This is a genomic window from Psychrobacillus sp. NEAU-3TGS (assembly GCF_029955155.1).
Lineage (GTDB): Bacteria > Bacillota > Bacilli > Bacillales_A > Planococcaceae > Psychrobacillus.
Genome location: NZ_JAPNOZ010000006.1, coordinates 173015 through 288357, shown reverse-complemented (window position 1 = coordinate 288357; position 115343 = coordinate 173015). Strand labels below are relative to the sequence as shown.

Genomic DNA, 115343 nt, shown 5'->3' with positions numbered 1-115343 from the left:
TTAATAGGATTAAATGGAGCAGGGAAGAGTACTACGATTAAACACATAATAGGAACGATGAACGCTGCAAAGGGAGAAATTCTACTTAACGGAAAATCGCTAAAAGAGGATCCAGCAACGTATCGAACTTCTTTTTCGTATATACCGGAAACGCCAGTATTGTACGATGAGTTAACATTAAAAGAACATTTAGAGCTAACTGCAATGGCCTATAATTTAGAACAAACCATATTCGAAGCAAGAAAAGAGTCTCTATTGAAAGAGTTTCGAATGGAAAAACGATTGAATTGGTTTCCAGCGCACTTTTCAAAAGGAATGCGTCAAAAAGTAATGATCATGTGTGCTTTTTTAGTGAATCCCGATTTATATATCATTGATGAACCTTTTGTAGGTTTAGATCCATTAGGTATTCAATCGCTGCTTGATCAAATGAAGGCACGAAAAGACGAAGGGGCCTCAGTTCTTATGTCGACACATATTTTATCGACAGCAGAGAAATATTGCGATCGCATTCTTCTTTTGCATAATGGGAAAATACGTGCACAAGGAACAATGGATGATTTACGAGTTGCTTTTAACAAACCATATGCGACATTAGACGATCTATATATCGAAATGACGAAGGAACAACAAGATGAACAATTTGCGTGAAATATGGGGTAAACGTTTTGTCTATTATATAAATGAATTACAAAAATACTTAAAGTATATTTTCACTGGGCATATAGCGATTGTAATTGTTTTCGTCCTAGGTGCAGGTGGATATACGTACAGTGAGTGGCTTAATACAGCTCCGAAAGATTTTCCCGCTTTTTTAGTTGTAGCATTCATTTTAAGTATTTTGTTGGCGATAAGTTCTCCGGCTACACTTATGAAGCACGCAGATAGTGTTTACTTTTTACCTTTAGAAACGAAACTGAAGGAATATTTCAAGCTTGCACTGAGATGGACTTACTTTTCTTCTATTTTTCTATCGCTTGCGACTTTTATTGTTACTATACCGTTACTTACAAAAGTTGCCGGTGCTACAAAAGAAGAAATTTTATCTTTGTTCGTCTTTATCCTTGTGATGAAGTATTGGAGTATTCATACAGAATTTAATTATCGGTTTGCTTCAAATGGGAAACAAGTTTGGGTTGACCGTTTCATACGTTTTCTTTTGTTATTTGCGGCGCTCTATTTCTTATTGAGTGGAAACTATTTATTTTTAATCGTGGTTGTTATGATTCAACTGATTTATACATTAGTTTGGCAGAAGAAAAAGCAAGAAGTACCATTTCCGTTCGATCATTTTATCGGAGTGGAACAATCCAGAATGATGCGTTTTTACAGATTTGCGAATTATTTTACCGATGTTCCTCATATAAGAGGCATGACAAAAAGAAGAAAATGGCTGGATATTGTTTATAGTTTTGTCCCATATGCGCAAAAAAATAGTCAGCTATATTTAGTATTGCGGACCTTTATCCGCACAAATGATTATTTCTACTTGTGGGTAAGACTTACAGCTATATCGGTTATTGGTGTGTTTTTTATTCCGTTTCCAATCGTTGCGATTATCTTCTCAAGTGCGCTTGCATTTGCAACAGTTGTACAGCTACGACATGCTTTGTTATCAGGACATGAGTTTCGAATGGATCAGTTGTTTCCGGTAGATTCGAATGCTAGGAAATGGGCAGTCAATAAGTTAATGCGTATGATTCAATTCGTACAAGCAATTTTGGTACTTATCGTAGTATTAGTGCAAGGTGAGTTCACGTTACAATTGTTCTTAATACCACTTGCTGTCTACATTGTTTCAGAGCTTACTATTCGAATGAGTAAGAAATAACAAAAAGGCTGTCGAACGACAGCCTTTTTGTTATTTCGTTTGATATTGGATAGCAGCTGTTCCTAATGTTTTAGCTGCAGTGAGCATTGCACGTTCGTCGAAGTCAAACTTTGGACTATGGTGTGGATAAGCTTGTCCTTCTGGCATTGCACCAGTAAAGAAAAATGTCCCAGGAATCTCTTCCATATAGTAACCAAAATCCTCGCCAATCATTAGAAGCTCTGACTCTTTTACTAGTTCTACACCTGGTATATCCTTTGCAACTGCTGCTAAAAACTCAGTTTCTTCTTTATGATTAATAACTGGTGGATATCCACGAGTATACTTGAACGTATATGTACAATCAGCAGCAAGGCAAGTACCTTCGATTACACGTTCTAATTCACGCTCCATTAAATCTCTTACATCTGCATCAAAAGTTCGTACTGTGCCAGCTAGTTTTACATTGTCTGCAATAATATTAAAAGCATTTTCTGCAACAAAAGAACCAACAGAAAGAACAGCAGATTGTGTAGGATCGACTCTTCTAGCTACTAATTGCTGCAAATTCACGACAAGTTGGGAGGCAACAACAATTGCATCTTTTGACTGATGAGGATTCGCTCCATGTCCACCTTGCCCTTGAATCGTAATTTCAAAACGGTCCGCTGCCGCCATAATTGGACCAGTTTTATATTCGATAGATCCAAGAGGGAATAAAGACCATAGGTGCGTGCCAAAAATAGCGTCGACACCTTCTAGACATCCCGCTTCAATCATAGGTTTTGCTCCACCTGGTGCATATTCTTCTGCATGCTGATGAATAAATACATACTCTCCAGCTAATTCTTCTTTTAATTCATTGATTGTACGTGCAAGTATCATGAGGGTTGCGGTATGACCATCATGCCCACATGCATGCATAACACCGTCTACGGTAGATTTATAAGGAACATCTTTTTCATCTTGAATAGGTAGTGCATCGAAATCAGCTCGAAGTGCAACTGTTTTACCAGGTAAAGCGCCTTTTACTCTTGCGACAACACCATTTCCTCCAACATTTGCTTCAAATGGTATACCTAAATTCGTATAAAAATCTTGAATATATTGAGCCGTTTTTGTTTCTTTAAATGATACTTCGGGATGCATATGTAAATAACGACGGATTTCGACCATCTCTTCAAATGCACTATCTAATTTTTCTGTTAATTCTTTTGTCATTAATCTAAGCCTCCATTTATCTTTTTCTCATTATAACAAAAAAGAAGACTATTAGTTGGGTAGATTGATATTTTCCATTTTATTACCAAATGAAAGAATTCGCGTAGTGAATGCTGTGATTCGCTTTGCAGAATTAGGAGCTTTCATTAATCTAAGAGAAGACACTTTTTAGAAAAAGTGCGACGTAGTGTGTTGACTAGTGACCGCTGTGCTTTTCGTTACAGGATGGACGCTTTCCGCCGGGTGAGCGATGAGCCAGCACCGACGCTTCGCTTACGTTGTGCAGTCTCATCTGCACACTCATCCGACAGGAGTCGCCATCCTTTCACGAAAATCAATGTAGCGGCATGTTTGAAACAATCATTATTTTCATAAAATATAACCTTTCCATTAGCTAGGAAGAGAACCTCCAATCATTTGATCTAAAGCACTAATGGTAGGTGGCATTTTGCTAACTAGTTATCATTTAGAAATACAAATCAAACTAAACTTTATATCCGCTCTCTTACTAGTCGACAAGTTCTAGTGGATTGTAGCGAAAGAGTGGCGACTCCAGCGGGAAAAGAACGTGCTGAAAGCCCCGCAGGAGCGTGAGCGACGAGGAGATTGAAGCCGTCCCGCGGAAAGCATCCACCCTGTAGCGGAAATCCCAACAGACAATTAATAGCTCTATCTTATGACGTATTATTCCTATAATAGGCAATAGCAGAGCATATGATTTTAAACTAAACGGGAGTTTACATGAAGATTTTATAGTTCTAATGAGGTACTTCTATCTTGTTAATAGAAAAAAGTAAACCGTCCCTGAACCTTAGCTAGCTTGGGGGGTTTACTTATCATTGCGGATCAACTTTAAAGTAAAGTTAGTACCATCTTTAAATTAGTCTTCTTCATTTGTGGATGAATAAGTAGACACATAAGGAGCACTTGTGAAGAATTGCTGTTTATCGGTAATGTCATCAAAATTCATTGGGTGAGATTTTGCCCAAACTTCATAGCTGTTTGGACCAGACCATTCTGTTAAAATAATATAAGTGTCTGATTTGATTGGTTTTAATACACGTAATGCGATAAAACCTGGCTCAGATTCAAGGGTTGGCGATAAATTTGTATATTTATATTCGAAAATGGGTTTGCCTTCGTCTGAAAGGGGAATGTTTTGTATAGCGAAATAGCCCTTTTTGGAGAATTGTCCAGAAGCCTCAATAATTTCATATTTTCTAGGAGCTTGAAAAACAGATTTTTTGTCAGTTTCATGGATGAGTACAGAATTACCTATTCCATGCAATGCGTATATTTGCTCATTGGGATGTTTCTTTTTTATGGATTCCATAAATTCAGGTGTTCCTGAAGTAATATATAAATTCATGTAAATACCTCCTAAATTTGTTTATTTTTATTACTTTTCCCCTAATTGCAAATTTAAAAACCTTTGAATCCAATTTTAAAGAGGAATCAGGACAAATTTATGACAATTACACTATATACCTATACAATAGGAAATAGAACGACTATAGTGAAGACGTATATTGGAAAAATGATCGTAAGTAGAAGAAAGGCAGGAATTTTGAATGACTACTTTTAATGATACACTTCTTCGTGCAGCCCGCGGAGAAGAGGTTGAGCACACTCCAGTTTGGTATATGAGGCAAGCAGGAAGATCCCAACCTGAGTATAGAAAAATAAAAGAAAAGTATTCTTTAGAACAAATTACGCACGAACCAGAATTATGTGCATATGTTACACGTTTGCCAGTAGAAAATTACAATGTGGATGCAGCAATTCTGTATAAAGATATTGTTACTCCACTGCCTGGAATCGGTGTAGATGTGAAGATAAAAGCAGGTGTAGGTCCAGTAATTTCAAATCCAATAAGCTCAGTGCAAGATGTAAATAATCTTGGAGATTTATCTCCAGAAGATGATGTGCCTTTTGTATTAGAAACGATAAAATTGTTAACAACTGAACAGTTGAATGTTCCACTAATCGGATTTGCTGGAGCACCATTCACACTTGCGAGTTATATGATTGAAGGTGGACCATCTAAAAGCTATAACAAAACAAAAGCGTTCATGATTTCTGAATCAGAAGCTTGGTTTGCATTAATGGATAAACTTGCAGATATGATTATCGTTTATATTAAAGCACAAGTAAAAGCCGGAGCGAAAGCGATTCAGATTTTCGACTCATGGGTAGGTGCTTTGAATGTAGCAGATTATCGTATTTTCATTAAACCCGTGATGACAAGAATCTTTACGGAACTTCGTGAGCTAGGTGTACCTTTAATAACCTTTGGTGTAGGTGCAAGTCATTTAGCAAATGAATGGCATGATCTTCCGGTAGATGTAGTTGGACTGGATTGGCGTTTATCGATCGAGGAAGCACGTGCAAAAGGATTGACAAAACCACTTCAAGGAAACTTGGATCCATCTTACTTAATCGGAGACTGGGCGGAAATTGAAAAACGTGCGAAGCTTATTATTGAGCAAGGGGTAGCACAGCCAGGTCATATATTTAATATTGGTCACGGTGTGTTCCCTGAAGTGAATCCCGATACATTAAAACGTTTAACAACATTTGTACATGAATATAGCCGCGAACTCATCGCAGCAAAGTCTAACTAAACTTTTTGAGGTGACAATGATGAAAAAACAATGGGATTATTAGTAATGGCATATGGCACTCCGTACGAAGAAGCAGATATTGAACGTTACTATACGCATATTCGCCATGGCAGAAAGCCAAGTGAGGAACAACTAGCAGACTTAACCGGTCGTTACAAGGCAATCGGAGGTATTTCCCCACTTGCGAAAATAACGCAAAATCAAGCAGAAGATCTTTGCAAGCGTTTAAATGAAATGCAAGATGAAATCGAATTCAAGCTATATATTGGATTAAAACATATTGAGCCTTATTTAGAAGATGCAGTAGCGCAAATGCATAAAGACGGCATTTCAGAAGCGGTTTCTATCGTATTGGCGCCACATTTCTCTACATTCTCGATTAAATCTTATAATGGTCGAATCAAGGAAGAAGCAGAGAAATTAGGCAATTTAACGATTACTTCTGTGGAAAGCTGGTATGATGAGCCAAAATTCATCCAATATTGGAATGAAAAAGTAAGCGAAGCATTTGCAGCAATGTCAGAAGAACAAAGAGAAAAAGCTTGTTTGATCGTTTCTGCCCACTCCCTTCCTGAAAAAATTCTTGCTATGGGAGATCCATATGCAGATCAGTTAAATGAGACGGCAGATTTAATCGCAAAAGCAGCAGGTGTGAAAAACTATGCCGTTGGTTGGCAAAGTGCTGGACAAACTCCAGAGCCATGGATTGGACCAGATGTACAAGATTTAACTCGGGAATTACACGAAGAAAAAGGCTATACAACTTTTGTGTACACCCCGGTTGGTTTCGTAGCAGAGCATTTAGAAGTACTATACGATAACGATTATGAGTGTAAAGTTGTGTGTGATGAAATTGGAGCTACATATGTACGCCCAGCGATGCCAAATGATCAGCCATTATTCATCGATGCGATGGCCGATGTTGTGTTAAAACAGCTTCGTGCGTAATTAATAGAAAAATGTAATCTCCAAAAGCTACTTCTACTTGGCTTTTGGAGATTTTTTTGTGGAAGCTTAGTTTAGTTGGAAAAACAGCGGTTTTAGTTGGAATTTGGAAGAGTTTAGTTGTAAAATTTGAGCATTTAGTTGCAAAAGGATATTTTATCCATTTTCAGCATGCATTTTCTTCTCCCAAAAGCTATTTTTCGGTATTACTTCTTGGAGATTTCATTTAATTGGAAAAATACCGGTTTTAGTTGGAATTTCGAGGAGTTTAGTTGTAAAATCTGAGTGTTTAGTTGTAAAAGGATATTTTACCCAGAGTTTGCTCTTATCTTTAATCGAATTTCAAACTTTCTTCACACGTATTCGGTAAAATAGTTTTAGGGGGTGGGGAGTTGAAAAAGCTAAGTATATTGTTCGTCTTGTTTTTGCTGGGTGCGTGTGGAAAGCCCTCGTTGCCATCTATTGATCCATCCGAAAAATTTGTTGCAAGCTTAAATGTGGTAGAGGGAACGATAGATTTCATCTCCGAGGAGCAAGAAGTGATGGAAAGTTGGCAACTGGATGCAGCATATACAGGATTTACATTAGTGTCAGATGACCTATTATTACTATATGGATTTACGTTGGAGGAAGCGGTACTTATTCAATTGTCTACGGGGAAACAGTTGGCAACGCTGGATGTACGAGAAGGAACAACCTTTGCTTACGCTTATGAAGAAAATATTTACATAGCAAATGGAAAAGAAAATACTGTTTCTCTTTTCGATCAGAAAGGAGAACTTCTAGCAGAAGCAGCTACCGGTAATTATCCGATGTCGATGATTGCGCATGACGGTGATTTGTATGTAGTGAACTTCAAAGATGAAATTCTTTCGATCTTTTCATTAAATTTAAAGGAAAAAACGAAATGGGAGATTCCTAATTCCTCGCATGGGATTTTAGTGAGTGGAAACGAACTATGGCTCGGTGGACATGGGGCTGGTAGTAGTCCTAATCGAGTTATTAAAAGATATAATATTAAAACTGGAGAGTTGCTCGGTGAGATAGAAGCGCCGATGATGCCGATTCATATGACGAAAGCGGGAAATGGACATATTTTTGCGGTGAGTCATGGAAGCAGCACAGTTTATGAGATTTCAAAAACGGGAGAGGTGCTAGCTTCAATGAAAGCAGGTGCAAACCCATTTTCAATCGCAACATTTGGAGACAACATTGTACTAGCAGGATATGATGATCATCAACTATACTTTATAAAATCGGGCAAAGTAACCAATAAGCTTCAAGTAGGTAAAGGACCATTTCAGTTAGTCGTAAGGGAGGTTAGCAAATGACAACGATATTAGTAGTAGATGATGAACTGGAGATGCGCAAACTAATTGAATTGCATTTGCAAAAAAGTGGTTTTGATGTGTTGCATGCTGAAAATGGAGAAGATGCCATCCAAATGGTTCATTCAATTTCAATTGATTTAATATTACTTGATGTCATGATGCCTGGGAAAAGCGGTTTTGAAGTGTGCCAGGAATTAAGAGAGTTTTCATCAATACCAATCATTTTTCTCACCGCATTAGATGCAAAAACAGACTTAGTAAAAGGGCTTAAGCTAGGTGGGGATGATTATGTCATTAAACCATTTACGGCGATTGAACTAATAGCGAGAATAGATGCTCTTTTAAGAAGAATGGGGAAAGAAACCAAAGATGTAAAGATCACAAAAGGAATCTTAGTAAATGATCCTGCAGGCAGACAAATATTAAGTGGTGGTAAAAAAATCAATCTTACACTTAAGGAATATGAACTGCTTCATTTATTTATGGACAATGAAGGGGTGGCGTTCTCAAGGGAGCAACTCTTAGAAAGACTTTGGGGGCTAGATTATGAAGGCGGGACTCGGACAGTAGATACACATATTAAAACGCTTCGATTAAAGCTTGGTACTGTTGCAGGAAGATACATTGAAACAGTTTGGGGAATTGGTTATCGTTTTGAGGTAAGAAAATGAAAAAACTATCGGTTAAAATTTGGATGTTGTTACTTGTCTTTATCACAACGACGATTGTTTTTTTAGTCATCTTTACGAATTTTTTATATGAGGAGCTTTATGTGCAGCATACAGAAGCTACTATGAAAGAAGTTGCAGAGAATTTGCAGCGTACCTACGATGGCGGAGTCGTAACGGATGATTTTATTAAACAAACCGAAGATTATAATCGTTTTTCAGATATGGAAGTATTTACGGTGCGTAATCCGAGAGAGCTTAGCGCGTGTCTACCGTTCGATATTGATTATGATACATTAATCGGAGCAGAAGAACGAGTCGAACTAATAAATGGAAATGCACTAACAAAACGTGGGTATGAAAAGCGATTTGACCGGGAGGTAGTGTCGGTTATTTATCCACTTGTTGATGAGAATAGATTAGAAGGAATTATTTATATATATGTGCCTTTAACGAAAATTGCTGAGATGGCATCCAGTGATGTACTTTTTTTAATTGCAATTGTTTCTCTTCTATTAATTTGCTTGGCATATATTAGCCTGAAGAGTTTGCAAAGAGTGCTAAAACCTTTAGCCATATTAAACGAAGCAGCATTAGATATGGCTGCCGGAAAGTATGATACACGTGTAAAAGTAGAGTCTCAAGATGAAGTAGGGGATCTAGCACAAAGTTTTAACCAAATGGCCACATCCATTCAACAGGAAGACGATAAGAAGCGCAACTTTCTCTCTGTCGTTTCCCATGAACTTCGCACACCGATTAGTTATATTAAAGGGTATGGAGAGGCATTTGAACAAAATCTAATACCCGAAGAGAAAAAAGCAGAAATATACAATCTTATCGTACGAGAAGCAAATCGTATGCAGAAGCTGACCAATGATTTGTTAACTGTAGCAAGATCAGAAACGTTAGAAGAGGTAGAAACTGGTCCACTCGTTTTAGCAGAAACAATTCGGGAGGTCATACAGCTAGTAAAACCGATCGCTAACGAAAAGGAAATAACGTTTGCTATTTCAATAGACGAAGAAACGATTTTATGTGTAGACGAACAAAAAACAAAGCAAGTGCTTATTAACATTTTAGAAAATGCCATTAGATATTCATCAAACATGTCCAAAATCGTTATTTCGAATAAAACAATGAAAAAAGAAACGATTATTCAAATTACAGATGAAGGATGTGGTATCGAAAAGGAGCACTTGCCTCATATAACGGAACGTTTTTACCGTGTAAATAAGGCGAGAAGCCGATCAGATGGTGGAACAGGATTAGGGTTGTCCATTGCTGCGCAACTAGTAGATGTGCAAATGGTAAACTTGCTTTTGAAAGTGAAGTAGGAAAAGGAACTACTGTATATATTACATTACCAATTTGGGAGGATTTATTCGAATGATAAAATGGATAGGGACTTTTACATTAGCAGCAATGGTGTTAACAGGTTGTGGAGCAGAAGAGGCGAGTCATACAAATCATGAAGAAACGACTTTTCAAGAGATTGTTGTACAAATACAAACTCCTGAACAATTAGCAGTAGGTGAAAAAGTTGTTTTATCTGCCAAGGTAACTCAAGGGGAAGAAGCAGTTGACGATGCAGATAAGGTAGAATTCGAAGTGTGGGAATCCGGTTTACGTGATGAAGGGAAAATGATTGAAGGGACGTTAACAAAAGATGGTGTATATGAAGCAAATCATACATTTGATCATGACGGGGTCTATTATATGTTTGCTCACACTACTGCAAGGGGTCTCCATACAATGCCAAAACAAAAGCTGACAGTTGGAAGTCCAGACTTGAGTAAAGTATTACCAGACGAAAGTGATGAAACAATGCACAACGGTCATTAAAAAATGCTTGCAAAAAGAATATGTTAGGAGTATTATAATGACTAGATGACCGAAATGGTTTTCTGGTCATTTTTATAGTGGAATATGGAGGGGTGCCAAATGGATCGCAAAAAAGAAATCTTAGAAGCTGCTACTAGATCTTTTTCGCTGTTCGGTTACAAAGCTACCACGATGGAGCAAATAGCAAAAATCGCAAATGTGGGTAAAGGAACGATCTATACTTTTTTTGCAAATAAAGAAGTGCTCTTTCAAGAAATTGTACGGAAAATGATTTGTGAGATGAAGCAGGAGGCAACAGATGCTATTAAAGAAGGTGCTTCTTTTCAAGAAAATGCTCATGATGCTTTGATGAAAATGTTGGAATTCCGAGAAACTCATCAACTATATGCCAAAATTGTGGATGAGGAAAAAGATTGGAGAACACCAGCTGCCAAACAAATGCTACATGAAACGGAGCAAGCGATTGTTACATTCATTAAAGAGAAAATTGATAAGTATGTAGCAAAGGGTGAATTGAGACAAATAAATAGCGAACTTGTGGCATACTTATTGTTTAAGGCGTATCTTGCTTTTATTAATGATTGGAATGTTACGCATGACGAATCATTACCCGAAGTAGAAATCGCAAACTTTTTTCAAGAAACAATTTTTCGTAGTCTCTTAGTTTGAGACTTATTTTTTTGATAACAAATGACCAAATGAGTGATTCAGTCAAATAGTTTTAGGAGGAAGATAGAATGATAAAAGCGGAATGGAAAGCGATATTGACGAATCGAAAATTATTGATTCCTATTATTGCTGTATTATTTATTCCTGTTTTGTATGCAGGAATGTTCTTATGGGCTTTTTGGGATCCATATGCAAGCTTAAGCGATTTACCTGTAGCAATCGTCAATTCAGATGAGGGTGCACAAATGGATGGACTAGAGCTTAAGCTTGGAGAAACTTTACAGGATAAACTGATGGATAGTGAGCAGTTCAATTTCATATCTGTGTCGGAAAAAGATGCACAGCAAGGCTTAGAAGATCAGGATTATTACTTGCTCATCGAAATTCCAGAAAACTTTTCACAACATGCGACAACATTACTAGATGAACAGCCAGAAAAAATGGTAATCACGTATAAAGCAAACGAAGGATATAATTTCCTAGCGTCTCAAATTGGTGGCACTGCAATGGATCGTATTCGAGCAGAGGTGAACAAGGAGGTTACTTCGACATACGCAGAACAGCTTTTTGATTCGATTACTAAAATTGGTGATGGATTTGCCGAAGCGTCAGATGGTGCTGGTCAATTAAAAGATGGTGCTTCAGAAATAGATAACGGTGCTAGCGATTTAAAAGGCTATTTAGAGCAACTGGCAAGCAGCACAATTGAACTGCAAGATGGTACAGATACAGTAGTAAATGGTATTCAATCAGCAGCGAAAGGCTCTACTCAGCTAAATGATGGAATAGCTAAACTTGCTGACGGGTCCACTCAGTTAGCGGATGGTGCAAGCCAAACAGCAACAGGTGCAGGCTCATTAAAAGAGGGTATTAGCGACTATACTGCAGGCGTTGCAAAATTAAATGAAAGCTATCAATTACTTAGTGAGAAAGAAAAAGCTTTAGTCGAATCATTAGCGAAGTTACAAAGTAGTTCTGCAACATTAAATGATAGCGCCAACCAATTATCACAAGGGGCTTCTCAAGTAACTACTGGTATTAAAGCGCTAGCAAGTCAAATGGAACAAATAAGTGCTACACTTCCAGCAGAACAAGCAGCAGCATTAACGGAAACACTGAAACAATTAGAAAATGGAAGCTCGTCAGTCTCAGCAGGATTAGATAAGCTTGCTGGTGGAACAAATGCATTAGCTGATGGAACAGCTCAAGTGCATAATGGGGCTGCGCAATTAAGTGCAGGATATACACAAGCAGGGCAAGGTGTTGCAAAACTAAATGAGTCATCTGCGGCATTAGTAGAAGGTTCTTCTAGTTTAGCAACAGGAACAAATACACTAGCAGCAAAAATGAAAGAATTTAATACTGGTATAGGGCAGGCATACACAGGTTCAACAAACTTGGTTAGTGGTCTTAATCAGTTAGCAAATGGTTCTACACAATTACAAAAAGGAACAGGAACGCTAGCAGAAAAATCAGGAGAACTTGCAGTTGGATCGACTAAACTAGCGGACGGTACAAAAGCATTGGTCGATGGTACAGATACATTGAAAACTCGCTTACAAGATGCAAGTAAAGAAGTTGGAGACGTAAGTGCAAATGATGATACATTTGATATGATTTCCTCTCCAGTAGATGTAGATACAGAAGCTGTCAATGCAGTACCTAACTATGGTACAGGATTCACTCCTTACTTCTTATCACTTGGTCTATTCGTTGGGGCATTACTGATTTCGATTGTATTCCCACTTGTGCAACCAGCTATCAAGCCTACAAATGGAGCAGCATGGTTTACAAGTAAAGTAACTGTACTTGGGGTTGTAGGTATTATTCAATCCTTAATCGTCGTAGCGATCGCATTATTTGCGCTTAAGCTAGAAACACAAAATGTAGGTATGTTCATCTTAACAGCGATTATTACAAGCTTTACATTTTTAGCGTTGATTCAATTATTTGTATCTGTTCTAAGCGATTCTGGACGATTCTTGGCTATTCTTGTGTTGATCCTTCAATTAACGACAAGTGCTGGAACATTCCCACTGGAACTGATTCCTCAGCCATTACAAATATTTAATAAACTATTGCCGATGACTTATTCTGTTCAAGCTTTTAAAGCAGCTATTTCTACAGGAAATATGAGTAACCTATGGGCAAGCAACGGTGTACTAATCGGATTTATGGTAGTATGTCTAGTCTTAACATTCGGCTATTTCATGCTTATATTCAAAAAACGTCATTCAAAACAAACAGCAGAAGCATAATAAAAAGCGCTTATCCCTAATGAAAGGAGATAAGCGCTTTTGCTATTCCAAAATAAGAAGTGAAAAAAACTATAAGTGGTATAGCGAACGTTATAGGGATAATGCGTCATAAAGATACCAAGATGTCCGCTATGATTTCCGCTCCAGTCGGACGCTTACCGTGGGGCGGGCGGTGAGCCTCCTCGTCGCTAGCGCTTCCTGCGGGGTCACACCTGTCCCGCTGATCCCACAGGTGTCGCCACCTTGCGCTTCAATCAATGGAACTTGCTGACTACTTTGTATATAAATAAATAGCGCACTAAGTTTATGAGCATCCACCTAGCAGTGTCTTAGTTTAAACAATATAAATTAAGCATATTGTTATTATTAGCCATTTAACGGAAAATAGCTTCCAATAACTTGATATTAATTGTTTGATAGTCTGTCCCATTCAACTTTGCATTTAATTTTATAGCAAATGAGACATGCGTTTGGATTTAGTGCATTATTTCTGAATAAGTAGCAAACTCTACTGGATTGAAGCGAAAGGGTGGTGACTCCAGCGGGAAAAGCACGAGCTGAAAGCACCGCAGGAGCGGTGCGACGAGGAGATTGAAGCCGTGCCCGCAGAAAGCATCCACCCTGTAGCGGAAATCCCAGCGGACATTCATTCAACCCTCTAAGACACACTATCTCTATATAGCGCACTATATAATGAATGCCATACTGTATTTTACTTTTAAAAATTATTAACATCATCCTAAAAAAATGCCAACTAGAAAGGGGAGTATCTAGTTGGCTTTTTTGATGAAATTAAAGATTACTGCATTTATCGCAGTGATTTCCATAGCACTCATGTTGTTCTTCGATGGTTTCGCCACATGTAGCGCAATTCTTTTTAGGCAGGTTACGGAAAAATTCAAGTACGTTTTCTAACATAGTTGTTCCACCTCCATCTGTTATATAACTGGTTAAGTTAAATACATTGTAATATAACACAGAATCTTTTGTCAACACATTAATTCGTTTTTTGTTAAAATAGGAGTAAAGGAGAGATCAGCATGTATTTTATTGATAATAAAGGAATAACCGACCCACGTATTAATCTAGCAATTGAAGAATATGCACTAAATACAATGGATGTGGAAAAAGATTCATTTCTTTTGTTTTACATAAATCAGCCTTCTATCATCATTGGCAGAAACCAAAACACAATCGAGGAAATTAATACAGATTTTGTAGAAAAAAATGGGATTATCCCTGTCCGCAGGTTATCAGGTGGAGGTGCTGTGTACCATGATTTGGGGAATTTGAATTTCAGCTTTTTAACGAAAGACGATGGAGACAGCTTCCGAAATTTTAAAAAGTTTACACAGCCAGTGGTTGATGCATTGCATAAAATGGGTGTTAATGCGGAACTATCAGGACGCAATGACATATTAGCAGAAGGTAAAAAAATCTCCGGTAATGCGCAGTTTTCTACTCGTGGAAGAATGTTTAGCCATGGGACATTAATGTTTGATACAGAAATTGATGCAGTTGTGTCCGCATTAAAAGTAAGTAAAGAAAAAATTGAGTCAAAAGGTATCAAATCAATTCGAAGTCGTGTAACAAATATTGCTGATTTACTTGCAGAACCGATGACAATTGAACAATTCCGTTCTGAAATTCTTTCCTCTATTTTCGGTGGAACAGAAAATATTCAATATTGGGAGCTGACTGAAGAAGATTGGAGTAATATTCATAAGCTTTCGGAAGAACGTTATCAACAATGGGATTGGAACTACGGTAAATCCCCTAAATTTAATATGAAGCATTCACACCGATTCCCAGCAGGCGGTGTCGATGTTCGCTTAGAAGTAAATAAAGGCATTATAGAAGAAGTAAATATTTATGGTGACTTCTTTGGTGTTGGAGATATTAAAGAAGTGGAACAATTATTGACAGGTAAAGTGTATAGTAAGCAAGCGATTGAAGAAGCACTGGAGCAGGTGGATGTCCCTAAATACTTCGGAGGGATTTCAAAGGAAGAACTAGTACAGCTTATTTACTAAAATGGTAGGTATGGCAAACAGAGAATTGCTAACTCCCAGCCTTGTGTGAGTAATGATGGAAGAGTCTAACATACTAACGTATGGAAGACTCTTTTTTGATATAATAAGGTAAGAATAATATTTCGGAGGAGGATTTTTGTGACGATACACCGTGTGTTAGTAGTAGAAGATGATCGGAAAATCGCATCGCTACTTGCAGATACTTTGAGGAAATACCATTATGAAGTACATACAATTGAAAATTTTGATCATATAATCGAGGAGTTTACAGCATTCGATCCTCATATTGTGTTACTAGATGTGAATTTACCATCTTATGATGGCTACTATTGGTGTCGTCAACTCCGTCAGCTAACTACTTGCCCAATTATTTTTGTTTCGGCAAGATCGGGGGAGATGGACCAAGTTTTCGCACTCGAAAATGGTGGAGATGATTTTATTACAAAGCCTTTTCACTATGAAATCGTCCTAGCTAAGATAAAAAGCCATTTAAGAAGAACATATGGTGAGTATGCAGCGAAACAGGAAGAGCGTGTAGTGAAGGTAGGGAAATTACAACTTTATATGGAACGTATGGAATTACATACATCCAAAGAAGAAATTCCACTTCAAAAGAAAGAATGTACCATTCTTGAATTATTACTAAAGAATTATCCAAAGCTAGTCACTAGAGAGCAATTACTAGAAGAACTATGGGATGACCAATCATTTGTTGATGAAAATACGCTTAATGTTAATATGACAAGGGTGCGAAAGAAAATGGCGGATTACGGTATGATATCTACAATTGAAACAGTTCGAGGAGCAGGATATCGTTTGAACCTAAGTCCGGAGGAAGCTTAATATGTTTCGTTTATTTTTAAAGGAGCATTTTCTGTTTATCATTTTTCAATTTTCGTTAGTATTATTTGTGATGTTATTGTACTGGTTGGATGGATTTCGAAATTTAGACACCGCGGTTTATTCCATTGTTATTAGTATTATATTAACGCTTACTTTTTTAGGGACGTTATTTGTGAAAAAATATACGTTCTATAAAAAAATTCTCTCTATCCCAACTCAATTAGAAGTTGTTTTACAACGATCAGCGCAATCTCCCGAAATTAAACAAGTAGAGAATTACTTACAACATATCTATCGTTTATATCAAAAGGAAGTACAACTTTTATACGCAAGACAAAATAGGCATTTACAGTTTATGAATAGCTGGGTACATCAAATGAAAACCCCGATTTCTATTCTTGAACTGATGGCGCAAAATAATGAACAAATAGATTCGATAAGTGTAATGGAAGAAATGGATCGGCTAAAAAGAGGGCTAGAAGCAGTTCTAATGAACGCGAGATTGGACACTTTTGAAGAAGATATGCAAATCGAGCGAATAGATTTAAAGCAATTAGTAAAGGAAGTTGTGACGGAGAACAAGCGATTATTTATCGGCAAGCATCTATTTCCAGTGATTTCAATGGAGGATGATTGCATGATTACATCGGATAGAAAATGGATTCGTTATGTGATTGCACAATTTGTAACGAATGCAGTTAAATATACATTTGAAAAAAATAAAAAAGTGTATTTTGAAACGAAGATCGAGGAGAAGCAAATCATTTTCTCTGTTAGAGATGAGGGAATCGGTATCCCGGCATCGGATATTAAAAGGGTGACAAAAGCATTTTTCACAGGTGAAAACGGTCGGAAAACTGGCGAATCTACTGGTATGGGATTATATTTGGCACAGGAAATTTGTAGCCGTTTAGGGCATGAAATAGACGTTAAATCTAGTGTAGGACAAGGGACAACTGTATCGATTAAGTTTGATAGACAAGAAATTATGAAGCGAGGTGGGCAAGATGTCCATATTAATACTGGAGGAAGTAACGAAAGTATATGAAGGCAAAGTAGCACATCTAGCCATTAATCAATTAAGCTTTGAAGTAGAAAAAGGAGAGTTCATCGCAGTAATGGGACCTTCTGGAAGCGGGAAAACGACATTATTGAATATTATTTCGACTATCGATCGACCAACATCCGGAGAAATTACGATTAGCGGTTTAAAACCAGCAGAGCTCCCTAAAAACGATTTATCTCTCTTTCGAAGAAGGGAGCTTGGTTTTGTGTTTCAAGATTTCAATTTGCTCCCTGCGCTAACGGTGGAAGAAAACATGGTATTACCATTAACGCTCGATGGCCAATCGGTGGAAGTAATGAAAGCGAAAGTACAACGTATTGCAGAACATCTTAACCTAACTTCTATTTTAGAAAAAAGACCATCGGAGATTTCAGGAGGCCAGGCGCAAAGAACAGCTATTGGACGTGCGTTAATACATGAACCGAGTATCATTCTAGCGGATGAGCCTACCGGAAATTTAGATTCGAAAGCAGCAAAAGATGTATTAGAAATTCTTTCACAAGTGAACAAAGTAAGTGAAACGACCATTATGATGGTTACACACGATCCAATAGCGGCTAGTTACTGTGATCGAGTGTTATTTATAAAAGATGGAGAATACTTCAATGAGATTTATAAAGATGACAGAAGACAAACTTTTTTCCAAAGAATACTTAATGTGTTGTCTTTATTGGGTGGAAATGTAAATGACCTTTCAACAATTCGCTTATCATAACGTAATTCGTAATAGTAGAATATACGCCGCATTTTTTATGGCAAGTATATTTTCAGTCATGGTGTTCTTCGTGTACTCAATGCTTATGTTTCATCCCAATATTGAAGATAAGTTTTTAAGAGATATTGCTTTTGGTGGAATGCTAGTTGCACAAGTAATTCTGATCATCTTTACAATGTTCTTTTTGTTTTATTCAATGAGTGCGTTTTTACAAGCTAGATTACACGAGTTCGGGGTTTTGCTAAATCTAGGAATGGAAAGGCAGCAGTTAAATCGTTTAATTTTTTTAGAAACGATGATTTTAGGGTTTATATCTATTACAATTGGGATTTTCTTTGGATTTTCTTTCTCTAAATTTTTCTTCATGATTATCCGAGAATTGTTTTTACTGGATAGTCTACCTCTTTACTTATCATGGAAGCCTTTTGCTTTAACGATTATAGTGTTTTTATCTCAATTTATTATCATCTCCATCAGTAGCGTTGTATTCATCCGAAAAAAAGAGGTTATCCAGCTTATAAAAGGGGACGGCAAATACAACGAAGTCGCTACGTTTAAAAAAGGGAACGCTTTTTTAGGGTTAGGGTTGTTAGCAGTAGCGTATGGTCTCGTAATTTTTTCTATTTTCCATATGAATATATTTATGAGCTTGCTGATTATATTAATGGCTTTTATAGGGACATATTTCTTTTACACAGATAGTATGTTATATATACTCGACATCATCCGGAGAAGGGAAAGTCTCTATTGGCATTCATTTCGTCTAATCGCGTTTGCGGAAGCATCGATCAAAATTAGGGAAAATGCCCGGATGTTTTTTGTTGTGACGATAGTATCGACTATTGCATTTTTATCTGTTGGAGTAGTAACTTCCTTCACTTCCTTTACAGCCCAGTATCGGGATCTGAACCCCGTCAGTATTTTCTATGCTAGTGATTGGGACAATCCATTTGAACAAGCACATATTATGAACTTGTCGCAGGAGCTTCAAAGGGAAGGCTTGTCTTACGAACTCGTAAAATTTAATGTGAAAAAGCAAACTTCCTCTAACTCCCATGAGCCAGTTAATGTGATAAAGGAATCAGAAGTCAATAGCTTGGCGGTTGCCTTGAAACTGCCGTTAATCGACTTGAGGCAAGGGGAAGCGTTATTAGTTTGGAATAACCAAGTGGACTTTGAAAATATTCGAAGTGGAGAGGAACAAACAGTACTCGAAGAAAGTAGCATCCCAATCCAAATAAAAGGAATGTATAAACACTCAATTTTTCCTTCTTTTGCTATAAAAAATAGAGCTTTCATTATTAGTGACGAGGATTTTTCTCTTATAACGGAACCACTATTTGGGTTTAGTATAGAAGAGTCTAAAACTACTTTTTATGCATTTCATGTATCGGAGTGGTTGCGAACTAAAGATGTGGGAACTAATTTAGATAGAATTATGACCGAAACGATGGGTGTTTCAGAAGTGAATCCTAATCCGTTTTATTTTGTGAATCCAGGATTGAATTTTTCTGTTATTCGAGCAACATTTGCATTATTGTTATTTACTGGCTTACTTGTAGCAGCAGTCCTTTTGCTTGCGGCTGGAAGTTTTGTCTATTTTAAACTTTATACAGATTTAGATAGAGATAAAAAGCAATATGATGTCCTTCGAAGAATGGGAGTAACCGATCGAGAACTAGTGAAAATTGTAAATCGACAATTAGTTCCACAATTCTTTTTACCGTGGGGACTTGCAATGGTGCATAGTACATTTTCATTTATCTTTTTACAAGCCTTTTGGGTAGATCTAGCAGCGGTTTCGATTGCAATGGAAATGTTAATTGTGCTAATTGTATTTACTGTTATTCAAGTCTCTTATTTTTTCTTAATTCGATGGAGATATATTGCCCATATACAAGAGTAAAAAGAAGATTGTCAGATGCAATCTTCTTTTGAGATTGAATTGTCAAAACTTTTTTTATATAATGAATTTGGGGATATGAATGAATACTCATTCAAATAAAAAATGGGAGATGGGAAAATGGGTTTAGCTTCGCAAGTTCAACAAATTGCCTCAATGCATCCAGAAAAAATAGCGTATCATTTATGGAGAAAGATACGACTTATGCAGAATTTGACCAAACAGTAGAACGATTTGCACATGGCCTACGAACATTGGGAATTGAAAAAGGTGACCATGTTGGATTTTTACTCGGCAATACACCACATTTTTTAATAGCTTTATATGCAACGATGCGTTTAGGGGCAACTGCGGTACCGATAAATCCTATATATACACCAGATGAAATTAGTTATATTGTGAAAAATAGTGATGCAAAGGTGATTATTGCGATTGATGCATTATTACCTTTAGTAGAAAGAGCGGCTAATGTAATTACGACTGTGGAAAACTATGTTATTTGTGAAACGCAAGCAGAGACGAAAGAGAAGATAGCTAGTCTTTCAGATTCTTTAAAAGAAAGAGTGAAAACGTTTTCATCTTTACTTGCTATTTCTGGAGCACACGTAAAGGCTGTGGAAGTGTCAGATGATGATACAGCGATTATTTTGTATACATCTGGTACTACAGGATATCCAAAAGGTGCGATGCTTACATATAATAATATTTACTCGAATGCACGTGATGTAGCAGAGTATTTGAGTATTAATACAGATGATCGCGTCATTGCAACGCTTCCTGTTTTTCACGTATTTGCTCTAACTGTTGTAGTGAATGCACCATTACTTATGGGAGCTACGATATTGCTAGTTCCTAGATTTAACCCTCAGGATGTATTCACGATTGCAAAAGAACAAAAAGCAACTGTTTTTGCAGGAGTTCCAACAATGTATAATTTCTTGTATCAATACCCAGAAGATAGAGTGGAAGATTTCTCAAGCGTACGTTTGGCGATTTCCGGTGGGTCTTCCCTGCCAGTTGCGTTACTGCATAATTTTGAGAACAAATTCCATGTACGCGTATCAGAGGGGTACGGTTTATCTGAAGCATCTCCAGTAACTTGTTTCAATCCAATTGATCGTGAACGGAAGCCCGGCTCTATCGGGACTAATATTTTGAATGTGGAAAACAAGGTAGTAAACGAATTGGGAGAAGAGGTTCCTATTGGAGAAGTTGGGGAACTGATTGTCCGAGGACCTAATGTGATGAAAGGTTATTATAAAATGCCAGAAGAAACCGAAAACGCGCTTCGCAATGGTTGGCTTTATACAGGAGACCTTGCGAGACAAGACGAGGAAGGTTACTTCTATATTGTAGATCGAAAGAAAGATATGATTATTGTTGGAGGGTATAATGTATACCCTAGAGAAGTAGAGGAAGTTCTATTTGAGCACCCAAGTATTATAGAAGCAGCGGTTGTCGGAGTACCGGATTCTACTTTTGGGGAAGAAGTTCTTGCATTCGTAGTGAAGAAAGATCCTTCGTTAACGGAACAGCAATTGCTGGAGTATTGTTCGGAAAAACTAGCAAAATATAAGATTCCTAAACGAATTGAGTTTTTAGAAGAATTGCCGAAAAACACGACTGGAAAAATTTTGCGTCGTTCATTAAAAGGACAAACGGTTCAATAAAGACAGTAGCCGCTTCTAATAGAGGCGGCTTTTTGTTACTCTGATAATAATAAATTCTATGTTATGCAAATAATTACCTTCTAATAGATATAAGCTATACCAGATCTTATATTAGGAACCGTATACGGAAACTGCGACGTAAAGAGTTGAATTAAGTATCCGTTGGGATTTCCGCTACAGGGTGGACGCTTTCCGCGGGCACGGCTTCTATCTCCTCGGAGCTCTCGCTCCTGCGGGGCTTTCAGCTCGTACTGTTCCCGCCGGAGTCGCCACCCTTTCGCTACAATCCAGTAGAGTTTGCTATTTACTCTGTATAGATGCACTAAATCTAGTACTATGTTGCAAATTCTATGGGTGAAAACCTTTGATTAGTCAGCAAGTTCAATTGATTGAAGCGCAGGGCGGCGACACCTGCGGGATCAGCGGGACAGGTGAGACCCCGCAGGAGCATTAGCGGCGAGGAGGCTCACCGCCCGCCCCGCGGTAAGCGTCCGCCCAGAGCGGAAATCTTAGCGGACGTATTATAGGATTTTTACGACGCAGTTTCCCTATACTATGCGAACAATCCTTTCTAAAGGTGGCTTGTTATTTTGTCATGTTCAATTATTTACCATTAATCTTTTCAATTGTTACTATAAAGAAGGAAAAAGGTTTCGAGTGTCGAAGTAATATGAAAGGATCATTTTGAAAGGTAGGAATGGACAAATGACGAAAAGAAAATTAGAGGCAAAAGATTTATTTAACTTGCATTCAGTTACAAACCCGGTTATCGCACCAAATGGGAAAGAAGCAGTCTTTATTCGCACGGAAATGGACGAAAAAGATAATACATATTATGCGTATCTATATCATGTGAATGTTGAAACATCAGAGGTAACACAATGGTCGCATAAGAAAGAACGTGTATCTGCACCTCAATGGTCTGCGGACGGAAAATACATTGCATTCCTATCGAACCGTGAAGAGAACAATCAAGTTTATATTCTCTCTGCAAATGGTGGGGAAGCAAAGAAGTTAACAGAAGTAGAAAAAGGAATTTCTAGTTTTCTTTGGTCGCCATGCGATCAAAAAATATGGTTTGCTGCCTCATTAAAAGAAGGAAAAGCATGGACAGATGAGTCGGAAAAAGAAGAAACAAAATTGCCGGAAGCATATATTGTAGAAAAAATGAAGTATCATGCAGATGGTATTGGCCTTTTACCCAAAGAGACATATAAACAAATTGGATACATAGATATCGCCACACAGGAGATAACTCAGTTTACAAAAGGAAACTACAATTATAATTTACAAGCTATATCCCATGATGGAAAGAAATTAGTAATGGGTGTTAACCGGGAAGAAAATCAAGACTTTACATTCCGCCAACCGTTATTATTAGTAGATATTGAGACTAAAGAAGAAGCAACCCTAACGGCTGACGAAGGCTATTATGGAGGAGCAGCCTTCTCAAAAGATGACAAGTACATTGCTTTCACAGGCAGTAATCGACAATATGAAAACGCTACTCATACAGAAGTGTATGTGTACGAATTAAGTACAGGATTTCTTCAAATATTAACAGAAGGAATTGATGCACCGGTGGGAGATTATGCTGGTGGGGATGTTCAACAAGGTGTAAGTACACCAGATGTTGTGTGGACAGATGGCAATCATTTATATTTTCAATTGTCTACGATGGGAGACGTTCGACTTTATTTTGCATCGTTAGATGGTGCAGTGTATCCTGCGACAGCGGAAAATGAGCATGTTTATAGCTATGATATAGATGCGACAGGCACATTCTCTCTTGCGACAATAAGTAACGCAATATTTCCCGGGGAATTATTTAAGCAAAATTTAGCGACTGGTGAAAGAGTTCAACTAACGCACTTTAACGAAGAATTATTAAAAGAGATAGAGCTTTCTGAACCGGAGGCAATTGTATTTAAAGGTGCTAAAGATTGGGAAGTTCACGGCTGGCTAATGAAACCAATAGGTTATGAAAAGGATAAAAAGTATCCACTTATCGTAGAAATTCATGGTGGACCGCATACTATGTACGCAAATACATTTTTTCATGAATTACAATTGCTTGCAGCAAAAGGATATGGAGTGTTATATGTAAACCCGCGGGGTAGTCATTCCTATAGTCAACAATTTGTCGACGCAGTACGCGGTGACTACGGTGGAGGAGATTACGAGGACATTATGGCAGGCCTCGATTATGTGCTCGCAGATAACGACTGGATTGATGAAACGAGACTTGGTGTAACTGGCGGTAGTTATGGAGGTTTTATGACGAACTGGATTGTTGGTCATACAAATCGATTTAAAGCAGCAGTTACGCAACGATCGATCTCAAACTGGATTAGTTTTTATGGGGTATCTGATATTGGGTATTACTTCACGCCATGGCAAATTGGTACCGATATGATGGATATAGAGAAACTTTGGAATGCATCTCCGTTGAAATACGCATCGAATGTAAAAACACCGCTCTTGATATTGCATAGTGAAAATGATTACCGGTGTCCGATTGAGCAAGGACAACAATTGTATATTACGTTGAAAGCGATGGGGAAAGAAACAAGCTTTGTACGTTTCCCGCAAGCGGATCATAATTTATCTCGAGTTGGTTTGCCTAATCTACGTCAAACTCGATTAGAACAAATTACTAGTTGGTTTGAAAAATACTTGTAATAATACAAAGCCCCTTCATCAGTAAGAGATGAAGGGGCTTTTGACGATTCAATCGATCAAATTATCTTTTATGAAATCCTTTATTATAATATACAAAAATGAGCAAGAAAATCCAGATAGGACCAACGATTAAAGCAATCCGTGTTTCTGGAAAATATGCCATAAGCACAAGTACAAGAACTAAGAATGCTAAAGCTAAATACGAGCCAAGTGGATAAAACAATGCCTTATATGTTAGTTTGGAAACCTCCCCTTTAGAAAGCGTCTTGCGGAATTTTAATTGGGACAATAGAATAATTCCCCAAGTCCAAACTGCTCCGAAAGTTGAAATGCTCGTTACCCATATAAATACTTTTTCAGGCACCAGATAATTCAATAGAACACCGAATAATAGTAATAAAGCAGAAAATAATACCGCCCTAGCCGGTACTCCAGCTCCATTTATCTTTTTGAAAGAAGGAGAGGCCTGGCTTTGTTCCGCCAAGTTAAATAACATCCGTCCCGTACTGAAAATTCCACTATTACAGCTAGAAAGTGCTGCTGTTAAAACAACAAAATTGATAATTCCTGCAGCTGGTCCTATACCGATTGCTTCGAACATTAAAACAAATGGACTTCCATTTTCACCAATTTCGTTCCAAGGATAGATAGACATAATAACGAAAAGAGCCCCAACATAAAAAATAAGAATACGCCAAAAAACTGTATCGATTGCACGCGGAATCACCGTTTTCGGATTTTTAGCTTCTCCTGCCGTAACTCCGATCATCTCTACACCTAAATAAGCGAACATGACCATTTGCAATGACATTAAAATTCCTGTAATACCATTAGGTGCGAACCCGCCATTAGACCATAAGTTGCTAATGCCTACACCTATACCACCATTACCTAATCCAAATATAATGACACCAAGCCCAACGAAAATCATTGCTAAAATTGCGATAATTTTTATAAGGGCAAACCAAAATTCAAACTCGCCATAAGCTTTCACAGCGATTAAGTTTACTAAAGTCATAATAACAAGTGCAGCTAATGCCCATATCCAACTTGGAGAGTCGGGATACCACATTTGCATATACACTCCGACTGCTGTAATTTCGGCCATACAGGTAACAACCCATAAAAACCAGTAATTCCAACCTGTGATATATCCTGCAAGCGGTCCTAAATAGTTTTTTGCATATCTACTAAATGATCCAGATACAGGATTATATACGGCCATTTCTCCAAGGGCACGCATAATGATAAAGATAAATAAACCACCAATTATGTATGAAACAAGTATTGCCGGTCCAGCTAATCGAATAGCCGTTGCAGAGCCTAAAAATAATCCGACGCCAATTGCTGCGCCTAATGACATGAGGGTGATATGCCGTTGTTCAAGTCCACGTTGTAGTTGCTGATTTCCACCCAAAGTTGTGTCACTCCTTTATTAAAATAATACTTTTGTTGTATAACACTTTAACATAAGAAAGTATGTTTGTGATACGGTTCATATGAACGAAATTGTGATAATATTATGTATATGCATGTAGGACGGGGGTCATGAAAATGCAAGCTATTACAATAAGACCCATTGCAGAAAAAGAGATTATTCGGCTTTGGGAGTTAAGTGCAAAAGAAATATCACCTGAATGGAAAAAATGGGATGCCCCATATTTTCCTTATGAACCGAAAACGTTAGAGCAATTTCTAGAGAAAAAGGATCAACTAATTCATCAAGATGATATGTGGGGCATTTATGTAGAAGATGAACTAGTAGGCTCGCTTTGCTATTACTGGGAGCATGAAGAATCGCTTTGGTTAGAGATGGGCATTGTTATTTATGATCCACAGTATTGGAGTGGTGGTATTGGAACGGAAGCCCTGCGTATGTGGATTACCCATTTGTTTAAAGAATTACCACTTGTACGTGTAGGCTATACAACTTGGTCTGGTAATGAACGCATGATTAAAGTCGGTGAAAAGTTAGGTATGACGATGGAAGCCCGCCTTCGCAAATGTCGTTATTATGATGGGGTTTACTATGATTCTATTCGAATGGGTTTACTCCGGGAAGAATGGGAAGGGCATGTATGACAGCTTTATTTGAAATGAAAAGCTTAACGAAAAACTATTGGCAAACAGAAACACAAATGGAATGTACTTATTTATTTTCCGATTTAACCGCTACTATAGATAGTTCGGAGCGTATAGCTTTACTAGGTAAATCTGGACAAGGGAAAAGTACGCTTTTACGCATGCTCGCACTATTGGATAATGCCGATAGTGGCGAAATCCGTTTTAATGGGGTTCAGGCCAAAGATATGGATACACGAGTCTGGCGTATGAAGATAACTTATGTAGCGCAACAAGCAGTTATGCTTCCTGGTACGATTGAAGAAAATTTAAAGACAGTTAGTAAATTACATAATGAAACATTTAACGACAAGCATGCACAAAAGCTAATGAAAGATGTTGGACTCGAATCGATTGATTGGGCAAAGAAAGCGGCCGACTTATCAGGGGGAGAGAAGCAGCGAATCGCTTTAGTACGTTCTTTACTACTTGCTCCTTCTATTTTATTGCTTGATGAAGTGACAGCATCTCTTGATCAGCAAAGTAAAGCTTATGTAGAAAATTTGTTGATCAAATGGAGTGAGGTTGAAAAAACTGCTTTTATTTGGGTAACGCATGATTTGGAACAAGCAAAAAAGGTGAGCGAACGAATTTGGTATATGGAAAACGGCACACTAGCAGTTGATTGCAAGACGGAATCATTTTTTGAACATCAACACTCATTTTCCGACTCGGTGATATTATGAGTTTATTAGCATTAACTTTTACATTATTATTTGTCGTTATTACGATGCTTTTGTCTGTTTGGCAAAAGCTTGACCTGGAAAAGGATATTGCGATTGGTACGGTGCGAGCGGCGATTCAGCTACTCGCTGTTGGATATGTGTTGCAATTTGTATTTCAATCGAAGAATCTGCTATTTATTGTATTAATTATTTGTATCATGATTGTCGTTGCCGCTCATAATGCAGCAAAGCGGGCAAAAGGTATGAGCGGAGTTGTTTGGAGAATTATTCTTTCGATTGCAACGATGGAAATATTAATGATGGGGCTTTTACTGAGCTTGCAAATTATTGAAGCAACCCCTCAATACATTATTCCGCTTAGTGGGATGACGATAGGGAATGCGATGGTTGCCTGTGGACTGTTTTTAACTCAATTAAAACGAGAAACAGAAAGTTCTAAAGGAGAAATCGAAACATTATTAGCCCTAGGTGCAACGAGTCGGCAGGCAGTTCAGGATGTGCTGAAACGATCCGTGAAGTTTTGTATGATTCCGACCATCGATGCGATGAAAACAGTCGGACTAGTTCAATTACCTGGGATGATGACCGGAATGATTATAGCCGGAGCAGATCCAGTAGAAGCCGTTCGCTATCAAATACTAATCATTTTTGTGTTTACTAGTTCTTCCGCAATTACGAGCATGATGCTAAGTGTGCTTTGTTATAAAAACTTATTCACAAAGGATTTGCAGCTGAAGAAGTGGAGTGAATAAAATGGAACCAATATTAATTGAGGAAACACCTGCTAAAGTTACGGTTAAGTACGATTCGGTAGCACTCGATTTGCCAGAGAGCATAAAGGAACAGCATGATAAGTTTTGGAACGACCAAATAAAAATCAATTCGCATTTACGCAATGGGGAAGTATTTACAATCACTAAAATTAAAAATACGGCAAAAGAACTGCAAGTGACGGTTGCGAAAACAGATTATAAACACTATTTATACACAATCCGTCACAAAGATTGCCCATTTCCTTGTAAAGTCATATTCACTTGTGTAGCCGTTATTACGACTGACAATTATATTGCTTTTGGTCGGATGAATGAATATACTTCGACACCTGGAAGACTGCAATTTACTGGTGGGGGATTAGACGAGACCGATTTAAATGGTTCTGTATTTGATTTGAAGAAAAGTATTGGGAAAGAATTAGAGGAGGAAATGGGTTTACATATTGAATCTTCTTATGTGAAATCATTTGCCCCTAGGTTTTTGAAAAGTAAAGGAGCCTATGATTTTTGGGCCGTAATGTTTGAGCTAAAAGTAGACTACACTTCGAATGAGTTACGAGTAATGTTCGACAAACATAATCGACGTTTAATAGTAAAGGGTGAGCACCCCGAATTTGAAGAGTTTGTGTTCGTATTATTAGAGAAGGCGGATGTATTAGACTTTATTGAAAACGATCATTCCTTAAAAGAAGACTATTTAAATCCTATTTTAATGAAATATGTGAGAAATTGATCTAATTTGAATATAAAAATGCAGGGAGGATAGTATTCCTCTCTGCATTTTTTATGGAAAATAATTTTAGTTGGAAAAAGGGAAGTTTAGTTGGTAAATTTAATGGTTTAGTTGTAATTTCAGCGCATTTAGTTGTAAAAATCGGAGTGATAGTTGTAAAAGGGAAAATTAGTAAAAAAACATAATCATTTTTTGAAAAATAATCATGTTTTTGGTCATATGAAACTACTTATCTTTTATTCACTTTATCCACTGCTCCATAATCATTACTTCTTTATTCGTTGCATCCATCTTGACGGTTCTGCCTATAGGCATTGTAAGCATTGGATGTGTATGGCAACAATCGAATTCTGCAAGTATCGGAATAGATGGTTTTCCAATCGTTTCTAGTAAAATATCATGCGGTTTTCGTCCAGTACCTTGATTGTCGAAAAGTTCATGCTTACCTAAAATAATTCCGGAAACCCGATCGAATACCCCGTTCAATTTTAAAAGGTTAAAATTCTTTTCTACAATGGAGGCGGTTTTCATCGTATCTTCGATTAATAGAATATCCCCTTCTTGTATGGTAGGCATATAAGGACTTCCCCAAATACCATACATAGCATTTAGATTGCCACCAATTAATCTACCTTGAGCAGTCCCTCCATTAACAGAAATTAAATTATTTGGTCTCAGTTGCTTGTTTTCTGTTTTGAGTTCCCAATTAATTGGCTCGTCTGTCCAGTAAGGAGGAGTAGGAACCGTAAAAGGAACTTGTTGTTCTTCTATTAATACTTCCTTGAAATACTCATATGTATAATCAACAAATGGCTCGAATTCGCCAAATGAAGGAACTAAAGCAGGACCATAGAACGTCGGTATTCCTGTTTGGGCGTATATTCCTAACAAAATAGCGGTAGCATCCGAATAACCAATCATAATTTTAGGATGTTTTTTAAAAGCTTCATAGTCAATATAAGTTAAAAGCGCATTAGAATTTGTTCCGCCGATTGTCGACATAATGCAACGAATATCTGGATTTCTTATAAGTTCGTTTAACTCATTTGCACGTTCGTGAATAGTTCCAGCTCGATAATAGTCATGCTTGCCGGTAAGATTACCTTCCACAATTTCAAAGCCTTGCGATTGTAAAAATGATTTGGCTCTTTGAAATCGTATTGGTGAAGAATGAGTGATTGGGGATGAAGGGGAGTAAATCCCGATTTTATCTCCCTTTTTTAAACGTTTTAACAAAGTCATATTTTGGTTCCTCCTTTTAAGTATTTCTATATTAATCATCCTTTTTCTCTAAGTAATTGCAAATCCATTTTTTTCGAGGTAAATATTTTTATGTAAAAGGAAATATTAATGAGGAATATGTGGCACTTTGTGAAATATTTAACTAATGGGATAGTTGGGATGGAGTACTTGCTTTTCGTTTCTTATATAATAGAAGTAATATCTGACGGAAAGGGCGCAGGTTAATATGCAGCTTATTATTACGTTTAGCATTTTAGCGATTAGTATCGTGTTATTTATAAGTAATCGAGTCCGAGCAGATTTGGTTGCTGTTTTGGCTTTATTGGCATTTGTTATTACTGGAATATTAGAACCCGCAGAGGCGCTTGCAGGGTTTTCCAATTCTGTTGTTATAATGATTGCAGGACTGTTTGTTGTAGGGGCAGGCATCGTGCGGACGGGTCTTGCACAGACCGCAGGGAATTTACTACTTAAGTGGTCGGGGAAAAGCGAAAAACGCTTATTTGTTTTATTGCTTATAATTACAGGTACGGTTGGGGCATTTATGAGTAATACAGGGACGGTTGCACTAATGCTTCCGATTGTTATTAGTATTGCAATCAGCATTAATAGCAGTCCATCTAAGTATTTAATACCGCTTTCGTATATCAGTAGTTTGTCGGGGCTTTTGACGTTAATTGCAACGCCAGCTAACTTAATCGTTAGCCAAGTACTTGTAGATAATGGCTACAAAAAGCTTGGATTTTTTGAGATTACACCTGTTGGAGTAATTGCTATTATTGTTGGTATTCTTTATTTTGTTGTTGCTCGAAATGTTGTCTTACCTAATGCAAAAAATAAAAATGCATTAAAGGATGGACATAAGCTCTCGCCGAAACAATTGGCAATCGACTATGAGCTTGGCGGAAACTTACATAAGCTTATAGTTCCGGAGCATTCACCGATGATTGGAAAGCAATTGGCGGAATTAAAGTTGCCAGCTAAGTATCATTTAGCCATTTTAAAAATTGACCGGAAATCGGTAGAAGGTATGAATCTGTTACCGATCACATATCAAGAAATGGCTGGGCCGACTAGTATCATTCATGCGAAGGATATTTTATTTGTCCAAGGTGCCTTTAGCAGCATGGAACAGCTAGCGAGTGATTTTTTATTAGATATAGATGCAGAAGATTCGGAAGCAGACGTGCTTGTTTCGAAACAGTTAGGGATCGCCGAAGTGCTTTTAACTCCCCATTCTAGCTTGATCAATGAAACAGTTGGTAGCATCGGCTTTCGGGAAAAGTATAATTTGAATATACTAGGTGTTAATCGTAAAGGAGATTATGTACTTAGTGAGATGGCAGATGTAAGGCTACGTTTTGGAGATGCGCTGTTAGTACAAGGAGCATGGGATGAAATAGAATTGCTATCAAAAGCGATGCAAGATGTCGTTGTAGTAGGACAACCGAAAGAACACGCAAGTATTGCTGCAGCAAGCGGGAAAGCCCCAATTGCAGGTGCTATTATGTTATTCATGATTATTCTAATGATTTCAGAAGTTTTCCCAGCTGTCATTTCTGTTTTAATTGGGGCAGTTTTAATGATTATTACTGGGTGCTTACGTAATATGGAAGATGCGTATGGAAAGATGAACTGGGAAAGTATTGTATTAATAGCGGCAATGCTCCCAATGGCTACTGCTCTTGAGAAAACGGGCGGAATGGTTATTCTTTCAGAAGGGATTATCGATCTGCTTGGTGGTTTTGGGGCAATGGGCGTACTTATCGGCATTTATTTTATAACGATGGTGTTTGGACAGTTCATAAGTAATACAGCTACGGCTGTTTTGTTTGCACCGATTGCCATGAGTGCAGCAATTAGTATGGGGGCAAATCCGTATACGTTTTTAATAGCGATCGCTGTTTCGTCTAGCATGGCGTTTGCCACACCAGTTGCGTCCCCAACAAATGCATTAGTGATGACAGCAGGGGGATACAAGTTTTTTGACTTTGTGAAAGCAGGAATTCCACTGCAAGCCGTCATGTTTATCGTCATGATGATAGTTATTCCGCTATTTTTCCCATTGTAATTATAGAAGAGGGTTTCTCTAATTGTAGAGAGACTCTTTTTTTGTTTGACAATTTGCTTAATTGTGATATAACTATTAATATTAAGCCCAATTCAAAGTAATTAAATAGGAATAATCTAATTTAAAAAGGGGTTAACAAATGGGTAGGGAGTTTGTTGATATTTTCGACGAGTGGGCGGATTCATACGAGGCTTCAGTTTCTGGAGAAGATCCGGAGTACCGGGATGTGTTTGAGGGGTATGAGAGCATATTAGAAGCAGTTACCAAACGGGTTTCAGGTACTATTATCGAATTTGGAACAGGGACCGGAAATTTAACTGCAAAGTTAATAGAAGCAGGTATTTCGGTTATCGGTATAGAACCTAATACTAAGATGCGTCAAGCGACAGCTATGCGCTTTCCTTTTATGAAAGTATTGGATGGTGACTTGTTGCAATTTGAAGCAGAAACAGAAAGTATCGATGCATTTGTTAGCACATATGTGTTTCACCATTTAACTGATTCGGAAAAAGGGGAAGCATTAAAAAAATATGCAGTGCTTTTACCGACAAATGGGAAAGTGGTATTTGCAGATACTGCTTTTATATCAGAGGATGCAAAACAAGCGCAAATCGTAAAAGAAAGAGCACGCGGGTTTCATCATGTAGCAGACGATCTAGAAAGAGAATATTATACGACGATCCCAATCTTAACAAAATTGTTTAACGAGGCAGGCTTTCAAGTGCAATTCACGCAAATGAATGATTTTGTTTGGTTAATGGATGCGAATAAATTTTAGGAGCGATAAATATGCAAAAAATGAATGTAGAAAGTTTTAACTTAGATCACACAAAGGTAGTAGCACCATTTGTCCGTTTAGCAGGTACAAAAGAAGGAATCCGCGGGGATGAAATTTATAAATACGATATTCGTTTTAAGCAGCCAAATAAAGAGCATATGAAAATGCCAGCTTTGCATTCATTAGAGCATTTGATGGCAGAGAATATTCGAAATCATACGAACCAAGTAGTAGACCTTAGTCCGATGGGATGCCAAACTGGTTTTTATTTATCGGTTATTAATCATGAAAACTATGAGGAAATTTTAGAGATTCTCGAAAAAACATTACAGGATGTGCTCCAAGCAACAGAGGTTCCTGCTTGCAATGAAGTGCAATGTGGATGGGCGGCGAGTCACAGCTTAGAAGGTGCGAAAGGAATTGCGACGGAAATGCTCGCTAAAAAAGATGAGTGGCGCCAAATCTATGAAGAGGAAGTATAATGAACTATTTTCGTAGTGTCCAGGAATTAATAGGAAGAACGCCTATCGTGGAAATTACGCATATTACTATTCCAAATAATTGTAGAATCTTTGCAAAGCTGGAATATTTAAATCCAGGTGGCAGTGTAAAGGACCGGCTCGGCCTATCTTTGATACAGGATGCTGAAAAATCCGGAAAGCTAGTGCCTGGTGGAACGATTATTGAACCTACTGCTGGAAATACAGGCATAGGTATTGCACTTGCCGCAATAGGAAAAGGGTACAAAGTAATCTTTGTCGTTCCTCAAAAGTTTAGTATGGAAAAACAAACATTGATGCGCGCGTTAGGAGCAGAAATAGTCAATACAGAGACGTCTCTTGGGATGCAAGGGGCAATCGATAAAGCACGAGAACTAGTTGGCACTATCCCAAATGCATTTTCACCTTCCCAATTTTCCAATTCCGCTAATCCAGCTACTTATGAAAAAACAATAGGGCCGGAAATTTGGAGAGACTTAGATGGGCAGATTGATGTGTTTGTTGCTGGTGCTGGTTCAGGGGGGACCTTTATGGGTACCTCTACATTTTTGAAAGAGCGCAATGCGAATATAAAAACAGTCATAGTAGAACCTGTTGGATCTATTTTAAATGGTGGGACAGCGGGTTCACACGTGACAGAAGGCATTGGAATGGAGTTTCTCCCTACCTTTATGGATCCATCTTATTTTGATGCGATTCATACTGTACGCGATGAAGATGCATTTGCACAACTTCGAGCACTATCCCAAAAAGAAGGATTGCTTGTTGGGAGTTCATCTGGAGCAGCTTTTTTTGCTGCCTTAAAAGAAGCTGAAATTGCAAAAGAAGGAAGCCACATTGTTACTATTTTCCCAGACTCAAGTGAGCGTTATTTAAGTCAAAATGTTTATCATGTGTTTAAGGAGGAAAAGTAAATGCGTGCGAAAACAAAACTGATTCATGCAGGTATTGTTGGCGATGAAGCAACTGGCGCTGTATCTACACCAATTTATCAAGTGAGTACGTACAAACAAGAAGCTGTCGGAAAGTTCAAAGGCTATGAATATTCCCGAACTGGAAATCCTACTCGTCATGCATTGGAAGTATTAATAAGCGAGTTAGAGGGCGGGGTTGCCGGATTTGCTTTTGCTTCGGGGATGGCTGCAACAAGTTCAGTCATGATGCTTTTTCAAAAAGGCGATCATGTCATTTTGACTGATGACGTATACGGCGGGACATTTCGTGTCATGTCGAAAGTATTAAATCGTTTCGGAATAGAGTCTACTTTTGTAGATACAAGTGATTTAGCCAACATGGAAGCAGCTATTCTAGAAAATACAAAAGCAATTTTTTTAGAAACTCCGACCAACCCTTTATTAAAAGTTACCGATATGGAAGCTGTGGCTAAGCTTGCAAAAGAAAAAAGTCTACTTACCATCGTGGATAATACGTTTATGACCCCTTATTTTCAACAACCAATAGCACTTGGAGCGGACATTGTTTTGCATAGCGCAACGAAGTATCTCGGTGGACATAGTGATGTAGTAGCTGGTTTAGCTGTTGTAAATTCAGAAAAGCTTGCGACTGATTTACATTTTGTACAAAACTCAGTTGGAGCAGTTCTTGGACCTCAAGATTCTTGGTTATTAATGCGTGGCATTAAAACATTAGGGCTTCGTATGGAAGAGCATCAGTCCAATGCACAGCGAATTGCTGAGTTCTTACAGGAACATAAAGCTGTTGAAAAAGTATATTATCCAGGTTTAGAGCAGCATCCAGGTCACGAGCTGATGAAAAAACAAACGACCGGCTTTGGTGGAATGATTTCCTTTGATGTTGGTAGTGGAGAAAAAGCTGATGCATTACTTGCTAAGCTTCGATACTTTACATTAGCAGAAAGTTTAGGGGCAGTGGAAAGTTTAATCTCTGTTCCATCAAGAATGACCCATGCTTCGATCCCACTTGAACGTAGGCTAGAACTAGGAATCACAGATGGACTTGTACGAATTTCCGTTGGGATTGAAGACGCGGAAGATTTGGTGGAGGATCTGGAGCAGGGTTTAGTCTAAATTGTATTCTGTAGTATTATAACAAATAATGAAAAAGGGAATGGGTAATCAATGATCACCTATTCCCTTTCTTTCTCCTTACAGATAAGCATTATGAAATGTATTTGAATAGGATAGGATATGTTTTACCAAAAAAATGCGGAAGCTAAAACGATTCCAGTAATAGCACCGAGCGCAATACCAAAGCCAACACCAAATCCTTCACCAAACCATCCTAGGCCATATCCACCAAATTCTGCGTCTGGTCGAATCCAAACTGTATTTCTGCTGACTCTCGTAACTTCCCCCACGTGAACACTACCATCGCGACATGTTATTCTCACTCTTTGCCCATGATATCTACAACATTGATTGTATAAATCAGATCGATTCATATTCGTCCTCCTCTCAATACAAATTACATACATGTATGTCCTACTAACATATGCGGTTAATGGTATGACACGAAAGACAATCGTCTATTGAAAATAGGAAGTCTCTAATAATATGAAAGGCAATCTTAAGATAAGAAAAAACAAAAAGGAAGAGATGCATGCCCGTAATTCAAACACAAAACCTTCTTTATAAATTTGTGGAATTATGTGAAGAAAAATCAGGAAGAGGGGCAGCTACTATACATGCGGAAATAATAGGAGCCCCTCTCAAAAAACTATTTCCCACTATAAACCCTGACCTTGTACAGTATGAACTATTAAGAAATGGTTTATTTCAGCCGGCAGAATGGAAAAATATCAAAGAGACTGTTCAACAAATGGAAGCGGAAAATGTATGGCAAACCGTAAAACAGGAATATAAATTATTAAAAAAACGGTGGGATGGTCCAAAAGTATCTATTTACATTTTCCCGGTAAAAAATGCAATTGCCAAACCAAATAAGAAAATACCTAAAAAAATAGTGTAGCTTATAGAGGGGCATTATTTTTGTTTTTATCTCCTAATCTACCCAAGGAAGAGATAAAGGCTCTCTTTGCACACGAGTACAATCATGTGTGCCGATTAGATTATTTGAATCTAGCTCCCGACAAGATTTCATTAATGGAGTCACTTATCATTGAAGGGCTTGGAGAATATGCGGTTAAGGATTTGTATGGTGAAGAGTGGCTAGCACCATGGATAAATTTTTATTCACATGAAGAAGCTGTTGCCATATGGAAAAAGTCTTTTTTACCTTCTTTACATGTGACTGGAGTTAAAAATCATCAAGATTTTTTATTCGGCAAAGTGGGAAGGCGTTTACCGAAATGGATTGGTTATCATATAGGATTTCATATAGTAGATAGTTTTCAAAAGAAACATGGTCCTTTTCCGAATAACTTATTATATAAGAAAACTTCGGAAGAATTAATCACTGGTTCAGATTTTCCTATGAAGATAAATGACATTTAAAAACGCGGAAGCCAATGAAATGATTGTATTGATATAAAAATTGATGGTGTTTATCCCATAGATCATAAAATTTAGATTGGATGCTATTGGATTGATTGATGTCATGAAGTTCACTTGGTGATAGTGTGGAAGGCACATCTAACATTTCAATTTTAGCAAATCCTGCTTGCTGTAGTTTGGATATCCACTGATCCTCCGTTAAAATATAGTGTATTCCGTATAAATTTCGCACTTCTTTTTGTAATGCTTCTGGTAAGTTTTGTTTAGCCGTCATCTCAATAATTATCAGCCTACCAGTATGTTTTAAGACTCGAGAAAGTTCATTTAATGTTTTCGATATATTAGTAAAGACGATTACTGATTCAGCAATGGCCACATCAAAAGAATCATCCGCAAACTTTAAATTTTCAGCGTCTCCCTCTATCAACTGGATAGGGGGATTATTATTTTTCAGTCGTTCTTCCGCTTTTTCAATCATAATGGGATGGTTATCAATCGCTGTAACTTGGCAGTGAAACCTTTCCGCTAAAAATGCTACAGTTTGCCCCGTTCCACATCCTACATCTAGTACAGCATCAGTTGGTTGGATATTTTCGGCTTCCAATATAGATTTGGTTAAGGCAAATCCTCCAGGATGTGCACCTCCTATACCAAAATAAGCTAACAAATCTAAATAGTCGTTAGTAATTGGATTTCCCTCCTTTCATTGGTACACATATAGTATGCTTGTCATTCCTATTGGAACTGTATGATTAAAAAAGACGGAATTTTGTAACTATATTACTGGAAAGAACGTACTAATAATAGAATGTATCGATACGGGGGAGATTAACATGAAAAAAATGGGCTTATTCCTTCTTTGTATTATGTTATTAGTATCTTGTGGTTCACAGACAATTATTGAGTGGGTTGACTTTATAAAAATAAATGGGAAGCAATATGATGCAGTCTATACTGCTGTGATTTCCGATTCGGTAAACATAGGAGAAAAAATGGGAGAAGTTAAGTTTAGAGTGGCGGGTAATGTTTCTAATCCAGGTTATCGGATTAAAGAGGGGGATGCAGCATTTTGGGAGAAAGGAACTGAAATATACAGTGTGAAAGATAGAGAGGGCTTAATTGCCATTCCAGATGAGTCTGAAATAAATGGCTATCGTATATACAAAACGGATGAGAACAATCTTAGCTATCATTACAAAGATATTAATCTGGAAGCAATCAATAAAGTCGAAATATACGGAGGGGACTATGAAACTCAACTCAATCATACGATTGTAAATGAACAAGAAATAGCAGAAATAGTAGCTATTCTTAATGAGGGAAAAACAAACGCTTCTTTTAATCCAAACACGACTAATGGTGATCCTACCAGATTCCAAATAGTTCTTTATAGCGAAGAACCGCTTGCAAATAAGTTCTCTTTATATAATGATGGCAATGTTTGGTTTTGGTATCCATGGGACACTTCCATTATCTCAAATGAAATAGAAAGTTATATTAGAAAAAAAGAATGACACAGTAAACATCCTCGTTAAAACAAATGCAGGGTCTCTTTTTATGTATAGCGAAATAAAGGATTTTACGAAGTTATTAGAGAATGTCATATAAATATATAGAGGAGGGAAATTAGTTTGAGCAAGCATTTTTTAAGCATATCTATTGTTTTGTTGAGCATTGCTATCTTTTTCTTAGCTTTTCAGCTAGGAAACAGTGTTTCAATGGAGGAAAAGGAACCGGTACAAATTGTGGATAGTTCAGCTAAAGGATTACTAACATTAGAGGAAGCTGCATCTTACTTGAATATAAATAAAGAAAAGTTAACGTCTATTATTCAGAAACAAGACAGTAGTAGAGAAGTACTCTCCAGCTTTGATACGTACGAGTATATTCCTTATATTCAAATTGGTGAGGAAAAATATTTTAATCAAGAACAAATCGACGAATGGATTCGATACAACACAGTGATATGGAAGGAAGTTGAATAGTAAGATGAGTAGCGTTTTAGTAAGTAGTCATGTGTTTTTACGTGAAATGGAAGAAAAGGATTGGATGGATGTTCATAAATACGCCTCCATGGAAGCGGTCTGCAAATATCAACCTTGGGGACCAAACAGTGAAGAAGAATCAAAGGATTTTGTAAATCAAGTGCTCACGGATGCAAAAAGAGTAGAACGAACACGATTTGTTTTTTCAATCGTTGAAAAGGAAACAGGAAGCATGGTTGGAGCAGGAGAGTTTAATATCCGAGATAGCCAAAATAAGACTGGCGAGATTGGATATATTGTAAATCCAGATTATTGGGGAAAAGGGTTAGCTACAGAGACAGCAAAGGTTTTAGTTGATTTTGGTTTTGAACAATTAAATCTTCATCGCATTTTTGCAACCTGTGACCCTAGGAATATAGCTTCAGCCAAGGTGCTCGAAAAAACAGGGATGGTTCAAGAAGGTAGAATGCGTGAAGACCTACTTTTAAAAGATGGATGGAGGGATTCATTTTTATATAGTATTTTATATCACGAATGGAAAAGTAATTTTTTCAAGGCAGGAGGTAATATATAATGGATTATGTTTACCATATGGTTCCCAGCAAAATGATTGACGATAAGCTGTTATCGTTGAATAGTTTTTTGTGGAACCTCTAAGGCAATTTGTTCTGGGCTACGCGTAGCCTATATGGTGTATAGCGATGCCTTTCATCAGAAGGTTTTGCAATCTATCTATACAATAAATGTAAAAACTTCTTCGTTCGATGCAGATGTAATTACCGAATTGATTCTCTCAGGGGTAGCATCTTAAACGGGAATACGTGTTTTTCACTCCGATCGATTTATGAGTGGACGTTCGTCAAAGTATTATTATTTACGTATAGCGCTCTCCTCTACGAACTCATTAGAGGAGTTACAAATAGGATTAGAAACACTCAAACAGTATTTCGACTCGGACAAGTAGACAAGCTTAAAAATTTTATACCAGTTTACCTATTATAAGCTGGTTCATAAAGTAGACTGATAAGCTAATTTAAACACCATTTTATTTAGAGCTAGAAGGTTGAAAATATATTTGTATAAGGAGAAAAGCAATGTTACAATCACTGATTTTTGATATGGATGGAACATTATTTCAAACAGATAAAATTCTAGAATTGTCGTTGGATGATACTTTTAATTATTTACGTTCATTAAATAAGTGGGATTCAGTAACTCCTATTGATAAATACCGCGAAATTATGGGTGTACCTTTACCAAAAGTTTGGGAGGCTTTGTTACCTAATCATTCGATTGAAGTAAGAGAGCAAGTGGATGCTTATTTTTTAGAAAGATTAATAGAAAACATAAAAAGCGGAAAAGGAGCTTTATATCCTAACGTACAGGAAGTTTTCCGTTATCTAAAAGAAAATAATTATTCCATCTACATAGCAAGTAATGGTTTAACAGAATACTTAAAAGCAATTGTGCATTATTATAATTTGGATAATTGGGTTACGGAGACATTTAGTATTCAACAAATAAAGACGCTTGATAAAGGTGATTTAGTTAAAACAATTATCGAAAAATATGATATTAAAAAAGCTGCGGTAGTTGGAGATCGTCTATCTGATATCAATGCTGCTATGGATAATGGTCTAATATCTATTGGCTGTAATTTTGATTTTGCACAAGAGGATGAACTTGCACAAGCAGATTTAGTAATAGATGATTTGATAGAATTAAAAACAATTGTACATAAATTATAAAAAGTTTTAAGAACTAATGTGGGGAGCCGTAGGATTTATGGCTCCCCATGATTTTTTACGAATCGAAAAAAGCTGTAAATAGTTTCTTCGAGAACCTATAAATGCCGATATCTTCACTAAAATAATTGCAACATTTTATTCTTCATTCATTAATAGAAATTTTAAGGGGATAATACTGAAGATTTGACTAATTTAAACTTTTCCATCCACAAAAAAACTTGTTGAATAATTATGCGTAAGGGTCTATATTGTATACATGCTAAAAAAACAGTCAAAGACGGACGGAGATATTTCTACTACTAGTACGAGTAGATATCGTTCAGCTCTTTGTTAACTAATAGAATAACTTATGGAAAAGTGAAGGTGAACAGTTTGAGTAGCTGGTTAGAATTATATGATCAAATGGGAGATTATCTAGCACCAAGTATGGCAAAGGATCATCCAAATATACCGATCGTGAAAGAAGAAGGCTGTTATTACTATGGTGCAGACGGTAAAACGTATTTAGATTTTACCTCTGGGATTGCGGTAGCTAATACCGGGCATCGTCATCCAAAAGTGGTACAAAGTATTAAGGATGCGGCGGATCAGCTTGTACACGGTCCATCTGGAGTTATTATGTACGAATCTATTTTACAGCTATCCAAAAATCTAGGCGATGTTCTGCCAGGTAACTTAGATTGCTTTTTCTTTGCAAATAGTGGAACCGAAGCAATTGAAGGAGCATTAAAACTTGCGAAATTCGTAACAGAACGTCCGTATGTTGTATCCTTTACCGGTTGTTTTCACGGTCGTTCTCTAGGGGCTTTAGGTGTGACAACATCTAAAAGTAAATATCGTAAATTTTTACAGCCATCGCATCTGTCTTATCAAATTCCGTATGCAGACGTAAAAGGCTGTCCAGCTGGAGTGGATCCTGAGATTTACTGTGTAGAACAGTTAGAAAAAGATTTTACACGTTTATTCAAACACCAAGTGACACCAGAAGAAGTGGCTTGTGTTATTTTAGAGCCAGTGCTTGGAGAAGGTGGGTATATCATCCCTCCGAAGGCATGGGTAAAGAAAATTCGAGAAATTTGTGATGAGCATGGCATTTTATTAATTTTTGATGAGGTGCAAACAGGTTTCGGTCGTACAGGCGAATGGTTTGCAGCACAATACTTTGGTGTAACACCAGACATTATGGCAATCGCAAAAGGTATCGCATCTGGTCTACCATTAAGTGCGACAGTCGCTTCCAAAGAATTAATGAAAAAATGGCCACTCGGCATGCATGGTACTACATTTGGAGGTAATCCGATTGCATGTTCAGTTGCTTTAACAACTTTAGAAATACTTCACGAGGAAAATCTTGTGGATAACTCAAAAGTGGTTGGAGCATATGCAGCAGAACAGTTAAAGAAAATGCAAGCAAAATATCCTATTATAAGCGATATCCGTTCTGTCGGTTTAATGATCGGAATTGAAATTTCCAATCCGGAAACTGGCAAGGTTGATGGACAAGCTGTTATGGAAATTCTAGATTATGCATTAGAAGAAGGCGTGTTGTTCTACTTATGCGGGAACGAAGGGGAAGTTATTCGAATGATTCCTCCTTTAACCATAACAAAAGAACAAATAGATGATGGTTTAGGAATGCTTGAAAAGGCTATTAACCGTTATATGGAGGAGAAATAATAATGAAAAACAAATTATTTATGCTTATGCTAGTATTAGTAATCGCTGTATTAGCAGCTTGTGGCACAAAGTCACAAAACGAAAAATCATCTGGTAGTGAAGGAACAACAACAGAGGGCAAAGAAGTATTAGTAATGGGCACATCGGCAGACTATCCGCCATTCGAATTTGTTGACACAGCAAAAGGGGAAGAAATTATTGGATTTGATATTGACCTTGCAAATTTAATAGGAGAAAAATTAGGGTTTGAAGTGAAAATTGAAAACATTGATTTCAATGGTTTAATACCAGCAATACAAGCAGGAAAAGTAGACTTCGTTTTAGCAGGTATGAGTCCAAACCCAGAGCGTGACAAAGTAGTAGACTTCTCAGAACCTTACAATGAAACACAACAAATGGTTGTTACGAAAAAAGATAGTGGCATTAAAACAGTAGAGGATTTAGCAGGTAAAACAGTTGGTGCCCAAGTTTCTTCTATTCAAGAAGATCTTGCAAAAGAAGTGGCAAAAACGGTTGATTTAAAAGTGGAAAGCCGTAATTTAATCCCAGAAGTAGTACAAGAATTAATGACAAAACGTTTTGATGCAGCAATTATTGAAGATATCGTAGCTGAAAACTATGTAAAGCGAAATCCAGATTTAACTTATTTCCCAGTTGCAGTGGATGATATTGACTATAAAGCAGCCGTATTCCCAGAAGGAAGCGAATTAAAAGCGCAATTTGACCAAGCAATTAAAGAATTGATCGATAGCGGGAAAATTGAAGAATTAAGACAGAAATGGTTTGTGGTTGAAGCTGAATAAGTTCAATTTCATTCAGCAAAAATAACTCCTGAATGAAATTTAGGCCTCCGGCGGATGCCACAGATTTATAGAGGAATTTATCGAGAAAGCTCTGGCCTGCGTGATGCAGGTCAGTTAGTCGTTGTCGCATGGATGCGATGTTCTTAGACTAACTTCCTTACTTGATCTGGGCGCAATGTTTTCTGCGACGAGCTTGCGCAGGAGCAAATACGCCAAGGCAAATTTGATTCAATTTATTTAAATAGTTCGAATAGAAAGGAGGGCAACGATATGTTAGATTTTAATGCAGTCGTTCCCTCTATTCCTTATATATTAAAGGGAATAGGTGTCACGCTTCAGATTGTGTTGGGAGCAACTATAATGGGTATGGTGCTAGGTATTTTACTGGCACTTTGTAAAATCGGAAAAGTTACAGTACTACGGATCATTGCAGATTTTTATACATCCATTTTCCGTGGAACTCCACTCGTTTTACAATTAATGATTATTTACTATGCTATTCCTCAGCTTTTTGATATTAATATTGATCCGATGCCAGCAGCTATTCTTGCATTTGGTTTAAACTCTGGAGCGTATATTTCAGAAATCATTCGTGGCGGTATTAATGCGGTCGATAAAGGGCAGCAAGAAGCATCACTTGCATTAGGTATTCCTTATGCAAAAATGATGAAGGATATCATCTTACCGCAGGCGATGAAAAATATTATGCCAGCATTAATGAATGAATTTATCACATTAAATAAAGAATCAGCTATTGTAACGGTAATCGGTGCTTTAGATATTATGCGTCGAGCTTATGTAGTAGGTGGTTCGAATTATCATTATTTAGAGGCTTTAATGATTGCTGGTGTGATTTATTACATTATGACGCTCATTTTAACATTCCTTGGTAAAAAGCTAGAAAAGAGGATGAGTAGAAGTGATTAAAGTAGAGAACTTGCACAAATCATTCGGTAAAAATGAAGTGCTAAAAGGCATTTCAACAGTAATCAAAGAAAAAGAAGTAATTGCAATCATTGGTCCCTCTGGCTCCGGTAAGTCTACATTTTTACGCTGTATAAACTTATTAGAAGAGCCGACGAATGGTGTCATTACAATCGGCAAAGATATTGTAACAGACAAACGCACAAACATTATGAAAGTACGTGAAAATGTAGGAATGGTATTTCAACATTTCTACTTATTCCCGCATAAGACAGTGCTTGAGAATATTACGTATGCTCCAAGAAATGTACAAGGTATTTCGAAAACAGAAGCGAATGCAAAAGCAGATGAGTTACTACGTCAGGTTGGTCTTTATGAGAAACGTGATGCTTATCCGAATCGTTTATCAGGTGGACAAAAACAACGTGTCGCGATTGCCCGTGCACTGGCGATGAATCCTTCTGTCATGTTATTTGACGAGCCAACGTCAGCACTTGACCCAGAGATGGTAAAAGAAGTTCTTGCGGTAATGAAGTCGCTTGCTGATTCGGGAATGACAATGATCATTGTCACGCATGAAATGAACTTTGCACGTGAAGTAGCAGATCGTATATTATTTTTAGATGGCGGCCAGCTTGTAGAAGATACGCCACCGGCACAGTTTTTCACAGAGCCAAAATCGGCTCGCGCGAAAGAGTTTTTAGAGAAAGTTTTATAAGTAGATATTGAGCAATCCCTTTTGATGAAGGGGTTGCTTTTTGTTGTTTAGAAATTAGTTGGGAGCTACCGCTTGGATTTCCGCTATAATTTAATTGCGCGCGCATGAAGTAAATGGTTTAGAGCAACTAAACTATCATTGAAAGCAACCAAATAACAAGTTTACTTGGTGTGAGACGAATATGACATTGACTGGTTTTTGTGAACGTTGTGCAAATGCTCTATAATGTTGCGCATTTGCCTTTCAATGTTGCGAGTATCGCTTGATATGTTGCGCATTAATAAATGGACCTTTAACGGTATGAAAAGCAGATGCTTGTTTTGATTTAAACATTCCATGCCAAATAAAATATTTTACACAAATTTCTAAAAAATGAAACTGATTGATGTATTTAGACGTAGAATAGAAAGTAAGATCCTAATGAAGGTTTCTTTATTTCAATTTATGTTGTATTCATTCCTTTCATCAAAGGAGAAAACCCGTTTAAGTTGGAAAGGCCTGTGGAATATGCAGTGGGTAGCAATTATTTTTAATTTATATTCTTTTAATTATAAGTAGTCTAATGATAGAACGATTTATTAAAAAGAAATTTCATCTTCCAAAAAAGTATAAAGCTAATAAAAGGTAAACTAACAATCAAACTTATTTAGAGGTTATTCTGGTCATTATCGCTGTAATTGGTTGTGTAAAAATGAATAAAGAGAAAGGAGATTATTAATGGCTCGCAGTAAAAGAGTTAAAGCCATTCTACTTCTACTAATCATGATTTTTATGATAATAGGCTGCGCTAAAAAAGAGGATGAAGCTTTTTTAGAAAAGGTGAAAGGGACTGGTTTTGCGTATAGTGAATATTTTAAGTCAGTAGATGAACTAGATAAAAGAAAAAAGGTCACATATTATATACCTTTACCAATCGACGAACTGGTGAGTATTGCACCTAATTCCATTAAAAATGCTGTTCATCCTATTGACCCTCGAAAATTGCCTTTCGAAGTAAATGAGCAAACAGCATATGTAGTAACATCAGAAGATGAAAGTGGAAATACACAAAATCAAGTCCAGCTTACGTATAACCATAAAGATGACTACAATCAAACAGAAGAATTTTATATCATCACGGTTACAGAGCTCAATGAAAATCCACTGGATAAATATGATTTTTCTAAACAACAAACCGACACAGCGGGTAACGAGTTAAGAAAAGAAATATTGATAGACGATATCCCGATTTTTCACCAAGTAATTACAACAGATAGTGCCCTAGCTTATAGATATTATTCGTATGATGAGAAGCAAAATCAAGTATCAACCGTAGTTACCTCAGCAAATGAATTATATACATATTATAAGGGCCATCTATATCATGTAGGGTATTTAACTGAGAACAAAAATTCAAAGGAAATTCAAGAGGAAATACTTCAACTAACTAGAGACTTTATTTTAGGAATATAGTTAACGGTAGTGCTAAAATTTAATGGAACGTATGTATGGTATTATTAAAAGATAATAGGCAGGTAGCTCAAGGGTGGTCGGCGCACTCCCGTTAGGAAGGGGGTGTGCCCGTGTCAGTATTCGAAGCATTGATGTTTGATGTTTGCGGTAGCTTTTGCAACATTAATCGTAGTAATTCTGTCATTTAACCATAAAAAATAACCCATCCTTGAGTTGAGCGCTCGGTTGGGTTATTACCTATTCAATAGCCAATCCCCTTGAAGGGAACCTACTATTATATTTGGTCGTATGATGTTAGCGCATCATACGACCTTTTTTATTTTACTCTCTTGTTACCTTAAGTATACGTGTGAGTTATTTGTTTTTCAAGTAATCAGATAACATGATGGAAATGGATTTTATTTTTAACAGCGTGAAATTATTATGAAAGTATACTCGTTAGTATAGATGAGTGTTCAAAACGAGACATGCGCATGGTCGTTTTAGCAAGGAGGTAAATATGGAAGAAGAGCTGCAGTGGATCCAGGAAGTGCTGTCTGGAAACAAACAAGCATACGCACATATTATTAATAAATATAAAAATAGAATATATGCAACGATATTACGAATGACAAGAAATCCTCAGAATGCACAGGATTTAGTACAGGAAGCTTTTATCAAAGTGTATCATCAGCTAGATAAATATGATCAAAAAGGTTCTTTTTCTAGTTGGATCTATAGAGTGGCAATCAATCATTGTATGGATGAATTTCGTAAAAAAAGCTACAAGATGAAGCAAGTTGAAATAAATGAAGAGAAGATTGTGAATACCAACCATCCAGAAGTTGTATTTTTGAATAAAGAGAAAAGCAGACAGCTAGAAAGACTTATTGCAACTCTACCGGAGGATGAGCGGATGATTATTCTTCTAAGATATGTAAATGAACTGAGCTATAAAGAAATAAGCGAGCTAATTGAAATTCCTCTCTCCGATGTTCGAAATAAACTGCATCGAGCGAAGAAAAAAATGAGAGACACTGTAAAACGCGAAGGAGGCTATTTTTATGAACTGTCCAAAGGCAGATAAACTTTCGCAGTACGTTGATAACTTGCTAACAGAACAAGAACATATCCAAATAAAACAACATTTAGAAACTTGTGATTCGTGTACAAGTATCGTTCAATTATTTAAAGTGGAAGATCAATTTTTAAAAGATAGCTTACAATCACCAACATTATCAGATGATTTTGCATCTATTGTCTTGGATCAACTGGAGCCATACAGGGAGAAAAAAGCAAGAAGAAATAGCCAATTGGTCAAACGGATATTAATATTAGCAGCGGGAATTTTATTGGCACTTAGTTTAACGGCTACAATTAGCCCTAGCTTTGCTCAATTTATAGGTGGTTTGTTTAGTACAAAACAGGTAGATGAAGGATTGCAGATGGCATCAGATGAAGGGTTAGAAAAAAGGCTTGATCTAGAAGTATCTGATCAGGGTCTTACATTCAAAGTTGAAGATATAATTATAGATTCATCACGAGTAGCATTGTCTATTCAAGTTATTAATGAAAATGGTATAGCGGAGCGACCAAATATATCAGACAATGGAAATATCATTTCTGTTACTGGTTATAATGGTTCTTACAATTATAGTATGGGTTATAGAATGGATAATGGCTTGGATTATAATTCTTTGCAAGTGTTTATTAATGATGAACCTGGATTAGAAAAGGTAACGATCAAATTTCATCTAGTTGAGTTGAATGGCAAGCAGGGGAATTGGGAGCTAGAAATACCAGTAGAAGTAGCAGACAAAGAGAAAGAGACAAGAAAGGTTCTTCTAAATAATGCTGCCCAAAATATTGATGGGGTAGAAGTTATTTTAAAAGAAATACAATATGCTCCTACTTCTAATACATTATTATATGAGACAGCTTATCAAACTTCTGAATTAGTTGAAGCAGAAGAAAAGCTAAAATATTTAAAAGAAGAATTTGGATATAACGTAAGCGAGCTACTCAATTTTGGAACATCTATTAAATATTATATAGAAAATGAAGAGAAGAAAGTTATTCTAAAGTTTTCACCCTTTACCAATAAGGAACCAAATGACGATAAACTAATTATAAGTTCTGCTAAGGGCAAAGGAAAATTAGGTCATGCAGCATGGAAGGAATCATTTGTACCAGAAAAAGTGGATAGCAAACTTACCTTTGTCTTGGAGGGTGTATATAAAGTCGTTCCTACTGATTTCTCGGTTAAGTTTAATCCCGCCAAAATAGAGGACAATCCAGTGTCATTTGAATATATGGGTAATACAGTAACAATTAAGAAAGCGAAACTACAGAATGCTGTAAGCGCAGATGACTCAGCTTTTTTTGAAATAGAAATGGAAGTGAGTCAAGAAAGCAATGCAGCAGTATTAGGTAATTGGGTGTTGAAGGGCGATACTGAAAGGGCTTATAGAATAGATAATGAAACTACTGAAAAAGGAAATGGAAATTTTAGGCGAACTATCTATTTCAAAACTAATGGTTTAGCTAAGGTATCAGATGAAATGTCTTTACATCTGCTAACTGCAACTAGTTTTTTTGAACTAGAGGAAAAGTGGAGAATTCCATTATATGAATAGAACAGTAATTAAAGGTAGACAGAAATAAAAAATTCCTCATCTATTAATTTTGTAGACAGAAGGCATCGTTTCAAAACAAAATAAGAGGCATCATAAGTAACATGCGATTTTCGAGTGCTATTTGCGATTCTTAAAAGGTATCTTGCGAGTTCCGAAACCTACTCCAAATAATCTTTAAAAATTCTATTCCTAAACATTTTTTATCTTAAAATACTTTAATTTTATACCTACTACTAACACTAGATGCTATAATATAGGCAATAAACAAGGAAGGAAGATTTCATGTTGATTGATACACAAGAACTGCAAACTATTATAAAACATCGTTATCCATTTCTTTTAGTAGACAGAATTTTGGAAGTAGAAGAGGGAAGAAGAGCAGTTGGTATAAAAAATGTAACTATAAATGAAGATTTTTTTAAGGGGCACTTTCCTAATTATCCTGTAATGCCTGGTGTATTAATAGTGGAAGCATTAGCGCAAGTCAGTGCAGTTGCGATGCTAACGAAAGAAGGGAACAAAGGTCGGTTAGGTTTGCTAGCGGGAATAGATAAATGTCGATTTAAACGACAAGTAAAACCGGGCGATCAGCTTCGTTTAGAAGTGGAAATTACTCGTATAAAAGGCCTTATTGGAAAGGGAAAAGGTATTGCTACCGTTGATGGAGAATCGGTTTGTGAGTTAGAACTAGTATTTGCATTTGGTGATTAATATTAATTACATTACTATTATTCAATGCTACAAAATAAAAAAGCATCTTCGTCTACAAATAGCCCGTAGAAGAAGATGTTTTTTATGCCATATTCACCCGTTATTAAAGTGTGAATTAAAATTATCAACATTTTATATTATTTTTATTTATTTATTTAATTTACATATTGAATTTGTGTTATTAATGCTATATGATGAATACAAATGAAAGGAGGGAGTGAACAGCTCTTATGGCTTATCAAGTTATTAGTCAGTGTCCTGTTTGTAGTGAAACATTAAAAATTACAAAGCTGCACTGCTCGCATTGTCACACAACAATTGAAAACGAATTTGAATTATCAAAAATGGCATCCTTATCCAGTGAACAGCTACGATTTGTAGAAGTATTTCTTACATGTAGAGGAAATATTAAGGAAGTGGAAAAGGAGCTTGGAATTTCCTATCCAACAGTCCGTGGGAAACTAAATGAGGTTGTTAGCTCTCTCGGATACGAAGCGAAGAAGAAAAATGAAGTAGATGAAAAAAAGGTAATTGCAATGCTAGAAAATGGAGAAATAACATCAGAAGAAGCGTTAAAACTTTTAAAAGATGAATAGGGGGAATGAAAGATGAAAACTGAAATTGAAAAAGTATTAACAATGGTACAGGAAGGGAAAGTAGATGCGGGGAAAGCCTCTGAACTTATCCAAGTTTTAAAGGAAAGAGACTCTGATAGCACCCCTTCGCCAAAATCATATACCGATAAAACATTGAAAGTACGAGTAGTTTCAGCAGAAAATGATAATGTTACAGTCAATTTGCCGATTAAGCTAGTGAAGGTTGTTCTTAAGGCTGGACACAGTATTGCCTCTAGCATTCCGCAGTCGGAGAAATATGTAAAGGATATTGATATCAGCTTGATCTTGGAAGCGATTGAAAATGAACTAGACGGACAAATCGTGGATGTTAAATCAGCAAATGGCGATACAGTTTCCGTTACGATTGAGTAGAGCGATAATATGATTAGCGTAAAAGTAAAAACAGAAGGGATACGGTTTTCTCTTCCTGTTCCGTATTTATTCATAAATCTAGGTATTCTCCTACTTTCTTCAGAGTTTTTGCATAAGCAAATGAATAAATGGATAAAGGAATCTATGAAGGAAAAAGAAATGACATTTACGATTCCGCAATTAGACAAAAAGGAACTAGGGAAAATTGTGAAAGAATTAAAAAGTCATAGAGGACTTGAGATTGTTGACGTTCAGGCGAAAGATGGTACAGAGGTTTTTATTAGACTATAACATACAAAAAGAAGGTAACAAATGAGCAGGGGGAATAGCTTATTTGTTACCTTTTTTTATGCGTTTTTTGAACTATTTAATATATGCAGACAAAAATCTAAATCCTCTTTCAGATGGTCTTCCATTAGTTTCTTCGCATTCTCGCCATCTCTTGCTTTAATCGATTCATAAATTTCCTCATGCTCATCTATTAATCGAGGGCGATTATAAAGCACCACGGTCTTACGAAAAAGATAGATAATGGATTTCATACGATGAATAGTGTCTATCATAAGTGCGTTACCGCTGGCTTGAACAATAATTTCATGAAAACGTTCATTTGCATCCATGATTTCTTCCATAGTTCCTTCTCTTCCTACTTTTATGCAATTAGAAAGAGCGTTTAAATCTTCTTCTGGTAAATAGGTTGCTGCTGCTTTTGCTGAGAATCCTTCTAGTAGACTTCTTACTTGAAACAAGTTTCGTAAATCTTTTTCTGTAGGCTGTACGACCTTTTTATTGACGATAAGCCCTTCATAATTTAATTGTCGCAATGATTCTCTAATAGGGGTCCGGCTAAATCCTAATTCAGCGGCTAATTTTTCTTCGACAATTTTTGTGCCACCTGGCATATCTCCATTCAATATCCGATCACGAATTACCTCATATGCTTGTTTGGAAGCAAAGCGAGAATTTTTATCGTACTGAGTCATTGCTTTCACTCCAATTATCTATTTCATTACTATCAAATTTATCAAAATAAATTAAGGAAAGAAAGTACTAATCTATAAAGTGTCCATTTAGTGTACGAAATAAACAAAAATGTATACAAAATAATGAAAAGAGTATACAATATAAAATGTTAAAGTTATTGTAAACGGTTTCAGATAGAGATTATTAAAACGTATGGTACACATTCAAATTAGGAACACTAACATATATAGGAGGAATAATTATGTCTAAAAAAATTGGTTTTATCGGTTTGGGAATCATGGGGAAACCTATGGCATTGAACTTGTTGGCTAAAGGGTACGAAGTTATCGTGAACGACTTAAACAAAGAGGCAGTTCAAACTTTAATAGATGCAGGTGCAACCGCTGGAGATTCAGCCAAAATAATCGGAGAAAACAGTGACGTAATTATTACAATGCTTCCTGCTTCTCATCACGTACAACAAGTTGTACTTGGGGACAACGGCGTTCTAAGTGGAGCAAAAAAAGGTGCAGTAATTATTGATATGAGTTCTATAACACCAGTTGTTTCTAAAGAAATTGCTGCGATTGCTGAAAAACAAGGTGTTGAAATGTTAGATGCTCCTGTTAGTGGAGGAGAACCAAAAGCAAAAGATGGTACGCTTGCTATTATGGTCGGTGGTAAAGAAGAAGTATTTGAGCAAGTTAAAGACGTTCTTTATGCGATGGGTGCAGAAGTGACTTTAGTTGGTGGCAATGGAAGCGGAACTACTGCGAAATTAGCAAACCAAGTAATTGTAAACCTAAACATCGCTGCGATGTCTGAAGCACTCGTATTAGCTGCAAAAGCAGGTATTGATGTAGAGAAAATGTATCAAGCGATTCGTGGTGGACTTGCAGGAAGTGCAGTACTTGATGCGAAAGCTCCACTTATCTTAGATCGTAATTTCGTAGCTGGCGGAAGAATTGATATTAACATGAAAGACATAACAAACGTGATGGATACAGCTCATAGTCTGGGCGTACCGATGCCTTTGTCTAGCCAACTGTTAGAAATTTTCCACGCATTAAAAGTAGACGGGAAAGCAGCAGACGATCACGGTGGTATTGTGCAATACTTTGAAAAACTTGCAAATGTTGAAGTTGGGAGAGTTTAAACCATGACAACAATAGATAGTACAGAAAAGAGATTAGCTGAGGAAGTCTTAGGAAATATCCAAGCAGTAGATACACAAACCGTAAAAGACATGGTTGTGAATGAACTAGCCGATTTAAATAAAAAAATTATTGTACTAGATGACGACCCAACAGGTGTACAAACGGTTCATGGAATCTCTGTTTACACAGACTGGTCAGTAGAAAGTATGGAAAAAGGTTTCCAAGAAGAGAATTCTATGTTTTTTATATTAACTAATTCTCGCGGGTTTACTGCTGCAGAAACAAAAAAAGCGCATACGGATATTGCTAAGAATATTGCAGAAGTAGCCAAAAAACAAAATAAAGAATTTATCGTTATTAGTCGCGGAGATTCTACTTTGAGAGGTCATTATCCACTGGAAACAGAAGTGTTAAGAGAGACAATTGAAGCAACTTCGGACATTCAATATGACGGCGAGGTAATTATCCCGTTTTTCAAAGAAGGCGGCCGATTCACAGTAGATAATATCCACTACGTACAATATGGGGAGTTTTTAGTGCCTGCTGGAGAGACTGAATTTGCGAAAGACAGAACATTCGGCTATACAAAATCACATTTAGGTGAATATGTAGAAGAAAAATCAGCTGGCAAATTCACAGCGGAAAATGCTACATATATTTCACTTGAAAGCTTACGTTCACTTGATATTGAAGGAATTACAAATCAATTAATGCAAGTAAAGGATTTCAATAAAGTTGTAGTCAATGCAGTAGACTACGTTGATGTAGAAATCTTTGTAATAGCACTAGTTAAAGCGATCAAATTAGGGAAACAATTTATGTTCCGAAGTGCAGCTGCGCTAACAAAAATAATTGGCGGAGTAAGCGATAAAGCACAGTTAACAAGGGAAGAATTAATCCAAGAAGAAACGAATCATGGTGGATTAATCCTAGTTGGATCGCATGTGAAAAAAACGACGGAACAGCTTGAAGTATTGAAAACAAGTAATTTCATTGAGTTCATTGAATTTAATACGCATCTTGTATTGCAGCCTGAAAAATTCCAAGAAGAAATAGATCGAGTGATTTCAACTACTGAAAACTTCATTCGTGAAGGTAAAACAGTTACTGTTTACACGAATCGTGAAAGACTAGATCTAGGTGAAGGTAAAAAAGAAGAAGAATTAAAACTATCCGTTAAAATTTCCGATGCGGTTACAAGCATTGTTCAACGACTGACTGTGCGTCCAAATTATATTGTCGCAAAAGGCGGTATCACATCTAGTGATATCGGTACAAAAGGATTAGAAGTAAAACGTGCAACGGTAGCGGGTCAAATTCAACCAGGTATTCCTGTATGGTTTACCGGAGAAGAAAGTAAGTTTCCTGGCATTGCATACATTATTTTCCCAGGTAATGTTGGTGCAGTTACAACTTTAAAAGATACAGTAGAAATCTTAAATAAGTAATGATCAGGGGGAAACTTACATGCTAGTTAATACAAAAGAAATGTTAAAAAATGCACAAGCCGGTAAATATGCAGTCGCTGCATTTAATGTATACAGTCTAGAAACAGTTCAGGCAGCTATTCGTGTGGCAGAACGGGAAAACCAACCAGTAATTATTGCATTAGGTGAGCGTTACTTTCCAAGCGTTGATGTAGAAGGTTTTGCCGGACTGGTGAAAGCCGTCGCAGAAAAGTCTCCAGTTCCTATTGCACTGCACCTAGACCATGCGTATGAAAAAGAGTCAATCATTCGTGCCATTCGTGCTGGGTTTACATCGGTTATGTTTGACGGGTCAGCTTATGAAATAGAAGAAAATATTCGTCGTACAAAAGAAATTGTGGAAATCGCTCATATGGCTGGCGTATCGGTAGAAGCTGAAATTGGATCTTTAGCAAAAGGCGATTTTTCTGATGAGGAAGAAGGAGATGGCACATTAACGGATCCACAGTCTGCAAAAGATTTTGTTGCAGAAACAGGAGTGGACTTTTTAGCTGCTGCTATCGGAACGGTTCATGGTATGTATAAAGGGGAGCCGAAAATTGATTTGCCGCTATTAGGAAGAATAGCGCAAGCTGTTGATGTACCACTTGTGCTTCATGGTGGATCAGGGACTCCGGATGAAATTGTGAAACAAGCTGTTCAACTTGGAATATGCAAAGTCAATGTGAATACGGAAGTATCAATGGCTGCTGTTACTTATCTGCAAAATGCTTTTGAGCAGAAACAAATGCCACATCTTTCAACAGTTATGGAAGAAATGCAACAAACAATGGAATCTGTCATGACCAAATTTGTACGCTTATTTGCAAATAAATAAGAATTGTCCCTGTGTCTTACATGGGGACAAGCTTCTAAATCGAAATGGGGAATTCGAATGCCAATAGTATCTGTTTGTATAGGGGTTGCACTTCTACTTCTATTAATGATTGTATTTAAGTTAAACGCTTTCATCTCGCTTATTTTAGTTTCGCTTGTTGTAGGTATATTAGAAGGTATGACACCACTGGAAGCAATGACATCTGTCCAGGGCGGTTTAGGTGGAACACTTGGAAGCCTGACGATGATTATTATCTTTGGGGCAATTCTTGGTAAGTTAATGACTGACTCAGGTGGGGCTCAGCGTATTGCTACGACACTTATTCATGCGTTTGGGAAAAAGAGAGTGCAATTAGCAGCTGTTTTGACCGCATCTGTCGTAGGGATTGCATTGTTTTTTGAAACAGGAGTTGTTGTATTAATTCCTTTAGTATTTACGATTGCTACTGCCGCTGGAGTGCCAGTTTTATATATTGGTATGCCGGTAATCGCAGCACTTATAACGATGCATGGTTTTGTTCCTCCGCATCCAGGACCAACTGCTATTGCTAGTGTGTTCGATGCAGACATTGGAAGAACATTAGTATATGGAGTCATTATTGCGATTCCAGCGATTATTATTGGTGGACCATTATTTACGAAGTTTTTCAAGAAGGAATCTTTAGAAGTTGAAATTCCAAAAGGACTTTTTAATCCGAAAGAATTTACGGAAGATGAAATGCCTGGATTTGCTACAAGTCTTATTACAGCATTGATGCCTGTTATTTTAATAGCATCTCATGTAATTGTTGTCATCGCAGCACCAGATTCAGCTGTTATGCCGTTCTTTGATTTTATTGGTAATGCCAATGTTGCCCTATTATTATCCGTAATTTTTGCATTCTTTACATTTGGTCTGAATCGCGGTAAAAAAATGAAAGAAGTTATGCAATCGGTTACAGATGCGGTTAGTGGCATTGCAATGATTCTCTTAATCATCGCTGCCGGTGGTGCATTTAAACAAGTATTAATCGATAGTCATATTGATCAATATATTGCAGACATTATGGCTAGCTCAACACTTTCTCCATTACTGCTAACTTGGTTGATTGCCGCTATCTTACGAGTAGCTGTTGGATCTGCTACGGTAGCAGGAATGACGGCTGCGGGTATTGCAGCTCCTTTAGTAGGAATTACTGGCATAAGCCCAGAACTAATGGTGTTAGCAGCTGGTGCCGGAAGTATTACATTCTCCCATGTGAATGACGCAGGATTCTGGATTTACAAGGAATACTTCAATCTTTCTATCGGGAAAACGATTAAAACATGGTCTGTTATGGTAACGATTCTTTCGTTAGTAGGACTAGCTGGTGTGTTAATCCTTAATATGATTATTTCTTAACTAAAAAGCGTATTTTTCTACTATTGGATTTTAGAAAAATGCGCTTTTTTGCTGTTGGAAAACAACCTGTTTGACGCGTTGGACAATCATATCTAATAGTTGGACGATAATGCACGAAAACTGGACAAGCTTTAAAGATAGTTGGACAATCTCTATCAAAAGTTGGAAAATAAATCTCAAAACCTGGACAATCTCTTAATTTTCGATTGCAACAGCTTTGTTTTACGTAGGAATGCTGCCCGTGTTAAAAGCTGTGTCTTACACTGGAACTATTGAAGTTTTATTATATGTGTAATAAAATACTTACATATGATATATTTTAATAATGGTGATGAATTACTTCTTGTTTTAGAGGCTTTGTCCAATCCACAGCGTTTAAAAATTATTGCGGTTTTATCTGAGGGGCGACAATACGTTAGCCATCTTGCTCGTGAGCTTGGCATTAGCAGGCCTTTATTGTATCTGCACCTACAAAAATTAGAGGAGGCGAATCTTGTTTCAAGTGATATGGAAATTTTAGAAACTGGCCAAGCAGCGAAATTCTATCAGCTAAATGACATTCATTTTGTCTTAAATGAACAACTAATACATGATTTATCTAAGTCTTTATCGATAAAAAGAAAAAAATAAGCAATCTTGAGGTGGAAAATATGGATGGATTCACTATATTCGGCTTATTTCTCTCGTTACTTCCTTTAATAATTTTTATAGGAATTTTTGTAGCTATTATAGTATTCATAGTGAGCGTTGTTAAACGTTTTGAAAGACGAGCGGACGAAAGACTTGCCTTAGAAAAAGAGAATACCAATCTGCTACAGTCCAAATTAAATGGTATTGAAGAAAGATTAAGTACGATTGAGAAAATGCTTAAAGATGTTGAGTAACTAAATCTGCTCCTTTTATTTTAAAAGTTATGTCTAATACTGGGAAGCTTAAAAAGCGTTATCTTTACAGATGAAATTTTGTAAAAGATAACGCTTTTTTTAGCAGCTTTTATTGCACTTAAAAGACCGTTATCGCAAAGCTACTGGTATAAGAGAACTAATTGCTCGCCATTAATTTAGTTAACAATGAAAGATAATGGCTCTGTCGTCTCATGCTTGGTATGTTCGATCGTTTCGATAAACTTTTCAATTGTGGATGTTAGATAGGCATTGGAACGTCTGATGAAGATTGTTTTGATCTTACTATATTTATCAGGAAGGATATGACATTGGATAAGTCCTCGTTTTTCTAAATGAGCCACAACGGATCTAGGGACGTACGTGACTCCAAGGCCTACTGCAACACTACTTAAAATGGTTTCTAACGTCCCAAATTCCATTACCTTTTGAGGGGGAATATTTTGATCTTTGTACCATGCTTCTAGTCTTGCACGATATCCACACCCTTTGCTAAAACAAAGGAAAGGCTCCTCGATTAATTGTTCTAACGAAGTTGCTTTCATATCTGAAATTAACACAAGCTCTTCTTGAAAAACATCATGAGATACAAGATCTGGGTGCACATCTGTTTCTGTTACAAAGGCTCCGTCCAAACGATGATTCAACACATCCTGTTGCAATTGTTCTGTTACACCTGTTAGAAGGGAAAGATCCACGTTTTTATACTTCCTCGTGTAAGCAGATAATATAGTTGGTAAGTTAATAACTGTTTCTACTGATCCAATTTCTAACTTACCAGAAGGATCTTCTCCGCTTTGTACTACTTTTCTCATTTCAGTCGTTAGGGTTAATATTTTCTCGCAATATACTAATAGTTTTTTACCTTCTGGGGTTAAGCTCATTCCTCTGTTATGACGATTGAAAAGTGGCGTATTTAGTTCTGTTTCCAGCTTATGTATTCTGGATGTAATATTCGATTGCACATAGCTTAATGCTTTTGCTGCTTCCGTTATTGTTCCTTTTTGTGCAACCATTTGAAAAATTTCTAAGTCTTTAAACTCCATTTAGCTTCCTTCCTTTCTCACTTTTATGCTACTTATTATGATATCACTAAAAATGATATCAAACATCATTAATATTCGTTTTACATGATGTCTAATATTGTTGTTTAATAGATTAGGCAAGCAAATAAAGGAGAGTGATGTGTTGTGAAAGGGAATGTCCTTTTAGGTGCAATATTATGTCTTGTTGCAAGCGTGTCGTGGGGAGCAATGTTTCCCGTTGCACATGCTGCTTTTCAATATATAGATCCATTTTATTTTACTATTATCCGTTATGGCTCGGTAACGGTCATTTTAGTGCTATTACTATTTTGGAAAGAGGGTAAACAGGCGTTTCAATTAGAGGGAAAGGGACTATCTCTATGGTTTTTTGGAACGATGGCTTTCACCGTTTATAACTTACTTATTTTCTGGGGAGAGGATTTATTAGGAGAGCCAGGAGTTATGGTTGCATCGATTATGGAATCATTAATGCCTATGATATCTATAGTTATTTTCTGGATGCTTTATAGACGCAGACCTTATACATTCACATTAGTATGTGTATTAATCGCATTTATCGGTGCCTCTCTAGTTATTACAAAAGGTAACTTTGGAGCGTTTTTAACCGCTACAGACAATTTTATTCCTTCCATCCTTATACTAATTGCGGTTATTGGATGGGTAGTTTATACAATGGGTGGTAGTGAGTTCCGGGGATGGTCTGCGTTACGATATTCAACTTTAAGCTGTTTGCTTGGAACAATTACAGCAGGCTTTATAGTGCTAATCCTTACCTTCACAGGTTATGTAAGTGTACCTAATATGGAAACAATTACGATTGTGAGTCCGCATTTATTATTTATGATTATTTTTCCGGGTCTCATTGCATTGCTTGGTTGGAATGTCGGTGTTAGCATTCTTACTCCATTAAATGGGCTGTTATTTATCAACTTTGTTCCCGTTACAACGCTTGTGATTTCACTTATTCAAGGAAATCAAGTAAATTATGTGGAATTGATCGGAATTACGTTTATAATATTCTCTTTAATCGCGAATAATATGTTTCTTCGAAAGAAACAGCAGAACAGTACACCTGCTTCCACAACCAAAGTTAAAGCGTCTGCTTCTATGAAAGAAATTTTATAGAAGCTAGGCGCTTTTATGCGATATACTAGGACTATTGATAAAAGGTTGGTGGTTTATGTGCAAAGGTATATCGGTGAAATATTACTAGTAGCAACAGCCGTTATATGGGGAAGTGGGTTCGTAGCTAGTGCCGTTTCGCTTGAATATTATTCACCCTATCAGATATTGGCTGGAAGATTTTTAATCGGAGCTATTATTTTAAGCATTGTCTTTTATAAAAAGTTGGCGAAAATGAAGAAAAGTACGCTTATTAGTGGAACTATTTTAGGCATTTTCTTATACTTAGCTTTCGCTCTTCAAACTGTCGGCTTACAATATACAACGCCTTCTAAAAATGCATTTTTAACGGCAGTAAATGTGGTCATCGTCCCTTTTATAGGATTTTTCCTCTATAAAAGAAAAATGGATATGTATGAAATGGGGGGAGCAGTATTAGCAGTAATTGGAGTGGCAGTACTATCGCTCAAACTTTCTTCAGAGATTAATGTTGGAGATTTGCTTACCCTTGGCTGTGCAGTAGGTTTTGCCTTCCATATATTTTATACAGCAAAGTTTGTGAAAAAAGAGGACCCCGTTGTTATAACGATTATTCAAATGGTGGTGGCGGCTGCTATTGGTTGGATAGTTGTTGCTTTTAGAGGAGAAAGTGCATTTTCTATGGAGACGGAAGGATTGTTGAACCTTCTTTATCTTGGTGTGTTTTCCACAACAATTGCTTATTTAATGCAGACTGTTGCGCAAAAGTACATAACCGAAACAAAAGCGGCTATTATACTTTCGACAGAATCTTTTTGGGGAATGGCATTTTCGGTTATCATTTTAAGTGAAGTAATGACATTTAAAATGATTGTCGGAGCTGTTCTAATTCTTTTTGCGATTATTTTATCTGAAACTAAGTTTGGTTTTTTGAAAAAGGATAAAATGAAATCACTTGTATAGTTTTTGGATAAAAAAGCGTTTCTACAAATTGTGGAAACGCTTATTATAGTTCAATTCATTCAAAGCAATTAATCATTATATTGAAATGCTAATGACTCTTACTTCACCTTTTAAAGCATACTCTTGTTCTAGAAGGATAAATTAATGAATAGATGAGTGAAGCTTATTTGATTGCCACCCAAATTTCATTATAGGCATTTAAATTTTTCGGATCCGTTTCTATGTATACTTCAAACGGTTTTACTTCGTTTGGCACATATCCTGTGGAAGGAAACCATTCCGAATAGATTCGTTCCCATGTACTGGCTAATGAGGAAGGAAAAGGACCTTGTACTTCAAAAACAACCCATTTAGAAGCAGGAAAGTCTATACTTTTTAATCCTACTGGCACGCCACCGCTATATTCCACTGCAACATAATAATCCATTTTATTTTCATCTTTATTTACTTCTGCCCAAATACCTAAAAGCCCTTTTGTTTCCCCACTTCTCAACTGCTCTAGTTGATGGAAGGTACCATTTTCATGAATGGTATTCCAAAAGTTCTGAAATGCTGTTATGCCACCGTCTTCTACTTCGTATGGAAATTCTCGATTTACTCCTATTACTTGAAAAGCTTGTCGTTCGACAATACGATGTTTCATTTATTTTGCTCCTTTCCTATAGCATGTTTCTCTAATGAAATTATATGCGAATATGAAGACATACTCCAGTTATTATAGTCGGAATGCTTGGATGTATGAAAGTTTGTTTTTAGCGAAAGCTAAGAAAGTGTTTCAATGAAGTTGAAGGAGGTGTAAAACACAATGAGAGCGATACATCGAATTGCTTTATTACTCGTTATAATTGGTGCAATTAACTGGGGATTAATCGGGTTTTTTAGGTATGACTTAGTAGCGTCTATATTTGGTGGACAAACGTCAGGTATCTCGAGATTTATTTATGCGCTTGTCGGATTAAGTGGACTTATCTGCTTACCACTTTTATTTGAACCATCTAGAGATGTAGAAGTGGAAAGAGATACTCGCGGCATAAGAAATGTAAATTATGGAACGGAATTTGGAGAGGAAACAGACTTAACGGATATTAGAGATTATTCGGAGAGAAAAAAGTCTGAGGAAAAGAAATAATTCCGCATTCATGAACGAAGAACTGGCGACCTATTATAGGGTCGTCAGTTTTTTGTTCAAGTGGATAACTTGAATAGAAAATAAAAGGAGATATCCTTATGCATCACGAAGATTACATAGATGGGATGCTGAAAGGGGATTGCTAATGTTCTTAATAAATGTGGAGGCTGCTGTATTTAAAGAGGATAAGTGGCTTTTAATAAGAAGGAGTACAAAGGAAGCACATGCTGGAGGGGAATTGTCATTAGTAGGCGGAACGGTAGAACGGGAAGGCGATTCTACGGCTATTTTAGAAAGAACTTTACGTAGAGAATTGTTTGAAGAAGTGGGAGTTGAAGTGAAAGACCCCATTCAATATGTCCGTAATACTTCCTTTGTTTTGGAAAATGGAAAAGAAGTAGTAGATATCGTGTTTTTATGTGAATTTGAAAAAGGGGAACCATATGCAAAAAGTCCAAATGAAGTGGAATCAGTTCATTGGATGACGACGGATGAAATTATAAAAAATGTAGAGATCCAGCATTATTTAAAAGACAGTATTTTAGCGGCAGATGCTATTAAGGCTAGAGGAGAGTTTTAATGGAAATTAGGTTTAATGAATTTTTCAAAGATGAATTAACCATTCAAGACATACAAAAAGGTATGGAAAGCGGAGAAATTACATCAAAAGAATTAGTTATGTACTATTTATTTAGGATTGCAAAATATGACCAAGACGGATTAAAAATTAATTCCATTTTAGAAATTAATCCAGATGCTATTTTTATCGCGGAAGCTTTGGATTATGAAAGAACAATAAAAGGAGCAAGAGGACCTTTACATGGTATTCCGGTTTTACTGAAAGATAATATTGAAACAAACGATTCTATGCATACAAGTGCCGGAACATTAGCTTTAGAAAATAATATTAGCGATAAAGATGCATTCCTTGTGGAAAAGCTACGAAAAGCTGGCGCAGTGATTCTAGGTAAGGCGAATATGACAGAGTTATCTAACGCAATGTCATCAGAAATGTGGGCAGGTTATAGTGCAAGAGGAGGCCAAGTAAGAAACCCTTATGGGGATGAAAATCTTTTTGTTGGAGGATCAAGTTCAGGCTCTGCGGTAGCGGTTGCTGCAAATTTTTCTGTTTTATCTATAGGCACAGAGACAGACGCATCTATTCTTAGTCCGGCCATTCAAAATTCTGTAGTTGGTATTAAACCTACTGTCGGCTTAGTAAGTCGTACTGGTATTATCCCTTTTACATATTCTCAAGATACGGCAGGCCCGATTGCAAGGACAGTCACAGATGCAGCTATATTATTAGGAGCGTTAACCGGTGTAGACGAACTAGATCCTGCTACTTTTAAAAGCGAAGGAAGGGATGAGCAGGATTATTCCATTTATTTAGACCCCAATGGTTTAAATGGTGCGAGAATTGGTGTATTCCATGCTATTTCAGGAGAATCTGATGAGTATGATGAAGCGTTATTTAAAAATACTGTTCAAATTCTCAGCGACAAAGGAGCAACGGTTATTAATGATATCGATATCCCTTCTTTCCACAGAGACTGGAGTTGGGGAGTCTCGTTATATGAATTGAAGCATAGCTTAGATAATTATCTTTCTAAATTGCCTCCTCAACTACCTGTTCATTCTATTAGTGAATTAATTCAATATAATAAAACAATAGGAGAAAAGGCGTTAAAGTATGGACAAGATAAGTTGGAAAATAGAGAACGGTTTTCCAATACTTTAAGAAATCCGGAGTATTTGAAAGCAAAATTAGAGGATTTGTATTTTTCTCAAGAACAAGGTATTGACTATGCATTAAAAAAATATGATTTAGATGCCATTCTTTTTCCAGCTTACATTGGTTCAACTATTTCCGCGAAAGCGGGATATCCTTCCATCGCGATACCAGCAGGATATATGAAAGGTGGAAGACCATTTGGTGTTACTTTCGCAGGTACAGCTTTTAGCGAAGGAGTACTAATCAAACTTGCTTATGCTTTTGAGCAAGCCACTAAGCATCGTAAAAGTCCCATTCTAGTTTAAAGGAGAATAATAAAGTGAAAATCATTGATACAGTTCCACATTTTCTTCGTAATTATAAACCATCTATGGACTTTCTAAGAGATTACTATGCGAAATATCCGATTATTTTTGCGCACTATTTTCCATTGCATTGCAAAGACACCGAGGAAAGACATACTGAATCGATAAGGACATACCCACAGTATTTTGCTGCGATTAAACAAGTGCATGAAAATATAGTGCCTGTGATTGATGAGATAGCAAAGGAATATGAAAAGTTGTACCAAATTACTTTTCCTGTCGATATAAACTTAATCGTTGGTGGGTTTGGATCAAATGCTTATACCAATCACCAGATTATTCCGGACATTACGTTTGCTTTAGAAAAGTTATCGCCGGAGCCTGATCATTTACGCGTAATGGTTGCGCACGAATTTGGTCATGCAGCGCAAAATATTATTTCAGATCGCGCTGGAATGGATTGGCCAGCCGTCCATTGGACAAGTTTACTAATTGGGCTTTACCGAGAAGGAGTAGCGACACATTTCTCACGACAAACAGCTCCAAATGTACATCCTTCCATCTACTTTTCTTATAACGGTGATGGGGATGAATGGTTAAATTTTGCAAAAGATAATGCAGAAACCATAAAAAAAGCATTTGCTAAGGACTACGAAGTCTTAACTCGTGAAGCATTATTTTATGAATGGTTTTCCATCAATGGTGGAAAAAAGTTTGGATACAGTAGATTGGCCTATTTTTTAGGGGATTTGTTTTTTCAATCTCAATTGAAGGAAATTGGAGAAAAGGAAGCTATTGTGGCATGGAAGGATAAAAGATTTGAAGAACAAGTCAAGCAATGGCTGTTTCAATTATTATGAATAAAGCATTTTAGACAAGGAGAATATAATGTTTATAGACAATCTAGAAGAATACGATGATCCAGTTTCATATGACATCGAAAATAATGCATATCTAGGGGAATTACCATTCTTAATGGAGTGGGCTTCTAAGAAAGCTGGACCTATTATTGACTTAGCTTGTGGCACAGGAAGAATTACTATTCCTTTAGCTAGTAAGGGCTTCGATTTAATAGGTGTCGATTTACATGCAGGTATGCTTGAACTAGCGAAAAAAAAGGCAAAAGAACAAAATGTTCATATTAAATGGGTAGAACAAGACTGTACGCAATTAGATTTAAATTGTAAAAGTCCTTTAATCTATATGGTCGGAAACTCTCTTCAGCATTTCCATACAAATGAATTGCAGGATAAACTTTTGTCCTCTACCCATCAACATTTAGAAGAAGATGGATTGTTTATTTTCGGAACGAGATTTCCAAGTGCAGAAGAGTTGCTGCAGCCAAGTACGGAAGAGTATTGGAAAACGTATAACGATCCAAGTTGTCATAAAGAAGTCGACGTTTATACCATTAGCAATTATGATGCATTAAATCAAATGCAACACTATACGACGATTAGAAAATATAAAAACGACGATGGAAAAATGGTGGATGAAAAAAGAACGAATATAAGCTTGCGATATACATATCCACTGGAAATGGAAAGGCTATTAGCTGATAATGGATTTGCTATTATACAGGTACTAAAAGATTGGAATGGGAATCCTATTAGTAACGGCAGCTATGAAATGATCTATGTATGTAAAAAAGTTGGAGAAAAGAGGACCGATTAGTCTAATGACTATTCGGTCCAAATTCGTCTATACATTATGATTTTGTTTCAATTTCCTCCACTTTTATAAACCTCAATACGATGAATAAAAGAATAACTCCTAGCACACCAGCAGTAATATAACTTACATTAAGATAGTTATTCATCACAAGTGACATCACAGGAGGACCGGCGGCAACCCCGATAAACCTAGCAGAACTATAAAAAGAGGAAACTGTACCTCTTTGTTCTTTTTCTATATTTTCGGTTATTATGGCATCTAGCGCAGGTAGTAGTGCACCAATCGAAATTCCTAGTATGCTCGTTACAACTAACAAAAGGATTAGTTTTTTACTTGTATAACCGACAAATAGGACACTTGCCGATGTACCGATTAAACAAGCAATCATCATTTTTTTGATCGTCTTTAATTTTCCTTTAAGATTTCGACCCGTGAGATATGAAGCTATGCACAGCAATAAAAGAGGAATGGCTAAAACAAAACCCTTTTTTATTCCTTTAATATCATGCGTTTTCTCTAGATTTTCAGACAGAAAAAATAGCACGCCAAATAATATTAGCATAGCAAACAGCCCATTCAGAAATACGGTGAACAACCATTTACCTTCCTGTTTGAACGTTTTCTTTAAGTTAGATAAAAAATCATTTAATTTAACTGGATCATCTTTTTCTTTTGGTACCTTTACAAAGAAGAATATTAATATGATGGAGATTAGGCTAAAGAAGGATATAGAAAAGAACGGTAAAAACCATAAAAAAGCGGCAAATAAAGATCCGAGAATTGGACTCAACACTTTACCAAACGTATTGGAGGTTTCAATAATTCCTAAACAAGAACTTGTTTTTTCCTCATCATCCTTATATAGATCCCCAACAAGCGGCAATACAATAGGCATAGCACCGGATGCCCCTACACCTTGCAAGATTCGACCGATTATAATCCATGTAAAAGGGCTATCCAGTTTCCATGAAGCAAAACCGGCGATGAGACCTCCGATTAGTGCAAGAATTAGACTCGGTAAAATAACCATCTTTCTACCAAAACGATCTGAAAGATAACCAGCTACTGGTATGAGAAATATGGCAGCAACAGAATAGCTGGTAATAATCATACTCGACTGAAAAGAAGTAATCCCAACTTTATTTTCCAATATCGGTAGAACTGGAATAAGCATAGAATTTCCAAGTGTCATAACGAGAGGGATTGAGGCCATACTTACTATACACCAAATACTAACTTTATTCCCTTGATTGTTTCCTGTTTCCATTTGCACACCTCAATGATCTTTTGATTGTGTTCAATCATTAAAGGTATGGTGTCCTGGCGTCTTGTTATTATACTTAAGGTGAAGATGGTTAAAACAGGGAGTGATAAGCTTGGATGCCAAAGTATATACCGAAACCAATCATAGACAGAGAAGAAATTAATGAAACTGTTTTTAAAAAGGAAGTTGACAATACCTTTCGTGAACCACTCGATATAGTAGACATGATTAAATCTACGAGCGTAATTCCGAGCAATATGGTGACACTAAAAAAAATAATTTCGATTCCTGTTAATTTTCCGCCGCCACTTACTAATATGGATCCATATATGCCTAGCCAAAAAGGATAGTTAATGGATTCAAGAATGCCATTAAAAGCCCAGATAGAAAAGATTGTCTTAGACGCACTGTTTTACGGTATTTAGCATCCATTGAAATAGTGTGTAAAGTGAGTAAGTTTTCAATTCCTGTATACATTAGAACGAAAAAACCAAATGACCAAAGGAAGGTCTTCATAAAAGGAGAATCAATAAACTGAGCTACTCCAAAATATACCATGAGCATGTACAAAATATCGGTTGCTATTGCTCCAAGACCAAAAAACCATGCATGAAAAAAACCATCCTTAATCCCTTTGTTTAATAAGGTTGCTTTCACAGGGCCAATCGGTGCTGCTAACGAAACACCTAAAAAGAAGTATGTAAATAATGAACTCATAAAAGTAGCCCTCCGTTAAAATGATGTCTTTGCATCATATTCACAGCGGACTAATTGTACAACTTCCTGGAAAATAAAATTTTCCTACACTAATCTTCTTGGTAGCTTCTTTAGCCTTACTTTAAGTAAATAGTATAATTGATTGTTAAAAAACGTAAGGAAAATATCCGCATTTGATGTTTGGCAAGTAGCTGACCTTCCTTAATTTCTTCTATTAGAAACTGCTCCTGTAGTGGTAATTTAAATATAGATTTACCAAATGCCAAATAAATCCCGGCGTCCGATTCATTTCTTCCTCTACTTGTTAAAAGGAGCCTTTCCCCATAACGTTGAAGTTCTAGAATGCCGATCATTGATGACCAGGGTAGTGGCAACGCAATATTCATATAAGATTTATTGTTAGTTTGATGTGATGAGTAGAGGGCGACAAAAATCACATCTTTTTCTATTTTACGTACCCATGCTCTTGTTTTTACACGTCCGTCTTTTATTGCAATTATATCTCCTATCATTTCCATTTGTTTATTGGAAAATGGCAGATTAAGTTGTTGTACTTTTTTACTAACCATTCGATAGACCGCGGCAAATTGCTTAAACCAACTATGCCAGTGGACTTCCGAAAACAGTTTGTAATCGGATGTATTTTCATAAAAGTCTATAATGGTAGAGGGTAGATTATTTTTTTCTACATATATATTCATATCGTCAACAAGACCTTTGTATTGCTGTTTTCCCTTATGTTTGATTAAAATTTGTTCGCCGATTTTCTGTGCTCCTTTTATGTTACTTATAGGAAAGTGCCAGCCTTGTTCCTTAGAAGTAGGTGTTACTTTAGCCCAACTGATAATCCCACATAGCGCAAATAAAACACAGTTCACTAAACCATGGAAACGCAACATAAAATCGATGTTTACAGTAGTAACTCTCGCCGCGTACAACAAAGAAAAAATAATCGTAACTGCTAATGATCCAAATGATACGAGCACACCTATTTTCTGAAGAGAACTTGGAAAAGTCGCTTTCAAAGTTAATACAATCAAACCGTAAATCCCGATAATATAAAGAAGTACTGAAACAACTTCCAGCCAAGGTGCAAATGTAATACCAAGTGCAACAATAATTGGAGAGACTAATATAATAGTACAAACTATTTTGTAACCAATTGTCTTATATAAACGACCGAGAAAACCAATAAAAACGGGTAATAAAAAGGAAGAATAATGAAAATGAATGCCTGTTAACCAAGTAAGTAAAGGCGAAAATCCAGTATCAATTTTTGCTATATAGGCAAAGAACCACATACCCCCGATGAATAAATACATCATCCCAGCGTCAATTGCAAATTCCTCTAAGTATATAAAGCCTCTTCTTATGAAACGTCTAAATCCATATAAAGCAATTACAAATGTAAAAAGTAGATAAATAGCTGCAAATATAACATCCAGTTTAGTCTGTGGTGTGACTTGTAAAATAAATATCGACAGAAAAGCAGGTACGGCAAAATAATAATATTGCTTTTCTTTTTTTAAGATCAATTGTAAAGTGACAGGCACAAATACAAGCTGGGCGACGGTCAACATTAAAAAATACCATGGTCCTACTGAAAAAAGTAACGCTACTACAAATAAAATAATAGGTAAAAATGCAATTTGCTTAAAAGTCATCGGCTTGAAATTCTCCTTCATATTCAAATAAGGCACCGATTAATGGGTTTGTTATGAAGACATGTATAGAAAAAATATCTCTTTCTTCTATATAGTATTCCGTTACCTGGACGTTACCTTGAAACACTTTAGGTAAAGGAATCTCAATAGGTCCCACAACGAATCGTTGCTTTCGTGACTCAATTCGCATATGTCCTTTTTCGGAAACAAAGAAAACTAACTCGGAATAAAATAAACTTGGTTCGCCTAAATAATCCTTTACGACGCTTTTATCCGAATCTAGACTCATCAGCGCATTAAAATATCTTTTCTTTTTTGGGAACTGAAAAGTTCTTTCCCAGTGGACTTGTTGCTCTCCGTTTGGACCGGTTCTTGTTGTATTAACAATCTTAAAAGGAATGTTCTCTCCTTGCTCTGGAAATAGAAACTTCCAGCAAGTAGCTAGTAAAAAGAAGGGGGACAGCCATTTAGGACCACCGCTTATTTTTTTCATGATACCTGTCGCTTTAAAAGGTTTTCCTTTGGGAAGCGCGTATCTTTTTTGAGCATTGGATGAAGTTTTTCAAACTGTTCTCCTAATATTTCTTGATAGATAGTCATTCATTTAACTCCTTTTCTCGTTCGTTTGCAGCTTGTAGCAGTCGGAATATCATGGCTGGTAAAAAATCCAATAATAGAAAGAACGAATAAAGTGATGTTAAAAGTTATAGGATTAAATGGATGACTCATACTAGCTGGCTCTGCGATAATGGCGGATAAAGTAAGCAACGGAAAAAGGTATAACTGTATTTTTAGTAATCTTTTTTTATGATGATAAAGTAACCAAATAAATCCAAAGATTATTTCTGCCATGCCAATTGTCGCTACAAGGCTATATGCCTCGCTTCCACTTGTGGACAACAAACTGCTCGTCATGCTAATCTCTTCGGGATGCATCATTATTAGTTTTGGGACTAACCCTTGATATATCCATATAAAGGCGAACAGGATAGTAATCATCCAATAACTAAAAAATCGCCGATACTGTGAAATTGGGGCTTCCCCTTTTTCAAGCCATCTCTTTAATACATCAAAGCTTAATGCAGTCGCCCAACCAATGAGAGGACGGAAAATAAGATGGTCGAAAAATCTACCTATTGCACCAAAATTCGTTTCATAATCATATTGCGTCAGAAATTGGATCGAGTTTTGTTTAGGCTTATACTTCCAGTACCCTTTTCCTTCACGAATAATGGAAATTGCTTGGTCTGTCCCAAAGTGCAAGGAAGATGTTCGGGAATCGTCTTTTGCATGAAAAGTACCAACACTTTTTCCCCATCCCGCAATATTTAATCCAAATCCAATATTCGTTTTATATTCAAAATGCTGCGGCTCATCCTCTTGTTTTGGTAAATAGGTAATAGAAGAAAAGCGAAGATCCCATTGTTCATGTTGCTCTGGTGTCTGTGTTGCTTCCCATAATTTATCCATTTCTGCCTCAATAGCGCTATTTCTACATAGATTGGTTTTCGTTTCATACGATTCACCTCAAACTAAGCTTATCATAAGATAAAGGAGTTTTGAGCAGGAGTGAAGAATTGAAATAGAGATAAAAAGATAAAGTATTTTTAAGAAGGGGGATCACTATGTCGGAACATCGTTTTCAACAGACCATCAAAGAATTAGATGAGATGAAATTAGTAGGACTTCGAGTGCAATGCCTAGGAGATCAATATATTAATGAAATTCCTAAAGCGTCCATGGAATTACAACAACGAATTGATGAAATTAAACAAGTAATTAATCCGTCTTTTCAAATAGGGGCGTTCGTTGTTGATAATACTACTGATGAAGAGGACGGTTACTGGGTTTGTGTGGAAGTAAAAGAATATGAAAATATCCCAGAAGGTATGGTCGTTTTAACTGTTCCTTCCCAAAAATATGGAGCTATTAGGCATACAGGTTCGAACAATATGATTAGAAATTCTTATGAAACTTTACATAAGTGGATAGAAGAAAAGGGGTTAAAAAGGCTGAAGGATAAATGGCATTTAGAAATATATTATAGTTGGCAAGATCCCAAAAATGTAGATGTATTACTATTAGATACGGTTATCTAAAATGTTTCTATTGAAAATGGTTATGAAATGCTGATAAAGAACAAAATAATAGTGAAATAAGGAGTTTATCATATATGAACATTCATCAAGCAACGAGTAATGATCTTGATTCCCTAGTGGAACTTTTCGACTTATACAGACAATTTTACAAACAAGCATCGGATCTTAAAGGCGCAAGAGAGTTTTTAGAAGAAAGATTAATAAAAAACGAATCCGTTATTTTCCTAGCCTTCGATGAAGGGAATCCTGTTGGCTTTACACAATTATTTCCTTCCTTTTCATCTGTAAGCATGAAAAGATCCTGGGTGTTAAATGATTTATATGTGAAAGAAACGGCACGAAGAAAAGGCGTAGCAGAAAAGCTAATAAGAAGGGCAATTGCGTTTGCTGAGGAATCAGAAGCAAAAGGTATTTTACTAGAGACGGCTGCAGATAATGTGAATGCGCAAAAGCTATATGAAAAAATTGGATTTATTAAAGAGTCCACTTACTTTTATTATTTTTCGATTGGAAGAATGCAAGTCAACATTTAAATGAATGTTGGCTTTTCTATTGCTTTAGGAACATGAGATAAAGCTAGAAATATTATTGTAGGAGTGGTTTTTTATGAAAAAGATTTTATTCTTTGCTTATCCTCAATATGCCGATTTTGAAATTGCACATGCTTTATTTTTGCTGAGAAAAATCGGTAAATATACGGTGACTACAGTATCCGTTGATGGAGAAGATGTTGAAAGTATAGCCGGGTTATGGACTAAAGTAGAAGGGGCTTTATCGGATATAAATGTGTCGGAGTTTTCATTAATTCTCATTTCAGGAGGAGATGGTGTCTCTGCTATTGTAAATGAAGAGAGTATTACTGCTAAGCTAGTAGAAGCATTTAATTTGGGTATTCCTATTGCCTCTATATGCGCTTCTGCAGTATTGCTTGGAAAAGCCGGAATCTTAGAGAATCGGGAGTTTACATGTAATCAGAGTACCTTTGAAAATAATGAAAACATTTTTTCACAGTCTATTTATACTGGAAAAGATTTAGAAGTAAGTCCTCGGTTGATCACCGCTAAAGGCACAGCATTTGCTGAGTTTGCAGTATCGGTAGGCCAAATGCTTGAGCTATTTCAAGACAAAGATCAATATGATTCGCTTTTAAAGTTTTGTAAAGGTATATAAGAAGGGGATTTAAATATGAGTTATAATTGGGAAACTTGTTCAAAAGAAGTTAGGGAACTAGTTTATCATTTACTTGATAAAACAAAGGAAATTGTAGCAGAAAAATTAATAGGATTTTATGTGCATGGCTCTCTTGCGATGGGAGGATTTAATCCTAAAAAAAGTGATATTGATATCTTAGTAGTAACTTCAGACTCTTTATCCATAGACACCACAAGAAGACTGGCAAAATTGTTTTTAAAATGCTCCAACAATCCATTTCCTGTCGAAGTCAGCTTTTTAAATGAATCACAATTGAAGGAATGGGAATATCCTACGACATTTGATTTTCATTATAGTGAACAGTGGAGAAATAGTTTTGAAGAAGAAATGGAATATTTGAAAGACATGCCAAAGACAGATGCCGATCTAGCAGCCCATATTACAATTACAAATTATTGCGGAATTTGTGTATGGGGAAGACCAATTGACAAAGTATTTCCGGCTGTTCCAAAAGCCGATTATCTTTCATCCATCCTCACTGACTATGAAGATTGTTTAAAAAATATAGAACTAGATCCTATTTACTGTACGTTAAATTTAATTAGAGTCTATTGGTATGTAAAAGAAAATAGAATTTCCTCTAAAGAAGAGGCGGGGATGTGGGGGCTTAGTCATCTTCCGAAAGAATTCCATTCGACAATCCAACAAGTTGTAGCAGCATATGCTAGTGAGGAACAAAATCTTCCTATTGAGTCCGCACACTTAATACAACTAAGAGATTATTGAAAAGAGAAGTGAAAGAGGTGTTGAGGAGGAAAGTTTGAGCGAATGGGAGGTTAACTAAGGATCTAGTACTTTTAGGTCAAAGCGAGCAAGGAAGAATGCTTTTAACAGATTCCATATACGGTAACTTAGAAAATTCGTCGGATAGAAGACTTTACATTGCCATAGTAGTAAAGTTGAAATCATAGTGTTCTATTGGTATAATTAGGTCATTATGACATACATTAAAAAAGACTGTTCGGTGTCTCACCACTGAACAGCCTAGTAATAAAATAGCATCGCTTCAAAGGCGATCAGCAGTTAAGCATGGTAAACCATCCCGTCACTGACTAGGTTTTGGGTGGTTTACTTTTTTTGTGAAAAAGTATATGACAGCGCAATGATAGATACGATTAATGTAGAAAAGCTAATCATTACTACAAGCGCTTCGAAAACATTCATAGCAACATCTCCTTCCTCTTCCCATGAAAAATATATACAGAAAGTATTTCGGAATGAAATGCTGACCACCCATGAAACCCTATTTTATTATTTTTTATTATACCACACATACGTTCTTGTTTTTATCCGTACATATGACTAATACATATGATGTAGATGCGAAGTTTAGCGAGGTCATTTTCTTTTTGGAGGTAGTACTATGAAACAAGAAATAGTTAGCCGTACAAACCAAATAGGATGGAATCAATCTGCCTATCAAGCATGGACAAATCGTCACGGTTCGCCAAAAGAATATGCTCAAAAGTTAATAGCAAACCCTACAAGTTCTGTAGAACACTATTTGAAGTTCATAGGTGAAGTAAAAGATAAAAAAATTGCTAATCTTTTAGGATCTAAAGGAAATAAGGCGGTATCTTTTGCTTTGTTGGGAGCAGAAGTGACGGTGGTAGACATTTCGCAAGATAATAAAAAATATGCGATGGAATTGGCTGACGAAGCGAAAGTGAATATTAAATACATAGTTTCAGATATATTAGAAGTTCCGGATGATGAGGTGCTTATCGATTTTGATGTTACCCTTTTAGAATTAGGAGTATTACATTATTTTGTGGATCTACGTCCTTTATTTAAAGTGGTTTATGATTCACTAAAGTATGGTGGACAATTCATTCTCAGAGATTATCATCCTTTTGTTTCAAAGTTACTGAATGTTGAAGATCGTCGAATGATTGCGAGTGGCGATTATTTTAATGAAGAAGCAATCGAAGAGGATGTAGCATACAGCATTCTATTATCTGAGGAAGATAGAGCTTCTCTACAAAAAGTAACTATTCGAAGATGGACTTTAGGAGAAATAGTTACGGCCATTTCAAATGCTGGATTCCGTATTAATTATCTGGAGGAAGAAGCAAGAGTTAGATGGGCGTTACCAGCAGGATCGCCTGAAGGAATAGAGGATAAAGTACCAGCGTTATATACGTTAATTGCAACGAAAGAGGAATGAAAGCAATGTTTCATTCATCTCGTTTCATGATATAAAACCCACTCCACGCGAACACAACGGAAGCCAGGTAAAAAATACTGCCTATTGTTAAAAAATCTACTAAATACCCCGTTCCTATAATAGCGATTGCAGCACTAACAGACGTCCAAATATGATAATGCCCGATCTCCCTTCCGGCCGTTTCCTTTTGAACGGTTCGGGCTAGGACTGTTTTTTCCGAGTTTTTTTGAACGGCACCGAGCAATCCCATCACCACTTGAAGGATATAAACATGCCAAATCTCAAAAGCGAGCGGAAAAATGAGTAAAATCAGCGCCATTCCCCAAGAATAAATAATCAATAGAATTTTATCACCTGTTTTATCTGCGAGCTTACCAATTATTGGATAGCTCACAGCCGCTGTAAGGGCAAATAGTCCATATGCCCAACCAAACTGTGAATAACTGTGACCGACATTTTTTAGAAGCAGCACATAAAATGGAAATATCATGCTGGATGCCATTCCGATGCTGCCTTGATAGATAATAAATCTTCTGTAATTCATTTATGATACTCCTCATAGAAAAGATTCATGAACCGACCATCAGAATCATATTCTTTCTTCATGATAAAGAACTCCTCTGTTCTAGGGTACGCTTCTTCCAATTGTTCTTGAGTAGGAAAGTGATAGTAGGGAAGATAATAACTCCCATCGTGATCTAAAGTGATATCAATCATTTTGCGAATAATTCTACCAGATTCTTCGATGCTTTCTTCACTTGATCCTTGATTGATAAGCATTACAAGTCCAAACATATCCTCTTTTGCGTAAGACATGACTGCTTCTTCATTTTTCTTTACATAGCGCACGGTAATATTCAATAAATTAAAATCTTCTTCCTGTTCAAGGGTTTTTCTTAAATCGTCAATATAGGAAGTAAATTGATCAACGGGCACAAAATATTCTTGTAATACTTCCGTTTTGTTTACATTTTCATATTCCATAAAGGTAGACTCTGAGCGCATAACATTATTCCTCGATATATAGGAATCATCTATTCGGTGATTGTATGCTTCTTGCGTCCCCCAAAGTAGATTTTTCCCCCAGCCATTTAATCTGGATAAACCAAGAAAGAATTTTGGGATGGCAATTAGACTTTCCCGTTTTAATGTGCTATTAAATTCCAGCTGCCCTTGATCATCGGCCATGTAGTAATCGGTTGTATACATTTCGGTTAGAAAGCCTTCTGGTGCAACAGAGATTCTTGCTAAATGCATTTTACAGCCTCATCTTGAAGAACATTGGTTTTAAAATAAGCACTGTATTCATCATAAGCTAGGGATGTTGTCCGAATTTGATAAAGTTCATCGTCCGTTAATTGCAAAGTGACATCAAGAATGATTCCGAACAATCCATAACCTCCAATGACGAGCTTGAATAGCTCTGGATTTTCTTGTCGACTGACATGCAAAATATTGCCTTCCGCATTCAATAATCTAAAAGATTCTACAGACTCAATCAAAGAGGTATATGCAATATCCCGACCATGTACATTCACACTTAAGGAACCGCCAACAGTGAAAATATTTTGAGACTGACTTACCTTTAATGCAAGGCCATATGGATTGATATAAGACTGAATATCGGCCCAAGTTGTCCCACTTTGTACAGTGATAAGCTTTTTCTCTTGATCAAGCTCTAAAATTTTATTATAGCTTTTCATATCGAGGAGAATTCCATTTGGGTAGAGTGTTTGCCCGCCTTGGCTATGCTGCATTCCGCCAATAGAAATCGGATCATTATTTTTATTAGCATCTAGTATAACTTTTCGTAACTTCTCTTCATCATTACTTGATTTTATTGCTTTCATTTTGACAGGCAAAAGACGTCCGTGATCTTCTATAATTGGATTGGACAGTTGGATTTGAAATAAGTGATAAGAGCCAATAAATATCGTGACATATAAAATAACTGTAAAATAGCGATATTTATACATTTGCCTCGCCTCCTTTTCAAATAAAACTTTACTTTACTATTTTAATAAATCTACTAAATTAGTAAAAGCTACCAATTAACTATTTGGTAGCTTTTACTAGTAATTAAACCAAGAACACCCGTGACTTAATTCCATAGGATACAAGCGGTTTCCCAACACAACATATCGTTTTAGTAATAGTCTGTCATATTCCATTAATCCTTCTAACTGTTGATCGATTTTCATATTCTGATTTGTTACAATTATATTAATGAAATTTAAAGGATTAGAGGTATTCACTTGGACATTTTCGTTGCAAGACAGCCGATTTTTACTCAAGATGAACATATATTTGCATATGAACTATTGTATAGAAATGGACAGGACAATTCTTTTCCTACGATAGCAGGGGATGAAGCAACTTTAGATGTTCTAACACATTCCTTTTTAACAATAGGTATTAATGAACTAGCAGGGGAAAAATTATGTTTTATTAACTTTACGGAGAATTTATTAAAAAAAGAAGTGTTTTCTAAATTTCCGGCGAATCGAATTGTGGTTGAAATTTTGGAGGATATTCCGATTACGACAGCTTTAATTGAAAATCTGCGAGAGATTAAATCTCTTGGCTTTTTGATCGCCTTGGATGATTTTGTCCTACAAAAGAACGTGAATTTATACGGAGAATTATTTTCTCTTGTAGACTATATTAAAGTAGATTTTCTATTAAGTACTCGAACGGAACGATATGCCATTGAACGAATCGTCAAAGCCAATTATCCGAACATTGTGTTGCTAGCTGAAAAAGTGGAAACAAGAGAACAGTTTCATGAAGCGAGGGCTGCTGGTTATAAACTTTTTCAAGGTTACTTCTTTGCAAAGCCTGAAGTGATAAAAGGATCAGAGATTCCAGCAAATTTAGCGCAATATTTTCGGATTATCAATTTGTTGCGGAATAACTCTGTTTCCGTAGAGGAAATTTCTAATGAAATCGAACGAGATGTATCACTTTCTTTCAAAGTATTAAAAATGATTAATTCCCCTGCAGTCCGTTCCAAATCTAAAGTCCGTTCCATCAAACAAGGTGTGCTCATCCTTGGACTGGAGGAATTGAACCATTGGTTATATGTTTTATTACTACGTGAATCTAAAAAGAATCATTCAGGTGATGGTATGGCCCTTATTGAAGCATCATTGTTTCGAGCAAAACTCTGTGAATTATTAGCAAGGCGTAAATCTTTACAAAATGCTTCTGAGTATTTCCTAGTAGGTATGTTTTCTTTAATAGACACATTATTACATCGGCCATGATGCATTTACTGCAAGATCTACCACTTTCGGATGAAGTGGCAGAAACACTTTCTGGAACTAAAACGGAAATGACTCCTTTTCTGGAACTGGCGATTGCATGTGATGAGGTCCGCTGGAATGATATGATCGTTGGAGCAGCCTTGCTTAGCATCGATCATTCCACATTAAATGCCCTCTATGTAGAAGCAAGACGCTTTGCAACTGAAATCACAAACTAACTCCCAGTCATATTGGCTGGGAGTTTTTTTGGCGTACTCAAATAAATATGTTAAGACATATTAACAAGGTCCGTACAATATAGAAATAACATGCCTTATTAAATTTAACATCAAGATTTAGGGCGGCGGCTTGCGAATACTCTACTAGTAATTGTTATTCATTTTTTCCAAAAAGTAACGTTTTTAAATTGTTGCATTTTCTTCTAAAAGTAGTACAATATAATGAGAACAAATGTTCTTTAAAAGGAGAATGCGATATGCCATTGATACCGGAAGAGGCCATCCCTTATTTAGAAAACATGATTTATCTCCCAATGGTATTAACTATTTTAGAAAAGGATCGAATGATTTTTGAAAGAGGTCCCTTTAAGTTAAAACGTCCATATGTAGCTATGGTAGAAGGAGCCACAAAGCATGTTCAAAGTGAATTAAAAAAGACGCATATTTATATGAAAAGGCACAGTATGAAAGTTCTTCGCGGAGAAGGTGATGATATGTTCACCGAATATGTATTTTTTCATGGAGGCTATGAAGAACATCGTCGTTACTTAAATGTCCGACTCCGCAATCGGGTGGAAGAACTACTCACCGTGTATTTGGCGATTGTAGAGAATGCACATTAATTAAAAAAGTTTTTTTGAAATAAAGGTCCGCGAGAAGGAACAAGTCCATTATTCACCAGATGACTCATTCTTCTTAACAAGTGCATATTTAATAGGTTAGCAAATCCAACTTGTCGGCTAATCGTATGTGGAGAAGAAGGTACTTGAATTGTTTGTCCATTTGTTAAAACGATTGTAGAGCCTCCTTCAGAAGGATAAAATGATTCGATGGCTCCAAGAGAAAACCATACGTTTAAATCAGATTTTGGAGAAAGAATGGGAAGTAAAATGCAGGGATTTCCATAGTCATATGCGATAAGAATTGGTAATTTTAAATAGTTTCCAATAGCTTGTTTCGATAATTTAGTGGATAGTTGAATGTTAGAACCATAATGGGAACAGGAAGAGCGGACAATATCATATGGCCTTTTACCTATTATTTTGGTTTCGCCCGAATAGCTAATGGCTTTGGTAAAAACTTTGTTATTAATTACAACTGGTTGAAGTACAGCGGTATCAAATGAAACTAGGAAAGGTTTTTCGTCTTTTTTATTGAACATATACATTCACTCCTTAGGCTGTTATAACTCGATTATAGTTAAATATGGGAAAAAATCAAGTGAATTTGTCGAATTTTTAAAATTGTTATTTTTGGCTATAAAATCTAAATTTTCTAAAAATGATTGCAACTCACGTTCAGCTTTTATATAATGGAAAAAAGGCATCGGGGTGATGGAAATGGACAAACAATATTCATATGCAGAATTTTTAAGAGCAATGGGTCAGCCTGGGAAAGAAAGCTCTGCAGAAAAACTGTTGAACGAAATTTATCTTGATATGTTTTTGAACATTATCCACCGGGAACAAAGTAGTAATCGATTATTGAGATTGATAGACGAGGCGCTGGATCAGAAAGACAAAAAAGCATTTATGCAATATACAAATGCTTTACAGCAGTTAAATAATCCAAAGCAATAGAAGAAAGCCGCTTACACTTAAGCGGCTTTTATTCTGCGTAAATAATATATTGAAAAACATACGTTCGTTTTATTAGTGTTCAAAAAAAGAGTATGTTAAACTGAAATTATTCAAATCGTGGGAGGCTTATGTATGGAACAAATTTTTGATTTGCAAGCTCCGTATGAGCCAGCAGGGGATCAAATAGAAGCAATAAAAGAATTAGTAAAAGGTGTACAAGAGGGGAAAAAACATCAAACATTGCTCGGGGCAACGGGTACTGGGAAAACATTTACGATTTCAAATGTCATCCAGCAAACAAATAAGCCGACCCTTATAATGGCACATAATAAAACACTTGCAGGACAGCTATATAGCGAGTTTAAAGAGTTCTTTCCTAATAATGCTGTCGAATACTTTGTTAGTTATTACGACTATTTCCAACCGGAAGCATACGTACCTCAAACAGATACGTATATTGAAAAGGATTCCAGCATTAACGAGGAAATTGATAAACTTCGACACTCTGCTACATCATCTTTATTTGAAAGAAAAGATGTCATCATTATTGCATCTGTTTCTTGTATATATGGGCTCGGGAATCCAGAGGAATACAGAGAACTGGTCGTTTCTTTGCGGACAGGAATGGAAGTTGAGCGAAACCAACTGCTTAGAAAACTAGTCGACATCCAATATGAACGAAACGACATTAATTTTACAAGAGGAACTTTCCGTGTACGTGGGGATGTTGTCGAAATCTTCCCAGCATCCAGAGATGAAAAATGTCTTCGTGTCGAGTTTTTTGGTGATGAAATTGACCGAATTCGTGAAGTAGACGCACTCACAGGAGAAATAATGGCAGAGCGTGAACATGTAGCCATATTCCCGGCATCTCACTTCGTTACAAGAGAAGAAAAGATGAAGATTGCTATAGAGAATATTCAAAAAGAATTAGAAGAACAATTAAAAATCCTACGTGATGAGGATAAATTACTGGAAGCGCAGCGACTGGAGCAGCGTACACGCTATGATTTAGAAATGATGCAGGAGATGGGATTTTGTTCGGGGATCGAAAACTATTCTCGCCATCTCACTTTAAGAGAAGCAGGCGCAACTCCATATACATTATTAGACTATTTTCCAAAAGACTTTTTATTAGTAGTGGATGAGAGCCATGTTTCGTTACCACAAGTAAGAGGAATGTTTAATGGAGACCAAGCAAGGAAATCAGTATTAGTAAACCATGGTTTTCGCTTGCCGTCAGCACTTGATAACAGACCACTTACTTTTAGTGAATTTGAAGACCATATCCATCAAGCAGTGTATGTATCTGCAACCCCAGGTCCTTATGAGCTAGAACATACACCTGAAATGGTCGAACAAATCATTCGCCCGACTGGGTTATTGGATCCGATTATTACATTGAAGCCGATTGAAGGACAAATTGATGATCTGATCAACGAAATTCAGGAACGTACTGCAAAAGATGAGCGTGTCTTAATTACGACATTAACGAAGAAAATGTCGGAAGATTTGACGGACTATCTAAAAGAAATCGGCATAAAAGTACAGTACTTACATTCCGAAGTAAAAACATTAGAGCGAATTGAAATAATAAGGGATCTTCGTTTAGGAACATATGATGTCCTCATCGGAATCAACTTGTTAAGGGAAGGGCTCGACCTACCAGAAGTGTCTCTAGTGGCAATTTTAGATGCAGATAAAGAAGGGTTCTTACGCTCGGAGCGTTCATTAATCCAAACAATAGGGCGTGCGGCGAGAAATTCAAATGGTGAAGTAATAATGTATGCAGATAAAATAACAGATTCTATGCAAAAAGCGATGGATGAAACGACACGACGTCGTACAATTCAAATGGAATATAACGAAAAGCATGGGATCACACCGAAAACAATTCAGAAAAAAATTCGTGAGGTTATTCGAGCAACGCAAGTGGCGGAAGAAGAAGCGAGTTATGCACAGCAGTTAACAAGTGGAAAACCTCTAACGAAAGAAGAAAAAAATACATTGCTACAAAATTTAGAAAAAGAAATGAAAGATGCTGCTAAAGCACTTAATTTTGAACGAGCAGCACAATTACGTGATGCAATCCTTGAACTGAAGTTGGAAGGGTGAACCAAGTGAAAAACCAAGAAATTATTATAGAAGGTGCTCGGGCACATAATTTAAAAAATATCAGCTTAAAAATACCAAGAGATAAGCTAGTTGTTATGACAGGATTGTCGGGATCTGGTAAATCGTCTTTAGCATTTGACACTATTTACGCTGAAGGTCAACGCCGATATGTAGAATCATTATCGGCCTATGCAAGACAATTTTTAGGCCAAATGGATAAACCGGATGTCGACGTCATTGAAGGTCTCTCTCCAGCCATTTCCATCGACCAAAAGACAACAAGTAAAAACCCACGCTCTACTGTAGCGACAGTAACGGAAATCTACGATTATTTACGTTTGTTATTTGCACGTGTCGGAAAGCCAATCTGTCCAACACATGGAATTGAAATATCATCTCAAACGATTGAACAGATGGTTGATCGACTAAGTGAGTATCCGGAAAGAACGAAAATGCAAGTTTTGGCGCCAATTGTGTCCGGACGTAAAGGAACGCATGTAAAGTTATTGGAAGACATGAAAAAGCAAGGCTTTGTACGTGTTCGAATAGATGGGGAAATCACTGACCTAGATGATGATATAAATTTAGATAAAAACAAAAAACATAATATAGAAGTAGTAATAGATAGAATCGTTCTGAAAGAGGGAGTAGAGGCAAGGTTAAGCGATTCGCTTGAATCAGCACTTCGACTTGCAGACGGTCGTGTATTAATTGATGTAATGGAGCATGAGGAAATTTTATTTAGTGAACATCACGCATGTCCGATTTGCGGATTTTCGATAGGTGAGCTGGAACCAAGAATGTTTTCATTCAACAGCCCATTTGGTGCATGTCCCGATTGTGATGGTTTAGGCTCGAAATTAGAAGTAGACCCAGAACTAGTTGTACCTGATAAAAGTATGACGTTGGAAGAAGGAGCAATCGTTGCATGGCAGCCAACAAGCTCACAATATTATCCCAAATTATTAGAAGCTGTGTGTAAACATTACAAAATCAAAATGAATGTGCCGGTAGAAAAATTGCCGATAGATCAGTGGAGAAAAATTATGTACGGATCAGGCGGAGATAAGATTCGTTTCCGCTATGAAAATGAATTTGGTCAAGTACGCGACAGTCTTATTCAATTTGAGGGCGTTTTAGCTAATATCGAACGCCGATATAAGGACACATCCTCTGACTATATCCGCGAGCAAATGGAAAAATATATGGGACAACATGATTGTCCAACTTGTAAAGGATACCGTTTGAAAAAAGAAACATTAGCAGTAAAGGTAGACTCTTTGCATATAGGTCAAATAACGCGATTTTCTATTGAAGAGGCAAATAAATTCTTTCACGAATTAACTTTGTCTGAAAAAGATATGCAAATTGCACGATTAGTATTAAGAGAAATTAATGAGCGCCTTGGATTTTTAGAAAATGTCGGACTCGATTATCTAACATTGAACCGAGCTTCTGGAACATTATCTGGGGGGGAAGCACAAAGAATTCGTCTAGCTACACAAATTGGTTCAAGGCTAACAGGTGTATTATACATTCTGGATGAGCCATCGATTGGTTTGCATCAACGTGATAATGATCGATTAATCGAGACATTAAAAAGTATGCGTGACATCGGGAATACATTAATCGTTGTAGAACATGACGAAGATACAATGATGGCGGCGGATTACTTAATCGATGTTGGGCCTGGCGCCGGTATTCGCGGCGGAGAAATAGTTGCTGCAGGTACTCCAGAACAAGTCATGAAAAATAAAAATTCGCTTACAGGTCAATACTTAAGCGGTAAAAAGTTTATCCCCCTACCGACCGAGCGTAGAAAGCCGGATGGACGATACATTAAAATTAAAGGTGCAAATGAAAATAACTTAAAAAATGTCAATGTAGATATTCCATTAGGCGTATTTACAGCAGTAACCGGTGTATCCGGTTCTGGTAAAAGTACATTAGTGAATGAAATTCTGTATAAATCGCTTGCTTCTAAGCTAAATCGTTCCAAGGTGAAACCAGGAGCAAATAAAAGTGTAGAAGGCATTGACCAGCTGGAAAAGGTGATTGATATTGACCAATCTCCAATTGGCCGTACACCAAGGTCCAATCCGGCAACCTATACAGGCGTTTTTGACGATATAAGAGATTTATATGCAGCGACTAATGAAGCAAAGGTAAGAGGATATAAAAAAGGTAGATTCAGTTTTAATGTAAAAGGTGGACGCTGTGAAGCTTGCCGCGGAGATGGAATCATTAAAATTGAGATGCATTTTTTACCGGACGTATATGTGCCTTGTGAAGTTTGCCATGGGAAACGCTATAATCGAGAAACATTAGAAGTACACTACAAAGGGAAAAATATTGCAGAAGTGCTGAAAATGACCGTGGAAGATGGATTAGTATTTTTCGAAAACCATCCTAAAATAAGTCGAAAACTGCAAACACTAGTCGATGTTGGACTAGGTTATGTGGAATTGGGTCAACCAGCAACTACCCTTTCAGGAGGGGAAGCACAGCGCGTAAAGCTAGCCTCTGAATTGCATAAACGATCCAACGGAAAAACATTTTATATTTTAGACGAACCAACTACAGGTTTACATGTCGATGATATTGCTCGTTTACTTATCGTCCTGCAACGCCTCGTGGAAAATGGTGATTCTGTACTCGTTATCGAGCATAACTTAGATGTGATTAAAACCGCCGATTATATGATTGATTTAGGACCTGAAGGTGGAGACAAAGGCGGGACAATAGTAGCGGTTGGACCACCAGAGAAAATTATCGAAGCAAAAGATTCTTATACTGGTAGATATCTAAAACCTATTCTTGAGCGTGATCGAAAACGAATGGATGAAGTTATTACCGTAGCTTCTACGAAGTAAAAATAACTGTTCAATCTAAATGAAACCTTATTGAAGTTTAAACGTAATTAATAGGGTAAGTAACTCGTTTTATATTTTAAACTTATGAGGAGGCCTTTCACTATGCAAGAAGAACGTAAACGTATTTTAGATATGGTTGAAAATGGCACGATTACTGCACAAGAAGCATTGGCACTACTAGAGGAACTTGGAAAACAGTCAACACCTATCATTTCGTTAGACAAAGAAGAACCAAAACAAGAACAAACACATGCACAAAACAAGCACCAAAGCGCCGATTTTATAGAAGACTTAAAACGTGATTTCACCGTAATGGGTGAACGTTTTATGCAGTTTATGCAAGGAACTGTGGATAAGATGAAAGAGTTTGACTTTGAGATGCCTTTTGGTGAGCCGGTTATTTTTGAAGAAAGCTTAGTAAAAGACCAAGCGTCTTTCGATGATATTTCTGTGAATATAGCGAATGGTAAAATAGAAATTTATCCAACAGAAGAAACTTACGCACATGCCACAGTAAAAGTAAAATCTTTCAGAAACTCAACAGAAGAGGAAGCGAAAGCACGCTTTGCGGAAGAATTTATTTTCACTACAGAGGGAAATAAACTGCGTGTATACAGCGACATGAAAACAACTTCAGTCCAAGTAATGCTCTATGTACCGAAAAAAGCATATAATCATGTTTCAGCGCGATTGTTCAATGGTGAATTTATCGCAAAGAACTTGGAAGCAAACTCGTTTAAGCTAAAAACAACGAACGGAAAAATAACATTAGATGCATTGAAGTTTAAAAGCGCAGACCTTGAAACTGTAAACGGAGCCGTACAAGTCCAAGATGTTGTTGGTGATTCAATCGAAGTAGAAACGATGAATGGTCGGATTTATGTAGATGGAAAACTGAAGGAATTGGAAGGTTCTTCGGTAAGTGGGCATGTCATTTTAACGACAAAAGACAAGGAAGCACGTAAAATCGAAGGTACTGCTGTTGCAGGAACTGTTGAATTGTACGTACCGAAAGATGTATCGTTAAAAGGAGAAACAACTACGCAAATTGGGAAAATTGATGTGCAACTTTCAGATGTCACACAACTAAACCAATCCGAACAATTGTTAAATAAAAGAGTAGGATTCACTAAAATAGTGGATGCTGAAGCAGAGCCGCTAAAAGTATACGGAGATGCAAAAACAGGATCCGTGCTTGTACGATATACAGTAGACAGTGAATAATAATAACCATCCAAAAGCCGTAAGGAGCATATCGCTTCTTACGGCTTTTACTTTGTGAAGAAGTATTCATTAGATAAAATTCTTTAAATGGCTCGGATATGTTACTTTTTAAGTAAACTGTGCGGTAGTGAGTTGAATAAAGTGTCCTCAGAATTTCCGCTGTAGGGCGGGCGCTTTCCGCCGGCTTGGCTTCAGCCGCTTCCTTCGCTACGCTCAGTCCAGGGTCTTCAGCTCAAGCTATTCCGGCTGGAGTCGCCACCCTTTCGCTACAATCCACTCAATCCACCATAATTGCTAACAACTCAGCTTTAACTCTTTCCATTAAGAGCAACAAACCAGTCGCTGAAAGTAACTAAATGAGCAGGAAAGAAACCAAATTACTGGTGAAGCAATCAAATCTTAAAAGAACAAGTTCACTTCTAAAAGTGATAATTATTAAGCGATGTTATCTCCATGAATGGTTGAGTTATTCGAATTTTGTTCTGCTAAATGCAGATACTAAATGAGCAAGAAATTCCCATTGATTGTAGCGGAAGGTGGCGACTCCGACGGGATGAAGCGGGACAGGTGAGACCCCACAGGAGCATTAGCGACAAGGAGGCTCAACGCCCGCCTGCAGCGAAAATCCTAGCGGTTACTTAATAAAACTTTCTACCGCACAGTTACCCTATATTGCGCATTACAAGCATTCCTAATTGTCTCCCCTTAAAGTAATCCTCTAATTGTAGAAAGAATGATTCTCGGAATAGACTTGCTTACTTTTATGCTATACAAAGGGAGTCCTGCACTATTCTATTGCGTTATCCTTTAATAAATAGGAGAGCACAAGATAAATGAATACAAATAAGATCACTAATCATGCTAAAATAAGAACTATGTGCGGAAAAGATGCATGAAAGGAGTGGAGAGATATGCCTCATGTGACGACAAAGGATATAAAAGAAAAGTTCAATCTTTCATTAGTAAGTGGGGAGGAAGGGATTGGACGCCACGTTGCAATTAGCGATATTTCTCGACCAGGAATTGAAATGGCGGGTTACTTCACACATTATCCATCCAATCGTATTCAACTAATGGGGAAAACAGAGATTTCGTTTTTTGCATTATTACCAGCGAAAGAAAAAAGCGAGCGAATGATGAAACTGTGTGCATCAGATACACCGGTGATTATCGTTTCACATGGAATGGAAGTACCAGAAGAGTTAATCTATGCTTCCAATGCAAACTCAGTTCCTGTTTTAACCACAACTATGCCTACTACAAGATTTTCTAGTATGCTAACTAACTTTTTAGAAAGCATGCTTGCTCCTACGACAGCAGTACATGGAGTGTTAGTAGATATATATGGAGTCGGAGTCCTAATTACTGGTAAAAGCGGTGTTGGTAAAAGTGAAACTGCTTTGGAATTGGTGAAAAAAGGACATCGTTTAGTAGCGGATGATTGTGTGGAAATTAGACAAGAAGGGGAAGATACGTTAGTTGGGAGTGCGCCGGCGTTAATCGAGCATCTTCTTGAAATTCGAGGGTTAGGCATTATTGATATTATGACGCTTTTTGGAGCGAGTGCCATTCGAAAATTTAAACGTATCACATTAGTTATCGAGCTTGAAATATGGGATGAGAAAAAGAAGTATGATCGATTAGGGCTTGAAGAAGAGAAAATAGAAATTATAAATACAGCTATTACAAAGCTAACTATTCCCGTTCGACCAGGTCGAAACCTGTCTGTAATTATTGAGGTAGCGGCGATGAATCATCGATTAAAACGTATGGGCATTAACGCTGCAGAAGATTTTGCAAAACGATTAGATGATGTGATAGGTCAAAACGGTGAATCAAATTACTGAGGAGTCAGTTGAAGGGAGTTACATATGAATTTATTACAAGCGATAGATCCGGTGGCTTTCTCATTAGGGTCATTAGAAGTGCGTTGGTACGGTATAATTATTGCGTTCGGAATAATTATAGCTTTTTTAGTAGCACAAAAAGAAATGGTGAAACGTGGATTTCATCCTGATTATTTAACTGATTTACTAATTTGGGCTGTACCAATCGCGATTATTAGTGCTCGAATTTATTATGTTATTTTTAAGTGGGATTATTACGGACAGAATCCTGGCAAAATCATTGAGATTTGGAATGGTGGAATCGCGATTCACGGAGCTTTAATTGGAGCGTTTATCACTGCCTACATTTTTACGAAAAAGAGGGGTACTTCTTTTTGGAAAGTTACGGATATTGTTGCTCCGAGTATTTTAATCGGACAAACAGTTGGGCGCTGGGGAAATTTCATGAACCAAGAAGCACATGGTGGGGAAGTAACGAGAAGCTTTTTAGAAAACTTAAAGCTTCCGGAATGGATTATTAATCAAATGTATATTGATGGTAAGTATTATCATCCTACTTTTTTATATGAATCGGTATGGAATTTAATCGGAGTTATCATTCTAATTCTTCTACGTAAAGTAAATTTACGTCGCGGAGAAATGGTCCTATTTTATTTGACCTGGTATTCAGTAGGTCGATTCTTTATTGAAGGAATGCGTACAGATAGCCTTTATTTAATAGGAGATTTACGACAAGCTCAGGTTATTTCTTTAGTAACGATTGCGATTGCAATTATTTTGTTTGTATATAGAAGAATGACGGTTAAACCAGTCGTTCGATATCAGGACAAGTAAGGGAAAGAAGGGAATTGTGTGGGGACATTAAAAAGGGGGCTTTTAGCAGGGCTAAAAACTACATGGACATTAAGTAAAGTGATTTTTCCAATTACTTTAATCGTAGTTATTTTGCAGTATACTCCAGTTCTCCCGTGGATCATCGATTTAATCTCGCCTTTTATGGGTCTGCTTGGGCTTAGAGGGGAAGCAGCTATCCCACTCGTTTTAGGAAATGCATTGAACCTCTATGCAGGTATAGCAGGAATCCTTTCACTGGATCTAACGGTGAAAGAAGTATTTATATTAGCCACGATGTTGTCATTTTCACATAATATCTTTATCGAAACAGGCGTTGCGCTACGAGTAGGAGTTAAACTTTGGGTTGTTTTAGTCGTTCGTTTTGGATTAGCTATTTTATCCGCCGTGGTTATCAATTTAGTTTGGCATGGTGGGGGAGAAATCGCTAAGTATGGTGCAATTGCAAGTACCGAGAAAATTCCTGATGGTTGGGGAGAGATTATTTTACTTGGCTTACAAAAAGCGACTTTTGGCGTCTTACAACTTGCACTAATTGTTATCCCATTAATGATTATTATCCAAGTGTTAAAGGACCGTAATTATTTGCAGAAGTTTTCCGAGAAGATTGCCCCATTTACGAAAGTTATTGGCATTCAGCAAAATGCCTCTTTAACACTTGTTGCGGGGCTTACAATAGGGCTTGCATATGGCGCTGGAGTGATGATACAGGCAGTGCAGGAGGATGGAGTAAGTAAAAAGGATGCGACACTTGCCTTTATCTTTTTAGTGGCATGTCATGCTGTCGTTGAGGATACGTTAATCTTTATACCATTAGGCGTACCAATTCTGCCTTTATTTTTAATAAGACTCGTGACAGCGTTTGTATTGACGATAATTGTCGCTTACATATGGCGTAAAGCGGAGCAAAGAAAGCAAGAGGAGGTGGTTACACTATGAAGGGAAAAGCTTATAAAGCACTATTGTTTGATTTCGATGGAACATTACTAGATACGAATGAGCTTATTATTCAATCTTTTTTACATGTTTTGGGAGAAAAATTTCCTGGGAAATATGATAGAGATAGTGTTTTACCATTTCTCGGGCCAACACTACAAGAAACGTTCCATGCCATAAATCCAGAACTAACGGAATCTCTTATGGCAGCTTATCGTGAATGGAATGTTCAGCATCATGATGATATGGTTGTACCGTTTGATGGGGTTGTCGAAACATTGTACAGATTAAAAGAAGAAGGCTACAAACTAGCGGTCGTATCGACAAAAAGAAAAGAAATGATTGGTAGAGGGATCAACCTGATGAAATGTGAGAATTTATTTGACACAATCATTGGACTAGATGATGTTAAAAATGCGAAGCCAGATCCCGAGCCGATTGAGCTTGCGCTTGAAAGACTCGGCGTTGGAAAAGAAGACGCCTTAATGATCGGTGATAATTTACATGATATCGTAGGTGGACAAAGAGCGGGAGTAGATACAGCTGCAGTCGCATGGTCTGTGAAAGGAGAAGCTTTCTTAGCAACTTACCTGCCAACTTATATGATTCATCATATAAGTGAACTTCTCGAAATTGCCAAAGGGCAGACTGTATGAGGAGAACGGAAAGATATCCTGTAAGTGGTGCGAATTCATTATGGCATGTATATGATACAGTTCCTTTTTGGAAAGTAGTGAAAAACTTTATTTTCATACAAGCAGCGAGATACTCTCCATTTTTAAGCTGGAAAAACTTTTTTTATCGTGTGTTTCTTAGAATGAAAGTAGGAAAAGAAACGTCTTTTGCGTTGATGGTGATGGTAGATGTCATGTTTCCTGAACGAATCAAAGTAGGGGAAAACACAATAGTCGGATATAATACAACGATATTAGCACATGAATATTTGATTGATGAGTACCGAATTGGTGATGTAATTATCGGAGATCGTGTGTTAATCGGAGCGAATTCTACAATCTTACCTGGTGTTACGATTGGAAATGACGCAGTTGTTTCTGCAGCTACTCTAGTAAATGCGGATGTTCCCGAAGGATGTTTTGTCGGGGGCAATCCGATGCGCATTATTTATACGAAGGAACAAATGATGGAAAGAAATAATAAATAACAACAAAGCTATTCTTCATGTGGAGGATAGCTTTTTTCTATAGAGCAAATACATAGTTTTTCTTAATATTCTAAAAGGAACTAACGGATAGATTGACGAAATGAGTAATATAGGATAAAATTTATATAATTTAACATATTAGTACTCTAGCATGATGAAGTGATATAAGGAGTGGTGAAATGGGTAAAATTCAAATGTTCGAGAAACCGCTAGGAATGAGAGATTCATTTCCGGAAGTAAACGAGCAAAAAGAATATATACGTTCAACGGCAAGAAACTTTATACGAAACAAAGGTTACGATTTTATCAAAACGCCATCTGTTGAGTATTTTGAAACAATCGGAAAAGCTTCAGCAATTGACGAATCTTCACTTTTTAAACTAGTAGACAATCAAGGAGAAACGCTTGTATTGCGTCCAGACATGACGACTCCTATTGCAAGAATTGCAGCATCGAAGCTACTAAAAGAAAAAAATCCATTGCGTCTTGCTTATTATGCAAATGTTTTCCGGGCACAGCAAAGAGAAGGTGGTCGTCCAGCAGAGTTCGAACAGCTAGGACTAGAGCTAATCGGTGATTTTAGTGCATATGGAGATAGTGAAATTATTCATACAGCAGTAGAGCTTGTGAAGGAACTTGGTGTAGAGAGCTTTCGAATTACGATAGGACATGCAGGATTATTAACGGCCTTTCTAACGAATAATACGAATACAGTGCAACAGGTAGACGCGCTAAGACAGCTATTAGTGGAAAAAAACTTCGTAGGTTTCGAGCAGGAGTTAGACAATCTAGGACTATTACAAGAACAAAAAGAGAATCTTACAAAGCTAATAGATTATACAATTGACTTTAAAGTATTTGAAAACTTCCGAGCCTATTTAACGAATGAACAGCAATATTTGATCAATCAGCTGGAGCAGTTTAAGCGTTTATTGGAACTTCAATTAAAAGATCCATCCATTGTTTCCTTCGATTTCTCACTTGCTAGTCATATGAGTTATTACACAGGCATGTTGTTTGAAATTTATGCGGCTGGAAGTGGTTTCCCGATTGGAAACGGTGGAAGATACGATGAATTATTCAAGCAGTTCGATGAGCAAGTAGGGGCTACGGGATTTGGTATACGAGTAGACAGACTTTTGGAAGTGTTGCCGAAAAGGGATGTTGAAGAAAAGCATACGCTTCTTTTATTTACAGAAGGTGCATATTTGAAGGCCAATGTGCTGGCAGAAGCAAGAAGAAACAATGCGGAACGTGTAACGCTTCAATATATAGAAAGTGTTCATGATTTGGATGTGTATAAACAAAGTTTTGATGAAGTACTAATTGTCTCAGAAGGTGGTTCTTTACGTGAATGAGTTAACAATTGCAATGCCGAAAGGGCGTATTTTCGAAGAAGCATATGAATTGTTTGTAGAAGCTGGGTTCGATCTTCCGAAAGAGATTAATGACTCTAGAAAGCTGATTGTCGAGGCACCAGAAGAAAGAATACAATTTATACTAGCGAAGCCAATGGATGTCCCAGTTTATGTGGAGCATGGAGTTGCTGACATCGGTATCGCTGGAAAAGACGTGCTATTAGAGCAGCTACGCGATGTTCATGAATTACTCGATTTGCATATTAGTAATTGTTATATTGCAACAGCAGGATTACCTAATACGATGATGAACGAAATAGCACCAAGAGTTGCGACGAAATATCCTACTATTGCGACAAACTTTTATAAAGAAAAGGGAGAGCAAGTGGAGATTATTGAACTTAATGGTTCTATTGAATTGGCGCCGATGATTGGATTAGCTGATCGCATCGTAGACATTGTTTCTACGGGCCAAACATTAAAAGAAAATGGCTTAGTCGAATATGAAAAAATTGTCGATATATCCTCTCGCTTAATCGTCAATCCAGTAAGCTACCGAGTTAAAAGTGAACGGATTCGTGCATTTGTTGCACAATTAAAAAACGAATTGATCAAAAGGTAGGGGAGCCCTATGAAAATAGAAAAGCTTACAAATGCAATTTCCTTGCAACGTTCTGTAGAACAGGCAAATGAAAATCACTTAGAGACGGTGCGTGAGGTAATCGAGCAGGTGAAACAAAAGGGAGACGAAGCCCTGTCTGCTTATACAGAAAAATGGGATGGTGCAAAACTAGCTTCTTTACAAGTAACTAAAGAAGAAATGGATGAGGCATTCGCTAGCTTCGACCCGCAATTGATTGAAGATTTAGAAGAATCGGCTAACAATATCCGTTTATTTCACTCCGAGCAAGCACGACAAAATATAGATTTCCCATTAGCTAAGAACTCTTATATTCAATATAAAATTTCGCCACTCGATGCGGTAGGGCTCTATGTTCCTGGAGGCACAGCAGCGTATCCGTCGTCCGTGTTGATGAATGCAATCCCAGCACTTGTAGCAGGGGTGAAACGGGTAGTGATTGTATCCCCACCATCAAAAGATGGCAAGCTACCGGCTTCGGTATTAGTAGCAGCTCGTATTGCAGGGGTGTCTGAAATCTATAAGGTAGGTGGAGCACAAGCGATTGCTGCGCTTGCTTACGGAACCGAAACAATTAAAGCAGTGGATAAAATTACAGGTCCAGGGAATAGCTTCGTGGCACTTGCAAAAAGAGAAGTGTTTGGAAAAGTTGCGATCGATATGATTGCAGGACCAAGTGAAATAGCGGTACTTGCGGATGATACGGCTTATGCAGACGAGGTAGCTTCGGATTTATTGGCACAGGCGGAGCATGACCGATTTGCGTGTTCAGTGCTAGTGACAACGAGTGAAAAACTAGCAGAGCAAGTTGCAATAGAAGTGGAAAACCAATTGAAACAACTTCCTAGAGAAGAAATAGCTAGAGCTTCTATTGAAAACTTCGGATGTATTTATATTGCCGAGACATTAGAGCAAGCTATATCAGCTATTAACGAGCTTGCACCAGAGCATTTAGAAATTATGACGGAGCATGCAGAAGCAGTTTGCGAAAAAATCAATCATGCCGGCGCCATTTTTATCGGTAGATTTAGCAGTGAACCAGTTGGAGATTATTTTGCTGGTACGAATCATGTGTTACCTACTAATAGCACAGCACGCTTTTCAAGCGGACTATGTGTCGATGATTTTGTAAAGAAAACGAGCGTTGTCTATTATTCAGAAGAAATGTGGCAAGCGCAATATCCAAAAATAGCACGCCTTGCAAGACTGGAACAATTAGAAGGGCATGCACGCTCGGTCGAATCGAGAAGTTGGGAGAAGGGGGATTTAAATTGACAAATAAAAGAACGGCGAAAATAGACAGAATGACCAATGAAACAAAAGTGTGGGTGGAGATAGATTTAGATGGAGAAGGAAAAGCGGAAATTGATACGGGCGTTCCATTCATGGATCATATGCTTGATTTATTTACAAAACATGGATTATTTGACGCAACGATCAAAGCGAATGGCGATACACACATCGATGACCACCATACAACAGAGGATATCGGAATCGTACTTGGTCAAGCAGTAAAAGAAGCGCTAGGAGATAAAAAAAGCATCAAACGATACGGAAACGCATTTGTGCCAATGGATGATGCATTAGCACAAGTAGTAATTGATATTTCAAACCGACCACACTTAGAATTCCGCGCTCAATTTCCTACGCAAAAAGTTGGGAATTTTGATACGGAGCTTGTACATGAATTTTTATGGAAATTTGCACTGGAAGCACGGATGAATGTACACGTAATCGTACACTACGGGGTCAATACACATCATATGATTGAAGCTATTTTCAAGGCACTAGCTCGTGCAATTGATGATGCGATTACAAAAGATGAACGAGTAAAGGGTGTACCTTCGACAAAAGGACTGCTTACATAATAGGGGGAAACAAAATGACGTCCATTCAAGTCTATCCAGCAATTGATATGAAGGGTGGAAAATGTGTCCGTTTATATCAAGGAGATTATGAGCAAGAAACAATTTATGGTGATTCACCATTTGATATGGCTAAAAAATTTGCAAATGAAGGAGCAACTTGGATTCATCTAGTCGATTTGGATGGTGCAAAAGATGGAGAGAAGATCCATGCAAACGAAGTTATCCGAATCGCTAAGGAGCTTCCTGTCAGCGTGCAAATTGGTGGAGGTATTCGTTCAAAGGAAGATGTGAGTTTTTATTTAACGAACGGAGTAACGCGTGTCATTATCGGAAGTCTCGCAATAGCAAAGCCAGAGCTAGTAGTAGAATTGTTAGAAGAGTTTGGCGGTGACCGAATCGTCATCGGTTTAGATGCAAAAGACGGCATGGTAGCGACTCATGGTTGGCTAGAGACATCTTCTCAATCTGCTATAGAAGTAGGTCAGTATTTTGCTTCCAAAGGTGCTAAGCATGTTATTTTTACAGATATCGCAACCGATGGAACACTTCAAGGGCCAAATTTAAAAGCAAACAAAGAGCTTGCAAAGGCAACAGGGTTATCCGTAATCGTTTCAGGTGGGATAAGCTCACTAGAAGATTTAGGAGAAGTAGCAAAACTGGCAAAGGATACGACGGTGCGTGGGGTCATTACAGGAAAAGCATTATACAATAACCGTTTCACATTGACAGAAGCATTACAGGAGGTTACAAAATGGTAAAGAAAATTATCCCATGCCTAGATGTGAAAGATGGGCGTGTTGTAAAAGGAATTCAATTCGTCGGACTAAGAGACGCTGGAGATCCGGCGGAGTTAGCTGCATTCTACGATAAAGAAGGAGCAGATGAACTCGTATTTTTAGATATTTCTGCGTCTGTAGAAGGTCGTGATACGATGCTAGAAGCAGTGAAAAAAACAGCAGCTCAAATTTCTATCCCATTAATCGTCGGTGGGGGAATTCGTACTACGGAGAATATGCAACAGCTACTGGATGCTGGTGCAAACAAAGTATCTATCAATAGTGCGGCAATAAGCAATCCTGCTGTTATTACAGAAGGTGCAAAAGCTTTCGGTTCCAATAAAATTATCGCTGCTATTGACGTGAAGTGGTCGAAGGAAGAGCAGGACTGGTTCGTCTACACACATGGCGGTCAAAAGAAAACAGACTGGAAAGCGGTAGACTGGGCGAAAGAAGTAGAGAAGCTTGGGGCAGGGGAAATCTTACTGACAAGCATGGATCGTGACGGGGAAAAGGATGGCTATGATATCGAGATTACGAAACAAGTGAAGGAAGCTGTTTCCATTCCTGTTACTGCCAGTGGTGGAGCCGGAAATGTCGAACATATACTGGCGGCTTTTACAGAAGCAAATGCGGATGCAGCGCTTGCAGCCTCCATTTTTCATTTCAAAGAAACGAGTGTAGCTGAAGTGAAAAATTACATACGTGAAAGAGGAGTCGAAGTGAAATGACCAACTTAAAATATGATGACAATGGACTTATCCCAGTAATCGTACAGCATGCCATTACACGTGAAGTACTAACGCTCGCTTATATGAACGAGGAATCGTATAAAAAAACAGTAGAAACAAAAGAAACATGGTTCTTCAGCAGAAGTAGACAAGAATTATGGCATAAGGGAGAAACATCGGGAAATACACAAAAAGTAGTGTCTATTCGTACGGACTGTGACTCAGATGCTTTAGTGGTAGAAGTTTTACCTACTGGACCTGCTTGCCATACTGGGGAGAATACTTGCTTCCATAACAGTTTAGAAAAGTTTGACGAGACTGTTGGTTATAATGTGGTCACTTCACTTATTAATACGATTAAGGAAAGACAGCAAACAATGCCAGAAGGAGCGTATACGACGTATCTATTCGAAAAAGGCGTAGATAAAATCTGTAAAAAAGTAGGAGAAGAGTCTGCCGAAGTTATTATTGCTTCTAAAAACGATGATGCAGAAGAGTTGAAATGGGAAGCGGCAGATCTAATTTATCACCTACTCGTCCTATTACAAAATCAACAAGTCAGCTTTTATGATTTGCTACAAGTACTCCAAAAAAGACATGAAGAGAAAGCCGATAAAAAATAATACTTTATGATATACTGAAGATTATACTAATAAGGAACGCTTTCGACGTTCCTTATTATTTTTCGGAGGATTATCTTGGATAAAAAAAGTAAAAAGGTTTTTAAGGAAAATATTATTTCATTTTTGCCTACGGGCGATTATTACTATAAAAAAGCTTTAGATGAGCTACAAAAAGAAAAATATGAGAAAGCCCATAAATATTTAAAAAGAGCGGTAGATTTAAGCCCAGATGACCCAGTTATTTTAATGCAATATGCCATTTTACAAATGGAATTAGATAAATTCGATGTAGCGCATGAACTTTTGAGACATGCTTATACAGTCAACCCAAGTGACCCAGAAATCGTTTTCTTTTTGGCAGAGGTGAACGCTCATATAGGAAATTTTATGGATGCGAATCGTTTTGCCAAAAAATATTTAGAGATGAATATAAACGGAGAATATACAGAGGATGCGATGGAAATAGTAGATTTCACGGAGCAGGAAGATGTTCTTTCTCTTCAAGTGGATGCACCGTCCTCGGAAGCTCTTTTTTTACAGGAAAAATCTCGTCGGTTAATGGAACAAGGGAAATTTCCAGAAGCGGTTGAATTGCTAGAAGACATTATTACGCAATATCCTGATTTTTGGGCAGCATTTAATAATTTGGCGCTTGCCTATTTTTATATTGGGGAAGAGGAACAAGCAAAGGCACTGCTTCATGAAGTGTTAAGGGAAAACAGAGGTAATATTCATGCGCTCTGTAATTTAGCCGTTATTTATTATTATGAAAAAAATACGGAAGAGTTAGAAGAGATCACTGAATTTTTATCTAAAATTAATCCTTACTTCATCGAGCATCGTTATAAATTAGGTGCTACATTTGCACTAATCGGCAAATACGAACAAGCATTTAAATGGTTAAGAAGTTTGCAACGTAAAGGATTTGAAGGGGATCCAGGTTTTTATTTTTGGTTATCTCATTCTGCCTACTTCTCGGGACATGAAGAAGTTGCGAAAAGCGCTTGGAATACATTATTAAAATTAGATCCCGAAAAAGCAGGATTTGAACCTTGGTTGCCACATATAAAAGATCTAGATGAATCGCAGATGGAGAACCAAAAGGAATTCATTTTAGAAAAGTTACAGAACCAACATGTGAGTGAGCGAATATTAGGTTTTTATCTGTTGGGAAAATCAGCGCATCGTCAAGAAATTATTTCCCATCCAAAATGGATTGTAGTAGAAGAATTGACGACAATGGAAAAATTATTTTTGGCAAATTCTTTAGGGCATTCATTTAACGAAAAATCTGTAGCTGAGAAAGCTTTTTTAAGAGCCATTGCTGCTACGGACTTACTTTATGAAAAACACAAGCCTTTAGAGCAATCGGCTACATTTTTATTTCAAATGTGGTTTGTGTTGGTGGAACGTGCGTTAAAAAAGGCGTACGGCTTCAAAAATCCACGAGCACTTGCAGCTGCAACGGAATATATGTTTGAATCTTCCCGAAAGAAAAATGTAACAAAAAAGCAATACGCAGAAGAATACGGAATTACAACTTCTACCCTGACGAAATATGTAAATGAACTCATGCAATTTTTGCCATTATTTGACGCATAGGCATAAAAGTTGAAGCAGGTATAAAAATCCTATAGATTGATGGTAGAAGCAATGTAGGAGGAATGTCAGATGACTGAAGAAAAAATTTATGATGTGATAATAATTGGAGCAGGTCCTGCAGGGATGACTGCCGCTGTTTATACTTCTCGTGCGAATCTTTCTACTTTAATGATAGAACGTGGTATTCCAGGTGGACAAATGGCAAATACAGAAGAGGTCGAAAACTATCCAGGTTTTGAAATGATTTTAGGTCCGGAGCTTTCGACAAAAATGTTCGACCATGCGAAAAAATTCGGTGCAGAATATGCATATGGAGACGTATCTGAAATCGTCGATGGAGAAGTTTATAAAACAGTAAAAGTAAGCGGTAAAGAATATAAAGCACTTGCAGTTATTATTTCATCCGGTGCAGAGTATAAAAAAATGGGTATTCCCGGAGAAACTGAACTTGGTGGACGCGGTGTAAGTTATTGCGCAGTTTGTGATGGTGCATTCTTTAAAGGGAAAAACCTCGTAGTAGTAGGTGGAGGAGATTCCGCTGTTGAGGAAGGTGCATTTTTAACGAAATTTGCGGATAAAGTAACGATTGTTCACCGTCGTGATCAGTTACGTGCACAGAAAATTTTACAAGACCGAGCATTTGCAAACGAAAAAATCGACTTTATCTGGAATACAACGTTAAAAGAAATTCACGGTAAAGAAGGTAAAGTAGGAAGCGTAACATTAGTTTCAACTGTAGATGGCTCTGAAAGAGAATTCCAAACAGATGGAGTTTTTGTATATGTTGGAATGCTTCCATTAACAAAACCATTTTCGAATTTAGGAATTTTAAACGAAAACGGATATATCGTAACGAACGAAAGAATGGAAACAGCTGTACCTGGAATTTTTGGTGCAGGAGATGTGCGTGATAAAATGCTACGTCAAATTGTTACGGCTACTGGGGATGGAAGTATCGCTGCACAAGCGGCACAACACTATATTGAAAATGTAAAAGAAAAGACAGCGACGAACGCTTGATTTAATTATTTCTTAATCGATTTGTAACCTGCTTGAAACAATTATAGCGTATAGTTAGAAATATAAATTGACCCCCCTTTTATATAAGAAATAGTTGAACAGGCTGTTTCGCGATTTTAATCGTGAAGCAGCCTCTTTTTGTGAAAATTAATGTATAATAAAATTATTAACACATGATAGATGTGGAGTGACAATTCGTGCAAAGAATCGCAAATTTACTAATATGCAAAGATGGCAAAGTTCTTTTATTAAAAAAGCCTAGGAGAAACTGGTACGTTGCTCCTGGCGGGAAGATGGAATCAGGAGAATCCATCCTCGTTTCTGCAATTCGAGAGTTTACCGAGGAAACGAATGCTAAACCTATTAAACCGCATTTAAAAGGGATATACACGATGGTGATCGAAGAGGATGGCAAACAAATAGATGAGTGGATGTTATTCACATTTGTTGCGAAGGATTTGGAAGGTACACCATTTCATGAAACAAGAGAAGGTCTTTTAGAATGGCATCCAGTAGAAGCTTTACACACGCTTCCAATGGCTGAAGGCGATCGAACAAATTTGTTATTTGCTGTGCAAGAAAAAGGTATGCAATATGGAACATTCGTGTACACACCTGATTTTTCATTGATAACAGAAACGATTCAGCAAACATCGGAGGGAGAAATAAACAATGGATAGTACGCAAAAGCCAGAAACTGAAGTGGTCATTATTACAGGAATGTCTGGAGCAGGTAAGACAGTTGCCATTCAGAGTTTTGAAGATCTTGGGTATTATTGTATTGATAATTTGCCACCAGAGCTTTTAGGTACATTCATTAAGCTAATGATCGATTCCAATAAACAGCCTCGAAATATCGCAGCAGTAATGGATTTACGAGGGGGAGAAATGTTCCATTCTTTAGTGGAATCGGTCAATCAGCTGCAAGAAGCTACAACGATAACTCCAAAAGTATTATTCTTAGATGCAAAAGATGAAGTATTAGTTAGAAGATATAAAGAGACTAGACGCTCTCATCCACTAGCAGATTCCGGGCTACCGCTAGATGGTATAAAAAAAGAAAGAGAGTTACTTTCTGAGTTAAGAGGAAGAGCTCAATTTATTTATAATACATCTACGATGAAACCCCGCCAGTTAAGGGAAAAAATACAAGATGAATTTTCGTCAAAAGGTAGTAAAGTATTTACTGTGAATATAATGTCATTTGGATTTAAACATGGTATCCCGATCGATGCCGATTTAGTGTTTGATGTTCGATTTCTTCCCAATCCGTTCTATATAGAAGAACTAAAACCGAAATCAGGGCTGGATGAAGAGGTATCTAGCTATGTATTAAAATGGGCAGATACAAAGACATTAATCGAGAAGTTAACGGATTTGTTTTTATTTATGATTCCGCAGTATAAGCGAGAAGGTAAAACGCAGCTAATTATCGCTTTTGGTTGTACAGGTGGTCAACATCGTTCCGTTACTTTAGCTGAATACTTTGGTAAACTATTAAAAGCAGATGATAAAACGGTTATTACACATAGAGATGTTACGATAAGAAAGGAATGAAGGAATGGAGCGTACAAAACACCGTAAGAAAATAGTTATTATTGGTGGTGGTACGGGACTATCTACATTGCTTCGTGGTTTAAAGAAATTCCCACTCGACATTACAGCAATTGTCACTGTAGCAGATGATGGTGGAAGTTCTGGTCGATTACGGGATGATTATGATATTCCACCACCTGGAGATGTTCGAAATGTATTGGCAGCACTTTCGGATGTAGAACCTTTAGTGGAAGAAATGTTCCAGTATCGTTTTTCTAAATCAGAAGAGCTGAAAGGCCATTCTTTAGGAAACTTAATGCTAGCAGCGTTAACTTCTATTACAGGTGATTTTGCTAATGCCATTAGTGAGATGAGCCGTGTATTAAAGGTTCACGGGAAGGTTCTTCCTGCAGCCAATCAAATAGTGACTCTCCATGCACAATTTGAAGATCAAAAAATTGTAAGTGGAGAATCTAAAATTCCATCATATGGAAAGAGAATAGAGAAGGTCTTTATTTCGCCATCTGATGTGAAACCGTTACCAGAAACAATTAATACAATACGGGAAGCCGATATTATCGCAATTGGACCTGGAAGTCTATATACTAGTATTTTACCGAATTTACTGGTGGAAGGTATAAAAGAGGCAATTATCTGTTCAAAAGCGAAGAAGGTTTATATTTGTAATTTAATGACACAGGCCGGGGAAACGAGTGATTATACTGCATTTGATCATGTTCACGCTTTAATTGATCATGTTGGTGAAAATTTCTTAGATGTGGTATTGATTAGTAATGAAGAGATCCCTGAAAATGTACAATATTTATACAAGCAGGAAAAAGCATCACCTGTCAAAATAGATATAGAGCAACTAGAAACATTAAACTTAGAAGTTGTGAAAAAAGACATTTCCATCGTCCATAGTGGTGCAGTGCGTCATGATGCGATGAAAGTAGCGAAATGGCTAGTAGAATATGCGTAAATGATTATAGTTGAGTTCTCAACAAGTGAAAGTAATCATTAGCAAGAAAGGGGGAAACGGATTATGTCGTTTGCTTCTGAAACAAAAAAAGAAATGACGCAGGAAGAGTCCAAACCATGTTGTGCAAAAGCCGAACTATCCGCACTTATTCGAATGAACGGATCGCTATCATTTAGTAATAAAGCGCTTAGTTTAGATGTACAAACCGAAAATGCAGCAATTGCTAGAAGGTTGTACACTCTGATAAAATCGTTATATCCATATCAAGTAGAATTGCTTGTTCGAAAAAAAATGAGATTGAAAAAAAATAATGTTTATATTTGTCGTATCCGAGATGGAGCAAAAGAGTTATTAGAGGATTTACAAATATTGAAGGATCATTTTCAATTTGAATATTCTATTTCAAAAGAGTTAGTGAAAAAGAATTGCTGTAAGCGTGCTTATTTAAGAGGTGCGTTTTTAGCTGGAGGTTCTGTTAATAATCCGGAAACGTCTTCATATCATTTAGAAATTTATTCGTTATACAAAACGCATAGTGACGCACTAGTAGATTTGATGAATGGATTTGAGTTGAATGCGAAAACGATTGAACGGAAAAAAGGCTTTGTTGCCTATTTGAAGGAAGCAGAAAAAATTTCTGATTTCTTAAGCATCGCAGGAGCCCACAGTGCCTTATTGAAATTTGAGGATGTCCGCATTATCAGAGATATGCGAAATAGCGTAAATCGTTTAGTTAACTGTGAAACAGCTAATCTAAACAAGACAATTAGTGCAGCTATTCGTCAAGTAGAGAATATACGATATATAGAAAGCTCTATCGGTCTCGACCAATTACCAGACAAACTTCGGGAAATTGCACGTTTACGTGTTGAATATCAAGATGTAACATTAAAAGAATTAGGGGAAATGGTTTCCACTGGAAATGTTAGTAAATCCGGTATTAACCATCGATTACGAAAAATAGATGAAATCGCAGATGCACTTCGTAGAGGCGAAACAATTTAGTGAAATGGAGCGTATATTGATGACAGAAAAACAAGTCGAAGTGAAATTACCCTCGGGATTACAAGCAAGACAAGCAGCGTTATTTGTACAAGAGGCAAATCGTTATATTGCAGATGTATACTTAGAAAAAGATGAGAAAAAAGTAAACGCTAAAAGTATCATGGGCATCATGAGCCTAGCAATAAGCAAAGGAATTACGGTAAACTTAAGCGCAGAAGGCTCAGACGAGGATGAAGCGGTAGAAACATTAGCAAAGTTTATCGCCAATGAAGAATAAAAACAAAGGGCTGTCCCATTCGGTCAAGTTGGACTCGGGGATGGCTTTTTTTGTGGCTTGGCTACCAATACGTTGCGCATTTGAAGGGGAATGTTGCGCGTATGTGCTATAACGTTGCGAGTAGTGATAATAACGTTGCGTGTTCGAAGAGGAACATTGCGCAAATGGACTTCAACGTTGCGCGTATTTAAATTATGCTTTTCCACATAAGAGGCTTTAAGTCTCACCCAATAAAAAATACCCAAGGAAAGTAAATTTCCTTGGGTACAATTTGTATTATGATTTTTTCATTTCGCTGCGTTCGATGATGTGGTCGATTAAACCATATTCTTTTGCACGTTCAGCAGTCATGAAGTTATCACGATCTGTGTCTCTAGCAATTATTTCGATTGGTTGACCAGTGCGTTCCGAAATGATTGTATTCAATTTATCGCGTAAGAATAAAATGCGTTTTGCAGCAATTTCGATTTCTGTTGCTTGCCCTTGAGCTCCACCAAGTGGTTGGTGAATCATTACTTCAGCATTTGGAAGCGCATAGCGTTTTCCAGGGGTTCCAGCTGTAAGAAGGAATGCTCCCATAGAAGCAGCCATACCGATACAAATTGTTTGTACATCTGGTTTGATGAACTGCATTGTATCGTAGATTGCCATACCAGCTGTAATGCTACCGCCTGGGCTGTTAATGTAGATAGAAATATCTTTATCTGGATCTTCTGCTTCTAGAAATAGAAGCTGTGCAACGATTGAGTTAGCTACATTGTCATCAATGCCGCTTCCAAGCATAATAATTCGGTCTTTTAATAATCGTGAATAAATATCATACGCACGTTCTCCACGATTTGTTTGTTCGATTACTGTAGGAATTAAATTCATCCTGATTGCCTCCTTCAAAGGTGGTATTGTCTGTTATTGATTACTGAAAAGTATATCTCAGCTGTAACTTTATCATACACATTAAGGTCAAGGAAGGTCAAATATTAAGCACTAAAAAGTTAAGTTGAAATATTTATAAATCATTTGTATAATAGATTAGTCGCTTGCCCTCGTAGTTTAATGGATATGACACAAGATTCCGGTTCTTGGGATGGGGGTTCGATTCCCTCCGAGGGCGTTTTATCAATTTAATAAAGTACAGTCCATAAACACTTGAAGTATGATTTCCATGCTTCAAGTGTTTTTTCTATTCATTTTTCATACGACGATTATAAGAGACCGCATAGGCATCATGACGAAAGTGAAGAATAGGATCTGCAGTGAGCTCGATTCCTTCAGTCACTATAGTCGGATCAAACAAAATAGGATCATTTGGAAAAAGAGCTTTGTTTAATGTTAATTGACCAACTATTATTTGTTGCCTGTCTTCTGGCCAATCAACTGTTGGATCATCCGTAGCATCATCCTCTGTGCCTAAACGAATGACTAGGTTAAAAGAAACCGGCCCATTTTTTAATCTTTCGTGAAGGTCTTCCTCGAGATAATCGGGAGATGTTATTTTTGATGCTGGCTTCTCCAGCCAAGCTTCTTTTTCTTGTACAGGCTGCCACTCATATTTTATCGCTTGGCATTTTCCATCTTGATTGACAAAATAGAATGCGTGTATTGGGTAATAGTGGAGAAACGAATAGCTTATGGGTGGCTGTTTAAATTGTTCTTGCAGAGCAAGCAAGATATTTTTTCTCTCTGGATACTTTTTGATAATATTCAACACACCTATTGCTAAATCCACTTTGTCCAATCCGGTTTTAGTTGCCGTTAAAATTTTCAACATATCTATAAAGGTTTTTGGATCTTTTGTTATGAAAATAGGTATGGTGGTACTAATTAGATGACTTGCAGTTCCATCTGGTAAATGAAATTGCACAGACATACCTTTAAAAGGTGAAAGAAAATCGGAAGCTGTTGGGTTTGGCGGACTGTTTGAAAACCGGACAGTTGCAGATACCGCTTCCTTTTGCAAATGTGCAGCCGTTGTATAGGCTATGGCATTCCCATTAGGTGTAAACGTTGCCTCGAAAAACAACCCTTTCGCATGTGCGCGACGTGCTCCCGGAAACCTTCCTTGAATCTTTTCCAGTGTATCGATTGCATCTGTTGGCATGGAATCATTCGGATTGTTCATACTATTCATGTGAATCACCTCCGATTATTGATCGGTCTATTCATCCTTACCCTAATTTTTTTATATTAATCAAAAGAAATGAACAAGTTAAGGTATGTTTCGCAATAGCTTTTTAAAGGTAAATGAATATTAAACTTAAGTTAGAGGTGAATAGAATGAAAAAATTATTAGGACCGCTTGTCATCATTATCGTGATTATAGCAATCATTGCAGTGGTTTTATTCTCAAGTAAAAACAGCTTTGTAGATGCTGAAGAAGATGTGAATAAAGCATACGCACAAGTAGAAAATCAGCTGCAACGTCGTTTGGATTTAATTCCAAATCTAGTGAATACAGTGAAAGGCTTTGCTTCTCATGAAAAAGAAGTACTCAGCAATATCGCAGATGCTCGTTCGAAATTAGCAGGAGCGACTACTCCAGAAGATCAAGCAGCTGCCAATGACCAATTATCTGGCGCATTAAGCAGATTATTAGTAGTTGTAGAAAATTATCCAGAGTTAAAAGCGGATGCGAACTTCCGTCAATTAATGGATGAGCTTGCGGGAACAGAGAATCGATTGTCTGTAGCAAGGCAAGACTATAATGCAGTGGTATCGGACTACAATAAAAAAGTAAAACGTATGCCTGGAAGTATTGTAGCTTCTATTTTTGGCTTTGATGAAAAAGAATATTTTAAAGCAGATGCAGCTGCACAGGATGCTCCAGTAGTGGACTTTGAAGGAGATGGAGAATAATGAAAAAAGTTGCGCGTCTGCTCCTAGCTGCGCTACTTTTATTTCTTTTCTTACCAATCGTAGCTGTAGCAGCAACGGATATACCTAAGCCGATACCTGGAGAATCCTATGTACAGGATTACGAGGGCTTTTTATCAGAGACGACTAAACAAGAAGTAGAAGCGCTTGGACTGAAATTAGATAAGGCGACAGGCTCACAAATTGTCGTCATGATTATTAATTCCTTAAATGGGCAAGATGTCAATCAGTTTAGCGTGGATGTTATACGAGAGTTTGGGATTGGGGATAAAGAGAAAAACAATGGTGTTTTGTTTGTGATCGAAACAGACCCTACAAAGCAAGGTAATCGAGATGTATATATTGCCGTAGGTCAAGGTCTCGAAGGTGCGTTGCCTGATGGAAAACTCGGACGTATCTTGGATGATTACACTTATCCATACCTAGAGCAAGGGGCCGTTGATGATGCAGTTCTTTCCACATACCAGGTTTTATACAATGAAGTTGCGACAGAATATGGCTGGGATGGAGAACTAGAAGATCCGAAAGATCCAGCAGCTTCCGGTGGAGGCTTTTCGTTTTCCACAATTATTATCGTTATCTTCGTGATTTATATGATTATCACCATTATGTCTGGTGGTCGCGGAGGCGGTGGTGGAAGACCTGGCTCCGGTGGTAGACGCTCTACACGCATGTTTGGGCCAGGAAGCTACGGAGGAGGCTTTGGCGGAAGAAGTTCAGGCGGAGGTTTCGGCGGCTTCGGTGGTGGTAGCTCCGGAGGCGGTGGAGCAGGCCGCAAATGGTAAATCATGAATAAAAAGCCCTTTTGGGGGCTTTTTTTCGTGTAATTATATGTTTGATTTGCCATTCCTGTTAAAATAATCTTGATGAGAGGAATGGGGGATTTGGGATTGAAACTTGTAGAGATCAATAAAGATAATTGGTTAAGAACAGTTCTTTTAACGACGAATGAGGACGGAAAAGCAACCGTAGTAGAAAAATTTGTAGCCTCCAATGCGTTATCAATCGTGCAATCGATTTACGAAAATGGATGGATTGTTAAAGGCATTGAGGTAGATGACAAGGTTATTGGCTTTGCGATGTATGGATTAGATGACGATACGAAGAATTACTGGATCTGCCGCTTAATGATTGATCATACATGTCAGGGAAAAAGCTACGGCAGAAAGGCTATACAATTGATCTTGGACGAAATGCAACAGCTAGACGGCTGTGAAACAATTTATCTATCGACAGAACCAGATAATGAAGTTGCTATCAAGTTATACGAAAGCTTCGGATTCCAAAAAACAGGCAACATGAATGAAGGGGAAGTAGAGTTTCTGTTGAAATTATGAGCAAGTGTTCCACAAGAAAAAACCAACGATTCGTTGGTTTTTATGATTGGTTAGGAAACTATAGATTAATTGGACAAGGCGATAACTTATATCAAATAGCATAAGGGCACGCTTTATTTTACTCGTAGTTTAGAGAAACTGCGCAGTAAGAAATTTTATTAAGTAACCACTAGGATTTTCGCTTTAGGAGGACGCTTTCCGCGGGCATGGCTTCAGCCTCCTCGTCGCTTTGCTCCTGCGGGGTCTTCAGCTCATGCTATTCTCGCTGGAGTCGCCTCCTTTCGCTACAATCTATGAAGTATAACTCATTAAATGCCAATAAATGGTTTGACGCGACAAAATAAGCTGCGAACGCGACAAAGTCAAGCAAGTGGAAGCTTTTGTAAAGTAATCCCATTATTGTGAGTGTCTCACTCCAAGTAAAATTGCTTTATGAAAATTGGTTGCTCCCAGACTAGAACAGGTTGCTTTCGATAGCTGTTTGATCGCCATTATCCATTATTTAGGATATACTTATTCTACAACTAAATCCAAGCGGTCATGTTCTTCCACTCACTACTGCGAGTTTCCCTATAATGTGCGTTATTCGATATTATCGTTCCCATTAGCTAAATTGGACAGGCAACAGGTGCTTTAGCACTTTTGTTCTTATCTATTATCAGCAATTTCATCCAGTCTCCGCTTAATCTCCTCATAGAAGAAAACTTCCCCTTCTGTAGTAATGTCACCAGCATTTCCAACGCTAGAACCTGGAGAGAAAACGAAAAATCCGTCGGAATAAGATGTAATAGTATATAAAGTTTTATCTTTATCTGCACTGTTTGTTAGGTAAATCTGATAATTTTCAATTTCAGGAAGAGCTGCTGCCCTTTCACCACTTTCTTTTTCTGTTACTTCTTTAACAAAAAAATTCTCCATGATAGTCATGACAGAATTGATTTGGGATCTATCGGATGTACAACCTGACTTAAATTCTACTGTACCTTCTGGGTTGGGCATACGCCCATTGAAACAAAGCGTGTCAAAGGAGACATCGATCGATGGTGTTCGTACTTCCTCTTCATTTTCCACATATGCATCAAAGTTTTCTATTTTTTCTCGAAGTTCCATACTACCGCCATTTTTAGCTACATTATAACCCCCAATTTTTCCAGGCTCTGTTTTGGAAAAAATAAATTCTTCTCGCACTGTATGATAAATTTTCTGTCCTTCGCTATTTGTTAAGGAAACCTCTATGATGGGGCGATAGATATTTGGGTGATCTTCTTCTTGTATTATTTTGAACTTCTCTAGATGCATCTCTATGTTGTTATCTATTAAATTGTGATTATATTTGAATACTAAATTTGCACGGATCGCATTTGTTAGCATATTCTCTGTAAAGAATTCACCAAAAGTGGCTGGATAATAATTCATGAAATCTTTGTATTCCTTTGATTCCAGTAGTTGATTGTAGTCCTCTTGATTTTGCGTTTCGGTTTCGCTTTGTAAGTCCATCCAATCGTTCATTAACTGGGAAATATCCATATTTGGACCGTTATATTCTCTTTCTAAAACTGCTTTTATTACCTCTTCATTGGAAAGAGGTTCAGCCGATTTCTCCGTCTCTGAGAGATTCCAAAAAGTAAGGAAGAGAAAAGAGGCGATTGCTAGGATTGCTAATGATATGAATGCTGGAAATATCGTGCGTTTTCTCTTTGTTTCTATTTTATCCTTCAAGGCAAGCCATGTATTATGTTTTGCTTTTTCTGAACGCTTTACCTCTTTCATTTCCTCAAAAAGCTCATCGAATTCTTTTGATGGTTCCATCTGCATGACCTCCTTCCTGGTGGAATTCCTTTTTTAGTGCCTCAAATGCTCGTGTCATTTTCATCTTTACTTTTGCCTCGGTCCAGCCAAGTATATAGGCTGTTTCTTGAATCGAACATTCTTGTACCTTGCGAAGCAACAGGACTTCCTGATAATCTTTTTTTAGCTTACTTAAGGAATCATACATTCTCACAAGCTGCTCCTTTTGTTCAAACTGGCTCTCTAGCGATAATGCGTTTGTCTCCAAATCATGCTCTTTTTCAAAGGAGAAAAATTGGATAATTCTTTTCCTTCGAAAATAGTCATAGGTCACATTACGTGCTATTTTTAATAGCCAAGTGGCAGTAGAAGCCTGTTTCTGAAAGGAATCCATTCCTTTATATGCTTTATAAAAGGTTTCTTGCGTAAGATCCTCTGCACATTCTTTATGACGGACAAGAAAGTATATATAGCTGTAAACTCGATCGCTGTGGTCTTTGTATAGCTGTTCCATTTCCATCTCTTGACCTCCCCTTACTGCTATAGACGAAGGAACGGATAAAAAGTATCGCTTTAATTTTAACCTTTTATTAAAATGGAATAAATGCTAATGGGGAGGATGTTATAAAATGATTGTCCATTTCTACACAAGACCAGGCTGTCATTTATGTGAGGATGCAAGAATAGTACTAAAGCTAGTGCAAGAGGATGTACCGTTTGAAATAAAGGAGTATAACATCGAAGAAGATGATGGACTTCATGAAAAATATATGCTGATGATTCCTGTCGTTGAATTTGAAAATGAAATAATTCAATATGGTCAAGTGGATTACCCAACTATTCTGGATGCATTACTTTAATAATGCACCAGATTTTTTTGTAGTTTTTGGGAATTGCAAGATAGAGAGGGTAAATCGCAAGATAGGAGTACGAAATCGCAAGATACACCCCACGAACCGCAAGATATCCATTCAGAATCGCAAGATCCACGCTCAAAACCGCAAGATCCCCATTCACAGGAGGATTCCTTTGGATTTCCAACAGCAAATAATGCACTATTATTGCAAAATTGCATAGTATATTATATGATGTTTTATAGAAATTCACTTTTTTTTTAACTAAGTGGGACATTTTTTAACTAAGTGGGACATTTTTTAACTAAGTGGGACAAAAACGTCATAACCAATGAGGAAGTGAAAAATGGAATCATTGCTCACTGCTCAGCTAAAGCTAATACCGGAAATGAGTGAGTTGTTGCAAAAGAGGTATCGAATACTTCAAACGATACAACTTACAAAAGGGATTGGCAGGCGAGTTTTAGGAGAACAGCTTGGTTTGTCCGAAAGAGACACTCGAAAAGAATTAGATACTTTGAGAAATCAAGGGTTAATCGATATTTCAAGAGACGGAGCTGCAATAACTTCTAAAGGCACACAATTATTAATCGACTTAAAAGAAGTTGTAAGAGTATGGTCAGGAAGATTACAACTAGAACAGCAACTGGCAAAACATTTACACATAAAAGAAGTAATTATTGTTCCCGGAGATGTAGATACTAATACGAATGCAACCATGCTTTTGTCACAGGAAGCAGCGAAGTATTTGGAAAGTATTTTGACGGACGAAAAAATAGTCGCTGTCACGGGCGGTTCTACGATTGCTTCCATTACGAATTTTGTACAAGAAACAACCAAGTGGAAACAATTATTGTTTATCGCTGCTCGAGGCGGAGTTGGAAGAGACGTTTCGTTTCAAGCTAATACCATTGCGTCCTTGTTTGCGGGGAAAATGAATGGATCCTACCGAACCTTATATATGCCGGATAGTTTGAGTGAAGAAGCGTACACTACGATGAAGAAAGAGCCTTTCATACAAGAAATGATGGATCTATACGAAAGAACGAATATTGTCATTCACGGCATTGGCGATGCGGAAGAAATGGCTCGCAGAAGAAACACAAACGAGCATGAAATCGAGCGTCTAAAAAAAGAAGGTTCAGTAAGTGAAGCATTTGGGTATTATTTTAATGAACAAGGTGAAGCAGTTCACCGGATTCGAACGATTGGTATTCAGTTAAAACAGCTACAACATATAGAGCATTTACTAGCAGTTGCTGGTGGTGCCAAAAAAGCAAAAGCATTATTGTCTTACTTTAAACAAGCACCAGAGCAAACTGTGCTAGTAACAGATGAAGGTGCAGCAAATGAAATGATGAAAATCATTGAACAAACCAATTAGGAGGAATTTAATATGACAGTAAAATTAGCGATTAATGGATTCGGACGTATCGGGCGTAAAGTATTTAGAGAAGCATTAGAAAAAAGTGAAATAGAAGTAGTAGCAATTAATGACTTAACGGATGCTGCAATGCTTGCACATCTATTGAAATATGATTCAGTGCACGGCATTTTAAATGCAGAAGTATCATCAGAAGGTGAATACTTAATTGTAAACGGTAAAAAAATTCGCGTTCTTGCAGAGAAAGACCCAGCTGCACTTCCTTGGAAAGAGCTAGAAATCGATATCGTCATCGAATCTACGGGAATTTTCAGCACGAAAGACAAAGCTGGAAAACATATTGAAGCGGGTGCGAAAAAAGTTATTTTATCTGCTCCAGCAAAAGATGATATGCCGACATTTGTTATGGGCGTAAATGCGGACAAATATGATCCAACAACAGATCATATTGTGTCAAACGCTTCTTGTACAACAAACTGTCTATCTCCACTTGCAAAAGTGTTATCCGACAAATTTGGTATTAAACGTGGAATGATGACAACAGTACACTCATACACAAATGACCAACGTATTTTAGATTTACCACATAGCGATTACCGTCGTGCTCGTGCAGCAGCAGAATCGATGATCCCAACAACAACGGGAGCAGCTTCTGCAGTAGCGAAAGTACTTCCTGAACTAAAAGGAAAATTAGATGGTATGGCAATCCGCGTACCAACACCAAATGTTTCTTTAGTAGACTTTGTTGCGGAACTAGATAAAGAAGTAACAGTAGAAGAAATTAATAATGTATTAAAAGAAGCATCAGAAAATGAATTAAAAGGAATTCTAGCATTCAGTGAGCTTCCATTAGTTTCAATTGACTATAATGGAAACACTGCTTCATCAACAGTAGATGGACTTTCTACAATGGTACTAGGAGATAATATGGTGAAAGTATTATCTTGGTATGATAACGAATCAGGTTACTCTGCTCGTTGTATCGACCTTGCATTACTGATGGCTGAGCGCGGACTTTAATTTGTAAGAGATAACCTCTATAATATAAGAGGGTAAAAGGAGCAAGGGTTACCCTTTGCTCCTTCTTTTTTTACATAATTGGCATAATTGGGAGGCTTAATTCATGAAGGAAAAACAATCATTAAGCGATGTAACTTTACAAGGAAAGCGTGTGTTTTGTCGAGTAGACTTTAACGTACCAATGGAAGATGGGGCTATTACAGATGATACTCGTATTCGTGCAGCGATACCGACGATTAACTATTTAATCGAACAAGGGGCGAAAGTCATTTTAGCTAGTCATATGGGACGCCCAAAAGGGGAAGTAAAAGAAGAGCTACGTTTGACAAAGGTAGGAGAGCATTTAGCGACACTTTTGAATAAGCCTGTAACAAAATTAGATGAATCCATTGGACAAGCAGTGGAACAAGTGGTTTCTGCAATGGCAGATGGGGATGTAGTGTTATTAGAAAACGTCCGCTTCCATGCAGGAGAAGAAAAAAATGATCCTGAACTTGCAAAAGCATTCGCTTCGCTTGCAGATGTGTATGTGAATGATGCATTTGGAGCAGCACACCGCGCCCACGCAACGACAGAAGGTATTGCGAAATTATTGCCAGCTGTATCGGGATTATTGATGGAAAAGGAATTAGATGTTTTAGGGAAAGCTTTATCAACTCCTGAACGTCCATTTACTGCCATTATTGGTGGGGCAAAAGTTAAAGATAAAATCGGTGTCATCGATCACCTATTAGATAAAGTAGATAATATTATTATCGGTGGAGGCTTATCGTACACATTCTCGAAAGCCCAAGGACATGATGTTGGAAACTCTCTATTAGAAGAGGATAAAATCGAATTGGCAAAAGGCTTTATCGAAAAAGCGAAAGAAAAAGGTGTTTCATTCTATATGCCGGTCGATGTAGTCGTGGCAGATGAATTTTCAAAAGATGCAAACACAAAAGTAGTAGATATCGACCAAATTCCGTCTGATTGGATGGGGCTAGATATCGGGCCGAAAACGGCTGCTCTATACGCGGATGTTATTAAAAATAGCAAGCTGATCATTTGGAACGGACCAATGGGTGTGTTTGAAATGGATGCTTTTGCGAATGGTACAAAAGCGGTAGCGGACGCAATGGCTGAAACGGCTGGGTATACAATTATCGGTGGTGGAGATTCTGCAGCTGCTGTTGAAAAATTCGAGGTTGCCGATAAGATGGATCATATATCTACTGGTGGAGGAGCTTCTCTTGAGTTTATGGAAGGGAAAGACTTACCAGGCGTATCCGCTTTAAACGATAAGTAATGGAGGAGATTTTAGATGCGTAAACCGATCATTGCAGGAAACTGGAAAATGTATAAAACACTATCCGAAGCGAAGGATTTTGTAGAACAGTTAAAAAACAAACAAGTAGATAGCAGCAAGGTGGATGCGGTTATTTGTGCACCGGCAATCTTTTTAGATCAGCTTGTACAAGCGACAAAAGATTCGTTTGTTGCAGTTGGTGCTCAAACAATGCATGAAGAAAAAGAAGGTGCATTTACTGGTGAAGTGAGTGGACACCAACTACAAGATCTTGGTGTTAGCTATGTCGTTATCGGACATTCGGAAAGACGCCAATATTTCAATGAAACAGATGAGTCTGTTCACCAAAAAGTAAAAGCTGCGTTTGAATATAATTTAACTCCTATTATTTGCGTAGGTGAAACGTTAGAACAGCGTGAACAAAATGAAACCGTAAATATTGTCTCAGCTCAAGTAATGGCTGCTTTAGAAGGGCTTTCAGAGGAAAACGTAGAAGCTTCTGTTATCGCTTATGAGCCAATTTGGGCAATCGGCACTGGTAAAACAGCTACTGCGGATGATGCAAATGAGGTATGCCAAGCAATTCGTGAAACCATTCTCGATGGATTTGGAGAAGAAGTGGCAAACAGCGTACGCATTCAATATGGCGGCAGTGTGAAACCAGAAAATATTGAAGAGCTTCTTTCAAAAGAGCATATTGACGGCGCTTTAGTAGGTGGAGCAAGTTTACAGGTAGACTCTTTCGTAAAATTATTGGAGGCTGGACAAAATGTCTAAAAGTCCAGTAGCTTTAATCATTTTAGATGGATTCGGACTGCGCCACGAAGAATTCGGAAATGCAGTAGCACAAGCGAAGAAACCAAACTACGACCGTTATTGGAAAGACTTTTCTAATGCTACATTAATCGCCTCTGGAGAAGCTGTAGGATTACCTGAAGGACAAATGGGGAACTCCGAGGTTGGGCATTTGAATATTGGGGCGGGAAGAATTGTCTACCAAAACTTAACACGCATTCATAAGTCTATTCGAGAAGGCGAATTCTTTTTAGAGCCGAAGCTATTAGCTGCAATCGAGCATGTCAAACAAACGGGAGGCAAGCTCCATTTAATGGGGCTCCTTTCGGATGGTGGCGTTCATAGTCATTATTCTCATTTATTTGCATTACTCAAGCTAGCAAAAGAGCAAGGGCTACAAGAAGCGTTTGTCCATGGATTTTTAGATGGCCGTGATGTGGGACCACAAACGGCAGTAGGTTTTGTAGAAGAAACCGAAAAGCAAATGAAGGAAATCGGTATCGGGAAATTTGCCTCTATTAGCGGCCGCTATTATGCGATGGACCGTGATCGTCGCTGGGATCGTGTAGAGCTTACTTACCGAGCACTAGTAGACGGAATCGGAAGAACAGCTGAATCAGCGACAGCTGGAATATTAAAATCGTATGAAGAAGATATTTTAGATGAATTCGTCTTACCTTTTGTCGTAGAAGAAAATGCAAAACAGGCTGTCACCATCGATTCTGGGGATGCAGTTATTTTCTTTAATTTCCGTCCGGATCGTGCCATTCAATTATCGATGGCTTTGAACACACCTACATTCGATAGCTTTAAGCTTAGTGAAAAACATCCGACAAACCTTAAGTTTGTCACATTTACGCACTATAGCGACGATGTTGTTTCCGATGTAGTGTTTGAAAAAAATAATTTGTATAACACAATTGGAGAAGTACTCGCGAAGAACGGGAAAACACAGCTTCGAATTGCGGAAACCGAAAAATACCCACATGTTACTTTTTTCATGAGCGGTGGACGAGAAGAAACATTCCCTGGGGAAGAGCGTATTCTGATAAATTCTCCTAAAGTCGCAACGTATAATTTGCAACCGGAAATGAGCGCATATGAAGTAACGGACGCACTGCTTTCAGAAATCGCGAATGATAAGTTCGATGCCATTATTTTAAACTTTGCCAACCCAGATATGGTTGGGCATAGTGGAATGCTAGAACCGACGATTAAAGCGATTGAAGCAGTGGATGAATGTTTAGGTAAAGTAGTAGATGCTATTTTAGCAAAAGGTGGCCGTGCTATTATAACAGCAGATCACGGAAATTCAGATGAAGTAACGACGCTAGAAGGGCAGCCAATGACGGCACACACAACAAATCCAGTGCCAGTTATTGTCACCCAAAAAGAAAATTCGCTTCGTTCTGACGGAATTTTAGCCGATTTAGCACCAACCATGTTACACTTGTTAGGGATAGAAACACCACCTGAAATGACAGGTAAAA

Annotated in this window: 118 protein-coding genes, 1 tRNA gene and 3 pseudogenes (2 of these 122 running past the window's edge); 99 read left to right on the top strand and 23 right to left on the bottom strand. The window is 37.3% G+C overall.

Annotated elements, in window-relative coordinates:
- Window positions 1-651, top strand: the 3' portion of a protein-coding gene (locus OR571_RS06245; protein ID WP_282242006.1) for an ABC transporter ATP-binding protein. Its footprint begins 99 nt before the window's first position; 651 of the gene's 750 nt are visible here — the last part of the coding sequence; the start codon falls outside the window, past its left edge; it ends in the stop codon at window positions 649-651.
- Window positions 635-1831 (top strand): ABC transporter permease, encoded by a 1197-nt coding sequence (locus OR571_RS06240; protein WP_282242005.1) that lies wholly within the window; start codon window positions 635-637, stop codon window positions 1829-1831. Before OR571_RS06245 ends, OR571_RS06240 begins: the two co-directional genes overlap by 17 nt.
- Before the next feature lie 30 nt (window positions 1832-1861).
- On the opposite strand, the gene OR571_RS06235 is transcribed toward OR571_RS06240, so the two are convergent.
- Window positions 1862-3031, bottom strand: coding sequence for a M20 metallopeptidase family protein (locus tag OR571_RS06235; protein ID WP_282242004.1), 1170 nt, complete (start codon window positions 3029-3031; stop codon window positions 1862-1864).
- Between the two features lie 880 nt (window positions 3032-3911).
- Complete coding sequence (locus tag OR571_RS06230) at window positions 3912-4400, bottom strand: antibiotic biosynthesis monooxygenase family protein (RefSeq protein WP_282242003.1); 489 nt, start codon at window positions 4398-4400, stop codon at window positions 3912-3914.
- 202 nt (window positions 4401-4602) lie between these two features.
- Here OR571_RS06230 and hemE point away from each other — a divergent pair, with 202 nt between their 5' ends.
- From hemE to OR571_RS06185, 9 genes are all read left to right on the top strand, one after another.
- Complete coding sequence (gene hemE / locus OR571_RS06225) at window positions 4603-5655, top strand: uroporphyrinogen decarboxylase (RefSeq protein WP_142540673.1); 1053 nt, start codon at window positions 4603-4605, stop codon at window positions 5653-5655.
- Between the two features lie 30 nt (window positions 5656-5685).
- Window positions 5686-6603: a ferrochelatase gene (hemH, locus tag OR571_RS06220; RefSeq protein ID WP_282242002.1), complete on the top strand. Its 918-nt coding sequence runs from the start codon at window positions 5686-5688 to the stop codon at window positions 6601-6603.
- A gap of 56 nt (window positions 6604-6659) precedes the next feature.
- Complete coding sequence (locus OR571_RS06215) at window positions 6660-6830, top strand: hypothetical protein (protein ID WP_282242001.1); 171 nt, start codon at window positions 6660-6662, stop codon at window positions 6828-6830.
- Between the two features lie 162 nt (window positions 6831-6992).
- The gene (locus OR571_RS06210) at window positions 6993-7931 is read left to right on the top strand and encodes a hypothetical protein (protein WP_282242000.1); all 939 of its coding nucleotides are present in this window, start codon (window positions 6993-6995) and stop codon (window positions 7929-7931) included.
- Window positions 7928-8602 (top strand): response regulator transcription factor, encoded by a 675-nt coding sequence (locus tag OR571_RS06205; RefSeq protein ID WP_282241999.1) that lies wholly within the window; start codon window positions 7928-7930, stop codon window positions 8600-8602. The genes OR571_RS06210 and OR571_RS06205 overlap by 4 nt, the downstream gene beginning before the upstream one ends.
- Window positions 8599-9936, top strand: coding sequence for a sensor histidine kinase (locus tag OR571_RS06200; protein ID WP_282241998.1), 1338 nt, complete (start codon window positions 8599-8601; stop codon window positions 9934-9936). The genes OR571_RS06205 and OR571_RS06200 overlap by 4 nt, the downstream gene beginning before the upstream one ends.
- 52 nt (window positions 9937-9988) lie before the next feature.
- The gene (locus tag OR571_RS06195; protein WP_282241997.1) at window positions 9989-10444 is read left to right on the top strand and encodes a FixH family protein; all 456 of its coding nucleotides are present in this window, start codon (window positions 9989-9991) and stop codon (window positions 10442-10444) included.
- A gap of 99 nt (window positions 10445-10543) precedes the next feature.
- Complete coding sequence (locus OR571_RS06190) at window positions 10544-11113, top strand: TetR/AcrR family transcriptional regulator (protein ID WP_282241996.1); 570 nt, start codon at window positions 10544-10546, stop codon at window positions 11111-11113.
- 68 nt (window positions 11114-11181) lie between these two features.
- The gene (locus OR571_RS06185) at window positions 11182-13371 is read left to right on the top strand and encodes a YhgE/Pip domain-containing protein (protein WP_282241995.1); all 2190 of its coding nucleotides are present in this window, start codon (window positions 11182-11184) and stop codon (window positions 13369-13371) included.
- Window positions 13372-14163: 792 nt separating this feature from the next.
- Here OR571_RS06185 and yhfH read toward each other — a convergent pair.
- Window positions 14164-14289 (bottom strand): protein YhfH, encoded by a 126-nt coding sequence (yhfH, locus tag OR571_RS06180; protein ID WP_142540680.1) that lies wholly within the window; start codon window positions 14287-14289, stop codon window positions 14164-14166.
- Window positions 14290-14411: 122 nt separating this feature from the next.
- Between yhfH and lplA the strand changes: the two genes are divergently transcribed.
- From lplA to OR571_RS06145, 7 genes and pseudogenes are all read left to right on the top strand, one after another.
- Window positions 14412-15404, top strand: a complete 993-nt coding sequence (gene lplA / locus OR571_RS06175; protein ID WP_282241994.1) for a lipoate--protein ligase — start codon at window positions 14412-14414, stop codon at window positions 15402-15404.
- Between the two features lie 138 nt (window positions 15405-15542).
- A complete protein-coding gene (locus tag OR571_RS06170) occupies window positions 15543-16247 on the top strand; it encodes a response regulator transcription factor (RefSeq protein WP_282241993.1) in 705 nt (234 codons plus the stop codon).
- Between the two features lies 1 nt (window position 16248).
- Complete coding sequence (locus OR571_RS06165) at window positions 16249-17295, top strand: sensor histidine kinase (protein ID WP_282241992.1); 1047 nt, start codon at window positions 16249-16251, stop codon at window positions 17293-17295.
- Window positions 17255-18028: an ABC transporter ATP-binding protein gene (locus OR571_RS06160; protein WP_282241991.1), complete on the top strand. Its 774-nt coding sequence runs from the start codon at window positions 17255-17257 to the stop codon at window positions 18026-18028. Before OR571_RS06165 ends, OR571_RS06160 begins: the two co-directional genes overlap by 41 nt.
- Window positions 18000-19934 (top strand): FtsX-like permease family protein, encoded by a 1935-nt coding sequence (locus OR571_RS06155; protein ID WP_282241990.1) that lies wholly within the window; start codon window positions 18000-18002, stop codon window positions 19932-19934. The genes OR571_RS06160 and OR571_RS06155 overlap by 29 nt, the downstream gene beginning before the upstream one ends.
- A gap of 117 nt (window positions 19935-20051) precedes the next feature.
- Window positions 20052-21601: pseudogene (locus OR571_RS06150) on the top strand (fatty acid--CoA ligase family protein).
- A 705-nt stretch (window positions 21602-22306) separates the two neighbouring features.
- Entirely contained in the window at window positions 22307-24283 is a 1977-nt protein-coding gene (locus tag OR571_RS06145; RefSeq protein ID WP_282241989.1) for a S9 family peptidase, read from the top strand.
- Window positions 24284-24344: 61 nt separating this feature from the next.
- Here the strand turns inward: OR571_RS06145 and OR571_RS06140 are convergent, their stop codons facing one another.
- On the bottom strand, window positions 24345-25646 hold the full coding sequence (locus tag OR571_RS06140; RefSeq protein ID WP_481900366.1) for an amino acid permease: 1302 nt from the start codon (window positions 25644-25646) through the stop codon (window positions 24345-24347).
- 191 nt (window positions 25647-25837) lie between these two features.
- On the opposite strand from OR571_RS06140, the gene OR571_RS06135 reads away from it, so the two are divergent.
- The 5 genes from OR571_RS06135 to OR571_RS06115 are packed head-to-tail and all read left to right on the top strand — an operon-like array spanning window position 25838 to window position 28781.
- A complete protein-coding gene (locus OR571_RS06135; RefSeq protein ID WP_282241987.1) occupies window positions 25838-26365 on the top strand; it encodes a GNAT family N-acetyltransferase in 528 nt (175 codons plus the stop codon).
- Window positions 26362-27090 carry an ABC transporter ATP-binding protein gene (locus OR571_RS06130; RefSeq protein ID WP_282241986.1) on the top strand — a complete coding sequence of 243 codons (729 nt, stop codon included), beginning with the start codon at window positions 26362-26364 and terminating at the stop codon, window positions 27088-27090. Before OR571_RS06135 ends, OR571_RS06130 begins: the two co-directional genes overlap by 4 nt.
- On the top strand, window positions 27087-27842 hold the full coding sequence (locus OR571_RS06125; protein WP_282241985.1) for an ABC transporter permease: 756 nt from the start codon (window positions 27087-27089) through the stop codon (window positions 27840-27842). The genes OR571_RS06130 and OR571_RS06125 overlap by 4 nt, the downstream gene beginning before the upstream one ends.
- A gap of 1 nt (window position 27843) precedes the next feature.
- Entirely contained in the window at window positions 27844-28596 is a 753-nt protein-coding gene (locus OR571_RS06120; RefSeq protein ID WP_282241984.1) for a hypothetical protein, read from the top strand.
- A gap of 53 nt (window positions 28597-28649) precedes the next feature.
- Entirely contained in the window at window positions 28650-28781 is a 132-nt protein-coding gene (locus OR571_RS06115; protein WP_282241983.1) for a hypothetical protein, read from the top strand.
- A 55-nt stretch (window positions 28782-28836) separates the two neighbouring features.
- On the opposite strand, the gene OR571_RS06110 is transcribed toward OR571_RS06115, so the two are convergent.
- Window positions 28837-29838: a S66 family peptidase gene (locus tag OR571_RS06110; protein WP_282241982.1), complete on the bottom strand. Its 1002-nt coding sequence runs from the start codon at window positions 29836-29838 to the stop codon at window positions 28837-28839.
- 226 nt (window positions 29839-30064) lie between these two features.
- On the opposite strand from OR571_RS06110, the gene OR571_RS06105 reads away from it, so the two are divergent.
- The 5 genes from OR571_RS06105 (at window position 30065) to OR571_RS06085 (ending at window position 35235) form a co-directional block, all read left to right on the top strand.
- On the top strand, window positions 30065-31909 hold the full coding sequence (locus OR571_RS06105; RefSeq protein ID WP_282241981.1) for an SLC13 family permease: 1845 nt from the start codon (window positions 30065-30067) through the stop codon (window positions 31907-31909).
- A gap of 139 nt (window positions 31910-32048) precedes the next feature.
- Window positions 32049-32687 (top strand): class I SAM-dependent DNA methyltransferase, encoded by a 639-nt coding sequence (locus OR571_RS06100; protein WP_282241980.1) that lies wholly within the window; start codon window positions 32049-32051, stop codon window positions 32685-32687.
- 11 nt (window positions 32688-32698) lie between these two features.
- Window positions 32699-33169 (top strand): S-ribosylhomocysteine lyase, encoded by a 471-nt coding sequence (locus tag OR571_RS06095; RefSeq protein WP_282241979.1) that lies wholly within the window; start codon window positions 32699-32701, stop codon window positions 33167-33169.
- On the top strand, window positions 33169-34101 hold the full coding sequence (locus OR571_RS06090) for a PLP-dependent cysteine synthase family protein (protein ID WP_282241978.1): 933 nt from the start codon (window positions 33169-33171) through the stop codon (window positions 34099-34101). The genes OR571_RS06095 and OR571_RS06090 overlap by 1 nt, the downstream gene beginning before the upstream one ends.
- Window positions 34102-35235 (top strand): bifunctional cystathionine gamma-lyase/homocysteine desulfhydrase, encoded by a 1134-nt coding sequence (locus OR571_RS06085; RefSeq protein WP_282241977.1) that lies wholly within the window; start codon window positions 34102-34104, stop codon window positions 35233-35235.
- 125 nt (window positions 35236-35360) lie between these two features.
- Here OR571_RS06085 and OR571_RS06080 read toward each other — a convergent pair whose 3' ends face one another.
- Window positions 35361-35609, bottom strand: a complete 249-nt coding sequence (locus OR571_RS06080; RefSeq protein ID WP_142540700.1) for a hypothetical protein — start codon at window positions 35607-35609, stop codon at window positions 35361-35363.
- A gap of 158 nt (window positions 35610-35767) precedes the next feature.
- Here OR571_RS06080 and OR571_RS06075 point away from each other — a divergent pair, with 158 nt between their 5' ends.
- Together OR571_RS06075 and OR571_RS06070 are read left to right on the top strand one after the other, a co-directional pair.
- Window positions 35768-36136, top strand: a complete 369-nt coding sequence (locus OR571_RS06075; RefSeq protein WP_282241976.1) for a DUF2268 domain-containing putative Zn-dependent protease — start codon at window positions 35768-35770, stop codon at window positions 36134-36136.
- Window positions 36137-36156: 20 nt separating this feature from the next.
- A complete protein-coding gene (locus OR571_RS06070; protein ID WP_282241975.1) occupies window positions 36157-36621 on the top strand; it encodes a DUF2268 domain-containing putative Zn-dependent protease in 465 nt (154 codons plus the stop codon).
- Here OR571_RS06070 and OR571_RS06065 read toward each other — a convergent pair.
- Entirely contained in the window at window positions 36599-37288 is a 690-nt protein-coding gene (locus OR571_RS06065) for a class I SAM-dependent methyltransferase (protein ID WP_282241974.1), read from the bottom strand. The genes OR571_RS06070 and OR571_RS06065 overlap by 23 nt on opposite strands.
- 166 nt (window positions 37289-37454) lie before the next feature.
- On the opposite strand from OR571_RS06065, the gene OR571_RS06060 reads away from it, so the two are divergent.
- From OR571_RS06060 to OR571_RS05985, 15 genes are all read left to right on the top strand, one after another.
- Window positions 37455-38135 carry a hypothetical protein gene (locus OR571_RS06060; RefSeq protein ID WP_282241973.1) on the top strand — a complete coding sequence of 227 codons (681 nt, stop codon included), beginning with the start codon at window positions 37455-37457 and terminating at the stop codon, window positions 38133-38135.
- Window positions 38136-38252: 117 nt separating this feature from the next.
- A complete protein-coding gene (locus tag OR571_RS06055; RefSeq protein WP_282241972.1) occupies window positions 38253-38606 on the top strand; it encodes a helix-turn-helix domain-containing protein in 354 nt (117 codons plus the stop codon).
- 4 nt (window positions 38607-38610) lie between these two features.
- Window positions 38611-39180 carry a GNAT family N-acetyltransferase gene (locus OR571_RS06050; RefSeq protein WP_282241971.1) on the top strand — a complete coding sequence of 190 codons (570 nt, stop codon included), beginning with the start codon at window positions 38611-38613 and terminating at the stop codon, window positions 39178-39180.
- Between the two features lie 520 nt (window positions 39181-39700).
- The gene (locus OR571_RS06040) at window positions 39701-40354 is read left to right on the top strand and encodes an HAD family hydrolase (RefSeq protein WP_282241970.1); all 654 of its coding nucleotides are present in this window, start codon (window positions 39701-39703) and stop codon (window positions 40352-40354) included.
- A gap of 372 nt (window positions 40355-40726) precedes the next feature.
- On the top strand, window positions 40727-42031 hold the full coding sequence (locus tag OR571_RS06035) for an aspartate aminotransferase family protein (protein WP_282241969.1): 1305 nt from the start codon (window positions 40727-40729) through the stop codon (window positions 42029-42031).
- 2 nt (window positions 42032-42033) lie between these two features.
- Window positions 42034-42834: a transporter substrate-binding domain-containing protein gene (locus OR571_RS06030; protein WP_282241968.1), complete on the top strand. Its 801-nt coding sequence runs from the start codon at window positions 42034-42036 to the stop codon at window positions 42832-42834.
- A gap of 270 nt (window positions 42835-43104) precedes the next feature.
- Entirely contained in the window at window positions 43105-43761 is a 657-nt protein-coding gene (locus OR571_RS06025) for an amino acid ABC transporter permease (RefSeq protein WP_142540714.1), read from the top strand.
- Window positions 43754-44476, top strand: coding sequence for an amino acid ABC transporter ATP-binding protein (locus OR571_RS06020; RefSeq protein WP_282241967.1), 723 nt, complete (start codon window positions 43754-43756; stop codon window positions 44474-44476). Before OR571_RS06025 ends, OR571_RS06020 begins: the two co-directional genes overlap by 8 nt.
- Window positions 44477-45193: 717 nt before the next feature.
- Window positions 45194-45928 (top strand): hypothetical protein, encoded by a 735-nt coding sequence (locus OR571_RS06015; RefSeq protein ID WP_282241966.1) that lies wholly within the window; start codon window positions 45194-45196, stop codon window positions 45926-45928.
- Between the two features lie 499 nt (window positions 45929-46427).
- Entirely contained in the window at window positions 46428-46994 is a 567-nt protein-coding gene (locus OR571_RS06010; RefSeq protein WP_282241965.1) for an RNA polymerase sigma factor, read from the top strand.
- Complete coding sequence (locus OR571_RS06005; RefSeq protein ID WP_282241964.1) at window positions 46972-48543, top strand: DUF4179 domain-containing protein; 1572 nt, start codon at window positions 46972-46974, stop codon at window positions 48541-48543. The genes OR571_RS06010 and OR571_RS06005 overlap by 23 nt, the downstream gene beginning before the upstream one ends.
- Before the next feature lie 282 nt (window positions 48544-48825).
- Complete coding sequence (gene fabZ / locus OR571_RS06000; RefSeq protein WP_481900364.1) at window positions 48826-49254, top strand: 3-hydroxyacyl-ACP dehydratase FabZ; 429 nt, start codon at window positions 48826-48828, stop codon at window positions 49252-49254.
- Between the two features lie 230 nt (window positions 49255-49484).
- Window positions 49485-49850 carry a DUF2089 domain-containing protein gene (locus tag OR571_RS05995; protein ID WP_142540718.1) on the top strand — a complete coding sequence of 122 codons (366 nt, stop codon included), beginning with the start codon at window positions 49485-49487 and terminating at the stop codon, window positions 49848-49850.
- 12 nt (window positions 49851-49862) lie between these two features.
- A complete protein-coding gene (locus OR571_RS05990) occupies window positions 49863-50243 on the top strand; it encodes a hypothetical protein (protein ID WP_282241963.1) in 381 nt (126 codons plus the stop codon).
- 9 nt (window positions 50244-50252) lie between these two features.
- Window positions 50253-50534: a hypothetical protein gene (locus OR571_RS05985; protein WP_282241962.1), complete on the top strand. Its 282-nt coding sequence runs from the start codon at window positions 50253-50255 to the stop codon at window positions 50532-50534.
- A gap of 56 nt (window positions 50535-50590) precedes the next feature.
- Here OR571_RS05985 and OR571_RS05980 read toward each other — a convergent pair whose 3' ends face one another.
- On the bottom strand, window positions 50591-51226 hold the full coding sequence (locus tag OR571_RS05980; protein WP_282241961.1) for a GntR family transcriptional regulator: 636 nt from the start codon (window positions 51224-51226) through the stop codon (window positions 50591-50593).
- 242 nt (window positions 51227-51468) lie between these two features.
- Between OR571_RS05980 and garR the strand changes: the two genes are divergently transcribed.
- The 6 genes from garR to OR571_RS05950 all read left to right on the top strand — a co-directional run bounded on the left by garR (window position 51469) and on the right by OR571_RS05950 (window position 56931).
- A complete protein-coding gene (garR, locus tag OR571_RS05975) occupies window positions 51469-52362 on the top strand; it encodes a 2-hydroxy-3-oxopropionate reductase (protein ID WP_142540722.1) in 894 nt (297 codons plus the stop codon).
- A gap of 3 nt (window positions 52363-52365) precedes the next feature.
- A complete protein-coding gene (locus OR571_RS05970) occupies window positions 52366-53811 on the top strand; it encodes a four-carbon acid sugar kinase family protein (RefSeq protein ID WP_282241960.1) in 1446 nt (481 codons plus the stop codon).
- A gap of 19 nt (window positions 53812-53830) precedes the next feature.
- Window positions 53831-54667: a class II fructose-bisphosphate aldolase gene (locus OR571_RS05965; protein ID WP_282241959.1), complete on the top strand. Its 837-nt coding sequence runs from the start codon at window positions 53831-53833 to the stop codon at window positions 54665-54667.
- Between the two features lie 57 nt (window positions 54668-54724).
- Window positions 54725-56047, top strand: a complete 1323-nt coding sequence (locus tag OR571_RS05960; protein ID WP_142540725.1) for a gluconate:H+ symporter — start codon at window positions 54725-54727, stop codon at window positions 56045-56047.
- 309 nt (window positions 56048-56356) lie between these two features.
- Window positions 56357-56677, top strand: a complete 321-nt coding sequence (locus tag OR571_RS05955) for an ArsR/SmtB family transcription factor (protein ID WP_282241958.1) — start codon at window positions 56357-56359, stop codon at window positions 56675-56677.
- A gap of 20 nt (window positions 56678-56697) precedes the next feature.
- A complete protein-coding gene (locus tag OR571_RS05950) occupies window positions 56698-56931 on the top strand; it encodes a hypothetical protein (protein WP_282241957.1) in 234 nt (77 codons plus the stop codon).
- A 176-nt stretch (window positions 56932-57107) separates the two neighbouring features.
- On the opposite strand, the gene OR571_RS05945 is transcribed toward OR571_RS05950, so the two are convergent.
- Window positions 57108-57995, bottom strand: coding sequence for a LysR family transcriptional regulator (locus OR571_RS05945; protein WP_282241956.1), 888 nt, complete (start codon window positions 57993-57995; stop codon window positions 57108-57110).
- A gap of 144 nt (window positions 57996-58139) precedes the next feature.
- Between OR571_RS05945 and OR571_RS05940 the strand changes: the two genes are divergently transcribed.
- Both OR571_RS05940 and OR571_RS05935 read left to right on the top strand, forming a co-directional pair.
- The gene (locus OR571_RS05940) at window positions 58140-59120 is read left to right on the top strand and encodes a DMT family transporter (protein WP_282241955.1); all 981 of its coding nucleotides are present in this window, start codon (window positions 58140-58142) and stop codon (window positions 59118-59120) included.
- A 57-nt stretch (window positions 59121-59177) separates the two neighbouring features.
- Window positions 59178-60059, top strand: a complete 882-nt coding sequence (locus OR571_RS05935; protein WP_282241954.1) for a DMT family transporter — start codon at window positions 59178-59180, stop codon at window positions 60057-60059.
- Between the two features lie 163 nt (window positions 60060-60222).
- On the opposite strand, the gene OR571_RS05930 is transcribed toward OR571_RS05935, so the two are convergent.
- Window positions 60223-60702: a GyrI-like domain-containing protein gene (locus tag OR571_RS05930; RefSeq protein WP_282241953.1), complete on the bottom strand. Its 480-nt coding sequence runs from the start codon at window positions 60700-60702 to the stop codon at window positions 60223-60225.
- Window positions 60703-60864: 162 nt separating this feature from the next.
- Between OR571_RS05930 and OR571_RS05925 the strand changes: the two genes are divergently transcribed.
- The 5 genes from OR571_RS05925 (at window position 60865) to OR571_RS05905 (ending at window position 64902) form a co-directional block, all read left to right on the top strand.
- Entirely contained in the window at window positions 60865-61188 is a 324-nt protein-coding gene (locus OR571_RS05925; RefSeq protein WP_282241952.1) for a DUF378 domain-containing protein, read from the top strand.
- A gap of 145 nt (window positions 61189-61333) precedes the next feature.
- A complete protein-coding gene (locus OR571_RS05920; protein ID WP_282241951.1) occupies window positions 61334-61768 on the top strand; it encodes an NUDIX hydrolase in 435 nt (144 codons plus the stop codon).
- Complete coding sequence (locus tag OR571_RS05915) at window positions 61768-63228, top strand: amidase family protein (RefSeq protein WP_282241950.1); 1461 nt, start codon at window positions 61768-61770, stop codon at window positions 63226-63228. The genes OR571_RS05920 and OR571_RS05915 overlap by 1 nt, the downstream gene beginning before the upstream one ends.
- A 14-nt stretch (window positions 63229-63242) precedes the next feature.
- A complete protein-coding gene (locus OR571_RS05910) occupies window positions 63243-64088 on the top strand; it encodes a hypothetical protein (protein WP_282241949.1) in 846 nt (281 codons plus the stop codon).
- Between the two features lie 28 nt (window positions 64089-64116).
- Entirely contained in the window at window positions 64117-64902 is a 786-nt protein-coding gene (locus tag OR571_RS05905; protein ID WP_282241948.1) for a class I SAM-dependent DNA methyltransferase, read from the top strand.
- A gap of 34 nt (window positions 64903-64936) precedes the next feature.
- Here OR571_RS05905 and OR571_RS05900 read toward each other — a convergent pair whose 3' ends face one another.
- From OR571_RS05900 to OR571_RS05880, 5 genes and pseudogenes are all read right to left on the bottom strand, one after another.
- Window positions 64937-66169, bottom strand: a complete 1233-nt coding sequence (locus OR571_RS05900; RefSeq protein WP_282241947.1) for an MFS transporter — start codon at window positions 66167-66169, stop codon at window positions 64937-64939.
- Between the two features lie 88 nt (window positions 66170-66257).
- Window positions 66258-66883 (bottom strand): annotated as a pseudogene (locus OR571_RS05895) (LysE family transporter).
- Between the two features lie 116 nt (window positions 66884-66999).
- The gene (locus tag OR571_RS05890) at window positions 67000-68547 is read right to left on the bottom strand and encodes a YndJ family protein (RefSeq protein ID WP_282241946.1); all 1548 of its coding nucleotides are present in this window, start codon (window positions 68545-68547) and stop codon (window positions 67000-67002) included.
- Window positions 68537-69040 carry a DUF4166 domain-containing protein gene (locus OR571_RS05885; RefSeq protein ID WP_282241945.1) on the bottom strand — a complete coding sequence of 168 codons (504 nt, stop codon included), beginning with the start codon at window positions 69038-69040 and terminating at the stop codon, window positions 68537-68539. The genes OR571_RS05890 and OR571_RS05885 overlap by 11 nt, the downstream gene beginning before the upstream one ends.
- Window positions 69041-69147: 107 nt before the next feature.
- Window positions 69148-70017 carry a DoxX-like family protein gene (locus OR571_RS05880; protein ID WP_348775024.1) on the bottom strand — a complete coding sequence of 290 codons (870 nt, stop codon included), beginning with the start codon at window positions 70015-70017 and terminating at the stop codon, window positions 69148-69150.
- A gap of 155 nt (window positions 70018-70172) precedes the next feature.
- Between OR571_RS05880 and OR571_RS05875 the strand changes: the two genes are divergently transcribed.
- The 4 genes from OR571_RS05875 to OR571_RS05860 all read left to right on the top strand — a co-directional run bounded on the left by OR571_RS05875 (window position 70173) and on the right by OR571_RS05860 (window position 72584).
- Window positions 70173-70646 (top strand): GyrI-like domain-containing protein, encoded by a 474-nt coding sequence (locus OR571_RS05875; RefSeq protein WP_282241944.1) that lies wholly within the window; start codon window positions 70173-70175, stop codon window positions 70644-70646.
- 74 nt (window positions 70647-70720) lie between these two features.
- A complete protein-coding gene (locus tag OR571_RS05870; RefSeq protein ID WP_282241943.1) occupies window positions 70721-71179 on the top strand; it encodes a GNAT family N-acetyltransferase in 459 nt (152 codons plus the stop codon).
- A 73-nt stretch (window positions 71180-71252) separates the two neighbouring features.
- On the top strand, window positions 71253-71816 hold the full coding sequence (locus OR571_RS05865; protein ID WP_282241942.1) for a DJ-1/PfpI family protein: 564 nt from the start codon (window positions 71253-71255) through the stop codon (window positions 71814-71816).
- A gap of 15 nt (window positions 71817-71831) precedes the next feature.
- Window positions 71832-72584: an aminoglycoside adenylyltransferase domain-containing protein gene (locus OR571_RS05860; RefSeq protein ID WP_282241941.1), complete on the top strand. Its 753-nt coding sequence runs from the start codon at window positions 71832-71834 to the stop codon at window positions 72582-72584.
- Between the two features lie 342 nt (window positions 72585-72926).
- On the opposite strand, the gene OR571_RS05855 is transcribed toward OR571_RS05860, so the two are convergent.
- Complete coding sequence (locus tag OR571_RS05855; RefSeq protein ID WP_282241940.1) at window positions 72927-73022, bottom strand: putative holin-like toxin; 96 nt, start codon at window positions 73020-73022, stop codon at window positions 72927-72929.
- A gap of 199 nt (window positions 73023-73221) precedes the next feature.
- Between OR571_RS05855 and OR571_RS05850 the strand changes: the two genes are divergently transcribed.
- Window positions 73222-74025, top strand: coding sequence for a class I SAM-dependent methyltransferase (locus OR571_RS05850; protein ID WP_282241939.1), 804 nt, complete (start codon window positions 73222-73224; stop codon window positions 74023-74025).
- A gap of 10 nt (window positions 74026-74035) precedes the next feature.
- Here OR571_RS05850 and OR571_RS05845 read toward each other — a convergent pair whose 3' ends face one another.
- On the bottom strand, window positions 74036-74569 hold the full coding sequence (locus OR571_RS05845) for an MFS transporter (protein WP_282241938.1): 534 nt from the start codon (window positions 74567-74569) through the stop codon (window positions 74036-74038).
- Window positions 74566-76001: pseudogene (locus tag OR571_RS05840) on the bottom strand (FAD-binding oxidoreductase). Before OR571_RS05840 ends, OR571_RS05845 begins: the two are co-directional and overlap by 4 nt.
- Window positions 76002-76280: 279 nt before the next feature.
- Here OR571_RS05840 and OR571_RS05835 point away from each other — a divergent pair.
- The 3 genes from OR571_RS05835 (at window position 76281) to OR571_RS05825 (ending at window position 78132) form a co-directional block, all read left to right on the top strand.
- Window positions 76281-77291: an EAL and HDOD domain-containing protein gene (locus OR571_RS05835; protein WP_282241937.1), complete on the top strand. Its 1011-nt coding sequence runs from the start codon at window positions 76281-76283 to the stop codon at window positions 77289-77291.
- Window positions 77291-77509, top strand: coding sequence for a hypothetical protein (locus OR571_RS05830; protein ID WP_282241936.1), 219 nt, complete (start codon window positions 77291-77293; stop codon window positions 77507-77509). The genes OR571_RS05835 and OR571_RS05830 overlap by 1 nt, the downstream gene beginning before the upstream one ends.
- A gap of 257 nt (window positions 77510-77766) precedes the next feature.
- Window positions 77767-78132: a YhjD family protein gene (locus tag OR571_RS05825; protein WP_282241935.1), complete on the top strand. Its 366-nt coding sequence runs from the start codon at window positions 77767-77769 to the stop codon at window positions 78130-78132.
- Here the strand turns inward: OR571_RS05825 and OR571_RS05820 are convergent.
- Window positions 78129-78671, bottom strand: a complete 543-nt coding sequence (locus OR571_RS05820; RefSeq protein WP_282241934.1) for a competence protein ComK — start codon at window positions 78669-78671, stop codon at window positions 78129-78131. The genes OR571_RS05825 and OR571_RS05820 overlap by 4 nt on opposite strands.
- A 178-nt stretch (window positions 78672-78849) precedes the next feature.
- Here OR571_RS05820 and OR571_RS05815 point away from each other — a divergent pair, with 178 nt between their 5' ends.
- From OR571_RS05815 to OR571_RS05705, 23 genes are all read left to right on the top strand, one after another.
- A complete protein-coding gene (locus tag OR571_RS05815) occupies window positions 78850-79089 on the top strand; it encodes an IDEAL domain-containing protein (protein WP_282241933.1) in 240 nt (79 codons plus the stop codon).
- Between the two features lie 132 nt (window positions 79090-79221).
- Window positions 79222-81204 carry an excinuclease ABC subunit UvrB gene (gene uvrB / locus OR571_RS05810; protein WP_282241932.1) on the top strand — a complete coding sequence of 661 codons (1983 nt, stop codon included), beginning with the start codon at window positions 79222-79224 and terminating at the stop codon, window positions 81202-81204.
- Between the two features lie 5 nt (window positions 81205-81209).
- A complete protein-coding gene (uvrA, locus tag OR571_RS05805) occupies window positions 81210-84077 on the top strand; it encodes an excinuclease ABC subunit UvrA (protein ID WP_282241931.1) in 2868 nt (955 codons plus the stop codon).
- A gap of 102 nt (window positions 84078-84179) precedes the next feature.
- A complete protein-coding gene (locus tag OR571_RS05800) occupies window positions 84180-85301 on the top strand; it encodes a DUF4097 family beta strand repeat-containing protein (RefSeq protein WP_282241930.1) in 1122 nt (373 codons plus the stop codon).
- 911 nt (window positions 85302-86212) lie between these two features.
- Window positions 86213-87148, top strand: a complete 936-nt coding sequence (gene hprK / locus OR571_RS05795; RefSeq protein ID WP_282241929.1) for an HPr(Ser) kinase/phosphatase — start codon at window positions 86213-86215, stop codon at window positions 87146-87148.
- A gap of 24 nt (window positions 87149-87172) precedes the next feature.
- Window positions 87173-87982, top strand: a complete 810-nt coding sequence (gene lgt / locus OR571_RS05790; RefSeq protein ID WP_282241928.1) for a prolipoprotein diacylglyceryl transferase — start codon at window positions 87173-87175, stop codon at window positions 87980-87982.
- Between the two features lie 18 nt (window positions 87983-88000).
- A complete protein-coding gene (locus OR571_RS05785; RefSeq protein ID WP_282241927.1) occupies window positions 88001-88939 on the top strand; it encodes a nucleoside recognition domain-containing protein in 939 nt (312 codons plus the stop codon).
- Window positions 88936-89592 carry a pyrophosphatase PpaX gene (gene ppaX / locus OR571_RS05780; RefSeq protein WP_282241926.1) on the top strand — a complete coding sequence of 219 codons (657 nt, stop codon included), beginning with the start codon at window positions 88936-88938 and terminating at the stop codon, window positions 89590-89592. The genes OR571_RS05785 and ppaX overlap by 4 nt, the downstream gene beginning before the upstream one ends.
- Complete coding sequence (locus OR571_RS05775; protein ID WP_282241925.1) at window positions 89589-90098, top strand: acyltransferase; 510 nt, start codon at window positions 89589-89591, stop codon at window positions 90096-90098. The genes ppaX and OR571_RS05775 overlap by 4 nt, the downstream gene beginning before the upstream one ends.
- Window positions 90099-90277: 179 nt before the next feature.
- Window positions 90278-91456 carry an ATP phosphoribosyltransferase regulatory subunit gene (locus tag OR571_RS05770; RefSeq protein WP_282241924.1) on the top strand — a complete coding sequence of 393 codons (1179 nt, stop codon included), beginning with the start codon at window positions 90278-90280 and terminating at the stop codon, window positions 91454-91456.
- Entirely contained in the window at window positions 91449-92078 is a 630-nt protein-coding gene (gene hisG, locus OR571_RS05765; protein WP_142539975.1) for an ATP phosphoribosyltransferase, read from the top strand. Before OR571_RS05770 ends, hisG begins: the two co-directional genes overlap by 8 nt.
- 9 nt (window positions 92079-92087) lie before the next feature.
- Window positions 92088-93371: a histidinol dehydrogenase gene (hisD, locus tag OR571_RS05760; protein ID WP_282241923.1), complete on the top strand. Its 1284-nt coding sequence runs from the start codon at window positions 92088-92090 to the stop codon at window positions 93369-93371.
- Entirely contained in the window at window positions 93368-93964 is a 597-nt protein-coding gene (gene hisB / locus OR571_RS05755; RefSeq protein ID WP_282241922.1) for an imidazoleglycerol-phosphate dehydratase HisB, read from the top strand. The genes hisD and hisB overlap by 4 nt, the downstream gene beginning before the upstream one ends.
- Window positions 93965-93978: 14 nt before the next feature.
- Window positions 93979-94722 (top strand): 1-(5-phosphoribosyl)-5-[(5-phosphoribosylamino)methylideneamino]imidazole-4-carboxamide isomerase, encoded by a 744-nt coding sequence (gene hisA / locus OR571_RS05750; RefSeq protein ID WP_282241921.1) that lies wholly within the window; start codon window positions 93979-93981, stop codon window positions 94720-94722.
- Window positions 94716-95471 carry an imidazole glycerol phosphate synthase subunit HisF gene (hisF, locus tag OR571_RS05745; protein ID WP_282241920.1) on the top strand — a complete coding sequence of 252 codons (756 nt, stop codon included), beginning with the start codon at window positions 94716-94718 and terminating at the stop codon, window positions 95469-95471. Before hisA ends, hisF begins: the two co-directional genes overlap by 7 nt.
- Entirely contained in the window at window positions 95468-96094 is a 627-nt protein-coding gene (hisIE, locus tag OR571_RS05740) for a bifunctional phosphoribosyl-AMP cyclohydrolase/phosphoribosyl-ATP diphosphatase HisIE (protein ID WP_282241919.1), read from the top strand. The genes hisF and hisIE overlap by 4 nt, the downstream gene beginning before the upstream one ends.
- 75 nt (window positions 96095-96169) lie before the next feature.
- Window positions 96170-97696 (top strand): tetratricopeptide repeat protein, encoded by a 1527-nt coding sequence (locus tag OR571_RS05735; protein ID WP_282241918.1) that lies wholly within the window; start codon window positions 96170-96172, stop codon window positions 97694-97696.
- 69 nt (window positions 97697-97765) lie between these two features.
- A complete protein-coding gene (gene trxB, locus OR571_RS05730) occupies window positions 97766-98716 on the top strand; it encodes a thioredoxin-disulfide reductase (protein ID WP_282241917.1) in 951 nt (316 codons plus the stop codon).
- A 197-nt stretch (window positions 98717-98913) separates the two neighbouring features.
- Window positions 98914-99396: an NUDIX domain-containing protein gene (locus tag OR571_RS05725; protein ID WP_282241916.1), complete on the top strand. Its 483-nt coding sequence runs from the start codon at window positions 98914-98916 to the stop codon at window positions 99394-99396.
- On the top strand, window positions 99389-100273 hold the full coding sequence (gene rapZ, locus OR571_RS05720) for an RNase adapter RapZ (protein ID WP_282241915.1): 885 nt from the start codon (window positions 99389-99391) through the stop codon (window positions 100271-100273). Before OR571_RS05725 ends, rapZ begins: the two co-directional genes overlap by 8 nt.
- Before the next feature lie 4 nt (window positions 100274-100277).
- A complete protein-coding gene (locus OR571_RS05715) occupies window positions 100278-101234 on the top strand; it encodes a gluconeogenesis factor YvcK family protein (protein WP_282241914.1) in 957 nt (318 codons plus the stop codon).
- A 63-nt stretch (window positions 101235-101297) separates the two neighbouring features.
- Complete coding sequence (gene whiA / locus OR571_RS05710; protein ID WP_282241913.1) at window positions 101298-102239, top strand: DNA-binding protein WhiA; 942 nt, start codon at window positions 101298-101300, stop codon at window positions 102237-102239.
- 19 nt (window positions 102240-102258) lie between these two features.
- The gene (locus OR571_RS05705) at window positions 102259-102516 is read left to right on the top strand and encodes an HPr family phosphocarrier protein (RefSeq protein WP_282241912.1); all 258 of its coding nucleotides are present in this window, start codon (window positions 102259-102261) and stop codon (window positions 102514-102516) included.
- Window positions 102517-102792: 276 nt separating this feature from the next.
- Here the strand turns inward: OR571_RS05705 and clpP are convergent, their stop codons facing one another.
- Window positions 102793-103389, bottom strand: a complete 597-nt coding sequence (clpP, locus tag OR571_RS05700) for an ATP-dependent Clp endopeptidase proteolytic subunit ClpP (protein WP_142539987.1) — start codon at window positions 103387-103389, stop codon at window positions 102793-102795.
- Window positions 103390-103555: 166 nt separating this feature from the next.
- Here clpP and OR571_RS05695 point away from each other — a divergent pair.
- Window positions 103556-103627, top strand: a tRNA-Arg gene (locus OR571_RS05695).
- A 69-nt stretch (window positions 103628-103696) separates the two neighbouring features.
- Here OR571_RS05695 and OR571_RS05690 read toward each other — a convergent pair.
- A complete protein-coding gene (locus tag OR571_RS05690) occupies window positions 103697-104644 on the bottom strand; it encodes a catalase family peroxidase (protein WP_282241911.1) in 948 nt (315 codons plus the stop codon).
- 146 nt (window positions 104645-104790) lie between these two features.
- Between OR571_RS05690 and OR571_RS05685 the strand changes: the two genes are divergently transcribed.
- The 3 genes from OR571_RS05685 to OR571_RS05675 all read left to right on the top strand — a co-directional run bounded on the left by OR571_RS05685 (window position 104791) and on the right by OR571_RS05675 (window position 106724).
- Window positions 104791-105369 (top strand): LemA family protein, encoded by a 579-nt coding sequence (locus tag OR571_RS05685; RefSeq protein WP_282241910.1) that lies wholly within the window; start codon window positions 104791-104793, stop codon window positions 105367-105369.
- A complete protein-coding gene (locus tag OR571_RS05680; RefSeq protein WP_282241909.1) occupies window positions 105369-106172 on the top strand; it encodes a TPM domain-containing protein in 804 nt (267 codons plus the stop codon). Before OR571_RS05685 ends, OR571_RS05680 begins: the two co-directional genes overlap by 1 nt.
- A gap of 105 nt (window positions 106173-106277) precedes the next feature.
- On the top strand, window positions 106278-106724 hold the full coding sequence (locus OR571_RS05675) for a GNAT family N-acetyltransferase (protein WP_282241908.1): 447 nt from the start codon (window positions 106278-106280) through the stop codon (window positions 106722-106724).
- 648 nt (window positions 106725-107372) lie between these two features.
- Here OR571_RS05675 and OR571_RS05670 read toward each other — a convergent pair.
- The gene (locus OR571_RS05670) at window positions 107373-108533 is read right to left on the bottom strand and encodes a hypothetical protein (protein ID WP_282241907.1); all 1161 of its coding nucleotides are present in this window, start codon (window positions 108531-108533) and stop codon (window positions 107373-107375) included.
- Complete coding sequence (locus tag OR571_RS05665; protein ID WP_282241906.1) at window positions 108508-109032, bottom strand: RNA polymerase sigma factor; 525 nt, start codon at window positions 109030-109032, stop codon at window positions 108508-108510. Before OR571_RS05665 ends, OR571_RS05670 begins: the two co-directional genes overlap by 26 nt.
- Window positions 109033-109141: 109 nt before the next feature.
- Here OR571_RS05665 and OR571_RS05660 point away from each other — a divergent pair, with 109 nt between their 5' ends.
- The 6 genes from OR571_RS05660 to gpmI all read left to right on the top strand — a co-directional run.
- On the top strand, window positions 109142-109372 hold the full coding sequence (locus OR571_RS05660) for a glutaredoxin family protein (protein WP_282241905.1): 231 nt from the start codon (window positions 109142-109144) through the stop codon (window positions 109370-109372).
- Between the two features lie 340 nt (window positions 109373-109712).
- Window positions 109713-110750, top strand: coding sequence for a sugar-binding transcriptional regulator (locus OR571_RS05655; RefSeq protein ID WP_282241904.1), 1038 nt, complete (start codon window positions 109713-109715; stop codon window positions 110748-110750).
- A 12-nt stretch (window positions 110751-110762) separates the two neighbouring features.
- Window positions 110763-111770 carry a type I glyceraldehyde-3-phosphate dehydrogenase gene (gene gap / locus OR571_RS05650; RefSeq protein WP_142539996.1) on the top strand — a complete coding sequence of 336 codons (1008 nt, stop codon included), beginning with the start codon at window positions 110763-110765 and terminating at the stop codon, window positions 111768-111770.
- A 103-nt stretch (window positions 111771-111873) separates the two neighbouring features.
- Window positions 111874-113058, top strand: a complete 1185-nt coding sequence (locus OR571_RS05645) for a phosphoglycerate kinase (protein ID WP_282241903.1) — start codon at window positions 111874-111876, stop codon at window positions 113056-113058.
- Window positions 113059-113073: 15 nt separating this feature from the next.
- A complete protein-coding gene (gene tpiA, locus OR571_RS05640) occupies window positions 113074-113835 on the top strand; it encodes a triose-phosphate isomerase (RefSeq protein ID WP_282241902.1) in 762 nt (253 codons plus the stop codon).
- Window positions 113828-115343, top strand: partial view of a 2,3-bisphosphoglycerate-independent phosphoglycerate mutase gene (gene gpmI, locus OR571_RS05635; RefSeq protein WP_282241901.1) — the 5' portion only. 23 nt of this gene lie beyond the right edge of the window; only the first 1516 of its 1539 coding nucleotides appear in the window; the start codon lies at window positions 113828-113830; its stop codon lies off the right edge, out of view. The genes tpiA and gpmI overlap by 8 nt, the downstream gene beginning before the upstream one ends.

Excerpts from the sequence above, each read along its gene's own strand:
- OR571_RS05825 (WP_282241935.1), top strand. The coding sequence starts at position 77,767 with ATGCCATTGATACCGGAAGAGGCCATCCCTTATTTAGAAAACATGATT.
- OR571_RS06080 (WP_142540700.1), bottom strand. The coding sequence starts at position 35,609 with ATGAATCGATCTGATTTATACAATCAATGTTGTAGATATCATGGGCAA.
- OR571_RS06190 (WP_282241996.1), top strand. The coding sequence starts at position 10,544 with ATGGATCGCAAAAAAGAAATCTTAGAAGCTGCTACTAGATCTTTTTCG.
- OR571_RS05960 (WP_142540725.1), top strand. The coding sequence starts at position 54,725 with ATGCCAATAGTATCTGTTTGTATAGGGGTTGCACTTCTACTTCTATTA.
- OR571_RS06235 (WP_282242004.1), bottom strand. The coding sequence starts at position 3,031 with ATGACAAAAGAATTAACAGAAAAATTAGATAGTGCATTTGAAGAGATG.
- hprK (WP_282241929.1), top strand. The coding sequence starts at position 86,213 with ATGCCTCATGTGACGACAAAGGATATAAAAGAAAAGTTCAATCTTTCA.
- OR571_RS06230 (WP_282242003.1), bottom strand. The coding sequence starts at position 4,400 with ATGAATTTATATATTACTTCAGGAACACCTGAATTTATGGAATCCATA.
- OR571_RS06015 (WP_282241966.1), top strand. The coding sequence starts at position 45,194 with ATGGCTCGCAGTAAAAGAGTTAAAGCCATTCTACTTCTACTAATCATG.
- OR571_RS05945 (WP_282241956.1), bottom strand. The coding sequence starts at position 57,995 with ATGGAGTTTAAAGACTTAGAAATTTTTCAAATGGTTGCACAAAAAGGA.
- OR571_RS06110 (WP_282241982.1), bottom strand. The coding sequence starts at position 29,838 with ATGACTTTGTTAAAACGTTTAAAAAAGGGAGATAAAATCGGGATTTAC.
- OR571_RS05920 (WP_282241951.1), top strand. The coding sequence starts at position 61,334 with ATGTTCTTAATAAATGTGGAGGCTGCTGTATTTAAAGAGGATAAGTGG.
- ppaX (WP_282241926.1), top strand. The coding sequence starts at position 88,936 with ATGAAGGGAAAAGCTTATAAAGCACTATTGTTTGATTTCGATGGAACA.
- garR (WP_142540722.1), top strand. The coding sequence starts at position 51,469 with ATGTCTAAAAAAATTGGTTTTATCGGTTTGGGAATCATGGGGAAACCT.
- OR571_RS05775 (WP_282241925.1), top strand. The coding sequence starts at position 89,589 with ATGAGGAGAACGGAAAGATATCCTGTAAGTGGTGCGAATTCATTATGG.
- OR571_RS06120 (WP_282241984.1), top strand. The coding sequence starts at position 27,844 with ATGGAACCAATATTAATTGAGGAAACACCTGCTAAAGTTACGGTTAAG.
- OR571_RS06040 (WP_282241970.1), top strand. The coding sequence starts at position 39,701 with ATGTTACAATCACTGATTTTTGATATGGATGGAACATTATTTCAAACA.
- OR571_RS05885 (WP_282241945.1), bottom strand. The coding sequence starts at position 69,040 with ATGAAAAAAATAAGCGGTGGTCCTAAATGGCTGTCCCCCTTCTTTTTA.
- OR571_RS05820 (WP_282241934.1), bottom strand. The coding sequence starts at position 78,671 with ATGTTCAATAAAAAAGACGAAAAACCTTTCCTAGTTTCATTTGATACC.
- OR571_RS05850 (WP_282241939.1), top strand. The coding sequence starts at position 73,222 with ATGAAACAAGAAATAGTTAGCCGTACAAACCAAATAGGATGGAATCAA.
- whiA (WP_282241913.1), top strand. The coding sequence starts at position 101,298 with ATGTCGTTTGCTTCTGAAACAAAAAAAGAAATGACGCAGGAAGAGTCC.
- rapZ (WP_282241915.1), top strand. The coding sequence starts at position 99,389 with ATGGATAGTACGCAAAAGCCAGAAACTGAAGTGGTCATTATTACAGGA.
- OR571_RS05660 (WP_282241905.1), top strand. The coding sequence starts at position 109,142 with ATGATTGTCCATTTCTACACAAGACCAGGCTGTCATTTATGTGAGGAT.
- OR571_RS05670 (WP_282241907.1), bottom strand. The coding sequence starts at position 108,533 with ATGGAACCATCAAAAGAATTCGATGAGCTTTTTGAGGAAATGAAAGAG.
- OR571_RS05705 (WP_282241912.1), top strand. The coding sequence starts at position 102,259 with ATGACAGAAAAACAAGTCGAAGTGAAATTACCCTCGGGATTACAAGCA.
- OR571_RS06165 (WP_282241992.1), top strand. The coding sequence starts at position 16,249 with ATGTTTCGTTTATTTTTAAAGGAGCATTTTCTGTTTATCATTTTTCAA.
- OR571_RS05890 (WP_282241946.1), bottom strand. The coding sequence starts at position 68,547 with ATGACTTTTAAGCAAATTGCATTTTTACCTATTATTTTATTTGTAGTA.
- OR571_RS05905 (WP_282241948.1), top strand. The coding sequence starts at position 64,117 with ATGTTTATAGACAATCTAGAAGAATACGATGATCCAGTTTCATATGAC.
- OR571_RS06030 (WP_282241968.1), top strand. The coding sequence starts at position 42,034 with ATGAAAAACAAATTATTTATGCTTATGCTAGTATTAGTAATCGCTGTA.
- OR571_RS05815 (WP_282241933.1), top strand. The coding sequence starts at position 78,850 with ATGGACAAACAATATTCATATGCAGAATTTTTAAGAGCAATGGGTCAG.
- OR571_RS06050 (WP_282241971.1), top strand. The coding sequence starts at position 38,611 with ATGAGTAGCGTTTTAGTAAGTAGTCATGTGTTTTTACGTGAAATGGAA.
- OR571_RS06090 (WP_282241978.1), top strand. The coding sequence starts at position 33,169 with ATGAACTATTTTCGTAGTGTCCAGGAATTAATAGGAAGAACGCCTATC.
- gap (WP_142539996.1), top strand. The coding sequence starts at position 110,763 with ATGACAGTAAAATTAGCGATTAATGGATTCGGACGTATCGGGCGTAAA.
- OR571_RS05915 (WP_282241950.1), top strand. The coding sequence starts at position 61,768 with ATGGAAATTAGGTTTAATGAATTTTTCAAAGATGAATTAACCATTCAA.
- OR571_RS05715 (WP_282241914.1), top strand. The coding sequence starts at position 100,278 with ATGGAGCGTACAAAACACCGTAAGAAAATAGTTATTATTGGTGGTGGT.
- OR571_RS06200 (WP_282241998.1), top strand. The coding sequence starts at position 8,599 with ATGAAAAAACTATCGGTTAAAATTTGGATGTTGTTACTTGTCTTTATC.
- hisF (WP_282241920.1), top strand. The coding sequence starts at position 94,716 with ATGGTAAAGAAAATTATCCCATGCCTAGATGTGAAAGATGGGCGTGTT.
- fabZ (WP_481900364.1), top strand. The coding sequence starts at position 48,826 with ATGTTGATTGATACACAAGAACTGCAAACTATTATAAAACATCGTTAT.
- OR571_RS05770 (WP_282241924.1), top strand. The coding sequence starts at position 90,278 with ATGGGTAAAATTCAAATGTTCGAGAAACCGCTAGGAATGAGAGATTCA.
- OR571_RS06105 (WP_282241981.1), top strand. The coding sequence starts at position 30,065 with ATGCAGCTTATTATTACGTTTAGCATTTTAGCGATTAGTATCGTGTTA.
- OR571_RS06205 (WP_282241999.1), top strand. The coding sequence starts at position 7,928 with ATGACAACGATATTAGTAGTAGATGATGAACTGGAGATGCGCAAACTA.
- OR571_RS06160 (WP_282241991.1), top strand. The coding sequence starts at position 17,255 with ATGTCCATATTAATACTGGAGGAAGTAACGAAAGTATATGAAGGCAAA.
- yhfH (WP_142540680.1), bottom strand. The coding sequence starts at position 14,289 with ATGTTAGAAAACGTACTTGAATTTTTCCGTAACCTGCCTAAAAAGAAT.
- OR571_RS05855 (WP_282241940.1), bottom strand. The coding sequence starts at position 73,022 with ATGAATGTTTTCGAAGCGCTTGTAGTAATGATTAGCTTTTCTACATTA.
- OR571_RS05860 (WP_282241941.1), top strand. The coding sequence starts at position 71,832 with ATGAGTTATAATTGGGAAACTTGTTCAAAAGAAGTTAGGGAACTAGTT.
- lgt (WP_282241928.1), top strand. The coding sequence starts at position 87,173 with ATGAATTTATTACAAGCGATAGATCCGGTGGCTTTCTCATTAGGGTCA.
- OR571_RS05925 (WP_282241952.1), top strand. The coding sequence starts at position 60,865 with ATGAGAGCGATACATCGAATTGCTTTATTACTCGTTATAATTGGTGCA.
- OR571_RS05800 (WP_282241930.1), top strand. The coding sequence starts at position 84,180 with ATGCAAGAAGAACGTAAACGTATTTTAGATATGGTTGAAAATGGCACG.
- OR571_RS05870 (WP_282241943.1), top strand. The coding sequence starts at position 70,721 with ATGAACATTCATCAAGCAACGAGTAATGATCTTGATTCCCTAGTGGAA.
- OR571_RS06135 (WP_282241987.1), top strand. The coding sequence starts at position 25,838 with ATGCAAGCTATTACAATAAGACCCATTGCAGAAAAAGAGATTATTCGG.
- hemE (WP_142540673.1), top strand. The coding sequence starts at position 4,603 with ATGACTACTTTTAATGATACACTTCTTCGTGCAGCCCGCGGAGAAGAG.
- OR571_RS05845 (WP_282241938.1), bottom strand. The coding sequence starts at position 74,569 with ATGAATTACAGAAGATTTATTATCTATCAAGGCAGCATCGGAATGGCA.
- OR571_RS05865 (WP_282241942.1), top strand. The coding sequence starts at position 71,253 with ATGAAAAAGATTTTATTCTTTGCTTATCCTCAATATGCCGATTTTGAA.
- OR571_RS06085 (WP_282241977.1), top strand. The coding sequence starts at position 34,102 with ATGCGTGCGAAAACAAAACTGATTCATGCAGGTATTGTTGGCGATGAA.
- OR571_RS05970 (WP_282241960.1), top strand. The coding sequence starts at position 52,366 with ATGACAACAATAGATAGTACAGAAAAGAGATTAGCTGAGGAAGTCTTA.
- OR571_RS06155 (WP_282241990.1), top strand. The coding sequence starts at position 18,000 with ATGACCTTTCAACAATTCGCTTATCATAACGTAATTCGTAATAGTAGA.
- OR571_RS06005 (WP_282241964.1), top strand. The coding sequence starts at position 46,972 with ATGAACTGTCCAAAGGCAGATAAACTTTCGCAGTACGTTGATAACTTG.
- OR571_RS06145 (WP_282241989.1), top strand. The coding sequence starts at position 22,307 with ATGACGAAAAGAAAATTAGAGGCAAAAGATTTATTTAACTTGCATTCA.
- OR571_RS05830 (WP_282241936.1), top strand. The coding sequence starts at position 77,291 with ATGCATTTACTGCAAGATCTACCACTTTCGGATGAAGTGGCAGAAACA.
- lplA (WP_282241994.1), top strand. The coding sequence starts at position 14,412 with ATGTATTTTATTGATAATAAAGGAATAACCGACCCACGTATTAATCTA.
- OR571_RS05900 (WP_282241947.1), bottom strand. The coding sequence starts at position 66,169 with ATGGAAACAGGAAACAATCAAGGGAATAAAGTTAGTATTTGGTGTATA.
- OR571_RS06195 (WP_282241997.1), top strand. The coding sequence starts at position 9,989 with ATGATAAAATGGATAGGGACTTTTACATTAGCAGCAATGGTGTTAACA.
- OR571_RS06075 (WP_282241976.1), top strand. The coding sequence starts at position 35,768 with ATGCCCGTAATTCAAACACAAAACCTTCTTTATAAATTTGTGGAATTA.
- OR571_RS05680 (WP_282241909.1), top strand. The coding sequence starts at position 105,369 with ATGAAAAAAGTTGCGCGTCTGCTCCTAGCTGCGCTACTTTTATTTCTT.
- hisD (WP_282241923.1), top strand. The coding sequence starts at position 92,088 with ATGAAAATAGAAAAGCTTACAAATGCAATTTCCTTGCAACGTTCTGTA.
- OR571_RS06125 (WP_282241985.1), top strand. The coding sequence starts at position 27,087 with ATGAGTTTATTAGCATTAACTTTTACATTATTATTTGTCGTTATTACG.
- hisIE (WP_282241919.1), top strand. The coding sequence starts at position 95,468 with ATGACCAACTTAAAATATGATGACAATGGACTTATCCCAGTAATCGTA.
- OR571_RS06095 (WP_282241979.1), top strand. The coding sequence starts at position 32,699 with ATGCAAAAAATGAATGTAGAAAGTTTTAACTTAGATCACACAAAGGTA.
- OR571_RS05990 (WP_282241963.1), top strand. The coding sequence starts at position 49,863 with ATGAAAACTGAAATTGAAAAAGTATTAACAATGGTACAGGAAGGGAAA.
- OR571_RS05685 (WP_282241910.1), top strand. The coding sequence starts at position 104,791 with ATGAAAAAATTATTAGGACCGCTTGTCATCATTATCGTGATTATAGCA.
- OR571_RS05995 (WP_142540718.1), top strand. The coding sequence starts at position 49,485 with ATGGCTTATCAAGTTATTAGTCAGTGTCCTGTTTGTAGTGAAACATTA.
- OR571_RS05665 (WP_282241906.1), bottom strand. The coding sequence starts at position 109,032 with ATGGAAATGGAACAGCTATACAAAGACCACAGCGATCGAGTTTACAGC.
- OR571_RS06130 (WP_282241986.1), top strand. The coding sequence starts at position 26,362 with ATGACAGCTTTATTTGAAATGAAAAGCTTAACGAAAAACTATTGGCAA.
- OR571_RS06185 (WP_282241995.1), top strand. The coding sequence starts at position 11,182 with ATGATAAAAGCGGAATGGAAAGCGATATTGACGAATCGAAAATTATTG.
- OR571_RS06025 (WP_142540714.1), top strand. The coding sequence starts at position 43,105 with ATGTTAGATTTTAATGCAGTCGTTCCCTCTATTCCTTATATATTAAAG.
- uvrB (WP_282241932.1), top strand. The coding sequence starts at position 79,222 with ATGGAACAAATTTTTGATTTGCAAGCTCCGTATGAGCCAGCAGGGGAT.
- clpP (WP_142539987.1), bottom strand. The coding sequence starts at position 103,389 with ATGAATTTAATTCCTACAGTAATCGAACAAACAAATCGTGGAGAACGT.
- tpiA (WP_282241902.1), top strand. The coding sequence starts at position 113,074 with ATGCGTAAACCGATCATTGCAGGAAACTGGAAAATGTATAAAACACTA.
- OR571_RS06240 (WP_282242005.1), top strand. The coding sequence starts at position 635 with ATGAACAATTTGCGTGAAATATGGGGTAAACGTTTTGTCTATTATATA.
- hemH (WP_282242002.1), top strand. The coding sequence starts at position 5,686 with ATGGGATTATTAGTAATGGCATATGGCACTCCGTACGAAGAAGCAGAT.
- OR571_RS06060 (WP_282241973.1), top strand. The coding sequence starts at position 37,455 with ATGAAAAAAATGGGCTTATTCCTTCTTTGTATTATGTTATTAGTATCT.
- OR571_RS06010 (WP_282241965.1), top strand. The coding sequence starts at position 46,428 with ATGGAAGAAGAGCTGCAGTGGATCCAGGAAGTGCTGTCTGGAAACAAA.
- OR571_RS05965 (WP_282241959.1), top strand. The coding sequence starts at position 53,831 with ATGCTAGTTAATACAAAAGAAATGTTAAAAAATGCACAAGCCGGTAAA.
- OR571_RS05980 (WP_282241961.1), bottom strand. The coding sequence starts at position 51,226 with ATGACTCAGTACGATAAAAATTCTCGCTTTGCTTCCAAACAAGCATAT.
- OR571_RS05645 (WP_282241903.1), top strand. The coding sequence starts at position 111,874 with ATGAAGGAAAAACAATCATTAAGCGATGTAACTTTACAAGGAAAGCGT.
- OR571_RS05950 (WP_282241957.1), top strand. The coding sequence starts at position 56,698 with ATGGATGGATTCACTATATTCGGCTTATTTCTCTCGTTACTTCCTTTA.
- OR571_RS05930 (WP_282241953.1), bottom strand. The coding sequence starts at position 60,702 with ATGAAACATCGTATTGTCGAACGACAAGCTTTTCAAGTAATAGGAGTA.
- OR571_RS06140 (WP_481900366.1), bottom strand. The coding sequence starts at position 25,646 with ATGTCATTAGGCGCAGCAATTGGCGTCGGATTATTTTTAGGCTCTGCA.
- OR571_RS05875 (WP_282241944.1), top strand. The coding sequence starts at position 70,173 with ATGTCGGAACATCGTTTTCAACAGACCATCAAAGAATTAGATGAGATG.
- trxB (WP_282241917.1), top strand. The coding sequence starts at position 97,766 with ATGACTGAAGAAAAAATTTATGATGTGATAATAATTGGAGCAGGTCCT.
- OR571_RS05985 (WP_282241962.1), top strand. The coding sequence starts at position 50,253 with ATGATTAGCGTAAAAGTAAAAACAGAAGGGATACGGTTTTCTCTTCCT.
- OR571_RS05880 (WP_348775024.1), bottom strand. The coding sequence starts at position 70,017 with ATGGATAAATTATGGGAAGCAACACAGACACCAGAGCAACATGAACAA.
- OR571_RS05655 (WP_282241904.1), top strand. The coding sequence starts at position 109,713 with ATGGAATCATTGCTCACTGCTCAGCTAAAGCTAATACCGGAAATGAGT.
- OR571_RS06115 (WP_282241983.1), top strand. The coding sequence starts at position 28,650 with ATGGAAAATAATTTTAGTTGGAAAAAGGGAAGTTTAGTTGGTAAATTT.
- hisA (WP_282241921.1), top strand. The coding sequence starts at position 93,979 with ATGACGTCCATTCAAGTCTATCCAGCAATTGATATGAAGGGTGGAAAA.
- OR571_RS05690 (WP_282241911.1), bottom strand. The coding sequence starts at position 104,644 with ATGAATAGTATGAACAATCCGAATGATTCCATGCCAACAGATGCAATC.
- OR571_RS05955 (WP_282241958.1), top strand. The coding sequence starts at position 56,357 with ATGATATATTTTAATAATGGTGATGAATTACTTCTTGTTTTAGAGGCT.
- OR571_RS06100 (WP_282241980.1), top strand. The coding sequence starts at position 32,049 with ATGGGTAGGGAGTTTGTTGATATTTTCGACGAGTGGGCGGATTCATAC.